The organism is Kitasatospora sp. NBC_00458 (assembly GCF_036013975.1).
In the GTDB taxonomy this organism is placed as follows: domain Bacteria; phylum Actinomycetota; class Actinomycetes; order Streptomycetales; family Streptomycetaceae; genus Kitasatospora.
In genome coordinates, this window is the sequence record NZ_CP107904.1 from 7,929,467 (window position 1) to 8,011,000 (window position 81,534).

The 81,534-nt window shown below is 73.8% G+C and carries 58 protein-coding genes and 4 pseudogenes; 33 read left to right on the forward strand and 29 right to left on the reverse strand.

Going from position 1 to position 81,534, the window contains the following annotated elements:
* Window position 1 precedes the first annotated feature (1 nt).
* Window positions 2-997: a 2-hydroxyacid dehydrogenase gene (locus OG550_RS32375; protein ID WP_327683584.1), complete on the reverse strand. Its 996-nt coding sequence runs from the start codon at window positions 995-997 to the stop codon at window positions 2-4.
* Window positions 998-1,316: 319 nt separating this feature from the next.
* On the opposite strand from OG550_RS32375, the gene melC1 reads away from it, so the two are divergent.
* Entirely contained in the window at window positions 1,317-1,727 is a 411-nt protein-coding gene (melC1, locus tag OG550_RS32380; RefSeq protein WP_327683586.1) for an apotyrosinase chaperone MelC1, read from the forward strand.
* Window positions 1,728-1,775: 48 nt separating this feature from the next.
* On the forward strand, window positions 1,776-2,603 hold the full coding sequence (melC2, locus tag OG550_RS32385) for a tyrosinase MelC2 (RefSeq protein WP_327683588.1): 828 nt from the start codon (window positions 1,776-1,778) through the stop codon (window positions 2,601-2,603).
* A gap of 92 nt (window positions 2,604-2,695) precedes the next feature.
* Here the strand turns inward: melC2 and OG550_RS32390 are convergent, their stop codons facing one another.
* From OG550_RS32390 to asnB, 7 genes are all read right to left on the reverse strand, one after another.
* A complete protein-coding gene (locus tag OG550_RS32390; protein ID WP_327683589.1) occupies window positions 2,696-3,721 on the reverse strand; it encodes a 6-phosphofructokinase in 1,026 nt (341 codons plus the stop codon).
* Between the two features lie 360 nt (window positions 3,722-4,081).
* A complete protein-coding gene (locus OG550_RS32395; RefSeq protein WP_327683590.1) occupies window positions 4,082-4,810 on the reverse strand; it encodes a type 1 glutamine amidotransferase in 729 nt (242 codons plus the stop codon).
* A gap of 58 nt (window positions 4,811-4,868) precedes the next feature.
* The gene (locus OG550_RS32400) at window positions 4,869-6,131 is read right to left on the reverse strand and encodes a MurT ligase domain-containing protein (RefSeq protein ID WP_327683592.1); all 1,263 of its coding nucleotides are present in this window, start codon (window positions 6,129-6,131) and stop codon (window positions 4,869-4,871) included.
* Window positions 6,132-6,603: 472 nt separating this feature from the next.
* Window positions 6,604-8,067 (reverse strand): GNAT family N-acetyltransferase, encoded by a 1,464-nt coding sequence (locus tag OG550_RS32405; protein WP_327683593.1) that lies wholly within the window; start codon window positions 8,065-8,067, stop codon window positions 6,604-6,606.
* A gap of 158 nt (window positions 8,068-8,225) precedes the next feature.
* The gene (locus OG550_RS32410; RefSeq protein WP_327683595.1) at window positions 8,226-9,653 is read right to left on the reverse strand and encodes a pyridoxal phosphate-dependent decarboxylase family protein; all 1,428 of its coding nucleotides are present in this window, start codon (window positions 9,651-9,653) and stop codon (window positions 8,226-8,228) included.
* Between the two features lie 171 nt (window positions 9,654-9,824).
* A complete protein-coding gene (locus OG550_RS32415; RefSeq protein WP_327683597.1) occupies window positions 9,825-10,970 on the reverse strand; it encodes a hypothetical protein in 1,146 nt (381 codons plus the stop codon).
* Between the two features lie 228 nt (window positions 10,971-11,198).
* Window positions 11,199-13,049, reverse strand: a complete 1,851-nt coding sequence (gene asnB, locus OG550_RS32420) for an asparagine synthase (glutamine-hydrolyzing) (protein WP_327683599.1) — start codon at window positions 13,047-13,049, stop codon at window positions 11,199-11,201.
* Between the two features lie 317 nt (window positions 13,050-13,366).
* On the opposite strand from asnB, the gene OG550_RS32425 reads away from it, so the two are divergent.
* The 4 genes from OG550_RS32425 to OG550_RS32440 all read left to right on the forward strand — a co-directional run bounded on the left by OG550_RS32425 (window position 13,367) and on the right by OG550_RS32440 (window position 17,636).
* Window positions 13,367-13,651 carry a hypothetical protein gene (locus OG550_RS32425; protein WP_327683601.1) on the forward strand — a complete coding sequence of 95 codons (285 nt, stop codon included), beginning with the start codon at window positions 13,367-13,369 and terminating at the stop codon, window positions 13,649-13,651.
* 77 nt (window positions 13,652-13,728) lie between these two features.
* Window positions 13,729-15,555 (forward strand): glutamine--fructose-6-phosphate transaminase (isomerizing), encoded by a 1,827-nt coding sequence (gene glmS, locus OG550_RS32430; RefSeq protein ID WP_327683603.1) that lies wholly within the window; start codon window positions 13,729-13,731, stop codon window positions 15,553-15,555.
* A 338-nt stretch (window positions 15,556-15,893) separates the two neighbouring features.
* Entirely contained in the window at window positions 15,894-16,097 is a 204-nt protein-coding gene (locus OG550_RS32435; protein WP_042388274.1) for a cold-shock protein, read from the forward strand.
* Between the two features lie 315 nt (window positions 16,098-16,412).
* Complete coding sequence (locus OG550_RS32440; RefSeq protein WP_327683607.1) at window positions 16,413-17,636, forward strand: DEAD/DEAH box helicase; 1,224 nt, start codon at window positions 16,413-16,415, stop codon at window positions 17,634-17,636.
* Window positions 17,637-17,760: 124 nt separating this feature from the next.
* Here the strand turns inward: OG550_RS32440 and OG550_RS32445 are convergent, their stop codons facing one another.
* Together OG550_RS32445 and OG550_RS32450 are read right to left on the reverse strand one after the other, a co-directional pair.
* The gene (locus tag OG550_RS32445) at window positions 17,761-19,404 is read right to left on the reverse strand and encodes an amidohydrolase (protein ID WP_327683608.1); all 1,644 of its coding nucleotides are present in this window, start codon (window positions 19,402-19,404) and stop codon (window positions 17,761-17,763) included.
* Window positions 19,401-20,834: an APC family permease gene (locus tag OG550_RS32450; RefSeq protein WP_442906198.1), complete on the reverse strand. Its 1,434-nt coding sequence runs from the start codon at window positions 20,832-20,834 to the stop codon at window positions 19,401-19,403. The genes OG550_RS32445 and OG550_RS32450 overlap by 4 nt, the downstream gene beginning before the upstream one ends.
* Between OG550_RS32450 and OG550_RS32455 the strand changes: the two are divergent.
* The 4 genes and pseudogenes from OG550_RS32455 to OG550_RS32470 form a co-directional block, all read left to right on the forward strand.
* A pseudogene (locus OG550_RS32455) lies at window positions 20,715-22,334 on the forward strand (phosphoenolpyruvate carboxylase); the annotation flags it as partial. The gene OG550_RS32450 and the pseudogene OG550_RS32455 overlap by 120 nt on opposite strands.
* 82 nt (window positions 22,335-22,416) lie before the next feature.
* Complete coding sequence (locus OG550_RS32460) at window positions 22,417-23,472, forward strand: MBL fold metallo-hydrolase (protein ID WP_327673758.1); 1,056 nt, start codon at window positions 22,417-22,419, stop codon at window positions 23,470-23,472.
* A 416-nt stretch (window positions 23,473-23,888) separates the two neighbouring features.
* A complete protein-coding gene (locus OG550_RS32465) occupies window positions 23,889-25,148 on the forward strand; it encodes a M23 family metallopeptidase (RefSeq protein ID WP_327673756.1) in 1,260 nt (419 codons plus the stop codon).
* A gap of 256 nt (window positions 25,149-25,404) precedes the next feature.
* A complete protein-coding gene (locus tag OG550_RS32470; protein WP_327673754.1) occupies window positions 25,405-27,288 on the forward strand; it encodes a DUF1906 domain-containing protein in 1,884 nt (627 codons plus the stop codon).
* A 69-nt stretch (window positions 27,289-27,357) separates the two neighbouring features.
* On the opposite strand, the gene OG550_RS32475 is transcribed toward OG550_RS32470, so the two are convergent.
* From OG550_RS32475 to aroA, 3 genes are all read right to left on the reverse strand, one after another.
* A complete protein-coding gene (locus tag OG550_RS32475) occupies window positions 27,358-28,284 on the reverse strand; it encodes a lysozyme (protein ID WP_327673752.1) in 927 nt (308 codons plus the stop codon).
* 325 nt (window positions 28,285-28,609) lie between these two features.
* On the reverse strand, window positions 28,610-29,197 hold the full coding sequence (locus tag OG550_RS32480; RefSeq protein ID WP_327673750.1) for a hypothetical protein: 588 nt from the start codon (window positions 29,195-29,197) through the stop codon (window positions 28,610-28,612).
* A 408-nt stretch (window positions 29,198-29,605) separates the two neighbouring features.
* On the reverse strand, window positions 29,606-30,850 hold the full coding sequence (aroA, locus tag OG550_RS32485) for a 3-phosphoshikimate 1-carboxyvinyltransferase (RefSeq protein WP_327673748.1): 1,245 nt from the start codon (window positions 30,848-30,850) through the stop codon (window positions 29,606-29,608).
* 433 nt (window positions 30,851-31,283) lie between these two features.
* On the opposite strand from aroA, the gene OG550_RS32490 reads away from it, so the two are divergent.
* The 5 genes from OG550_RS32490 to OG550_RS32510 all read left to right on the forward strand — a co-directional run bounded on the left by OG550_RS32490 (window position 31,284) and on the right by OG550_RS32510 (window position 38,759).
* A complete protein-coding gene (locus OG550_RS32490) occupies window positions 31,284-31,853 on the forward strand; it encodes a GNAT family N-acetyltransferase (protein ID WP_327673746.1) in 570 nt (189 codons plus the stop codon).
* A gap of 187 nt (window positions 31,854-32,040) precedes the next feature.
* On the forward strand, window positions 32,041-33,783 hold the full coding sequence (locus OG550_RS32495; protein WP_327673744.1) for a glycosyltransferase family 2 protein: 1,743 nt from the start codon (window positions 32,041-32,043) through the stop codon (window positions 33,781-33,783).
* Window positions 33,784-33,930: 147 nt separating this feature from the next.
* Window positions 33,931-36,261 carry an acyltransferase family protein gene (locus tag OG550_RS32500; protein ID WP_327673742.1) on the forward strand — a complete coding sequence of 777 codons (2,331 nt, stop codon included), beginning with the start codon at window positions 33,931-33,933 and terminating at the stop codon, window positions 36,259-36,261.
* A 1,457-nt stretch (window positions 36,262-37,718) separates the two neighbouring features.
* A complete protein-coding gene (locus tag OG550_RS32505) occupies window positions 37,719-37,958 on the forward strand; it encodes a hypothetical protein (protein WP_327673740.1) in 240 nt (79 codons plus the stop codon).
* Window positions 37,959-38,135: 177 nt separating this feature from the next.
* Window positions 38,136-38,759, forward strand: a complete 624-nt coding sequence (locus OG550_RS32510; protein WP_327673738.1) for a class I SAM-dependent methyltransferase — start codon at window positions 38,136-38,138, stop codon at window positions 38,757-38,759.
* A 101-nt stretch (window positions 38,760-38,860) separates the two neighbouring features.
* On the opposite strand, the gene OG550_RS32515 is transcribed toward OG550_RS32510, so the two are convergent.
* Together OG550_RS32515 and OG550_RS32520 are read right to left on the reverse strand one after the other, a co-directional pair.
* Complete coding sequence (locus OG550_RS32515) at window positions 38,861-39,661, reverse strand: SDR family oxidoreductase (protein ID WP_327673736.1); 801 nt, start codon at window positions 39,659-39,661, stop codon at window positions 38,861-38,863.
* 153 nt (window positions 39,662-39,814) lie between these two features.
* On the reverse strand, window positions 39,815-40,927 hold the full coding sequence (locus OG550_RS32520) for a saccharopine dehydrogenase family protein (RefSeq protein ID WP_327673734.1): 1,113 nt from the start codon (window positions 40,925-40,927) through the stop codon (window positions 39,815-39,817).
* A 262-nt stretch (window positions 40,928-41,189) separates the two neighbouring features.
* Between OG550_RS32520 and OG550_RS32525 the strand changes: the two genes are divergently transcribed.
* Complete coding sequence (locus tag OG550_RS32525; protein ID WP_327673732.1) at window positions 41,190-42,089, forward strand: AraC family transcriptional regulator; 900 nt, start codon at window positions 41,190-41,192, stop codon at window positions 42,087-42,089.
* Window positions 42,090-42,517: 428 nt separating this feature from the next.
* Here OG550_RS32525 and uppS read toward each other — a convergent pair whose 3' ends face one another.
* The gene (gene uppS, locus OG550_RS32530) at window positions 42,518-43,294 is read right to left on the reverse strand and encodes a polyprenyl diphosphate synthase (protein WP_327683640.1); all 777 of its coding nucleotides are present in this window, start codon (window positions 43,292-43,294) and stop codon (window positions 42,518-42,520) included.
* Between the two features lie 119 nt (window positions 43,295-43,413).
* Between uppS and OG550_RS32535 the strand changes: the two genes are divergently transcribed.
* Window positions 43,414-44,457, forward strand: a complete 1,044-nt coding sequence (locus OG550_RS32535; RefSeq protein WP_327673730.1) for a methyltransferase domain-containing protein — start codon at window positions 43,414-43,416, stop codon at window positions 44,455-44,457.
* Between the two features lie 551 nt (window positions 44,458-45,008).
* Here the strand turns inward: OG550_RS32535 and OG550_RS32540 are convergent.
* Window positions 45,009-45,908: an alpha/beta fold hydrolase gene (locus OG550_RS32540; RefSeq protein WP_327673728.1), complete on the reverse strand. Its 900-nt coding sequence runs from the start codon at window positions 45,906-45,908 to the stop codon at window positions 45,009-45,011.
* Between the two features lie 131 nt (window positions 45,909-46,039).
* Between OG550_RS32540 and OG550_RS32545 the strand changes: the two genes are divergently transcribed.
* Window positions 46,040-46,519, forward strand: coding sequence for a MarR family winged helix-turn-helix transcriptional regulator (locus tag OG550_RS32545; protein WP_327683638.1), 480 nt, complete (start codon window positions 46,040-46,042; stop codon window positions 46,517-46,519).
* Window positions 46,520-46,888: 369 nt separating this feature from the next.
* Here OG550_RS32545 and OG550_RS32550 read toward each other — a convergent pair whose 3' ends face one another.
* Window positions 46,889-48,649 carry an SDR family oxidoreductase gene (locus OG550_RS32550; RefSeq protein ID WP_327673726.1) on the reverse strand — a complete coding sequence of 587 codons (1,761 nt, stop codon included), beginning with the start codon at window positions 48,647-48,649 and terminating at the stop codon, window positions 46,889-46,891.
* Between the two features lie 398 nt (window positions 48,650-49,047).
* Here OG550_RS32550 and OG550_RS32555 point away from each other — a divergent pair.
* Window positions 49,048-49,865: pseudogene (locus OG550_RS32555) on the forward strand (APH(3'') family aminoglycoside O-phosphotransferase).
* A gap of 739 nt (window positions 49,866-50,604) precedes the next feature.
* Here OG550_RS32555 and OG550_RS32560 read toward each other — a convergent pair.
* Window positions 50,605-51,702: a MerR family transcriptional regulator gene (locus OG550_RS32560; protein WP_327683637.1), complete on the reverse strand. Its 1,098-nt coding sequence runs from the start codon at window positions 51,700-51,702 to the stop codon at window positions 50,605-50,607.
* Window positions 51,703-52,170: 468 nt separating this feature from the next.
* Entirely contained in the window at window positions 52,171-52,791 is a 621-nt protein-coding gene (locus tag OG550_RS32565) for a TetR/AcrR family transcriptional regulator (RefSeq protein ID WP_327673725.1), read from the reverse strand.
* A 280-nt stretch (window positions 52,792-53,071) separates the two neighbouring features.
* On the opposite strand from OG550_RS32565, the gene OG550_RS32570 reads away from it, so the two are divergent.
* Window positions 53,072-55,207: a glycerophosphodiester phosphodiesterase gene (locus OG550_RS32570; RefSeq protein WP_327673723.1), complete on the forward strand. Its 2,136-nt coding sequence runs from the start codon at window positions 53,072-53,074 to the stop codon at window positions 55,205-55,207.
* A gap of 412 nt (window positions 55,208-55,619) precedes the next feature.
* On the opposite strand, the gene OG550_RS32575 is transcribed toward OG550_RS32570, so the two are convergent.
* From OG550_RS32575 to OG550_RS32600, 6 genes and pseudogenes are all read right to left on the reverse strand, one after another.
* Window positions 55,620-56,933 carry a UDP-glucose dehydrogenase family protein gene (locus OG550_RS32575; RefSeq protein ID WP_327673721.1) on the reverse strand — a complete coding sequence of 438 codons (1,314 nt, stop codon included), beginning with the start codon at window positions 56,931-56,933 and terminating at the stop codon, window positions 55,620-55,622.
* 61 nt (window positions 56,934-56,994) lie between these two features.
* Window positions 56,995-57,432, reverse strand: coding sequence for an NUDIX domain-containing protein (locus tag OG550_RS32580; RefSeq protein ID WP_327673720.1), 438 nt, complete (start codon window positions 57,430-57,432; stop codon window positions 56,995-56,997).
* 28 nt (window positions 57,433-57,460) lie between these two features.
* Window positions 57,461-59,227 carry an asparagine synthetase B family protein gene (locus OG550_RS32585; RefSeq protein ID WP_327673718.1) on the reverse strand — a complete coding sequence of 589 codons (1,767 nt, stop codon included), beginning with the start codon at window positions 59,225-59,227 and terminating at the stop codon, window positions 57,461-57,463.
* Window positions 59,228-59,588: 361 nt separating this feature from the next.
* A pseudogene (locus OG550_RS32590) lies at window positions 59,589-59,711 on the reverse strand (IS5/IS1182 family transposase); the annotation flags it as partial.
* Window positions 59,712-59,819: 108 nt separating this feature from the next.
* On the reverse strand, window positions 59,820-61,601 hold the full coding sequence (locus OG550_RS32595; RefSeq protein WP_327673716.1) for a reverse transcriptase/maturase family protein: 1,782 nt from the start codon (window positions 61,599-61,601) through the stop codon (window positions 59,820-59,822).
* Between the two features lie 536 nt (window positions 61,602-62,137).
* Window positions 62,138-62,820 (reverse strand): annotated as a pseudogene (locus OG550_RS32600) (IS5 family transposase); the annotation flags it as partial.
* Between the two features lie 88 nt (window positions 62,821-62,908).
* Here OG550_RS32600 and OG550_RS32605 point away from each other — a divergent pair.
* The gene (locus OG550_RS32605) at window positions 62,909-64,201 is read left to right on the forward strand and encodes a sporulation protein (RefSeq protein ID WP_327673714.1); all 1,293 of its coding nucleotides are present in this window, start codon (window positions 62,909-62,911) and stop codon (window positions 64,199-64,201) included.
* Window positions 64,202-64,217: 16 nt separating this feature from the next.
* Here OG550_RS32605 and OG550_RS32610 read toward each other — a convergent pair whose 3' ends face one another.
* Complete coding sequence (locus OG550_RS32610) at window positions 64,218-64,568, reverse strand: hypothetical protein (RefSeq protein WP_327673712.1); 351 nt, start codon at window positions 64,566-64,568, stop codon at window positions 64,218-64,220.
* A 195-nt stretch (window positions 64,569-64,763) separates the two neighbouring features.
* On the opposite strand from OG550_RS32610, the gene OG550_RS32615 reads away from it, so the two are divergent.
* From OG550_RS32615 to OG550_RS32640, 6 genes are all read left to right on the forward strand, one after another.
* Window positions 64,764-65,267, forward strand: a complete 504-nt coding sequence (locus OG550_RS32615; protein WP_327673710.1) for an RNA polymerase sigma factor — start codon at window positions 64,764-64,766, stop codon at window positions 65,265-65,267.
* Window positions 65,264-66,094 (forward strand): zf-HC2 domain-containing protein, encoded by an 831-nt coding sequence (locus OG550_RS32620; RefSeq protein ID WP_327673708.1) that lies wholly within the window; start codon window positions 65,264-65,266, stop codon window positions 66,092-66,094. The genes OG550_RS32615 and OG550_RS32620 overlap by 4 nt, the downstream gene beginning before the upstream one ends.
* 141 nt (window positions 66,095-66,235) lie before the next feature.
* On the forward strand, window positions 66,236-67,042 hold the full coding sequence (locus OG550_RS32625; RefSeq protein WP_327673706.1) for an ABC transporter ATP-binding protein: 807 nt from the start codon (window positions 66,236-66,238) through the stop codon (window positions 67,040-67,042).
* Window positions 67,039-68,442: a hypothetical protein gene (locus tag OG550_RS32630; protein ID WP_327673704.1), complete on the forward strand. Its 1,404-nt coding sequence runs from the start codon at window positions 67,039-67,041 to the stop codon at window positions 68,440-68,442. Before OG550_RS32625 ends, OG550_RS32630 begins: the two co-directional genes overlap by 4 nt.
* Complete coding sequence (locus OG550_RS32635; RefSeq protein WP_327673702.1) at window positions 68,439-69,032, forward strand: hypothetical protein; 594 nt, start codon at window positions 68,439-68,441, stop codon at window positions 69,030-69,032. The genes OG550_RS32630 and OG550_RS32635 overlap by 4 nt, the downstream gene beginning before the upstream one ends.
* 177 nt (window positions 69,033-69,209) lie before the next feature.
* Window positions 69,210-70,169, forward strand: coding sequence for a D-2-hydroxyacid dehydrogenase family protein (locus tag OG550_RS32640; protein WP_327673700.1), 960 nt, complete (start codon window positions 69,210-69,212; stop codon window positions 70,167-70,169).
* A gap of 126 nt (window positions 70,170-70,295) precedes the next feature.
* Here the strand turns inward: OG550_RS32640 and OG550_RS32645 are convergent, their stop codons facing one another.
* Entirely contained in the window at window positions 70,296-71,891 is a 1,596-nt protein-coding gene (locus OG550_RS32645) for a M4 family metallopeptidase (protein WP_327673698.1), read from the reverse strand.
* 155 nt (window positions 71,892-72,046) lie between these two features.
* Here OG550_RS32645 and OG550_RS32650 point away from each other — a divergent pair, with 155 nt between their 5' ends.
* Both OG550_RS32650 and OG550_RS32655 read left to right on the forward strand, forming a co-directional pair.
* The gene (locus OG550_RS32650) at window positions 72,047-72,499 is read left to right on the forward strand and encodes a GNAT family N-acetyltransferase (protein ID WP_327673696.1); all 453 of its coding nucleotides are present in this window, start codon (window positions 72,047-72,049) and stop codon (window positions 72,497-72,499) included.
* A 155-nt stretch (window positions 72,500-72,654) separates the two neighbouring features.
* On the forward strand, window positions 72,655-73,989 hold the full coding sequence (locus tag OG550_RS32655) for a hypothetical protein (RefSeq protein ID WP_327673694.1): 1,335 nt from the start codon (window positions 72,655-72,657) through the stop codon (window positions 73,987-73,989).
* A gap of 111 nt (window positions 73,990-74,100) precedes the next feature.
* On the opposite strand, the gene OG550_RS32660 is transcribed toward OG550_RS32655, so the two are convergent.
* Window positions 74,101-76,374: an AMP-binding protein gene (locus OG550_RS32660; RefSeq protein ID WP_327673692.1), complete on the reverse strand. Its 2,274-nt coding sequence runs from the start codon at window positions 76,372-76,374 to the stop codon at window positions 74,101-74,103.
* 255 nt (window positions 76,375-76,629) lie between these two features.
* Here OG550_RS32660 and OG550_RS32665 point away from each other — a divergent pair, with 255 nt between their 5' ends.
* The 4 genes from OG550_RS32665 to efeU all read left to right on the forward strand — a co-directional run bounded on the left by OG550_RS32665 (window position 76,630) and on the right by efeU (window position 81,381).
* On the forward strand, window positions 76,630-77,454 hold the full coding sequence (locus tag OG550_RS32665; protein ID WP_327683635.1) for an ABC transporter ATP-binding protein: 825 nt from the start codon (window positions 76,630-76,632) through the stop codon (window positions 77,452-77,454).
* 393 nt (window positions 77,455-77,847) lie between these two features.
* Complete coding sequence (efeO, locus tag OG550_RS32670) at window positions 77,848-78,990, forward strand: iron uptake system protein EfeO (RefSeq protein WP_327673690.1); 1,143 nt, start codon at window positions 77,848-77,850, stop codon at window positions 78,988-78,990.
* Window positions 78,991-79,154: 164 nt separating this feature from the next.
* A complete protein-coding gene (efeB, locus tag OG550_RS32675; RefSeq protein WP_327673688.1) occupies window positions 79,155-80,501 on the forward strand; it encodes an iron uptake transporter deferrochelatase/peroxidase subunit in 1,347 nt (448 codons plus the stop codon).
* Window positions 80,502-80,541: 40 nt separating this feature from the next.
* Window positions 80,542-81,381 (forward strand): iron uptake transporter permease EfeU, encoded by an 840-nt coding sequence (gene efeU, locus OG550_RS32680; protein ID WP_327673686.1) that lies wholly within the window; start codon window positions 80,542-80,544, stop codon window positions 81,379-81,381.
* The last annotated feature ends 153 nt before the right edge of the window (window positions 81,382-81,534 follow it).

Genomic DNA, 81,534 nt, shown 5'->3' on the forward strand with positions numbered 1-81,534 from the left:
GTCAGCCGCGCGGGACGAGGGTGTTCCCGCTGCGGCGTCCGGCGGCGAAGTCGTCGACGTTGCGGACGGTGGCCTCGATGATCTGGCCGACCGCGGTGCGGGTGAAGTAGGCCTGGTGTGAGGTGACCAGCACCTGGGGGAAGGTGACCAGGCGGGCGAGGGTGTCGTCGGTGATGCCGTGGATCGAGCGGTCGGTGAAGAAGACGCCGGTCTCCTCCTCGTACACGTCCAGGCCGACGCCGGAGAGCCGGCCGGCCCGCAGCGTCTCGACCAGGGCCGCGCTGTCCACCAGTCCGCCGCGGCTGGAGTTGACCAGGATGGCGTCGTCCTTCATCCGGGCCAGCGCGGCGGCGTCGATCAGGTGGTGGGTGGCGGGCAGCAGCGGGACGTGCAGGCTGACCAGGTCGGCGCGGGCGAGGAGTTCGGGGAGTTCGGTGTAGGTCATGCCGAGGTCGCGGCAGGCGGGGTTCTCCGCGATGTCCCAGCCGAGCAGCTCGGTGCCGAAGCCGTGCGCGATCCGGGCGAAGCACTCGCCGATCTTGCCGGTGCCGATGACGCCGACGGTCATGCCGTGGATGTCGCGGCCGAGCAGGCCGTCGAGGCGGAAGTCGAACTCGCGCGAGCGGCTCGCGGCCCGGGTGAGCCGCCGGTTGACGGCGAGGGCCAGTGTCCAGGCGTGCTCGGCCACCGCGTAGGGGCTGTAGAAGGAGACCCGGGCGATGGTCAGGCCCAGCTCGGCGGCCGCCTCCAGGTCGATGTTGTTGAAGCCGGTGGAGCGCTGCGCGACCAGCCTGGTCCCGCCGGCGGCGAGCAGGGCGAGCGTCTCGGCGTCGAGTTCGGCGTTGACGCTGCTGCTCACGGCCGGGTGCCCGGCGGCCAGCGGGGCGGTGTCGCGGTTGAGGAACACGTCGAGGCAGCGCAGTTCGTGCCGGTCCGCGAACGCCTCCTCCAGCAGCGGTCGCTCGTCCGCCTGGACGCCGTACGCGAGGATCTTCATCGGCTGCTTCCTTCCCGGGTGGTCCTGATCCGGTGGCCCGGTCCACCGGCCACGCTAGCCGGACGTGACGGGCGTCGCAGCGCGCGGCCCGCCGGTGGAGGCCTGTTCCGGATCGGCGTCCGTTCGGCGGCCGCCGAAATATGACTGGATTCGTGCGCAACCATTCGTACCCCCGCCGAGTGGCTGTTCCCTAGGTCAAAAAGGCTTGCGAGCATCGAAACAGGGAGTGCGATCAAGAAATCGCCTCTGATTAACGATTAAACAATCGTTCGTGAACGGTGCCCTAACAACAGTGACGGGCACCTGAGGGGGTATCACCATGTCCGAAGAGACCCATGCGTCGGAGCTCACCCGCCGCCGGATGCTGCAGGGGGCCGCGGCCGCGCTGACGGTCGCCGCCGGCACCGTCGTGATCGGGGTGGCCGGCCCGGGCGGCTCGGCGACCGCCGCCGACCCCGGTGCGTCCGACACCTTCGACGAGGTCTTCCAGGGGCGCCGCATCCAGGGCCGTCCGGTCACCGGCGGCGGCCACCAGCACGGCGGCGCCGGCACCGGAACCGGCTACGAGGTGCGGATCGACGGCGACGAGCTGCACATGATGCGCAACGCCGACGGCACGTGGATCAGCGTCGTCAACCACTACCAGACCTTCGCGACGCCGCGTGCGCTCGCCCGGGCCGCCGTGAGCGACCTCCAGGGCGCCACGCTCGTCCCGATCGTGACCGCCTGAGTTCGTCCGCCACCCGAACCGCACACCACCACCACCGAGGGGGGACTCATGGCAGTCCGCAAGAACCAGGCGACCCTGACGGCCCAGGAGAAGCGGGCCTTCGTCAACGCCGTGATCGCGCTCAAGGCGTCCGGCGGCTACGACCCGTTCGTCACCACCCACAACCAGTTCATCGTCAGCGACGTGGACAACGGCGAGCGGACGGGCCACCGCTCGCCGTCCTTCCTGCCGTGGCACCGCCAGTACCTGCTCCAGTTCGAGCGGGCGCTGCAGGCCATCGACCCGAGCGTGACCCTCCCGTACTGGGACTGGACGGCCGACCGCTCGACCACCTCGTCCCTCTGGGACGCGGACTTCCTGGGCGGCAACGGTCGGAGCGGCGACAACCGGGTGACCACCGGCGCGTTCGCCTTCTCCACCGGCAACTGGCCGCTCAACGTCAACACCGACTCCCGGACCTACCTGCGGCGCCAGCTCGGCACCGGGGTGGCCCAGCTCCCGACCCGGGCCGACGCCGAGTCGGTCCTCGCCATCACCACCTACGACGCCGCGCCGTGGAACAGCTCCTCGTCCGGCTTCCGCAACAACCTGGAGGGCTGGCGCGGGGTCAACCTGCACAACCGGGTGCACGTCTGGGTGGGCGGCCAGATGGCCACCGGCGTGTCGCCCAACGACCCGGTCTTCTGGCTGCACCACTGCTTCGTGGACAAGCTCTGGTCGGAGTGGCAGAAGCGCCACCCCTCGGCGACCTACCTGCCGACGGCCGGTACGCCCGACGTGGTCGACCTGAACGAGACCATGAAGCCGTGGAACAACATCAGGCCGGCCGACCTGCTCGACCACAGCGGCCTGTACACCTACGACACCGGCTTCTGAGCCGCCCCCGGCAGGGCAGCTGCCGGGAACGGAACGGCCCCGGCCCCCGAGTGCGCACTCGGGGGCCGGGGCACCGGTCTCGCGCGGAGCGGTCAGATGACCGTCTCCGCCTCCAGGTAGCGGTCGGCCGGGACGGTCTTCAGCTCGGCGACGGCCTCGCCCAGCGGCACCAGGTTGATGTTGGTGCCCTGCAGCGCGGTGATGTGCCCGAACGCGCCCTTGTGCACGGCCTCGATCGCGTGCCAGCCGAAGCGGGTGGCGAGCACCCGGTCGTAGGCGGTCGGCGTGCCGCCGCGCTGGGTGTGGCCGAGGATGACCGGGCGGGCCTCCTTGCCGAGCCGGTGCTCCAGCTCGCGGGAGAGCTGCGTGGCGATCCCGGTGAACCGCTCGTGGCCGTAGATGTCCTTGCTGCCCTCCTCCCAGTGCATGGTGCCGGCCTCGGGCTTGGCGCCCTCGGCGCAGACCACGATGGCGAACTTCTTCTGCCGGTCGAAGCGCTCGCGGACGACGGCGGTGAGCTTGTCGATGTGGAACGGGCGCTCCGGGACGACGATCGCGTGGGCGCCGGCGGCCATGCCCGCGTTGAGCGCGATCCAGCCGGTGTGCCGGCCCATGACCTCGACCACCATGACGCGCTGGTGCGACTCCGCGGTGGTCTTCAGCCGGTCCAGCGCCTCGGTGGCGACCGAGACGGCGGTGTCGAAGCCGAAGGTGACGTCGGTGCAGGCGATGTCGTTGTCGATGGTCTTCGGCACGCCCACGATCGGCAGGCCGGCGTCGCTCATCAGCTTGGCGGCCTTCAGGGTGCCCTCGCCGCCGATCGGGATCACCGCGTCCAGGCCGAGGTCCGCGCAGTACTGCTTGGCGCGCTCGACGCCGTCGCGCAGGTGGCTGGGCTGGACCCGCGAGGAACCGAGGATCGTACCGCCCTGGGCGAGGATGCCGCTCACCGAGTCGAGGGTCAGGGGACGGTGGTGGCCCTCAAGGAAACCGCGCCAGCCGTCCTCGAACCCGATGATCTCGTCGCCGTGGTCGACCACCCCCCGGTGGACCACGGATCGGATCACGGCGTTCAGGCCGGGGCAGTCACCGCCGCTGGTCAGCACTCCAATACGCATTGCTTTGCAACTCCCGAGCAGAACCGAGGAACGGCCGGACTACAGGCTGGGACGACGAACCGCCACCGTAGCGACCGCCTCCCACGCCGGGTCGACGTGGAGGTGGCCGTCGGGTGAAGGACCGGCCGATCCGGACAGAACATCCGAAACCGGCCGCGAATGTCGAGCATACGGCTCCTGCGTCCGGCCGGGCAGGAGCCGACGCGGGAGCGGCGCCGTCGGCGCCCCCGCGCGGAAGTGCAGCCTGCTGCCGAGGAGGGTGTGCAGCCGGCGGCCCCATTGTCGTACGTCCGGGCCCGCCTGTGGACCGGGTGCCCGCATGGCGGGCACCCGGTCCGGGGCGAACGGACCGCGGGCGTACTACGCGGGGCGCGAAGTGGCCGCGATGCGCTCGGCGCGCAGCGCGTCGTACCAGGTGGTGTCGGCCGGCGGCAGGGCGTTGACGTCCAGTGCCAGCTTGATCAGCATGTCCGCGACGGCGGGGTTCCGCGCCATCACGGGGCCGTGCAGGTAGGTGCCGAAGACGGTGTCCCGCCAGGCGCCCTCGGTGCCGTCGCCGGTGCCGTTGCCCCGGCCGGCGGTGACCCGGGCCAGCGGCTGGACGCCCTGGCCGAGGTGGGTGACGCCCTGGTGGTTCTCGAACCCGGTCAGCTGCGGCAGGCCGAGCCGCGGGTCCACGTCGGCGAGCACGTCGCCGACGCACCGGGCGCCCTCGCCGCGGGCGGTCCAGACGTCCAGCAGGCCGAGGCCCGGCTCGCGCTGTCCGAGGTCGTTGACGAACTCGTGGCCCAGGATCTGGTAGCCGGCGCAGACGGCGAAGATGATCGCGCCGTTCTCGGAGGCCCGGACCAGCCCGCTGTCGTTGCGCAGCCGCTCGGCGGCCAGTCGCTGCGGGCGGTCCTCGCCGCCGCCGATCAGGTAGATGTCCCCGCTGGTGGGGACCGCCTGGTCGGAGCGGACGTCGATCCGGGTCACGTTGAGGTGGCGCTGGCGGGCCCGGCGCTCCACGACCAGGGCGTTGCCCCGGTCGCCGTAGGTGCTGAGCAGGTCCGGGTAGACCCAGACCACGCGCAGGCTGCTCTCACTCATCCTCGAAGGCCTTCCGTGCGTGACGTGCGTGCTGTGGGCTGCTGGAGCTGGACCGGCATCAGCCGGCCACGACCTTCCGCAGCTGCTGGAAGGCGGTGTAGTTGGCGATCGCCTCGATCCGGCCGGGCGGGGCCATCCGGACGGCCTGCTCCAGCGAGTCCACCACGTGGAACTGCAGCCCGGCGACCTCCAGGCGGACGGCCAGGTCCAGCTTGCGCTGGCCCATCACGAACACCGGGTGCCCGGCGAGGCGCTCGTAGTCGACGTCCCAGAGCCAGGAGGTGTCGGTGCCGTCCGCGTCCAGCGCGTTGACGGACAGGATGACCGGCGTCGGCGGGCCGTCGATCAGCGAGAAGGTCTCCAGCCAGCCGGCCGGGTTCTTGGCCAGCAGCAGCCTTATGTCGCGGCCCTGGTACTGGACCACGTCGTAGCGGCCGGCGACGGCGGTGACGGACTGCATCCGCTCCAGCGCGACCTGCGGCGAGACGCCGAAGACGGCGGCGACGGCGGCCGAGCTGGTGGCGTTGGCGAGGTTGGCCCGGCCGGGCAGCTGGAGCCGGATCGGCCAGGCGCCGCGCTGCGGGTCGATCACGTGGGTGCCCTGGAGCGCCCAGTGCGGGTTGGGCCGGCGGAAGCCGCACTCCTGGCAGAACCAGTCGTCGCCGGGGCGCTGCATCACACCGCCGCAGGCGGGGCAGGACCAGGCGTCCTCCTTCCACGCCTGTCCGGCGGCCACCCAGACCACCTTCTTGCAGGAGGACGCGGCCCAGGTCACCAGCGGGTCGTCCGCGTTGGCGATCACCACGGCCTCGGTGTCCTGCAGGCCCTCGCGCCACTTCTCGGCCATCATCCGGGTCTCGGCGGCGCGGTCGAGCTGGTCGCGGGAGAGGTTGAGCAGCGCGATGGCCTTGGGGTGGGTGTCCCGGGCGACTCCGGCCAGGTACTTCTCGTCCACCTCGATCACGCCGAAGCGGGCTTCCGAGCCCCCGGCCAGGGCGGAGGTGATGCCGGCCGGCATGTTGGCGCCCAGCGCGTTGGAGACGACCGGGCCAGCGGCGCGCAGGGCCTCGGCGATCAGCCGGGTGGTGGTGGTCTTGCCGTTGGTGGCGCTGACCAGGACCACGTCGAGGTGGTCGGCGAGGGTGGCGAGCAGATCGGGGTCGAGCCTCAGCGCGATCTTGCCGCCGATCACCGAGCCGCTGCCTCGGCCCGCCTTCTGGGAGAGGGCGGCGGCCACCTTGCCGGCCGTGACCGCGATCTTGGCGCGGGCGGGCAGCGAGGCGTCGCGTGCGCCTGTGGGCTCCGATTCGGTGCCTGCCATGCTCAGTGGTTCCTCCTTGCTGCGGCACCGCCCAGGACCGGACAACGGGCCGTGGGGCGGCGGGGACGGGATCAGCCTACCGACTCCGCCGCCCGGCTCGGTGCTCCGGACCCCACGCCGCCTGCTGCGACGGCTCCGGGGGACCGGTCCGGGAGGGCCTGACGCGGCGTCATGACCGGCGGTGTACGGAGGGGCCGTTCGCCGTCGGGGACGCGGATCCGGCGCCCGCCGGTTCCCGGGCGCGCGCCGTCCGGGCGCACCCGCCCCGGGCCGGACGGCGGGGGTGCCGTCCGGCCCGGGGCGGGTGTGGCCCTTGGTGAGGATGTGGTGAAGAAATGACCTTCCGATTACCCCGTGGACGCTGGGTGCACAGCCCGGAAGCCGGCTCCGGCGTCGGGCGCCCGGCAGGGTCCGGGAAGGTCCGGGAGGTCCGGGAGGTCCGGCAGGCCCCGGGCGGCCCGGGAGGGCGGACCTACCGGCCCGGCCGGGTCTGCCACGGCACCGGGAGCTCCTCGGCGGCCTCCGCGAGGTGCGCGGTGATCACCAGGGTGCCCTCGTCGACCTGGTAGTCCAGCGGCGCCGCCAGCTTGCGCATGGTGGCGATCAGGCCGGTGTTGGAGGACTGCGTGACGGCGTACACCGTCTCCACACCGGCCTCCAGCGCCAGCGCCGACATCCGCCGCATCAGGTCGAGGCCCAGCCCCCGCCGCTGCCAGGCGTCCTCGACCAGCACGGCCACCTCGGCGCTGTCGTCGTCCCACATCAGGTGCCCGAGGGCGACGATCCGCCCGTCGGAGGCCTCCACCGCCAGCGTCTGGCCGTGCCGCGGGTCCAGCAGGTGGTTCAGGTACCGGTCGGCGTCCCGGACCGGGCCGTGGTACCGCTTGCGCAGGGTGTCGGGGGAGCAGCGGCGGTGCATCGCCAGCGCCGCCTCCTTGTCCTCGGCGTCCGCGCGCCGCACGGTCACGTCGGCCCCGGTCGGCACCGTCAGCCGGGCCCGGACGTCCGGCACCCGGGGGCCGAGCAGGGTGTCCAGCTCCACCAGGGCCTGGGCCCGGGCGAACTCGGTCGGGGTGAACGGCAGGTGCGGCCGGGTGAGCTCGATCAGGTCCCCGGACGGCACGGGCAGCCGCATCACGTGCCCGTCCACCCCGGCGGCGGACCGCTCGGCCGCGCCCGGGAACTGCCGGATGCTGCACTGCCCGAACAGCTGCCGCAGCGCGATCGGCAGCTCGGCGGCGTCCAGCGCGGTCCGGGTGGCCAGCGCCAGCACGTGGGTGGGGACGTCCACCAGGTCGTGCGCGTCCGCCGGGTCGGTCCAGATGTCGTGCCCGCCGGCCGCCGCCACCAGGGCGGCCAGCTCGGTCCGGCCGAGCGAGCGCGGCGCCCGGACGAAGAACTCGTCGACGGCGCCCGCCGGCAGCGGGTGGGACTGCATCGAGACGATGTTCACCTGCCGTTCGGCGAACGCCGTGCAGACCCGGGCCAGACTGCCGGGAGAGTCCTGCACCGTGGTGCGGACCCGCCAGAGCGCGGTCTCCTCGAAGGCGTGCAGCGGGCCCTTCAGCGGCTCCTCCGCCGACGCCCCGCCCGTACCGCGGCCCGTACCGCCGCCTGCTCCGGCCGCGGTCCGCGGGGGCGGGGGCGCGTCCGGCGCGGGTGGGCCGTGCAGCTGGTGGCGGTGCGACCACCAGGTGTGGAACAGCGCCGTGGCCAGCAGGGCGACCGCGGAGGCCGCGAGCACCACCGGGCCCTCCGGCCCGTGCACCACGAGCTTGGCGACCAGGTCGGCGGCGGTCACCGAGAGGAAGACGGCGGCGAGTTCGACGGAGTCGCGGCGCCAGCGGTGGGTGCGGGCGCCGCGCCGCTGGGCACGGGAGGGGGTCGGGGTCCGGTTCTGGGCGGTCTCGGTCGTCAGCTGCTCCGTGTGCTCCATGCCATCAATCTGCCGCTTCGGTGTTTCACGATCACGAATCCCCCGTGACCTGACGGTTAATGGTGTCGGCCGACGGCCTCACGGGGCGCCCGGCGGGCGGGCGGACCGCCCGCGCCACGCGGTGGCCGCCTCCGAAGGGCCGGTTCAGGGCGTCCGGTTCAGGGGGCGGTCTGTTCGGCGGCGGCGGCCTTCACCTCGGCGAGCAGGAGTTCGAGGTCCGCCTCGGTGGTGGCCGCGTTGAGGAGGCAGGCGCGGAGCATCTCGCGCTCGCCGAGGCGGGCGCCGGTGACGAAGACCCGGCCGCGCCGCTGGACGGCGACCGGCAGCCGGCGGTTGAGCGCGTCGACCGCCTCCTCGTCCAGGCCCGGCGGCCGGAGGCGGAACGCCACGATCGATGTCCGGACCTCCGCCAGCAGCTCGAACTCCTCGTCCGCCGCGACCAGTTCGCCGAGCCGGCGGGCCAGTGCGGTGCACCGGGCGATGTCCTCGGCGAGGCCGTCGCGGCCCCGGTGGGCGATGGTCGCCCACACCTTGAGCGCGCGGAACGGGCGGGTCTGCTCGGTGCCGTACTCGGAGAACCAGCCCAGATCGCCGGCCGCCTCGTCCCGCAGGTAGGAGGGGACGAGGCTGAAGGCGGAGCGCAGCTCCTCGGTGTCGCGGACCAGCGCGCAGCCGCAGTCGACCGGGACGCCGAGCCACTTGTGCGGGTCCAGGGCGAGCGAGTCGGCCCGCTCCAGCCCCGCGTAGCGGTGCGCGATCACCGGGTCGAGGACGCCGAACGCCCCGTACGCGCCGTCCACGTGCAGCCAGAGCCGCTCCTCGGCGCAGAGGTCGGCGATCGGTTCGAAGGGGTCGACCGCTCCGGTGCCGACCGTTCCGGCGGACGCCACCACCAGGAAGGGCAGCAGCCCGGCGGCCCGGTCGCGGGCGACGGCGGCCCGCAGGTCGGCGGTGTCCAGCAGGCCGTCCGGACCGGTGGCCACCGTGCGCAGGTGCCGGCTGCCGAGGCCCAGCAGCTCGGCGGCCTTGCGGACGCAGGAGTGGGTCTCGCCGGTGACGTAGCCGACCAGCGGCGGCATGCCGGCCAGGCCGTCCTCGCGGACGTCCCAGCCGGCCTCGCGGGCGGCGCGGTTGCGGGCCGCGGCCAGGCAGACGATGGTCGCCATCGAGGTGCCGGAGGTGAGCAGCCCGCCGCCGGCCGGGTGCGGGAAGCCGACCAGCTCGGCGATCCAGCGGACCACGGCGCGTTCGAGGTGGACGTCGGCGTGGTCGCCGCCGGCCGAGCTCGGGTTCATCGCGGCGGCGGCGAAGGCGGCGAGCACGCCGGCCGGGGCGGGGGCGGAGTTGACCCAGCCGAAGAACCGCGGGTGGCCGTTGCCCATCGGGTACGGCAGCACGTCGCGGCCGACGGCCGCCAGCAGCTCGGCCATGGGGCGGCCGTCGGCCGGCAGCGGCGCGTCCAGCAGGGCGCGGCGGGCGCCGTCGTCCATCGGCTGCCAGACGGGGCGGCCGGTGAGTCCGGCCAGGTGGTCGGCGACCAGGTCGGCGGCGGTGTGGGCGGCGGCGCGGAAGTCCTCGGCGGTCACGGTGGTGCTCCAGCAGGGGGAGGAGGCCTGGTGGCGCGGCGTCCTCGGCGCACCTGGGATCAGGGGGCCGATCGTACGAGAAAGGCCCGCGCCGTGCGGCGCGGGCCCACTCCCCGGACGGGGCCGGACGGGGCCGGACGGGATGGAACGGGGCCGGTCCGGCCGGTCCGGTCAGTCCAGCGAGGAGGACAGCCCGCCCGCGGAGCGGCAGTAGCCCTGCATCTCCGGGTTGGTGATCTTGGCGCAGAGCCGGCCGGCGGCGCCCGCGTCCGTGTAGTTGACCGTGTAGTAACTGACCAGGCCCTCCGCGCAGGCCTTGCGCTGCGAGGCGTCGGCGGCGGTGGCGCACTGCTGGGCCGCCCAGTCCTCGCGGTCCAGGTTGTACTTCATGGTGCGCGAGCCGACGCCGCGGCTGCAGTCCACCGAACCGCCGCTGGCCTTGCCGTTGAGGCACCACTTCAGGGCCTCGGCGTACACCTCGGGGTGGTTCGGGTAGTCGTGCGAGGAGAGGTAGAAGGTCGGCGCGTAGAAGAAGCAGGCCGACTGGAACAGCGACGGCTGCTCCTTGCACGGGTAGAGCGGGTCCTGGGCGAGCTTGTCGGCCGGCAGGTTCGCCTTCGCCTTCTCGTCCTCCTCGTCCGGTCCGAAGAGCTGCATGAACAGGCCCTCCGAGCAGCGGATCCGGTTCTGGTCGGTGGTGAACTTGTTGCACAGGTCGCGCGCCTTGGCCACGTCCTGCTTGGCGACGAACATGGTGCCGTGGCCGACGCCGTGGATGCACGGGCCGCTGTTCTTGGGCGCGCACAGCTTGAGCAGGTCCGTCTCGGGCTGGGCGGAGGCGTTCAGCATCTCCTCGACCGCGCCGTGCAGGTAGCCGGCGGCGCAGGTCTCGTGCGGGAAGGAGATGACCTTCTGGAAGTCGGCGTTGAACCGCTTGACCGCCGCGTGCCCGAGCTCGTGCGCGATCGGGTGGCAGAACCGCACGGTGTACGGCAGCTGCTTGGTGATCCGGTCGAGGTCCGCCAGCGCGACGCCGGGGTCGGTGGACTCCATCTCGGCCATCAGCTTGTTGCGCAGCGTCGAACGGGTCCACACCGCCGGGTCCCCGGTCGGGGTGGCGCTCGCGGCGGGCTGCGCGGACCCGGCGGGCGCGGCGCCGGCCGTGCCGCCCGCGGTGTTCGCGCCGGTGCTCCCCGGTGCGGCCGGTCCGGCCACCGCGGCGGCCTGGTCGGGGGTCCAGTCGGTGACGGCCACCGACCCCAGGCCCAGGACCCCCAGCAGCAGGGCGGTGAGAATCGCGAAGGCTCGCGGTTGCATGGCGGAGATCCCCCGGCGGATCGAGACGGACGGGTCGCTCCCCATCCTGACGGCACGGGCGTGGGATTCCGCGTTTTCGACCGCCATTCGGGAGGTGTCGGCGACGCTACCGCACGTCCTGACCGGTCAACGAGGCGGGATGGCCCCGGTCACCGGCCGTTTCGGGGGCGGTCGGCGGCCGGACGGCGCAGCGGGCGCGGTGCGCCGTCCGGGGGAACCGACGGGGGGTCAGAGCTCCAGTGAGACCTGGTACTCCGTCAGCCAGGCGTTGAGGTCGAGCGCCAGGTCGACGGAGAGCCGGACCGACTGCGGGTCCGTGTCCGGCGCGAGCGCGTCGGCCAGTCCCCGCCGGTCCAGGAGGTCGAGCACCGGGGCGCCGGGGGAGGCGGTCAGCTCGGCGAGCTCGCTGCGGAGCATCTCCGGGTAGTGCGGGTCCTGGACGCTCGGGTAGGGGGCCTTCATCCGGTCGGCGATCTCGGCCGGCAGGACGTTCCGGACGGCGGCGCGCAGCAGGCTCTTCTCCCGGCCGTCGAAGTTCTTCATCGACCAGGGCGTGTTGAAGACGTACTGCACCAGCCGGTGGTCGCAGAACGGGACCCGCACCTCCAGCCCGGTGGCCATGCTCATCCGGTCCTTGCGGTCCAGCAGGATGCAGACGAACCGGGTCAGGTTGAGGTACGAGATCTCCCGCATCCGCCGCTCGAACGGGTCGGCGTCCGGCAGGTGCGGGACTTCGGCGAGCGCCTCCCGGTACCGGGCGTGCCGGTAGCCGGCCAGGTCGAGCTTGCCGAGCAGCCCCCGGTCCAGCAGCTGTTCGCGCGGGCCCGCGCCCGCCCCGCCGAGCCCGGTCAGCGAGGCCGCCCAGGGGAAGTCGTCGGCGTTCACGGCCTTCGGGTCGTGGAACCAGCTGTAGCCGCCGAACAGCTCGTCCGCCGACTCGCCGGACAGCGCCACCGTCGACTGCAGGCGCACCCCCTTGAAGAGGAGCAGCAGGGAGGTGTCCATGTCGCCGAAGCCGCCCGGCAGGTCCCGGGCGCGCAGCGCGGCGATCCGGTGCGCCCGGTCGGTGAGGGCGGTGCTGTCCAGCTCGATCACCCGGTGGTCGGCGCCCACGTACCGGGCGAGCAGTGCGGCGTACGGGCCGTCCGGCGTGGAGCGGACCGCGTCCGGGTGGAAGTGCTCGCTCTGCCCGGCGAAGTCGACCGCGAAGGAGCGGACCGGGCCGGCGCCCGCCGCGCGCAGGGCCTTGGCGGCCAGCGCGGTGACGGCGCTGGAGTCGAGGCCGCCGGAGAGCAGCGAGCAGAGCGGCACGTCGGCGTCCAGCTGGCGGTGGACGATGTCGTCGAGCAGGGCCCGGACGGTGGCGACGGTGGTGGCGAGGTCCTGGGTGTGCTCGCGCGCCTCCAGTGCCCAGTAGCGGCGGACGGTGACGCCGGTGCGGCGCACCCGGACCACGTGGCCGGGCCGGACCTCGGCGATGCCCCGGTACGGGGTGAGGCCCGGGGTCCTGGCCAGGGCCAGCAGCTCGCGCAGCCCGTCCAGGTCGACCACCGCGGGCACGTCCGGGTGGGCGAGCAGGGCCTTCGGCTCGGAGCCGAAGACCACGCCGTCCGGGGTGGGGTGGTAGTGCAGAGGCTTGACGCCCATCCGGTCGCGGACCAGCAGCAGTTCCTCGCTGCGGGCGTCCCACACCGCGAAGGCGAACATGCCGTTGAGCCGCTCGGCGAGGTGCTCGCCCCACTCCAGGTAGGCGTGCAGCACCACCTCGGTGTCGCTGCGGGTGCGGAAGCGGTGGCCGGCGGCCTCCAGCTCGGCGCGCAGTTCGCGGTGGTTGTACACCTCGCCGCTGTAGGTGAGGGCGGCGAGCGTCCGGCCGTCGTGCTCGACGGTCATCGGCTGGACGCCGCCCTCGACGTCGATCACGGCGAGGCGGCGGTGGCCGAGCGCGGCGTGCCGCTCCAGGTGGAGCCCGCCGGCGTCCGGGCCGCGGCAGACCTGGGTGGCGGTCATCGCGTCGAGCACTGGGCGTTCGAGGGTGAGGTCGCGGTCGTAGGCGACCCATCCGGTGATCCCGCACATCAGCAAGCCTCCGGTTCTTCCGACACGAATCTCCGAGACGAATCCGGTGTCGTGATCCGTCTCCCCCGATGCGTAGGCGGGGAATCACGCTACGTGGTGGTGCGTATCCCTACAAGGGCGTGTCGGCGGGGCCCGGCGCCTTCCGCGGCCCGTCCGCCCGGTCGTCCGGCGGTTTTCCCGGCCGCCGGTGGGAGCGGGTGTTCGACGGACGGATCCGTGCCCGAATCAGGCGGGACGTCCTTCGAATGCGCGAAGCCTGCCCGAATTCGGGCAGGATCTTTGATCTCGGCGCCGGACGCGGCCTAGGCTCCCCACTCGTGTCCAGCTCACCCGGTCCCTCGCACCCTCACGAAGACCTGCTCGCCCACCTCACCCGGACCAGCCCGCTCGGGCCCCGCGAGGCGGCGCGGGTGGTGGCGGAGGTGCTGGCCTACTTCTCCGAGACCACCGAGGAGTACGTCCGCCGCCGCCACGGCGAGCTGCAGGCACGCGGCCTGACCAACGAGAGGATCTTCGCCCGGCTCGCCGAGGAGCTCCCCGCCCGTCGCGTCGCGGCTCCCGGGCTCTCCGCCCGGCAGCTGCGCCGGATCGTCTACGGCTGACCGGCTCCACCCTCCGGGCCGCCCGCGGCCGCTTCCCCGTCCACCGCTCTGCCCACCGCGTTCAAGGAGTCCACCCCATGTGCGGAATCGTGGCCTACATCGGCCCCAAGGATGCGACCCCCTTCCTGCTGGAGGGCCTCGCCCGGCTGGAGTACCGCGGCTACGACTCGGCCGGCGTCGCCGTCTCCGGGCGCACCGGCGGGCTCAAGGTCCGCAAGGTCAAGGGCCGGGTCGCCGACCTCGCCGCCGCCGTCCCGGCCCGCTTCAAGGGCTCCACCGGCATCGGCCACACCCGCTGGGCCACCCACGGCGTGCCGAGCGACGCCAACGCCCACCCGCACCTGGACAACGCCGAGCGGATCGCCGTCGTCCACAACGGCATCATCGAGAACGCCGACGAGCTGCGGGCCAAGCTCGCCGCGGACGGCGCCGTCTTCCGCTCCGAGACCGACACCGAGGTGCTCGCCCACCTGATCGCCGCGCACGCCGCCCAGGGCGTGGAGCTGGAGGAGGCCGTCCGCGCCGCCCTCGGCATGGTCGTCGGCACCTACGGCATCGCCGTCCTCGACGCCGAGCAGCCCGACCGGATCGTGGTCGCCCGCAACGGCAGCCCGATCGTGCTCGGCATCGGCGAGAAGGAGATGTTCGCGGCCTCCGACGTCTCGGCCCTCGTCCGCTACACCCGCCAGGTCGTCCACCTGGAGGACGGCGAGCTGGCGACCGTCCGGGCCGACGGCTTCCGCACCTTCACCGAGGACGCCCGCACCACCCACCGCCAGCCGTCCACCGTCGACTGGGAGATCGACTCCTACGACACCGGCGGCTTCGCGCACTACCTGCTCAAGGAGATCCACGAGCAGCCCGGCACGGTCGAGCGCACCCTCAGCGGCCGGCTCGACGAGCGGTTCGCCACCGCCCACCTCGGCGGCCTCAACCTCGACGCCCGGGAGCTGCGCGAGATCCGCCGGGTCAAGATCCTCGGCTGCGGCTCCGCCTACTACGCCGGCGAGATGGGCGCCCAGCTGATCGAGGAGCTCGCCCGGATCCCCGCCCACAGCGAGCCCGCCTCCGAGTTCCGCTACCGCAACCCGGTCATCGAGGCCGACACCCTCTACATCGCGGTCAGCCAGTCCGGTGAGACCTACGACACGCTCGCCGCCGTCCAGGAGGTCAAGCGCAAGGGCGGCCGGGTGCTGGGCGTCGTCAACACCGTCGGCAGCGCCATCGCCCGCGCCTGCGACGGCGGCATCTACCTGCACGCCGGCCCGGAGATCTCGGTGGCCTCGACCAAGGCGTTCACCTCCACGGTGGTCGCCTTCGCCCTGATCGCCCTGCACTTCGGCCGGATCCACGACCTCTCGCCCGCCGACGGCCGCCGCATCGTCACCGCCCTCAAGGCGCTCCCCGACCAGATCCGCGAGGTCCTCGCCCAGAGCGACGCCATCGCCGAGCTCGCCGCCGAGTACGCCGAGTCCGAGGGCATGATGTTCATCGGCCGGGTGCGCGGCTTCCCGGTGGCGCGGGAGGGGGCGCAGAAGCTCAAGGAGATCTCCTACGTCCACGCCGAGGCGTACCCCGCGAGCGAGCTCAAGCACGGTCCGCTGGCCCTGATCAGCCCCGAGCTCCCCACCGTCGCCCTGGTGCCGGACGACGAGCTGCTCGACAAGAACCTCACCACCCTCGGTGAGATCAAGGCCCGCTCCGGCCGGGTGCTCGCCGTCGCGCACCGCCGCCCCGAGGCGAAGCTGGCCGACCACTGCATCCTGGTGCCCAAGAGCGAGCCGGAGCTCGACCCGCTGCTGCTCAACATCCCGCTGCAGCTGCTGGCGTACCACGCCGCGGTCGCGCTGGGCCGGGACGTCGACCGGCCCCGGAACCTGGCCAAGAGCGTGACGGTCGAGTAGCGGGCCCGCAACCGCGGGCCCGCGCGGGCCCGTACGGGTCCGTGCGGGCCCGCGCGGAGCCGGAGCTCCCCGGGGGTGTCGACACGTGTCGACACCCCCGGGAAGAAAAAACCGCCGCTTCCCGCCGGGACCTGCTACAGTCGATGTCAGTTGCAGTTTTGGTTCCCATGAACTTTGTGTGCGCCTGTCGGTTGTAACGGCTGGCGCATTTTTTCTTTCCCCTGATTTTCCCGGATTTCTTCGGATTTTCTCGGATCTTCTTCGGGTGGGCACTCTGGCGGCGACGCGGAACCTGCGAGGTGCGGGTTCCGAGAATTGCCCTTTCAAGGAGAATTTTTATGGCTAATGGCACTGTGAAGTGGTTCAACGCGGAGAAGGGCTTCGGCTTCATCGAGCAGGAGGGTGGCGGCCCGGACGTCTTCGCCCACTACTCGAACATCAACGCCCAGGGCTTCCGTGAGCTGCTTGAGGGCCAGAAGGTCGAGTTCGACGTCACGCAGGGCCAGAAGGGCCCGCAGGCCGAGAACATCCGCCCCCTGTAGTACCACCCGCTGAGCGGCTTTCCGCCGAACAGCACGGGCCTGCACTGCGCTACCGCTCGGTGCAGGCCCTTCGGCATTTCCGGACGGCGCTCGGTCGGCGCCGGTGAGCGTGAGCGCGACGAGGACGAGGAGGGCTCTGCGATGGCGGACTCCACGGGACCCTCCGGCGCGAGGCCGGTTCCGGCAGCCGGCCCCCGGCCGCGGTCGGCGCCGACGCCCCGGCCCCCGGCCGCGCCGCGTCCCCCGCTCTCCCCCGGACCCCCGCTCACGCCCCGGCCGCCGCGCGGACCGGCGCAGCCCGGCCCGTTCGCCCGGATGGGCGTGCCGCACGCGCTCGCCCGGGTCCTGACCCGGCAGGGCATCACCGAGCCCTCCGCCATCCAGGCGGCGACCCTCCCGGCCGCACTGGCCGGCCGGGACGTCCTCGGCCGCGGCCGCACCGGCTCCGGCAAGACCCTCGCCTACGGGCTCCCGCTGCTCGCCCGGACCGCCGGCCGCTGCGCCGAACCGGGCCGCCCGGTGGCGCTGGTCCTCGTCCCCACCCGCGAACTCGCCCAGCAGGTCGGCGACGACCTGCGGCCCTACGCCCTGGCCGCCCGGCTGCGGCTGACCGCGCTGGTGGGAGGCCTGCCGGTGCACCACCAGGCGCTGGCGCTCAAGCGGGGCGCCGAGGTCGCCGTGGCCACCCCCGGCCGGCTGGCCGACCTGGTCCGGCGCGGCGACTGCGCGCTCGACGGCGTCGCCGTCACCGTCGTCGACGAGGCCGACCGGATGGCCGAGCTGGGATTCCTCCACGAGGTCACCGAGCTGCTCGACCGGGTCGGCGCCGACGGCCAGACCATGCTCTACTCCGCGACCCTGGACGGGGGCGTCGACCGGCTGGCCGAGCGGTTCCTCCGGGACCCGGTCAGCTTCGCGGTGGATCCGCCGACCGACGCGGTGGACACCATGGAGCACCACGTCCTGTACGTCCGGCAGCCCGACAAGCGCTCCACCGTCACCCACATCGCCTCCCGGGCCGGGGCGTCGATCATGTTCGCCGAGACCCGGGACACCGCCGACCGCACGGTCGAGGACCTGCTGGCCGGCGGCGTCCGGGCGGCCGCGCTGCACAGCGGCAAGTCGCAGCCGCAGCGCACCCGGACCCTGGAGCAGTTCCGCGCGGGCGTGGTCACCGCGCTGGTCGCCACCAACGTCGCCGCCCGGGGCCTGCACGTCGACGGCCTCGACCTGGTCGTCAACATCGATCCGCCGAGCGACCCCAAGGACTACCTGCACCGCAGCGGCCGGACCGCCCGGGCCGGCGCCGCGGGCACCGTGGTCACCCTCGTGCTGCCCGGCGAGCGCCGGGACACCGCCCGGATGCTCACCGCCGCCGGGGTCACGCCCGCCTGCGCGCAGGTGCGGCCCGGCAGCGAGGAGCTCAGCCGGATCACCGGTGCCCGGCCGCCGAGCGCGGTACCGGTGACGGTCCCCGACCCGGTCCCCGACGAGCCGCCCCGCTGGGGTTCGGCCGTCCGGCGGCCCGGCGGTCGCTGACCGTCACTCCCACGGGGCGTTCCTACGGGGCGCTTCTACGGGGCGCTCCTACGGGGTGGTCGGGCCGGGTGGTCGGGCCGGGCTGCGGCGGGCGGGCCTCCGGGCACCCCCGGAGGCCCCGGCCTCAGCCCGCGCGGTGGACGACCTCGCCGCCCACCACCGTCAGGTCGACCCGGGCGTCCAGGAAGGCCTTCGGGTCCACGGCGAAGAGGTCCTCCGAGAACAGCACCAGGTCGCCCAGCTTGCCCGGGGTGATCGACCCCAGCCGGTCCTCCAGGAAGTTGGCGTGGGCGCTGCCGAGGGTGTAGCCGCGCAGCGCGTCGGCCAGCGGGACGGTCTCCTCGGGCACCCAGGCCTCGCCGCCGGCCAGCCCCTGCCGGGTGACCGCCGTGTAGAGGCCGACCAGCGGGTCCATCTCGGCCACGTTCCAGTCGCTGGAGAACGCCAGCACCGCGCCCGCGTCCCGCAGGCTGCGCATCGGCCAGGCCTTGGACCAGCGCTGCTCGCCCACCGCCTCGGCCCAGTCGCGTCCGGGACCGGCGATGTCGGGGGAGCAGTGCCGGGGCTGCATGCAGGCGACCACGCCGAGCCCGGCGAAGCGCGGCACGTCGGCCGGGTCGAGGCACTCGACGTGGACCACCTGGTGCCGGGCGTCGCGGGGGCCGTTGACCCGCCGGGCGTGCTCGACGGCGTCCAGCACGGTGCGGATGCCCCGGTCGCCCGTGGCGTGCACGAAGGCCTGGAAGCCGGCCGCGTCGAGCCGGGCCAGCACCCCGGCGAACTCCTCGGCCGGGTAGAAGGTCTCGCCGCGGTGGCTGTGGCCCGCGTACGGCTCCAGAAGGGCGGCGGTGTGCGGCTCGACCACGTCGTCGATGTACAGCTTCAGCGGGCCGACCCGGAACCGGTCGGTGTCGTGCCGGCGGGCCGCGGCCGCGAACTCGGCCAGGTCCGCGTCGGTGGTGCCGCGGGGGTGGAAGAGCGCGGCGACCAGGCGGGACCGCAGCCGGCCCTCCGCGGCGGCCCGCTCGAACAGGGCCAGGTCGTCCAGCGAGTTCTGCGGTTCGACGACGGTGGTCAGGCCGAACCCGGCCGCCAGGTCGAGGCTGGCGCAGAGCCGGCCGTACTGCCGCTCCGGGGCCGCCCACGGCACCCCGGCGGCGCGCAGCGCCCGGTGGCCGTCGCGGGAGAGGCCGCGGACCGCGAAGTCGGTGAGGAACCCGGTGGGCTCGCCGGTGGCCGGGTCCTTGCGGACGGTGCCGAAGGCCAGCTCCCCGGTCCGCGCGGTGATGCCGAGGCGGCGCAGGGCGGCGGTGTTCAGCCAGGCGGTGTGCACGTCGTAGCTGAGGACGAAGGCGGGCCGGTCGCCGGTGAACGGGTCGAGGTCGGCGGCGGTGGGCATCCGCCCGCCCCCGATGGCGGAGTAGTCGAAGGCCTCGGCCTCGATCCACTCGGCGTCGGGGTTGCGGCGCAGCCAGTCGGCGATCCGGCGGCCGATCTCCGGCAGGTCGGCGGCCCCGGCGAGCTGGACGCAGGCCGCGTCGGAGCCGAGCCGGACGTGGTTGTGGCTGTCGATGAAGCCGGGGGCGAGCAGCCGGCCGCGCGCGTCGACCACCTCGGTGCCGGGGCCCGCGAAATCGTGCCAGCCGTCGCCGTCGCCGACCCAGACGATCCGCCCGTCCCGGACGGCGACGGCCTCGGCGCGGGGACGCCGGTCGTCGACGGTGTGGACGTGGGCGTTGTGGACGATCAGTTCGGCGGGGTGGTTCACGGGTGCTCCGGGGTGCTGGTGCTGGTGCTGGTGCCGGTGGTGCCGCCCGCGGCGGTCGCGGCGGCGGGGGCGGGGGTGCGGGTGAGCGGGGGGCCGGCGGGCCGGGCCTGGGGCGACCGGTCCGCGGGCGACTGGTCCTCGGGGAGGCTGAGCACCCAGTGGGTGGCGCTGCGCGGGCGCAGGTAGGCGAACCAGTAGAGGACGCCGGCCGCCACCACGGCGAGGGTGATCAGCAGGTCGCGCACGGACTGCTGGGTGAGGGTGTAGCCCAGGACCACGGTGGTGAGGACGGGCGCGAGCGGCCAGAGCGGCATCCGCCAGGCGTCGGTGGAGCGGTGGCGGCCGCGCCGGGCGGCGAGCGCGGCGATGCCGAGCAGCAGGTAGATCACGGCGACCACCACGCCCGTGAAGCCGAGCAGCGCGTCGATCGGCACGGTCAGTGCCAGCACCGCGCCGGGCAGGCCGATGGCCAGGGTGGCGACCCAGGGCGAGCCCCAGCGCGGGTGCAGGGTGCCGAGCGCGCGGTTGACCGGGGCGGGCCAGGTGCGGTCGCGGGCCGAGGCGTAGAGCACCCGGCCGTTCTGGATCACCATCACGATGACGGCGTTGAGGATGGCGGCGGCGATGCAGAGGCTCACGAAGGTGCCGACGCCGCTGCCGGCCCAGTCGTCGACGACGGCGACGAGGTCGCCCGCCGCCAGCTGGTCGGGCGAGGCCACGCCCAGGCAGATCGCGACGACCGGCAGGGTGATCACCAGGACTCCGGCCAGCAGGGACCAGAGCACCGTCCGGGCGACCGAACGGCGCGGGTCGCGGAGGTCCTCGGAGAGGTACACGGCGGTGCCGAACCCGTTGTAGGTGAAGATCGCGACGGCCAGCCCCGAGATCAGCAGGCCCGCGGTGAACGGCGAGGTGCCGCCCTGCCCGTCCGGGACGACCGCGTGCACCAGGGTCGACACCGGCTGGCGGACGTGGGTCAGGCCCAGCACGGTGACGACCGCCGCGGCGAGCACCTCCAGCCCGAGGAAGACGCCGGTGATCAGGGCGTTCGACTTGATGTCCAGGACGCCGACGGCGACCGCCACGCACATCACCAGGGCGCCGGCGACGGCCGGGTCCATGGTGAGGACGGAGCCCAGGTAGCCGGCGGTGCCGAGCGCGATGATCGGCGGGATCACCAGCAGCGAGACGATCGAGATCACGAAGACCAGCCAGCCGGCCAGCCGTCCGAGCACCTGCCCGACGATCGAGTACTCGCCGCCCGCGCTGGGCACCAGGGTGCCGAGCTCCGCGTAGCAGAGGCCGACCCCGAGCGAGAGCACCGCGGCACCCTGCTCGCGGACGGCCGGCTCGCCCGCACCATCCGGACCCTCGCCGCCTTCGGCCTCCGACTCGCCACCATGGACGTCCGCGAGCACGCCGACGCCCACCACCACGCCGTCGGACTCCTGGTCGACCGCCTCGACGAGGAGTCCTGGCGCTACGCCGACATGCCGCGCGACTACCGGCAGCGCCTGCTCGCCAAGGAGTTGACCTCACGCCGACTGCTCGGACCCGCCCCCCTCGACACCGCCGCCACCCGCACCCTTGAGGTCTTCCACACCGTCCGCCGCGCCCTGGACACCTTCGGCCCCGAGGTCGTCGAGTCCTACATCGTCTCCATGTGCCAGGGCGCCGACGACGTCCTCGCCGCCACCGTGCTGGCCCGCGAGGCCGGACTGGTCGACCTGCACGCCGGGGTCGCCGGGATCGGCATCGTGCCGCTGCTGGAGACCACCGACGAACTGCGCGCCGCCGGCCACATCCTGGAGGAACTGCTCGCCGACCCCTCCTACCGCCGGCTGGTCGCCCTGCGCGGCGACGTCCAGGAGGTCATGCTCGGCTACTCCGACTCCTCCAAGTTCGGCGGCATCACCACCTCCCAGTGGGAGATCCACCGCGCCCAGCGCCGGCTGCGCGACGTCGCCCACCGGCACGGCGTCCGGCTGCGGCTCTTCCACGGCCGCGGCGGCACCGTCGGCCGCGGCGGCGGCCCGTCCCACGACGCGATCCTCGCCCAGCCCTGGGGCACCCTGGAGGGCGAGATCAAGGTCACCGAGCAGGGCGAGGTCATCTCCGACAAGTACCTGCTGCCCTCGCTCGCCAGGGAGAACCTCGAACTCGCCGTCGCCGCAAGCCTCCAGGCGACCGCACTGCACACCGCACCCCGCCAGTCCGCCGAGCAGCTGGCCCGCTGGGACGCCGCGATGGAGGTCGTCTCCGAGGCCGCCCACGCCGCCTACCGCCGACTCGTCGACCACCCCGACCTGCCCGCGTACTTCTTCGCGGCCACCCCGGTCGACCAGCTCGCCGAACTCCACCTGGGCTCGCGCCCGTCCCGCCGCCCCGACTCGGGCGCCGGGCTCGACGGCCTGCGCGCCATCCCGTGGGTGTTCGGCTGGACCCAGTCCCGCCAGATCGTCCCCGGCTGGTACGGGGTCGGCGCGGGCCTCGCCGCCGCCCGCGAGGCCGGACTCGGCGACGTCCTGGACGAGATGTACGGCCAGTGGCACTTCTTCCGCAACTTCCTGTCCAACGTCGCCATGACGCTGGCCAAGACCGACCTGCGGATCGCCCGCCACTACGTCGACACGCTGGTCCCACCGCACCTCACCCACGTGTTCGACACCATCCGCACCGAGCACGACCGCACCCTCACCGAGGTGCTCCGGGTCACCGGTGAATGCGAACTCCTCGACCATCAGCCCGGGTTGAAACAGACCCTGGCCCTGCGTGACGCCTACCTCGACCCGATCTCCTACCTCCAGGTCGCCCTGCTCGAACGACGCCGCGCCGCGGCCGCCGCCTCCGCCGAGCCCGACCCGCTGCTCGCCCGCGCCCTGCTCCTCACCGTCAACGGCATCGCCGCCGGCCTGCGCAACACCGGCTGATCCCCGCCCCGCCGATCCCACACAGGCCGATCCCCACATAGGCCGATCCCAGGCAGGCCGATCCCCACGGGAGTTCCCGACCATGACCGCCAACACCCCACGCGCCAAAGGCACTTCACGCCGCACCCTGCTGCGCACCGCCCTCGGCGCCACGGCCTCCGCCGCCGCCGCGGCCGGCGTTCTCACCGCGGGCGCGCCCCGCGCGGCCGCCGCCCGTCCGCGCCTGCCACGGCTCGGACGGCTCAACGAGCAGTCCGCGGTCCGTTCGCTCGACCTCGGCGACACCCGGGTCACCTACGTCGTCGACGGCGCCATGGAACTCGACCCGGCGGGCTTCCTCCCCGCCGTCCCGCCCGCGTACTGGCGCGACCACCCCGAGGCGCTCACCCCCGGCGGCCGGATCGCCGCGTCGGCCGGCGGCGTCCTCGTCGAACGCGGAGGCCGACGCCTGCTGATCGACGTCGGCCTCGGCGCCAACGTCCTCTCCCCGGCCCTCGGCCGCTCCCGCGGCGGCGCCCTGCTGGACACCCTCCGTGCCCTACGGGTGTCCCCAGGGTCCGTCGACACCGTCGCCTTCACCCACCTGCACACCGACCACACCGGGCTCGGCTTCCGCCCCGGCCGCGACCACGTCCTGCACAAGGCGTTCCCACGCGCGGCCTACCGGGTGGCCGGTGCCGAATGGGAACCGTTCTGGCGCGGCGAGATCGAGGTCGGAGCGCCGTCCTGGGACTCCTTCATGGTGCCGATGTCCCGGGTCCTCCAGCCCTTCGACGACGGCGCCGAGATCTGGCCCGGCGTCACCGCCCTGATCACCCCCGGACACAGCCCGGGGCACACCTCGTACGTCGTCACCGACCCGGGAGGCCACCGCCTGGTCGTCTTCGGCGACGCCTTCCACACCCCGGCCCAGATCGCCAACCCGGCCTGGCCCTCAGGCCCGGACACCGACGCGGCCGCCGTCCTGCGGGCCCGCCGCACCCTCCTGGCCGAGCTCCGTGCCCCGCGCACCCTCGGCTTCGCCTTCCACTTCGGCGACCAGCCCTTCGGCCGCGTCGTCGCCGACCGGGACGGCACCCTCCGGTGGCGCCCCGTCCCCACCGGCCCCCGCCTGCCCGCCCCGCTCAACCTGCCCTGACCGGCCCGTCCCACCCGCCCCGCCCCCGCCCGAACCCGACGCGGCCCCTACCCCTCCCGGGGGCGGGGCCGCGTTCCGTCTGTTCGGGGTCGAACCGGGTTCGTCGCATTCGACCGCCCCTGGGGCGCATGGACCGTATTCGGCGATCTTAGGGCTGATGGCACGTCAGGTCTGATTTTCCGTGATGATTTCCTTTGTCCGGCGGTCCGTTCGGGGACTTACTTTCCCGCTCGGGAGCTCTTGGAAAGCGAAGGAGCATCCTCTACTGTCGAGGAGCGGCAAAGGGGATCGCCGCAAAATCGAGGCCTCTCCGACGCTTTTGCGAGGCCTTGTTCCGCCGGCGGGGGCGGCGGAAGCGATGGCGGGGGCGGCGCGGCCGTCCTCCGCCGCGCCGTGCCGTCCCGTGTCCGGTGTCCGTGTCGCGCGGCGTCCGGAGCCGCGCGACAGTCGGCACCTTCCGAGGGGGGCTCCACATGCTCAAGGCACGATTGACCGGCTTGACCGTGATGGCCACGATCGCACTGTCCCTGCTCGCCGTTCCGCCGGCTCATGCGGCCGGCCGGCCCGACTTCCAACTCCCCGTCCCCTGCGGGGAGACGTGGACCGCCAGCACCTACGCCGGCCACAACCCGAACGGCTCGGTCGACCTCAACCACTACCCGGGCGACGACTACGGCCGCCCCGTCACCGCCAGCGCCGCGGGCACCGTGGAGGTCGCCGAAGCAGGCAGCTCATGGGCCGGAACACACGTCCGGATCAACCACGGTGGCGGCTGGACCACGCACTACGCACACCTCTCCGCCCTCGACGTCTCGGTGGGCGTGCACGTGAACGCGGGCCAGGTCGTCGGCCGTCTCGGCAACACCGGCAACTCGACCGGCCCGCACCTCCACTTCGAGGAGACACTGAACGGAGTCGGCCAGCAGGCCACCTTCGACGGAGTCGGCTTCAACGGCTCCACAAGGGATTTCACCAGCCGCAACTGCGCCGTGTCGGGGAAGCCGACGGGTGTGGGTGTGTACCGGCCGGGTGATTCGTTCTTCGCGGTGTCGGACCGGGTGGGGAACACGGTGGGTTCGTCGGTGTTCGGGGCGGCGGGTGATGTGCCGTTGGTGGGTGACTGGAACGGGGACGGTCAGGACACGTTCGGTGTCTATCGTCCGGGTTCGGCGTATTTCTACCTGTCGAACGACAATGGTTCGGTGGCGGTTGCGGGGGGTTTGGGGAATCCGGGTGATGTGCCGTTGGTGGGTGACTGGAACGGTGACGGTCGGGACACGATCGCGGTGTACCAGCCGGCGACGCAGGATTTCGCGTGGACCGATGACAATCTGAATGTGGTGGGGACTCAGCGGATGGGTGTGGCCGGTGATGTGCCGTTGGTGGGTGACTGGAACGGTGATGGTCGGGACACGATCGGGGTCTACCGTCCGAGTGAGGCGAGTTTCTATCTGACGGACGCGGTGTCGGGTGCGCACGTGGATCACTATGTGGCGTTCGGCAACCACGACGAGCAGCCGATCGTGGGGGACTGGGACGGTGACGGCTCCGACGAGGTGGGTGTCTACCGTTCGGCGACGGCTGAGTTCTTCGGTGCGGCGCACGATTCGAGTGCGGTGGCGTACGGGGTGAGGTTCGGCAACCCCGGCGACACCCCCATCACCGGCACCTGGTAGCCGGGAGCCGCACACGACCCACCGCTCCACCCGCGGTTGTAGGCGACTTCGCAGAGGCGCCTGCCCGCCGTTCGACCCCGCCGCCGGGTTCACCCCGGCTGCGGGCTCCACGCCCCGTACGCATCGGGGCACCCGCCCGGCCTGACGCCGAGGCATTCGGCGCCGCCGCCCGCCCGCACGCAACCGGAGGCGGGCGGCAGACGCTCCACTCGCGGTCCGTCCGGACCGAACACGACCCTCAAGGAGTTCCACAGCGATGTCATCGACCTTCCGATCGGCACGACGGAGCCTGCTCCCCGTCGTCGCCGCGGTCGGCGCACTGCTCGGCGGTGCCCTCGGCACCGCCGCCCACGCGGCGCCTTCCGCCTCGGGCCTCAAGCCCGTGACCTACCAGGGGCACCGGTTCGACGTGCCGGCCGACTGGCCCGTCATCGACCTGGCGGCCGACCCGACCGCCTGCGTCCACTTCGCCCGGCACGCGGTCTACCTCGGCACCCCCGGCGAGACCCAGGACTGCCCGACCGGCCTGGTGGGCCGGACCGAGGCGCTGCTCGTCCAGCCGGACGCCGCCGGCCCCGCGGACTGGGGGACCGAACTGCGCGACGTCAGCCACGAGATCGTCAGCCGCTTCTCCGGCCTCAAGGTCACGGCCACCTACGCCGAGGACCCCGCCCTGGTGCGGTCCGTCCTCGACCGTGCGGGCCTGCCGCGCGCGGTTCCGCAGAAGCCCGCAGCGAGTGCGGCCGAAGCCCCCGCCGCGCGGACCGCGGCCCTGACGGCGAGCGGCGCGGACCTCACCAACCACACCGGCAAGGGCTTCGACGCCTGCACGGCACCGGGCAACGCGCTGATGGACGCCTGGAAGGCCAACTCGCCCTACGGCGCGGTCGGCGTCTACATCGGCGGCAGCAACCGCTATTGCGCGCAGGCCAACCTCACCGCGTCCTGGGTGCAGCGGCAGGCGGCCAACGGCTGGCGCTTCCTGCCCATCTACGTGGGCCTCCAGGCCGGTCAGATCACCTCCGCCACCAGCCAGGGCCGTGCCGCCGCCGACGACGCGGTCAACCAGGCGGCCCAACTCGGCTTCGGCCAGGGCTCGCTGCTCTACTACGACATGGAGAACTACACCTCCGGCTCGGACCGGGTCCTCTCCTTCCTGTCCGCCTGGACGACCCGGCTGCACGAGCGGGGCTACGGCTCGGCGGTCTACAGCTCCTCGTCCTCCGGCATCGCCGACGTGGTGAACAGCCGGGGAAGCGGCTACGCGCTCCCCGACGTCCTGTTCACCGCGCGCTGGAACGGCGCGGCGAACACCGACGAGCCGGTCATACCGGCCGGCGCCTGGGCGAACCACCAGCGCGTCCACCAGTACCGAGGCAACATCACGGAGAGCTGGGGAGGCCACTCGCTCCAGATCGACCAGGACTACCTGGACGTCCAACTCGGCGGTGCCGTGTCGGGGAAGCCGACGGGTGTGGGTGTGTACCGGCCGGGTGATTCGTTCTTCGCGGTGTCGGACCGGGTGGGGAACACGGTGGGTTCGTCGGTGTTCGGGGCGGCGGGTGATGTGCCGTTGGTGGGTGACTGGAACGGGGACGGTCGGGACACGTTCGGTGTCTATCGTCCGGGTTCGGCGTATTTCTACCTGTCGAACGACAATGGTTCGGTGGCGGTTGCGGGGGGTTTGGGGAATCCGGGTGATGTGCCGTTGGTGGGTGACTGGAACGGGGACGGTCGGGACACGATCGCGGTGTACCAGCCGGCGACGCAGGATTTCGCGTGGACCGATGACAATCTGAATGTGGTGGGGACTCAGCGGATGGGTGTGGCCGGTGATGTGCCGTTGGTGGGTGACTGGAACGGTGATGGTCGGGACACGATCGGGGTCTACCGTCCGAGTGAGGCGAGTTTCTATCTGACGGACGCGGTGTCGGGTGCGCACGTGGATCACTATGTGGCGTTCGGCAACCATGACGAGCAGCCGATCGTGGGGGACTGGGACGGTGACGGCTCCGACGAGGTGGGTGTCTACCGTTCGGCGACGGCTGAGTTCTTCGGTGCGGCGCACGATTCGAGTGCGGTGGCGTACGGGGTGAGGTTCGGCAACCCCGGCGACACCCCCATCACCGGCACCTGGTGACCGAGCGCGCCTGACCTGGCGGGGCCGGGCTGAGGGGAAACGTTTCTTCTCAGCCCGGCCCCCGGCGCGTCAGCCGTTGGCGAGCGCCTTGAGGCGGTCGTAGGCGCCGTTGAAGAGGTTCTGGTCTCCGGGGAAGGTGCCCGAGTCGGCGTACTGCCAGAAGGTCTGGTACGTCCAGCCGTTCGGGAGGGTACCGACGGCGGAGGCGTAGCGGGCGATCCAGAGGGGGTTGGTGGCGCCGAAGGAGGAGTTGTTGCCGGTGCAGGTCGCCCACCAGCCGGTCGTCGTGTAGATGGTGGGGTAGCGGCCGGTGCGGGAGCGGACGGTGTTGCTGAAGGCGCGGATCCAGCTGACCATGGCGCTCTGCGAGAGGCCGAAGCAGGTGGCGCCGTAAGGGTTGTACTCGATGTCGAGCGCGGGCGGGAGGGTCCTGCCGTCGCGCGACCAGCCGCCGCCGTGGTCGACGAACCAGTTGGCCTGGGCGGTGCCGGACGACCGGTCGGGCAGGGCGAAGTGGTAGGCGCCGCGGATCAGGCCGGCGTTGTAGGAGCCGTTGTACTGCTGGGCGAAGTACGGGTTTCGGTACGTGGTGCCCTCGGTGGCCTTCACGTAGGCGAAGCGGGCGCCGTTGCCGGCCACCGAAGCCCAGTCGACGTTGCCCTGGTAGCTGGCGACGTCGAGCCCCGGGGTCTGGGTGGCGGTCAGGGAGGCGAGGGCGGGGGTGTCGGCTCTCCCCTCGTGCGCGGCGACGGTGGAGCCGGCGAAGTCGCGCTCCGGGTGGATCGGGGGCAGGCCGCCCTGCCGTTCCGCGCCGGCCGAGCCGTCGGGGGTGGTGGCAGGAGCGGCGGTGGGGGCCGGTTCGGCCGCGTGGGCCGGCGCGGAGACTCCGGCGGTCAGGGCGGCCGCAGTGGCCAGGGCGGCGAGGACGGCGAGCCTGCGGGGTTTCGGGCTTCGGTTGGTGCCGGTGGAGCGGGCGGAGCGGGAAGTGCTGGGCATGAACACTCCTCTGGTCCGTGCTGACGGCGTGTGAGTGCGGTACCGGCCGGTAGGGATCCCGGCCGGGAGCAGGGTAGCCAGGTCCCCGCCACTCCCGCCAGGCCTCGGGGCGCACTCCGCGGCCCGCCCCGCCCTGCGACCGTGAAGGTCGGTGGGCGCCGCCCCCGACGCCCGACGCCCGATGCCCGGCACCCTGGGTGGGGGCGCCGGGCATCGGGTATCGGGTATTGCTGGGCGGGCGTCGGTGGTGGGGCGTCGGTGGTCGGGTGCCGGACGTTCAGGCCGCGCGCGGCTGCCGCCGGCGCCCGTTCCGCGTGCGGGACCGTCAGCTGTGCGGGAGGACGAAGTTGTAGCCCTGGGCGCTGTGGGCGCCGCCGGACGGGCAGACGCCGTCGGTCGGGTAGCCCCAGAAGTACATGGAGAAGCATTTCTGGCAGAATCGCCAGTTCCGCTGGGCGGTGGGTGTCTCCGGAACGTCGTGCGGGAGGACGAAGTTGTAGCCCTGGGCGCTGTGGGCGCCGCCGGACGGGCAGACGCCGTCGGTCGGGTAGCCCCAGAAGTACATGGAGAAGCATTTCTGGCAGAATCGCCAGTTCCGCTGGGCGGTGGATGTCTCCGGAACGTCGTACGGCAGGATGAAGTTGTAGCCCTGGGCGCTGTGGGCGCCACCGGCGGGGCAGACGCCGTCGGTCGGGTAGCCCCAGAAGTACATCACGAAGCACTTCTGACAGAAACGCCAGTTGTTCTGCGTGCTCCGGATTTTCGCCGGTGCGGGGGCCGGTGCGGCGTTCGCCCGGGCGGTGCCCATGGCTCCGGCGAGGCCCACCGCGGTGGCGCCGAGGGCGCCGCGCAGGAAGGTCCGCCGCCCTCCCGGGTTGTTCGAGGGGATTCCGGATTCGTTCAGCTGGTCCACTGCTCGTCCTCCGTTCACGGTGCTGCGACGTGTGCGCCGCGCCGCCGGGGCGCAGCCCCGGAAATACTCCCGTCGGGAATGGTGGGCGTCAAGGGAAAATGGTGGACGGACGAGCGGTGCGGACAATTCCGGAAATGATTATCGGACGGTCCGATGGGGTGGAAGTGGCGGGCGGGCAGAAAAGGTTTCCGATGGGCGCCGGAAGGGAGCGTTTCCGCGGTTTCCCGGGATGAATCCCTCCTGACCGGCCCGGTCGCATTCCCCGGGGCTCCGCCGCGTGCCGGGAACCGCACGCCGGGCTCGCGCGCCGCGCTCCGGGCGCCGCGCTCAGCGCGGCACGCTCTGTGCGGCTCGTGCGGCTCGTGCGGAGCGCACGGCAGGCGGCATCGAGTGCGCGCCCGGTGCGGGTCAGACGGCGGTGGGCCACCCCTCGCGCAGCTGCGCGAACGCCTCGTGGAAGCCCGGGAAGGTCTTCCGCACGCAGCCCGGGTCGTCGAAGGTGATACCGGGAGTACGCAGGCCGGTGACGGAGAAGGACATCACCATCCGGTGGTCGCCGTGGCTGGCGAGCTCGGTGGCGCGCGGGGTCCCCGGCCGGATCTCGATCCAGTCGTGGCCGGTGGCGACGTCGATCCCGAGCCGGCGGAGGTTCCCGGCGCAGGCCTCCAGCCGGTCGCACTCCTTGATCCGGGTGTTGGCGACGTTCTCGATCCGCACCGGCGCCGAGGCGAACGGTGCGATGGCGGCCAGCGTCGGCATGGTGTCGGAGATGTCGCGCATGTCGACGGTGAGGCCGCCGAGCCGGCCGTCCGGCGCGCCCTCGACGGTGACCCGCTCGGCGCTGACGTCGACCCGCGCGCCCATCCGGGCCAGTACGTCGACGAACCGCAGGTCGCCCTGGAGCGCGTCACGGCCCAGTCCCGGCACGGTGATCCGGTGGCCGGTGAGAGCGGCCGCGGCGAAGAAGTAGCTGGCGGTGGAGGCGTCCGGCTCGACCGGGTAGGTGGTCGCCCGGTAGCCGCCCGGTGCGACCTCGAAGACCTTGCCGGTGCGGGTCACGGTGGCGCCGAAGGCCCGCATCATGGCGATGGTGATCTCGACGTACGGCGCCGAGACGAGGTCGGTGACGGTGATCCGCAGGCCCTTGTCGGTGAGCGGCCCGAGCAGCAGCAGCGCGGTCAGGTACTGGGAGGAGAGGCTCGCGTCCAGGGTGAGCTCGCCGCCCAGGACCCCGTCGGCGGTGATCCGCAGCGGGTGGTGGCCCTCGGCCTCCTCGTGCCGGAGCTCCACGCCGAGGGTGCGCAGCGCCTCGGTGAGCGGGCCGAGCGGGCGTCGGCGCATCTGGGCGGAGGCGTCGAACCGGAAGGTGCCGCGCCCCGCGGCGGCGAGGACGGGCAGGAAGCGGGCGGTGGTCGCGCCGTCGCGGCAGTAGACCTCGGCGTCGGCGGCGGGGCCCTGCGGGCGGCCCTCGACCAGCCAGCGGTCGGCCTCGCGGGTGAGCGCGTAGCCGAGGGTGCGCAGGCCCTCGGCGAAGCCGTCGGTGTCGTCGGAGACCAGCGGGCGGAGCAGGGTGGTGGTGCCGTCGGCGGCCGCCGCGAGGAAGAGCGCGCGGGCCGTCACGGACTTGGAGCCGGGGATCTCGACGACGGTCATGGGGCCTCCGGGGTGCGGGTGGTCCGACGGGTGTCACGGTCAGCTGTCAAGGTCATCCTGCCCGAGGCGCTCCGGAGGTCGGGTGGACGTCCGGGTGCTGGACGGCGTGGCGGACGGCGCGGTGGATGGTGCGGCGCACCAGGACGGCGGGCGGGCCGGGGCGTGGACCGGGGCGGGGACTTGGGCGTGGACCTGGGCGTGGACCGGGGTGGGGGTCGAGGAAGGGGCCACGGCGGATCGGGGCGGGGCGGTTCGCGGGAGGTGGCGGCGCTCCCGTGCGGCGGGTCCGGCCGAGGGTCCGGTGCCCGGGGGCTCCGCGCAGGTCGGCGCCGGGTGGGCGCGGGGCGGCGCTGTGGCACGATGCCAGGGATCGGCCCGAACGGCCGCCGCCCGTCCGGGCCACCGCCCGGACCATCGTGAGACGAGGAACCTCGTGCCCGAGACCACCCGAGAGGCCGCCGAGACCGCGGCCGACCGCCTCACCTTCCGCCCCGCGACCACGGCCGACGTCGCCGCCCTGGTCGAGCTGGTCGAGTCCGCCTACCGGGGCGAGGCCAGCCGGGCCGGTTGGACCACCGAAGCCGATCTGCTGGAGGGCCAGCGCACCGACGTCGAGGGCGTCACCGCGGCCGTCACCCACCCCGACGGTGTGGTGCTGCTCGCCGAGCGGGGCGGCGAGCTGCTCGCCTGCTGCCAGCTGGAGCGCCGGGGCGAGCACGCCTACTTCGGCATGTTCTCGGTGCGTCCCGGCCGCCAGGGCGGCGGTGTCGGGCGGTCGGTGCTGGAGGAGGCCGAGCGGTTCGCGGGCGAGGAGTGGGGCGCGGCCGAGCTGGAGATGACGGTGATCGAGCAGCGGTCGGACCTGATCGCCTGGTACGAGCGCCGGGGCTTCCATCGGACCGGTGTCTACTCCCCGTTCCCGTACGGCGACGAGCGGTTCGGGATCCCGCTCCGCCCCGACCTGCGGTTCGAGAAGCTGATCAAGGCGCTTACCGTCCGGTAGCGGTGACATATCGTCAGGACGTGCACGAATCTGACATGTCGTCAAAGTCCTGACCTGCGGCGATGCATGGACGTCATACCTCGTTCACGATTGGTCTAGGCCATTGTGAGAGGCTGGCGACGCACGGTCACGTTCCGTCCCAGCCCAGGGGGGCCATTTCCGCATGCCCGTACTCCATGGCAACGCCATGTCCGCATCCGACACCGGTCCGCGCCGTGCCCGCCGAATACCCGGCGACCGGCCCGGCGACGGACCGTCTCGGCTGCCCAGCCCGCCCGACGACCACGAGCTCTACTGGTACTTCGGACCGCAGCGCCGGTGGGTGCTGCTCTGCGCGACCCTCTCCTACGCCGGCGCCACCGCGACGCTCGGCCTCTTCGCACTCAGCCGGCCGCTGCTCTGGCCGTTCCTGGTGCTCACCGTGCTCAACGCCGCGACCTGGCTGCTCTCCATCGCCGACGGCCAGCGCTCGCGCCGCTTCACCCGTGACTCGCACGACCTGCTGGTCCGGGCCTGGCGACCCGCCCTCACCCCCGGCGTCGACCTGCTGCTGCCCACCGCGGGCGAACCGCTCGACGTCCTGGACAACGCCTACCGGCACACCGCGGCCGTCCGCTGGCCGGGCAGGCTCACCGTCCTGGTCCTCGACGACGCCGACCGGCCCGAGGTGCGCGAACTCGCCGAGTCCTACGGCTTCGAGTACCGGGCCCGCCCCGACCGGGGCCGCTTCAAGAAGGCCGGCAACCTCAACCACGGCCTGGCCGAGGGGACCGGCGACATCATCGCCGTCCTCGACGCCGACTTCTGCCCGCGACCGGACTTCCTGCACCACCTCGTGCCGTACCTCGACGACCCGAACGTCGGCATCGTGCAGAGCCCGCAGTGCTTCGACACCGACCCCGGGATGTCCTGGCTGGAGCGCGCGGCCGGAGCCACCCAGGAGATCTTCTACCGCTGGATCCAGCCCTCCCGGGACGCCCAGGACGGCACCGTCTGCTGCGGCACCAACGCGCTCTACCGGCGCGCCGCGCTCGAACGCGTCGGCGGCTTCGCCGAGATCGACCACAGCGAGGACCTCTACACCGGCCTCTCGCTCGCCCGCGCCGGGTGGACCACCCGGTACGTGCCGGCCCTGCTGGCCAAGGGCATGTCGCCCACCGGCCTGCCCGCGTTCATCAGCCAGCAGTACCGCTGGTGCCTCGGCTCGCTCGCGCTGGTCGGGGACCCCGACTTCCGGCGCGGCCCGCTGCCCCGCTCGGCCCGGCTCTGCTTCTGGAACGGCATCCTCGGCTACCTCACCAGCGCGGTGAACGTCTTCGCCGTCCCGCTGCCGGCGCTGATCATGCTGTTCTTCCGGCCCGACGAGATCGCCCCCTGGCAGGTCCTGCCCTTCCTGCCGCCGATCTGGGTCTCGCTCGTCCTGCTGCCCGCGATGTCCCGCACCCGCTGGCGCTTCGAGGTCACCCGGGTCCAACTCCTCGGCGGGCTCTGCCACGTGGTCGCCATCGCGCACGCGCTCCGCCGGCGCAGCGCCGAGTGGGTCCCCACCGGCGCGGTCTCCGGCGGCACCTCGCTGGCCCGGGCGGTCGCCCGGATCGGCGTCGGCTGGCTCGGCCTCGTCATCGTGGCCGGCGCGGTCGGACTCGTCCGTGCCGTCTCGCTGCACGGCTGGCAGCCGTACTGGGCGCTCGCCGCGCTCCTCGCGCTGACCACCTACACCATGGTTCCGCTGATCAGGGCCCTCTGGCCGCTGCTCCGGGGTGGCAACGGCGCCACCGTCGCGGACCTCGCCCGCCCCGCGGAGGACCGGACCGCCGGATCCGACGCCGCCGAACTGCGCTTCGGCCGGGCCGAGTCGGTCGCCGTCACCGCCGTGCTGCTGCTCTGCGGCCTGCTGGCGTCCGGCTGGGCCGACCCGCTCATCTTCTGACTGATCGTCAGAGAACCCTTTCCTCCCCCTCTTCTCCCCATCTCCTCATCCTTGCGCGTCGCCCCACCGGCGCGGACCCGCCGCCCGGCCGCCCCATCGGCCCGGCGGCCCCGACCACCGCTGCCAGCCCTTGCAAGGAGCACCGCCGTGTCAACGGCCGTACCACCGGGCGCCGAGCCGTCTCGCGCCGCCGCCCGCCAGGGTGACGCCACGTCACCGTCCGCCGCCAGCAACGAACTCCTCCCCGTCGACCTCACGCCCGGCCCTCCCGCCGACCCCGCGCTGCGCCGGGCCGTCGGCCTGACCGCCGCCGATGCCGGCGGCTCCACCGCTGCCGCTCTCACCGCCGTCGCCACGGCGACCGTCGCCTCGACGACCGTCGGCGCCGCGACCGTCGGCGCCGCGACCGCCGGGTCCGCCGTCGAACCGGCCCGCAGCGCGGAAGCTGCCACCACCCGGTCGGCCGACCGGCCCAGGGCCGCCTTCCGCCCCGACATCGAGGGCCTGCGCGGCGTCGCCGTGCTCTCCGTCCTCGCCTTCCACGCGGGCGTCCCCGCCTTCACCGGCGGCTACGTCGGCGTCGACATCTTCTTCGTCATCTCCGGGTTCCTGATCACCGGCCTGCTGCTGGCCCGCCCGATCGGCCTGTGGGACTTCGCGTCCCGCCGGGCCCGCCGGATCCTGCCCGCCGCGGCCGTCGTCCTGGTCGCCACCGCCCTCGCCGGCGGCGCGCTGCTCGACCCGCTGCGCGGCACCGACCTGGCCCGCGACCTGATCGCCTCCGCCGGACAGTTCGCCAACTGGCGGTTCGTCGGCCAGCAGACCGACTACCTCGCCGCCGAACGCGACCCGAGCCCGCTCCAGCACTTCTGGTCGCTCGGTGTGGAGAACCAGTTCTACCTGCTCTGGGGCGTGCTGCTGCTCGGTCTCGCCCGCTACCTGGTGGGCCGCCGCCGCACCACCGCGATCTCCGTCGCCACCCTCGCCATCGGCGGCGTCTCCCTGTTCCTCTGCATCCGCTGGACGGCCGGGTCCGCGCCGCTCGGCTACTTCTCCACTGCGAGCCGCCTCTGGGAGTTCGCCGCCGGCGCCTGCGCCGCCCTGGCCGCGCCGGCGCTCGGCGCCCGGCTCGGGCGCGGCGGCCCCGGCACGCGCCTCGGCGGCTGGGCACTGCGGGCCCTCGGCTGGGCGGGCGCCGCCGCCGTCGTGGTCGCGGTCTTCCGCTACGACCGCAACACGCCGTTCCCCGGCAGCGCCGCCCTGCTGCCCGTCCTCGGCACCGCCGTCGTCCTGCTGGTCGGCCCCGCCCACCGCGCGCTCGGTCCGGCGGACGCCGGCCGACTGCTGGCCACCGGCCCGCTGCGCGCCGCCGGCCGGCTCTCCTACGCCTGGTACCTCTGGCACTGGCCGGTCCTGACCATCGCCCAGGCCCGCTACGGCGCCCTCCCGTGGACCACCCTGGTCCTGCTCACGGCGGCCGCGGCGCTGCCGGCCTGGCTCACCATGCGCCTGGTCGAACAGCCGCTGCGGTACGGCAGCAGCCCGGCCCCGCGCCGCGGCCTCGCGGTCGGCGCGAGCGCCCTGGTCATCCCGCTGATCGCCGGACTCACCCTGGGCGGCGGCACCGTCCGGGCACTCGGCGACCCGAACGCGCCCACCGTCGCCCCGGCCGGCGCCGTCGACGGCCCGGGCCTGCTGGCCCCGGGCACCCGGGTCCTCGCGCTCACCCCCTCGCTCGCCCGTGCCCGGGAGGACTTCCCTCCCGGCAAGGGCTGCGAGATCCCGCTCGCCGCGGAGAACAGCCCGCGCTGCCTGTTCGGCACCGAGTCCAGCCCGGACCGGATCGTCCTGATCGGCGACTCGCACGCCGGCCAGTGGATCTCCGCCGCCCTCGCCATGGCCGAACAGCGGCACTGGGCACTGGAGGTGCTGGTCAAGCCCGGCTGCCCGCTGGCGACCCTGACGGTGCGGAACAACGTGCTCGGCCGCACCTTCGACGAGTGCGACCGCTGGCGCGAGAACACCCTCACCCGGCTGGCCGTCGGTCCCAAGCCGCGCCTGGTCCTGATGGCCGGCCTCAACCGGTACGGGGGCCAGGACGAGCGCACCGAGGGCTGGACCCGCACGCTCGACCGCCTGGCCGCGCTCGGCACACCGCTCGCCTACCTGGGTGACACGCCGATGCCCGGCAAGGACATCCCCACCTGCCTGGCCGCCTCCGACGGCCGCTCGGACGCCTGCTTCTTCCCCCGTGAGTCGGCCTTCGAACGGGACCCGCTGATCGACGGCGGCCTCGCCGAGCGCTACCGCGTCCGCGTCCTCGACCTCGGTTCGCTGCTCTGCCCCGGCACCGGTCCGGACTGCCCCTCCGTCCTGGAGGGAGTGATCCTCTACCGCGACACCGGGCACATCACCGACACCCTCGCCCGGGTCCTCGCCCCGCGTCTGGACCAGGCGCTGCTGACCGGGCAGGGCTGACGGGAAGCGCTGACGGGAAGCGCTGGGGGGAGGAAGACCGGTCGGGGCGCGGCCGGTGAAGGTCGGACCGGGGCCGTCGTGGCGGGCCGTCCGGGCGGGCATGACCGGACCGGTACGGGGCCCGGCTGGGCTGCCGACCACGCGGACCGCCCCTGCCACAGTGGTACGCGGTCGACGGGCGCCCACCCGGGCGGCCGGTGTCCGTCCGTCCGGGGCCGGTCCTGGACGGGCGGGGCCGTCGCCCGGGGCCGGGCCCCCTCAGCCCCTCCCGCCCGTGCACTCCGGCCGGCGAGGCCCGGGCGCCAGGAGTCGCACGACAGGAGTCGCAACGGCACGAGTCGTACGGCGGGGTCCGCCCGGCAGCAGGTCGCCGGGCGGACCCCGCCGTTCCTGCCGCATCCCGCCCGCTGCGCCCTGCTCCTTGCACCGCGCCCCGTCCTCGGGACCGCGCCGCCTCAGCCGTAGATGCCGTGGCAGAGCCGCGCCTGCTCGGAACCGGCCGGCCAGCGGCCGATGCGCTCCGCCTGCTCGCAGATCGACCCCGGCGCAGCGGTGGGCGCCGGGGGCAACGGAGGGGCGTTCGTTCCCGGCCCGGGCGTGGAGGCGGGGGCGGGCGCCGGTCTCCCCGCCGGCGCGGAGGCGCTGCCCGAGGCGCTCGCGGTGCGGGTGGGCGCCGGGCGCGGTGTCCGGCCCGGCTTCGGCCGGGGCGTCGCGGCGTGGTCGTCCTCCGCCGCCGGGGACGCGCTGCTCCCCGGCGGCCCGGACCGCGCGGACAGCCGGGAGCCCGCGGCGGCCGACGGCGGTCCGTCCCCGGCCGCGGTCGGCGACGGCAGCGGCGAGGGGGCCGGAACCGGCAGCAGGGCCGGCGCCGGGGGGACCGACGAGGAGGGACCGGGCACCGGCGACGTCGCCGGGAACGCCACCACCCCGGACGACTCGTCACCGCCCCCGGGCCCGCACATCGCCAGCACGGCCGCCAGCCCTGCGACGATCCCGGCGGCACCCGCAGCCCACACCCAGCGCGGCCGCTGCCCCGGTGGGACCGCGGCAGCGGGCGCCGCCGCCGGTACCGTCCAGGGCGCCGGGGGACCGGCGGGCGGAGGGGCCGGGACCGGCGGCGGCTGCCACGCCTGCTCCGGCCACTGCCACCGCTCTCCGCCCGCCTGCCGTCCGCCACCTGGGGGGTGCCCGCCGCCTGCCGGTTGCCCGCTCATGTCCTCGTCCTCCTGCCGTCGCAGCCTTCTCCGCCCGTCGACGAGCGGTGGCCCCGCCGGTGCCGGGTCGTACGGGAGCGAACCCCGTACGGCGCCGGCCACCCGCTCGCCGTACTCAACGAGTGCACCGACGACGGGACATGACCCGGACGAAGGGTTCTCACGGCTCGCGGGTGCCCCGGTCGTACGCTGCCTGCCGTACCCCGGGTGCGGTCACCGGAGGTCCGCCACATGCTGGGGGGCATGGAAACCAACAGCACGTCCGGCACCACGAAGGCCCTGGTCGAGATCGCCGAGTTCCGCACGGACAGCCGCTACCGGCTGGTCCGCTTCGAGGGCCACGGCTGGGAACCGCTCGGCCCGGAGGAGCTCGAACCGCGCATCCATCAGCTCTTCCCCGACCTCGACCCCCACGACGCCGTCCGCGTCCGGTGGACCGACCGCCCCTGGGAATGGCCCGCCTGGCACCCCGGCGAGGCCTGACCCCGGAGGCGTGACGGCCGACCGGTACAGTTGACGCCGCCCGTTGACGCCACCCGTCGACGTCGGTGCCCGACGTCCGCACGCCGACCTGCGGCCCGTTGACACACCGTCCGCCTCCGCCGCACGGCCGCGGCGGGCGATACGGGGCAGGACGGGCCGGTCACGGGGGAGACGCGAATGGGCGGACGGACGAGCACGGCCGGGTACGGCGAGGAGGCCGAACGGCTCGCGGAGCAGTACGAGGCCGTGACCTTCGCCGAGGTCCACCGCGAGACCCTGCACCTCTTCCCCGCCGAGCCCGCTGCCGTGCTCGACGTCGGCGCCGGCACCGGACGGGACGCCGCCGCGCTGGCCGCCCTCGGCCACCGGGTGGTCGCCGCCGAACCGACGCCCGAGCTGCGCCGGATCGGCGAGCGGCTGCACGCCGGCTGCGGCGTGCGCTGGGTGGACGACGCCCTGCCCGGACTGCCCCGGCTGCGCGCCGCGGGGGAGCGGTTCGACCTGGTCCTGCTGACGGCCGTGTGGATGCACCTGGCCGCCGACGAACGGCCGTCGGCACTGGACGCGCTGGCCGAGCTGCTCGCCCCGGCCGGGCACCTCCACCTCACCCTGCGGCACGGTCCCGTCCCGCCCGGGCGGCGGATGTTCGACGTGTCGGCCGACGAGACGGTCGAACTCGCCCGCGCCCGCGGCCTCTCCCCGCTCCTGCGCACCGAACGGGCCGACCTGCACGGCCGCACGGACGTGCGGTGGACGGAACTCGTCCTCCGGACCTCGGCCCCCGGGGGCGGGTCGGCCTGACGCGCGAAGGTCGTCGCTGCGCCCCGCACGTCGCGCCGCCCCGCGCCCCGCACGTCGCCCGGTACCCGCTGGACGCAGCACGCCGGGGACGCCGGGGCTGCTCAGCCGGAGGCCGGGGCGAAGCCGCCGTTGCTCATCAGCACCTGCCCGTTGACCCACTGCCCCTGCGGCGAGCAGAGGAAGTCCACGAGGTGCGCGGTGTCCTGCGGGGTGCCGAGCCGACCGAGCGGGGTCCGCCGCAGGACCGCGTCCCGCACCTCCTCCGTCATCCAACCCGTGTCCACCGGACCGGGGTTGACGACGTTGGCGGTGACACCGAGGCGGGCGAACTCGCCCGCCGCCGCCAGCACGATGCGGTCCAGCGCCCCCTTGCTCGCCCCGTACGGCAGGTTGCCCACCGTGTGGTCGCTGGTCAGCGCGACGATCCGACCGCTCCCCGCCGCCCCGGCGAACCGCCGCCCGAACTCGCGGACCAGCAGCCAACTCGCCCGCGCGTTGACCGCGAAGTGCCGGTCGAAGCTCTCCACCGTGGTGTCGAGCAGACCCGAATCGACCGACTCGCAGTGGCACAGCACCAACGCCGTCGTGCCGCCGAACCGCCGCTCGACCTCGTCGAACACCCGCCCCGGCGCCGCCGGATCGGCCAGGTCCGCCTCGATCGCGAGGGCCCCCGCACCCCGTTCGGCGAGGGCCCGCCCGACGGCCTCGGCGGCGCCCGCCTCGGCGCCCCAGGCCATCCTCCGGTCGTAGGCCGTCCAGTAGGTGAAGGCGATGTCCCAGCCCGAGGCGGCGAGTCGGCAGGCGATTCCGGCACCGATCCCGACCGTGCGCCCGACCCCCGTCACCAGCGCGACGGGCCGTGCGGCGGCGGGTGCGGGCGGTGTTCCACCGGTTGTCGTCATGACCGCCGATCGTTCGTGATCCCCGCCGTACCGTCAACCCTCCCGCACCCCGCCGCCCGCACCCCGCCGCCCGCGCCCGGCCGCACCCCGCTGCGGCCGGGAGGAGGCCGGGGCGAGGCCGGGGTGAGGCCGGGACGGCGCCGCCGCAGGGGATCAGCGCCCGCCGGCGCCCCCGTCCCCCTCGCCCCCCACCACCTCCTCCACGCGCCAGTCGACGCCGTACGGGGCCAGGAAGTCGAGGAAGGCCGCCGGGGGAAAGGCCTGGGCGGGGGTGAGCACACCGGGGCGGGCGGCGTCCTCCCCGGTGGCGAGACGACGCGCTCCCTCCACGGCGATCACCGCGGTGAGCCCGTACGCGTCCGTCCCCGTCACCCACCCCCGGGCCCGGCGGCCGTCGACGCCCGTGGCGTGGACGGCCATCAGCCAGACGCCGGACCGGCGCAGTTCCTCCGGGACGGACTCGGGCAGGCCGGCGACGACCTCCGGGGTCAGCGCCGAGAACAGCCCGGCCACCTCCGTGCGGACTGCGCTGCGCACCCGGCGCACGGCCAGGTGCCGGGGAACGGTGACCACACCGGGCAGGGCGAACGTCGTCACGGGGACGGCGTCCTCCTCGCCGGGCGGAACCAGCGAATCCTCCACGGGAGCGTCCAGCAGGTGCCAGCCGCCGTCGGAGTACTCCAGCGCGCCCGCGGAGAACGCCGCGGCCATCGACCGGCCCGTCCCCCGGGAGGCCCCGCCGTCCGGCCGCCGGAGGTCCGCGACCAGCAGGTCGTCGACCGGTCCGCCGAGCCGGTCCGCGGTCAGCCGGGCGATCAGGTCGCCCGGCCCGCCGTCGTCCGCCATCGCGGGGACGACGCTCACCCCGGCACGCCCGGCCTCCGGGCCGAAGGTGTCCAGCACCCGCCGGAGGTAGCGCTGCTCGCCGGTGGTGTCGACGTAGTGGGCACCGGCGGCGATCGCCGCGCGCACCACCGGTTCGCCCCAGAGGTCGAACGGGCCCGCGCAGTTCACCACCGCGTCGCAGTCGGCGAACGCGGCGGCCAGGTCCTCGTCCGCCACCCGGTCGGCGCCCCCGCTCCCGCCCGCCCCGGCTACCCGCACTTCGGCTACCCGCACCTCGGCGCCGGGGGCCCGCTCGGCGGCCACCGCCTTCAACCGTTCCGGACTGCGGCCCACCAGCACGGGCGTGATCCCGCGCCGGACCAGCTCCGCGACGGCGAGCCCGCCGGTGAATCCGGTCGCGCCATGGACGGCGATCCTCATCTTCCCATCTCCCCAAGCTTGTTCCACGGCGGCGACGTGCGCCGCTCGAACCTGATCACCACCGTAGGCAGGGCGGGGGCGACGGTGGATGCCCCACCGTCCGGGCCGGATGTCCGTTCGTCCGGCGTCGACGGAACGGCCACGACACCGGACGCGACGCCCGACACGACACGACGCCGGACGCGTCGCCGGACGCGCACGGAGACCCGGAGACGCCCACCGGCGTCCCCGGACGGCCGTGGACCGGAGGTACGTTGAGGTGGTGGACATCATCAGCGACGCCGTCTCCGCGATGCGCACCGGCACCCCGCACTCCTCGGTGACCGAGCTGCGCGCCCCCTGGGGCATCCGCTTCGACCCGCAGCAGGGGGCCGGATTCCACGTGATCACGGAGGGGACCTGCTGGCTGATTCCGGCCGGCGGCGAGCCCGTCCGGCTCGTCGAAGGCGATGTGGCCTTCCTGCCAAGGGAGTTGGGGCACGCGATCGCGGACACCCCGACCACGCCACTGAGCGGCCCCGGCCCGCGGGAGACGGTCGGCACGGGCCGGACCACGAGGATGCTGTGCGGTGCCTACCGCCTGGACCACGCGCGCGCCCACCCGCTGCTCGCCGAACTGCCCGACCTCGTCCACCTCCCGGGCGACGACCGGCAGTCCCCGGAACTGCGCGGCGCCGTCGACCTGCTCCGCCGCGAACTGGCCACCGGGCAACGGGCGGGCGCTCCCGGCGTCCTCACCGCGCTGCTGGACGTCCTGCTGCTCTACGTCCTGCGGGCCTGGCACGAACGCCAGGCCGAACAGCACACCACCGGCTGGGGCGCAGCCCTTCACGACCCGGCCCTGGCGGCGGCCCTGCGCGCCGTCCACCGGGAACCGGCGGCGCCGTGGACCGTGCAGTCCCTCGCCGACCGCGCCGGGCTCTCCCGCACGGCCTTCGCCCAGCGCTTCACCGCGACGATCGGCCGTCCACCGCTCGGCTACCTCACCTGGTGGCGGATGACCCTCGCCGCCCGTAGCCTCCGCGAGACCGACCTGCTCCTGCGCACCGTCGCCGAACAGGTCGGCTACACCACCGAGTACGCCTTCGCCAGGGCCTTCAAACGCGAGTTCCACACCGCCCCCGGCCGCTACCGCGCCACCCACCGCACCCCTGCGTCCTGATCCTCCGCGTCCTGATCCTCCGCGCCCGGGGCTCCTGACGGGTGGACCTCTGAGCCGAGGCCGCGGCCCGGCGCTGCGCCGCGATGGTGCGCGTCCGAAGGGCCGCGCTCGTCGAGCAGGGCATCGCACCTGCCGGGCGATGGTGCTCCGACGCTCCCCTGAGCAGGATCCGGCCGATCATCGCCCCGTCGAGATCGACGACTTCACTCCCCGGCCACGGCTCGGGCCCCTCGGTCATCTCGCGCGCTCAAGCCCGTCACGCGGTCGGGGCCGCCGAGGTGGGTGTGCACCTCCGGCGACACCGGCGGCTCGATGAACGCCGCACTGCCCCGGGCGGCTCGGGCTCACGGAGCACGAGCCGCCCGGTCCGTGCCGGGGCGGGTTGCCTGGCGACGCCTCCAAGACCGGTCATGGCGGGCCGCCGCTTCTCAGGCGCCGTAGCGGCGCTGCCGGGCGGCGTACGCGCGCACGGCACGCAGGAAGTCGACTTCACGGAACGCCGGCCAGTTCGCCTCGCTGAAGTACAGCTCGGAGTAGGCGCTCTGCCACAGCAGGAAGTTCGACATGCGCTGCTCTCCGCTGGTGCGGATGACGAGGTCCGGGTCCGGCTGGCCGGCGGTGTACAGGTGGCGGGCGATGTCGTCCGCGGTCAGGTGGGCGGCGAGGTCCCGCATCGACGTGTCGGTCTCTGCCCGCGCGTACAGCAGATCGCGCATGGCGTCGACGAGCTCCTGGCGGCCGCCGTACCCGACGGCGAGGGTCACGTGCGCTCCGGTGGGGCACTCCCGTGTGGCCTCGACCGCGTCCTTGAGGGCGCGGGCGGTGGTGTCGGGCAGTGTGTCGAGTGCTCCGGCGATGTGCACCCGCCAGCGCGGCATCGGCCTGGTGAGGTGCCGGGTCAGGACTTCCTCGATCACCTGCATCAGGAAGGCGACCTCGGCGTCGCCGCGCCGTTGGAGGTTCTCCGCGGAGCAGACGAACACGGTGACATGCCTGATCCGGAGGGCCTCGCACCAGGAGAGCACGTTCTCCACGTGCTCGGCACCGTACTTGTGGCCGAGGCTCGGGTTCCCGATGCCTTGCCGGCGCGCCCATCGGCGGTTGCCGTCCATGATCAGTCCGATGTGCCCGGGCAGCTCCCCGCCCTGGAGTCGCCGGCGAAGCCGGCGGGTGTACAGGGCGTAGAGCGGGTCGGTTACGCGCACCATCGAAGTCCTTCGGGTCGGGGCGGCAGCCGCTGGCCGGCCGCAGCGTGCATACTAAGGAGTATTAGCACGCGTCGCGTGTTATCGGGGAGCCCGCCGTCCACTGCCCGGGAGTGCCAGTGCGTACCAACGACGCCCAGATGCTCGTCCTGTCCGTGCTGGCGGACGGTCCGCTGCACGGCTACGCCGTCAACACCGCGATCGAACGGATGACCGGCGAGAGACTCGGCCGCGGCAGCCTGTCCAGCGCGCTGACTCGGCTGCGCGGCAAGGGATTGATCGAGTATCTGGACGGAGAGGGCAGGCGACGCCCGATGCGCCTGACCGTTGCCGGCCGTGAGACGCTCGAAGGCGAGATCGAGGCCCTCGCCCATGTCACGGGGCGCATCTTCGAGACCGTGGTCCCCGAGAAGACCGCCTACCAGGATCGGCTCGCCACGACCGATCTCGCGCGCTCCTACAAGCAGGCCGCACTCGACGCGCTGGCCGTCCAGCCAGGCCACCTCGTCCTGGACCTGGGCTGCGGCCCGGGCACCGACCTCGGTGCGCTGGCACGCGCGGCAGCACCCGCAGGGAGGGTTCTGGGAGTCGACTCCGACCCTCGGATGACCCGTCAGGCGCTGACCCGAATCATCGACCTGCCACACGCCGGTGTGCTGACGGCCGACGTGCACGCGCTGCCGTTCCCCCCGTGCTCGGCGGACCGGGTACGCACCGACCGCGTGCTCCAACACGTGGCCGACGTCCCCAGGGTTCTGGCGGAGGCACTGCGGGTCCTGCGCCCAGGCGGCCGACTCGTCATGGCCGAGCCCGACTGGGACTCGCTCGCGGTCGACCACCCGGACCTGGACGTCGCCCGGGCGTACACCCGCCATATCACCGACCGGATCGTGCGCAATGCCGTCGTCGGGCGGCAACTGCCCCGACTCGCCGAGCAAGCAGGATTCACCGTCACGTCAGTCGTCCCGGTCACCTCGGTCTTCCGCGAAGTCCGTGCCGCCGACCAGGTCCTCGGTCTCCAGCGCAACACCGAGCGCGCCGTGGCCGCCGGCTACCTCACCCGTCGGCAGGCCGACGGGTGGCTGGACCAGCTCGTACGGAGTCCGTTCTTCGCTGCGGTGACGCTCTATGTCGTCACGGCGGAGGCCCCCGCGCGGGCCTGACCCGCCTCGGCGCTTCCGGTCGCCTCCGCGCGCCCGTCACGCGACGCAGGCTGCCCCGGAACGGTCACCTTGGCCGGGCCGAGCCGGTTGCCCGTGTGCGGCTCGGACCCCGGCCCCGGGCGGCCCTTGCGGCACCGGGTGGCCACCGCCTCTGCCGACCGTCTCTGCCGACCGTTCCTCGGACGGCACCACCTCGCGCAGCTCCCCGGCCGGCCACTCCGCGAGCCGGGCTCGGTGCGTGTGCTCCACCATGCACTCGGAACCCGAACCTGCTGAGCCGCGTACGCCACCGCCGGTGTCGGGATCTCCGAGACGCTCTCCGGGTGCCGGGCCTCCACCTCGAAGAACTCCAGCAGCAGCGCGAATCCCGGCCGGTTCGCCCCGGACCTGCTCCGCGGGCGCTTCTCGTCGTCCGGCAGTGTCCAGAGCTCGATCGGGGCCTCCGGCTCGCAGTCCTGACGCACGCTCACTCCCTTCGAGATCACCATGAACGCCACCAAGGTGACGGGGCCAGATCGGAGAAGGCGCGAAGACGGCCGAAGTCAGGACGATCACACCCCGAATCGGCTGCCGAGAGAGCTACTTGTCACCTCGCGGCGGCTTCGGGAGCACAGAGCCTTGAGGGACAGGGCGGTTGCGCGGGGGAAGGCGGTGTTGCCGTTGTGCCCGCCGGGGAAGGCCACGGGGGCGGTGCCCAGCAACTCGGCCAGGGCGAGCGCACATCGGTAGGTGTGGACGGTCGGCCGGGTGGTCCGGCCGACGGCCGGGACGATCCGCGTCCCCGAGTGGGCTGCGGCGGGGGCGAGGTGGGCCGGGTCGAGGCGGTCCGAGGTGACGGCCGTGAACTCCGTCCCGATGAAGAACCCGAAGTTGGCCACCCGACGGGGCGTCATCGGCTGAGGGGTGAGCCCCTCCTCGGTGCGGTCGTGGGCCGGGTCGATCCCGAGGTGCCGGGCGATCGCCGGGAACGCCGCCGCGGTGCCCCCGGCCGCGAACGCGGCCTGGATGGCCGCCAGTTCCGCCTTGTGCTCCGCGCGGTCCGCCGGTGGCAGGAGGTTCGGCATCACGGGCTCGTGGGCGATCAGCGTGCTCAGTACACCCGGGTGGCGGGCCACGACCTGGAGGCCGATCGCGGCGCCCATGCTGAACCCGGCCATCGAGGCCGGACCGTGGGCGACTTCGGCGAGCAGCCGTGCGACGTCGTCGGCGTGGTCGGCCATGGTGACGGGGTCGGTGGGGTCGTCGAGGGTGCTGCGCGAGAGGCCTCGGCGGTCGTAGGTGACGACGGTGAAGGCGTCGGTCAGGTGCGGGACGAGATCGACGGTGCGGTCCGCGTCGCCCTCGCCGCTCTGGGCGAGGAGGAGGACGGGACCGCTGCCCTTGACCTGGTAGTGCAGAACGGCGCCGGGCACGGTGAGGGTCCGGGCGGTGGAGTTCGCGAGCGTGGCCATGGCGGTGTGCCCCCTGGATGTGTCGGCGGTCGGCTTCTCCGTCCGCCGCCATGACGATAGAGCATCTAAATAGATGGATCAAGATAGATGTATTGATTGAGATGCATCTATGCGGATGTATTCTTGCCGGCATGAACGGAGTCGAGCTGTTCCTCCTCGGTCGCACCCTCATGAAGATCGGCGAGCAGGCGATGCCGCGACCGGAGGCCGAGGCGGGGGCCGAGACGGCGGCACGGGGGTCGGTCCGCTCGGTGCTCGTCACGCTCGGCGACGTCGTGGCGCACCCGGGGGCGACGGTCGGCGAGATCGCGGCCCGCACCGGCCTGCCGCAGAGTCAGGTGTCCACCGCGGTGGCCCGTTTGGTGGAGGCCGGTTCCGTGGAGACCGAGCCCGACCCCGGGGACCGGCGACGCCGACTCGTCCGCCCCACCGAGGAGCCCTCCGCCCGGGTGGCCGAGGTCCGGGCCGCCGGTATCGACGCCGCGCTCGCCGCCGCACTCGGCGGCACCGACGGCGCCGGGCCGGACCCGACGGTGATGCGGGAGGTCGCGGACGCCCTGGAGGTCCTCTCCCGCCACCTCACCCCGGCCGCCGCCGCCCGGGCCCGCTGACCCCACGAGGACCCGTCCGTACGGCGGCGGGCGGCGGGCGGTGGGCGACGGCGACGTCCGCCGGGACTTGGCTCCTGTGCTCGCAACGGCGAAGGGCGGCAGGGCGATCGGTCGGAGCTCGGTGCCGGTGGGACGGGAATCACCCCGTGGGCTGCCGGTTCCGTGCCCGCGTTCGTGCCCGTGCCCGTGCCCTCGTTCGTGCCCGGTCCGGGGCTCCGGGCCCGGGGCCTTCGATGCCTGCGGATCAGCCGCAGCATCCGCGACGCCACCCACCGGCGCGTCCGCGTCGGCGCCTGTATCCGGGCTGCGTCCGGGCCACGTCCGGGCCGCGTCCGGGGCCGCGCCGACCCCGGCCCGGTTGGCCTCGCGTCAGACCGTCGACTCGCCTCCCACCAGGGCGGGGACTGTCCTGAGAAGGTCCCGGAGGCGCTCGGGCGGGATGACCCGGACGGGGACGGTTCCGGCGTCGATCAGGAGGCTCAACTCCCTTCGGCGGGAGGGGCGCCGGGCCTCCCGGAGGCGGCGGGTCGCGCGGCGGGTGGCGCCGGGGCGGTGGAACGCGGGGGCGGGAGCGGGGTCGGGGCTGCCAGTGCCGTCTGCGGTGTCTGTGGCGTCGGCGGCGTCGGTGCTCACGATGACCAGTTCGGTGACCCGGTCGGGGTGGGCGGCAGCATAGTCCAACGCCACTGCGGCGGTGGCCTGGTGGGTCACCAGGACGGGGCGCGACCGAACCGGCGCGAGCAGTTCCCGGAGCCAGTCGGCCTCGGGGGCCTTGGTGGGGGAGGAGCGTCCGAGCCCGGGGAGGTCGGCGGTGAGTGTCCGGGAGTCGTGGTGGGCGGTGGGGTCCGCCCAGGCGCCCGTGTCCGCGGCCGGGCCGGGGAGCAGGACGTAGTGGGGGGTCCGGCGGTCCCCATGGAGGTAGGTGCGACTGCCGGCGACGTCGGCGAACCCGCCCGCCGCCCCGGTGTGCGCGGAGGCGGGGCCGACGGCGGTGGGTGCGGCGGAGGCGGGTGCGGCGCCGAAGCCGTCGGCCACCAGACGGGTGGCCCAGCGGCGCAACAGGTCGGCGACGGGCGGGTGGTGGAGTCCGGCGGCCTCGGCGAGCCGGTCGGCCGAGGCGGTGTCGTAGGTGTCCTCGACGAGGAAGGTGAGGGTCTCCGGATCGGCGCCGGTGAGGGCCGTCGGCAGGCGCCTGACCAGGCCGACGGGGACGAGTCCGCGGGGCGCCGGAACGCCCAGGTGTTCGGCGATCAGGGCGATCAGCGCGGGCAGCGGCGGTGTGGCGGGGTCGAGGACGGTGTGGGCGTGGGCCGGTCCGTCGTCGAACTCCGGTACGGCGGCCAGGAAGCGGGCCAGGTGGTCGACCGCGACCACCGGCAGGAGGGTGCGCGCCGTCCCGGGCAGGAGCGGGAGGCGGCCGGACCACAGCTGGCGGACCAGCTCCGCCAGGCCCAGGTACTGCCCGGCCTCGCCGGTGGCCGAATGTCCGATCACACTGCTGGGGTTGACCGTGGTGAGCGGCACGCCCAGTTCGGCGGCCGTGACGCGGACGGCGGCGTCGCCGAGCTGCTTCGACGCCTCGTACGCGCCGAGCCGGGCGTAGAGCGCGTCGGCCTCGGCGGGCGGCAGCGGGTGGCGGGGTGCGCCGCCCCGGCCGACCCGGTACCCGGAGAGGTGGACGAGCCGCCGCAGGTGCGGTCGACCGGCGGCCCAGTGGAGTGCGGTGAGTGCGCCGTCCACGTTGGCGGCGTGGGCCTCGGCGCGGTCGAGGCCGAAGCGGTAGAGGGCGGCGAGGTTGTGGACGTCGCGGACGCCGGCGAGGCGGGCGTCGTCCTCGGGTGTCAGGCCCAGGCCGGGGAGGGTGAGGTCGGCGGCGACGGTGGTCAGGGTGCGGTCGTCGGCGCCGTGGACCCGGAGCCAGCCGCGGAGCTCGCGGTCGCGCGGGGACCCGGCACCCGTGCGGACCGCGGCGGCCACCGGCTCGCCCCGGTCGAGGAGTTCGAGGAGCAGCCAGCGGCCGAGGAAGCCGGTGGCCCCCAGGACGAGGGTGCGCGGCGGGTGGTCGGCCGGGGCGATGTTTGCTTGCTGGGGCTGGGGCGGGTTCGGGTTCGGGTTTGGGGCGCCGGCCAAGGTGGGCTCCTTTTCAGTGGACCGGTCTACATAAATCTGTAGACCGGTCTGCATATTTTTCGGGCATGGCGGAAGGTCGGGGCGGATGAAGGAGGAGTGGTCTGTGTGCTGGATTCAGTAGACCGGTCTGTATATTTTTTGGCAAGAGGTCTGCGGTGGCGACGGAGGATGGCGACGGAGGACGCGGCATCCGGCCGTGCCCCTTGCCGACGGACGCGCCGACTGGTCGTGGGCGTCCTGGTCACCCTGTCCTGCCAGGCCCGCCCCGTGGCTCGGATCCCCCGGCCCCGACGGCCGCCGCCTGAAACCGGCCGGGCAGCAGGGGGCACGCCGTGCGGCGGCCGCAGGCGGGGCGCCCGGCGAATGCGGGCACGGCCGGGCCGGGTACGGTGGCCGCTGTGGACGATCACTCGGGACCTCAGGCCGTGTCGCCGGAACTGTTCGGCCTCGGTGGCGACTGGCTGGCCGTCACCACCGGCGAGTCGGGGGCCTTCGTCTTCCGCAGTGCGGACGGCGCCCGGTACGCCAAGTGCGTACCCGCCGTGGACGCGGCCGACCTGACGGCCGAACGCGACCGGATCGCGTGGCTGGGCGACCGGGGCGTACCGGGCCCGCGCGCACTCGACTGGTACGACGGCGATGCGGGATCCTGCCTGGTGACCGGTGCCGTCCGCGGCGTGCCCGCTGACCGGGTGTCACCCGAGGACCTGTGGAACTCCTGGGAGGGCATCGCGGACGCGGTCCGCAGTCTGCACGAGCTGCCCGTGGCGGAGTGCCCGTTCCAGCGGGACCTGGACGCCATGGTCGCCCTGGCGCGCGACGTCGTCGCCCGTGAAGCCGTGAACCCGGAGTTCCTCCCGGACGAGCAGCAGCACACGCCCCCGACCGAGCTGCTGGCCCGCCTGACCTCGCAGGTCCCCCGCCGACGGGACCAGGAGGCCGAGGACGCCGTCGTCTGCCACGGGACCTGTGCCTGCCCAACATCGTGCTCGACCCGCAGAGCCTGGACGTGTCGGGCTTCATCGACCTGGGCCGCCTCGGGCGGGCGGACCGGCACGCCGACCTGGCGCTGCTCCTGGCCAACGCCCGGGAGACGTGGACCGACGAGGACCGGGCACTGGCCGCGGACGCGGCGCTCGCCGAGAGGTACGGCGTCGCCCTCGACCACGACCGCCTGCGGTTCTACCTCGACCTCGACCCGCTCACCTGGGGCTGACCCGGCCGAGGCCCCCTCGACCACGGACCGGCCCGACTCGTCACGGCTGCTGCCCTCGGGCGGCACTGCGCTGCGCGCCGGACCGGCGGGAGTCGTGGTCGGTCGGCATTCCGACGACGGCCTGCGGCGCCGGGGCCGGACGCCGGGGCCGGACGCCCGCCAGCCACCAGGCCGCGCCTGTCCGCTCATTCGTCCAGCCGTCAGCCCGTCAGCCCGTCAGCCCGTCGGACCGACGCCCGACGCCCGGCGCCGGGCGAACCCAGGCGGAGCCTCCCGAACGGGCGGGACGCGCCAGGTCAGGGCATCCGGCAGAGCGGGCGGGCCCGCAGCGGCGGCAGCCGGTCACCCCGGCGGCACCCGGAATCCGACCCCGACCCGCCGCCGGGCTCACCCGTCCCGGAGACCGTTGATCGAAGGTCCGCGCACAGGCCTCGCCGGAACGGCGGACAAGCTCGCCGCATCGACCTGTGCCCGTCGACCGTGTGCCGACCCGCGTGTGCCGATCTCCGCGTGCCCGGACGAGCGTGCCGGGACGCGCGTGCCCGGGTCACGCCACCGGGGTCACGCCACCGTCCCTGCCCCGCTCCACCGTCCCTGCCCCGCTCCGCCGTCCCTGCCCCGCTCCGCCGTCCCTGCCCCGCGCCGCCGTCCCTGCCCCGCGCCGCCGTGCCCGCTTGGCGCCCGTACGCGACCGGCCGGTCGTCCAGGAACCGCCACGGGACCGACGCCGAGCCCCAGTTCAGGCGATGAGCAGGCGAAGGCCCAGATCCGCCGCGTCGAGGTCGGCGATGTCGCCGTTGCGCTCGGCCCACCGACCGGAGTCGAGGTCGTCGGCGAGGCTTCGCACCGCCCGCTGCTCGGCCTCCGGCCCGACCCTCGTCCACACCGACATCGCCCGGCGCACATGATCCTCCAGGTACGCCCCCGGCCGGCGCCAGTACGCCTCGAACAGGCCGTCGGCGCAGTCCCACGGGACGGGCACCGGCTCGGCGCGGGCGCCGATCGCGTCGGCCATCCCGGCGAGCGAGGGGAATCCCGCGAGGACGCCGGAGAACTCGGGCAGGTAGTCGCGGGTGAGCCAGAACCGGTCCTGCCATCCGGGCTCGTCGGTGTCGAACGTGAGCACCACCACGCGGCGGGCCACGCGCCGCATCTCGCGCAGCCCCGCCAGCGGGTCGGCCCAGTGGTGCACGGTGGAGACGGCCATCGCGACGTCGAAGGAGTGGTCCTCGAACGGCAGGCTCTCCGCGGCGGCGGCCACGCACGGCGCCGAGCCGGGGGGCCGCTGCCCCCGCATGACCGCCGACGGTTCCACCGCGGTCACGTGTCGATCGGCGGGTTCGTAGGAGCCGGTTCCGGCCCCGACGTTCAGCACCGTCCGAGCGTCGCCGAGCGCGTCCCAGATCTGCGCGGCGATCCGCGGCTCGGTGTGGCGTGTCGCGGTGTAGGCGCCGCCGATCGCGTCGTACAGCCGTGCACCGAGCATCTCCAACTGCTCCTCCGGTGTCACCTTCAGTCCCTTCGCCCGTGCTTCCAGTTCCCTGTCGATGGCGGCCACCATGGCGTCGGCGCGGTCGCGCCGCTCCAGCACCAGGCCGCGCAGTCGGCGCAGGTGCGCGACCGCGTCGGCGGTCGGGTCGCCGACCAGCTCCGCGACCTCCCGCAGCCCGAAGCCCAACCGCCGGTAGGCCAGCACCTCCCTCAGCCGTTCGACGTCGCCCGCCGAGTACGCCCGGTATCCGGCCGCGGTCCGCGCGGACGGTCGGACGAGCCCGATCTCGTCATAGTGATGCAGCGTGCGGACACTCACGCCGGCCAGCTCGGCCACGTGTCCCACGGTCCAGTGATCATCCACGGCACCGACTATGCGGCCTGACGCCGCGTGAGGGTCAAGAGCCCCGCTCCCGGCCGACGCGAACGGCCGCCCTGCGCAGGGGGAACTTCCGACGGAGACCCCCGGTGACTCTCCCCGGCCGCAGCGGACGGAGGCGCCGTCACTGTGTGAGGGCTGACCCGGCCGGTCGTGACGGGTCCGGCGCCGGTGTGCCGCGGCGGCCCTCGCCGTGACAAGCCTCGGGGCATGTCCGAACCGAGGGGTTCCCGTCGTCCGGTCAGGCTGCCGGGCTTCCGGAGGACGTCCGGGGGCTCGGGCGTGCCGGTGCGTGCCGCACCGGCCGTGGTCCGCCACGGGTGTCCGGCCGGGGTCCGGCGCACGGTCCGGTGCCGCTCCGGGGGTGAGGTGGCCGGATACGGCGGCGGGCGGGCGCCGTGGTGGCGCCCGCCCGCGGCTCGGACGGCCCGTCGGTCAGCCGGCGCGCTGCGGGGTGAGGCCCGCGCGGGCGGCGTCGGCCGGCTTCGCGGTGAGGAGGTGGCGCACGGCGTGCGTGGCGTCGGTCAGCGGCGCGGGGGAGTGGCGGACGCGGGCCAGCAGGACCGCGCCCTCCAGCAGGGCGAGCGCCTGGCCGGCGGCGACGTCCGCCTCCGCGGGGTCGAAGCCCTCGGCGGTGAGGCGTTCGGCGAGGACGCGCTGCCAGCCCGCGTACACCTCGACGCAGACCTGACGGAGCGCCTCGTTGCTGCCGGCGACCTCCAGGCCGACGGTGGCGATCGGGCAGCCCTTGGTGTAGCCGGACTCGGCGAGGCGGTCGGCGAAGGCCCGGGCGAGTCCGGCGACGACGGTCGCCGCGTCGGAGCCCTGGCGGGCGAGCGAGGCGAGCAGTTCCTCGATCTCCTGGCCGGCCTGGGTCAGGGCGGCGGTCACCAACTGGTCCTTGCCCTCGGGGAAGTGGAAGTAGAGCGACCCGCGCGGTGCGCCGCTCTCCGCCACGACCTGGTTGAGGCCGGTACCGAAGTAGCCCTGTGCTTCGATCAGGCCGCGCATACCGGCGATCAGCCGGGCACGGGTCTCCTCGCCTTTGACTCCCATGCGGAAAACAGTAGACCGGTCTGCATATTTTGTCGAAGGGTCGACGACACGGTCCGGCCTCGGGCTGAGGCGTGCTCCGAGCCGTGGTCGGCGTTCCCGTCGGCACCCACCGTCGGCCTCGGGCGACCTGCGGCACCGCCACCCGGCGTCACCCACGGGACCGGGGGAGTGGCCGCCCCGCGCCCTCGGACCGCCACGGCCCGAGGGCGCACGCAATGGTCACGAACGGTTCCCGGGGAAGCGGTTTCCGGAACGGTGACCGTCCCCTAGCGTGCCGGACATGACACAGAGTCACCACACCGCCCCCGGCCGCCCGTCCACCGGTTCGCAGCCCGCTAACCCCGGGAGCGGGGCCCGGACCTCGTCCCACCACCGGCGCGAGCTCCGGGCGAGCGCCGGCCGGCACACCAGCCTGCTCGCCGCCGTCGTCGCGTCCGCGCTGGGCCTCGGCACCGTCGCACTGAACGCCCCGAGCGCCTCCTCGGCCGAGCCGCCCGCCGCCATCGCCTCCGCCACGTCCGACCCCGCCGCCATCGCCTCCGCCACGTCCGACCCGGCCGCCGCCGCCACGGCCGCCGCCGCCACGGCCGCCGCCGCCACGGCCGCCGCCCCCGCACCCGGTCAGACCGTGGTCGAGGAGAGCTTCTCCGGCACCGCCCTCCCCGCCGGCTGGGCCGCCGTCGAGGGCGACTGGAAGGTGGAGAACGGCCGGCTGGTCGGCGTGTCCGCCAACTCCGGCCAGCAGAGCCGGATCACCTTCGGCCGCCACCTCGCCGACTTCCGCATCGAGGCCACCGCCCGCTTCGAGTCCGTCGTGGACGGCGCCCGCTGGACGGCACTCGGCCTGGACGTCCCGGCGAGCGGCGTCACCCCCTGGTCGATCGCCACCATGCGCTCCGGCACCACCGCCGCCAACGGCCTGGAGTTCGCCCAGCGGACCACCGCCGGCAGCTGGCTCGTCACCGACACCGCCGCCGCCCCGACCGCCGCCGGCACCGGCCGCGACGTGCGGATCGCCGTCGAGGTGCACGGCGCCACCGCCCGCTGGACCTTCGACGGCAAGGAGGCCCTGCGCACCACCCGGGTCGCCCGCAGCGCCGACGGCGGCCAGGCGCTCCTGGTCAACGGCTCGAAGGTGTCCTTCGACGACCTCAAGGTGACCGCGCTCGCGCCGAACGGCTGGATCCGGCCCGCCGGCGCGCCGCTCACCGTCTTCGCCCACCGCGGTGCCTCCTCCACAGCGCCGGAGAACACCCTGCTCTCGGACGAGGTCGCCCGCCGCGGCGGCGCCGAGTGGATCGAGAACGACGTCCAGCCGAGCAAGGACGGCGTGCCGTACGTCCTCCACGACGACACCGTGGACCGCACGACCGACGGCAAGGGGCGGATCCGCGACCTGACCTCCGCCCAGCTGGACGCGCTGGACGCCGGGGCCTGGTTCGGCCCCGCGTACGCGGGCGCCCGGGTGCCGACCCTGGCCGCGCAGCTCGACGACCTGCGCACCCGGGGCGGCGGCCTGCTGCTGGAGATCAAGGGCCGGCACAGCCGTGACGAGGTCGCCCGGATCGTCAAGGAGGTGCGCGACCACGGGATGGCGGGCCGCGTCTTCGTCCAGAGCTTCGAGGTGGACGCCCTGCGGTACACCCGCGAGCTGGCGCCGGAGCTGCCGCTCGGTCTGCTGCGCAGCGCGCTCGACGCCGACCCGGTGGCGATCGCCGGGGAACTCGGCCTGACCGCCTACAACCCGTCGGACGCCGCCGTCGCCGACCGGCCCGGCATCGTGAAGGACCTGCACGCGGCCGGCGTCGCGGTCAACGTCTGGACGGTCGACTCGGCCGCCCGCTGGAAGGCCCTGGAGGCCGTCGGCGTCGACGGCGTCATCACCAACCGCCCGGCCGAGCTGGCCGGCTGGAACTCCGCCCTCCAGCAGGGCGGCACCGTCGCGCCGCCCGCCGCGCCCACCGTGGCGATCACCTCGCCCGTGGCCGGCGCCGTCCTGGACCGCGCCCAGCAGCCGGTCGCCGCGGTCCAGTCGCGCGGGGCCGACACCGTCCGGCTGACCCTGGACGGCGCCGCGCTCACGCCGGGCACGGCGCTCGACACGACGGCGCTCGCACTCGGCCGGCACACCCTGCGCGCCGAGGCGACCGGCCCCGGCGGCCGGGCCGAGACCACCACCGAGTTCACCGTCTCGGCCACGCCGACCGGCCTGGCCGCACTGGTCCTCACCTCGGGCGCCGACCGCAACGCCGTCGCCACCCTGACCGTCATGCTCGGCCAGGGCCAGTACCAGCCGCTCGCCCGGTGGGCCGAGGACCAGTCCGGCCGCACCGTCCCGGCCGACCGCGCCCGGCTGATCGCCGCCGACGCGCGCGCGATCGACGGCACGGCACCCGCCCGGGGCGGCCAGGGCTGACCCGCACCCGGGGCTGACCCCCGCCCGCCGTTCCTGCGCCCCGGCGGGCGGACCGGGGCGCCCCCGGCCTCACCTGCCCGCGGCCGCCCGGACCCGCGGTCACCGTGCCGACTACCGGGCCCGACCGGCGTCCGGCATCGCGCCGCGCGGCGGCCGGCGCCGCGCTCGCGGCGGAGGTGTGCGGGGCCGGGCGCGGGTGCACAGGCCCTGTCGCCGGCCCCGGGATCCGGCCCGTCTGCCGGAGCGGACCGGCCACCGCGGACTCCGCCGCGCTTTCACGACGACCGGCAGGACCGGTCGTCGCACGGCGACGGACGGAGCAGCCCCGGCCGGGCGGGAGGCGCTTCGGCCCCCGGCGGAGATGAGCCCTCGCGCTCGGCTCCGCCGGGGGCCTGTGGATGTGCCGAAGGGGTCAGGGACGGCCGAGGGCGCGGACGGTCCAGCCGGCCGCGCGCCAGCGTTCGGCGTTCAGGGTGCCGCGGGCGTCGATGACCTTGGGGACGGCGATGTGCCGGGCGAGGTCGGCCGGGTCGGCGTCGGAGTACGCGGGCCAGTCGGTCAGGTGCAGCAGCAGCCCGGCGCCGGTGGTGGCCGCGGTGGGGTCGTCGGCGTAGTCGAGCTGGGGGCAGGCCTTGCGGGCGTTCTCCATCGCGGCGGGGTCGTGGACGGTGACCTCGGCGCCGGCCCGCTGGAGGGCCTCGGCGACCGCGAGGGCCGGGGAGTCGCGGATGTCGTCGGTGTTCGGCTTGAAGGCGGCGCCCCAGACGGCGATCCGCTTGCCGGTCAAGGTGCCGCCGAGCGCCTCGCGGGCGAGTTCGACGGTGCGCTCGCGCCGGCGCCGGTTGATCTCCGCGACCTGGCGGAGCAGGCCGGTGTCGGCGCCGAGCTCCTCGGCGCGGTGGGTGAAGCCGGCCAGGTCCTTGGGCAGGCAGCCGCCTCCGAACCCGAGGCCGGGCCGCATGCCCTCGGCTCCGATCCGGTGGTCGTAGCCCAGGGCGAGGGCGATCTGCCGGACATCGGCACCGGTCTTCTCGCAGAGCTCTGCCATCGCGTTGATGAAGGAGATCTTGGTGGCGAGGAAGGCGTTCGCGGCGCCCTTGATCAGTTCGGAGGTCGCGATGTCGGTGACGATCAGCGGCGTGCCGGCGGCCAGGATGTCGGCATAGACGGTCCGGAAGGCGGCCTCGCTGCCGGTGTCGCCGTCCTCGACGCCGAGCACGATCCGGTCGGGCTCCAGGGTGTCCAGGACAGCGAAGGACTCGCGCAGGAACTCCGGCGACCAGGCCAGACGGGCGCTTGCCCCGTCGCGGACGTGCTCGTCCAGGGTCTGCCGCAGCCGGGCGACGGTGCCGACCGGGACGGTGGACTTGCCGATGATCAGCGCGCCATCGCCGAGCCGCGGGGCCAGCCGGCGGACGGCGCTGTGGAGGTGAGTGAGGTCGTAGGCGCCACTGCCGTCCTGCTGGGGGGTGCCGACGCCCAGGAAGTGGAGGTCGGCAAAGGCGGCGGCCTCGGCGTAGGAGGCGGTGAAGTGCAGGTCGCCTGCGGCGGTGTGCTTGGCGAGCAGGTGGTCCAGGCCGCGCTCGACGAACGGGGCCTGGCCCTTGTTCAGCGCGTCGACCTTGTCGGTGTCGGTGTCCATGCCGAGGACCTGGTGGCCGAGCTCGGCCATCGCGGCGGCGTGGGTCGCGCCGAGGTAGCCGCAGCCGATCACGGTGAGCTTCACGAACGTGTCCTTCCAAGGGGTGGGGCGCTGCCCGCCAGGCGCCCCCCTGGGGTCGGAGGTGTCAGGTGCCCGGCTCGGCGGCGAGGAAGCGGTGGATGCCGTCGCGGATGAACGGCGGGATGGTCAGGGCTGGCAGGTGCTCGGGGGCGAAGAACCGGAGCTTGACGCCTTCGGCCAGTGGGAGCGCGGTCTCGTCGCCGTCCCAGTAGGCGGAGAAGAAGGTGATGACCTGCCCGGATCCGTGCTCGTCGTGGATGTCGAAGAGCCGGCGGAGGTCGTCGACGCCGAGGCCGGCTTCCTCTTCGAGCTCACGGTCGATCGCCACATGGGGAGGCTCGCCGGGGTCGCATCCACCTCCGAGGAGGCTCCAGTGGCCGGGCCAGGCGATGCCCGGGACGTCGTCGCGCAGGTGCAGCAGGAGCTTGTCGCGGAAGTTCGTGATGATTGCGACGGCGCCCCGAGCCTGGGCGGTGGACGGATTCTCGGGAAGGGGGTCCATGTGCTCACCGTAGTGAGCCGGCGGTTCGTCATGCCGCCTCCGCCAGCCTGTGGTCGGCAAGCCAGGCGGCGGCCATGAGGGCCTGCATGCGGGTGCGGTCGAACCGGCCGCCGGGCCTGAGGCCACCGGCCAGCAGCGGGTGCAACCCGAGCGGCGCCCGTTTCAGCGCCGAACTGATCCGGTCGGTCGCCCAGGGCTCCAGTGGGCCGGACAGCCAGCTCGGGACCGGGGAGGCGAAGCCGAGCTTGTCCCTGCTGCCCCAGACCTCCGGGGGCAGGCCGAGGCCCTTCGCCGCGTCCCGCAGGATGCGCTTCCCGGCCGCCGGGTCGGAGATCTTGTGCTCGATGGGCAGTCGGTAGGAGAACTCGACCAGGTCCCGCGCCAGGAACGGTGAGCGCCGCTCCAGCGCGAAGGCGGAGGCCAGCTTGTCGGACGTCATCACCAGCGGTCGCCAGGCGGTCGCCAGGTCCGCCAGCGTCAGCCCGCGGGCCAGGTCCCCGTCTGCCCGGCGGAGGGCGTCGGCGACCAGCTCGCGGAGACGTCCGTCCGGATCCTGCCCGCGCAGGACCAGGCGGACGATCGCCTCGGCCGGCTCCAGCTGCCCGCCGTCCTCGTTCAGGACCTTGGAGGCCAGCGGACGGTAGGCCTCCAGCCCGGCGCCCAGCACCGCCTCCGGCCCGAAGAGGACGAGGGCGTGGCGGACGTAGCCCATCAAGAACTCGTCCGGCCCCAGCCCGCCGACCACGACGCGGATGCCGCGTTCGGCGATCGCCCGGTAGGCCATGTGCTCGGAGAAGGTGGACGCGTTGCCCATCGGGTAGTCCAGCGCGTGCATGATCTCGGGCAGCGTGCGGGTGAAGTCCTGGACTGTCGGCTCGATGACGATCAGCTCGGCGCCGATGTCGCGGGCGACGACAGCCGCGGTCGCGGACTCGTCCAGGCGGTCCTGGCCGGGATAGCGGACCGTGACGCAGAGCCGGGGCCGCATCAGGTAGGCCAGCACCGAGGAGTCCAGCCCGCCCGACAGCAGCAGCGCGAAGTCCGATCCGGGTGCCCGCATCGGGATCCGGTCGGCCAGCAGGGTCGAGAACCGGGCGAGCGCGGTGCTGTAGTCGCCCTGCCAGGGCTCCAAGCCCTCCAGTCGCCACCAGGTCTGCTGAGCGAGCGAGCCGGTGGCAACGTCGAAGGCCAGCAGCCCGGCCGGCGGGAGGAGCTGGATGCCCTGGAACGGGGTGTCGACGCCGGTCGGCGTCTCGATGCTGAGCATTTCCGGGCGGACGACCAGCGGCGCGGTGCCGTAGCCGGTCAGAGTGGTGACCTCGGAGGCGAACGCGAGGCGCCCGCCGTCCAGGCGCCAGTAGAGGGGCTTCTCGCCGAGCCGGTCCCGGGCCAGAAACAGCCGGCCCTCACGTGGATCGTAGGCGGCCAGGGCGAACATGCCGTCGAAGGCGCCCAGGCAACCGGGGCCGAGCTTGGCCCAGGCCCGCAGGACCAGGTGGGCATCGGTCTCGCCGGGCTCCAGGCCGATGCCCCAGGCGGCGGCAACCTGCCGGTAGTTGTAGATCTCGCCGTTGAAGGTGAGGACGATGCCGCTGACCGGGTCCGGGTAGGGGCCGGGATCGGCGGCGGTGTCGACGATCAGCAGGGTGTTCATGGACAGCACCGCCCGGCCGTCGGCCGAGGTGAGGTGCCGAGTGCCGTCCGGTCCGCGGTGGTGCTGAGCGAGCCCCATCGCGGCGACGGTGGTCTGGTGGCGGACGGCGTCGGCGCCGGCCAGTCCTGCGATTCCGCACATCTGGTTGTCACCCCCGAGCGTGAATCGGTGGTGGCCCCGCCGGGAGGTCGGTCCCAGGTCCCGGCGGAGGCCCGGAACACCAGGCAACCGTCTGGCGGCCGGTGCGGGCAGGGCTCGCAGGGGGGCTCACGACTTGCGAATGCGGTTCACTGCTGGCAGTGAAGGCAATACCCTCGGTGATCCGGCCTCGGTGCCGGGCGTACGACTTCTTGTGCCCAGCCGAGTACGACTCCCCGTGCCCAGGCGGGGAACGGATTGAAGGGGACGCTGTGGCGTCGACCACCCGCCGGACCAAGCCGCCGAACGACGCGCTGGCCCGGATGATCGAAAAGTGCGAGGGCGCCAGCCATAACTGATCGTTTCAGAATGATCTCTGGAGTCGTCGGAGGCAGATGATGCTGGCGGCGAGTTCGAGGAGTCCTTGGTGGAGGTCGGCTCGGCGTTCGTAGCGGGTGCGCAGTCGTTTGAACTGGTGGAGCCAGGCGGTTGGGTCGGCCGCGCGGCGAGGTGCCTGCCCGTGGCAGGTCCTTTTCCGCGCGGCCTCCCGCCGAACCGGACATGACGGTTTCCCTGTCATCCGGCTCTCCAGTGATCACGGCGTGAGTGATCGGGCCGTTCGCGCTTCGTGGATGCGGTCATGGCAGGCAGTGCAGGCCACGAGGGTCTTGCGCCGCCGGTCGAGCATGACGCGCGCCCAGTCGGACGGCGGCCATCCGGCACGGGCGAGATCGGCAAGGGCTCGGACGTGATGCACCTGGACATCACCGGTGGCCCCGCAGACCTCGCATGTGTCCGCCAGGAGCCTGGTGATCAGCTCCTTCTGCGGATAGTCCACCCCGACAGGCCGACGGTCGACGACCTTCGCCGATCGCTGCTGCTGGAGAGGGATTCCACCGAACCGTGCCACCAGCGGCTGCCTGTTCTTCCGCTCGATGTGGGCCTCGAAGCAGACTCGGGGCCCGTTGGGTGTGTCGATTCTGGCCTTGTGCTTGGCGGCCATCTTCGTCACGGTCGAACGGTGCTTGGCCGCAAGGGTCTTGAGCATGGATGTCTCCATGACCCATTGCAGGCGGTGCAGCCGGAAGACGTCTCCGGCGAGCAGGTAGTACTGGACGATGCCCCGGTAGACGGCCCCGAACGTGGCGACGATCGCGTGATCGCTGCCGTTGGTCAGTTCCGTTCGCTTCGCGGGCTTGCCGCAGGCGAGGTAGGGCTCGCACTTGGCCTTGATCACGTCCCTGGGGACGCGAAGGGCGATCTGACCGTTGACCCTGCGGTAGCGGCCGGTCTTCTTCGTGTCGTTGTGCTGGGTCGTGATCTCGTAGCCGAGAAACCGCGCCGCCCGGGTTCGGGCGTGAGTGACCAGCGTCTTCTCCCGGGAGAGTTCCAGCTTGAGTTCGTCACGCAGGAATTCCGCCAGGCGATGCTTGATCTGCTCGGCCTCGGCTTTCGGTCCGGTGAATCCGAGGAGGTGGTCGTCTGCGTAGCGGACATAGCGAAGCCTGCGATATGACGGGTCGTTGGGATCCGCACTCGGCAGGCTCACCATCCGCTGACGCAGTATCCGGGCCTGGACCCGGTCACCGCGCCGGCGGGCTTTCGCCAGCAGCTTCTGCAACTCCAAATACGCCGGGTTGCGAACCCGGCGCTCTCCACGGGTGTACTCCGGGATCAGAACCTTCTCAACGAACTCGTCCAACCGGTGCAGGTATATGTTGGAAAGGATCGGGGAAGCCACTCCGCCTTGCGGCGCTCCGGAGAGCGTGGCACCCCATTTCCAGTCCTCCAGGTATCCGGCTGTCAGCATGTTGCGCACCAGCCGCAGGAACCGCTGGTCACGGATCTTCTCGCCGAGGATCGACAGCAGGACCTGGTGATCCAGGCTGCCGAAGCAGTCGGCGATGTCCCCTTCGACGAACCAGGAAGTCCCGGTCCAGGTGTGGGCCACCTCCCGCAGTGCGGTGTGGCAGCCCCGTCGGGGACGGAATCCATGAGATCGGTCGGAGAACGTCGGCTCGTAGTACGCCTCCAAGAGCAGGCGGACCACCTCCCCGACGAGCTTGTCCGACCAGGTCGGCAGCCCCAGCGGACGCGTGGTCCCGTTCTTCTTCGGGATGTGCACGCGCCTGACCGGCCGGAAGCGGTAGCGCTCGTGGCGCATCGCCTCGATGATCCGGTCGATCTTCCGCTGGGACATGCCGTCCACGGTTTCCGGCGTGGCCCCGGGCGTCATTGCGCCGTGGTTGGCGTAGATGCGACCGTAGGCCAGCAGATACAACTGCGGGTTGAACAGCTGTCGATACAGTTCGTCGCACGGCAGATGGCGCCTGCCGCGCTCACGCAGGACACCCAGCACCGTTGCGGCGCTCTGCATTTCGCATACCTCCCCATATCCGGGTGTCCGAATCACCTGGCCCCCTTCGCCCTGCGGACGGCTTTCCCGCCCTCCCCGGCCGGGCGTGACTCCGGCGACTACTACGGGGCCTCCGTCGCCATAGGACTCGCGTCCCGTAGGCGATCCCACGTTCGTCCCTGTCTGTACGTTCTAGCGCGACTTAGGCGTCCCACTCATCTCCTTGAATGTCCTCGCTGGACATCGCTCCGAACCCCGGAAGTTGCACCAGGCCAACAATCGAAACCGGTGCAGGGTCGGCGTCGGTTTCAGCTGTCTTTCCGACGGATGGGAACTTGCATCTTCTGGAGATTGGGCTTCAAACAATCCAGTCTTCGCCATATCGCACGGGCCGCCCGCTGCACCGTCCCTGGCAACTGGGCCCGGTCACCGGTTTCCTGACATGCTCTTGTCCCCTTCACCTTTCGGATCCAGGTGAGTCATCCGGCCCAGGAACCTCCTTCCGAGTTCCTCCCGGCTGAGCCGGGGATACAAACAGAGCGCCTCGTGGCGCACAAGGTCCGCTCGACGACCCAGCGGGTGCGACCGAGCCCGGACCCGTGGGCGACGCCGCGGCGCGCGATCAGGGGCTTGATGCCTCGCTTCCACAGGAGGCGGCGGTACTTGTCGAAGTCGTAGCCGCGGTCGGCAAACAGCCGCCGGGGCCTGTTGCGAGGTCTTCCGCGCAGGCCCCGGATGCGGGGTATCGCGTCCAGGAGCGGGATCAACTGCGTGACGTCGTGTCGGTTTCCGCCGGTCACCGACACGGCCAGCGGGGTGCCGTGGCGGTCCACGATCACATGATGCTTTGAACCCGGCCGTCCTCGGTCGACGGGCGAGGGGCCAACGTGATCCCCCCTTTGAGCGCCCTGATGTGGGAGCCGTCGATCGCGCAATCGTCCATGTCCAGGCCGCCGTTGGCCCGAAGCTCAGCCAGCAGGGCCTCGTGCAGCTGTGGCCAGACGCCGGCCTCGGTCCAGTCCCGCAGGCGACGCCAGGCAGTCACTCCTGAGCAGCCCACGGCGTCCGCGGGAACGTCGCGCCAGGCGACACCGGTTCGCAGCACGTACATCACACCCGCAAGCGCCGCCCGGTCCGGAACGCGCAGTCGCCCGGGATAGCGCCGACGCCGCGCGGGAGCGGGTGGCAGCAGCGGAGCCACACGCTCCCACAGACCGTCCGGAACAAGATCAGCACGCACCCGCACACCCTGCCGACCAAGATCGCCTGAGCGCAAGACCTTGAGCCCAAGTCATTCTGAAACGATCAGTAAGTCGCTGGCCCATCGTGTGAACCAGCTGGCCCATGTGGCCGGGCTGACCACGACGTACACGCATACCTCGGTCGCGAACTGGTGCCGCCGGGGCATGGTCCCCGACTGGCCGGTGCCCAAGCTGTTGGCCCAGGCGATCGGCGAACGGCTCGGCAGGTCCGTGCAGTTGGCGGAGATCGGTATGGCGGATGCGCAGACACCGGACGCCGCGGCGGGGTTGGATTTCCCGCGAGACCCCGCCGACGCCGTGCGCGTCGCCACTTCGTTCTGGAGTTCCGTGAACCGCCGCGACTTCCTCGCCGGATCCGGGTTCGCCGTTGCCTCGTTCACGACGCCGGTGACCCGGTGGCTGGTGAGCCCGGCCGATGACTCCTCCGCCCATCGTGGCAGCGGCCGGGTCGGCGCCGTCGACCTTGCCGAACTGCGGGAGGCGGCCGACGACGCCCGGCGGTGGGACTCGAAGTACGGCGGCGGGAACTGGAAGGCGAACTCGGTGACGGCGTGCCGGCAGGAGCGGGCGGTGCCGCTGCTGAACGGGTCGTTCGGCGACGAGGTGGGCCGTGAGCTGTTCTCGGTCACCGCGGAGCTGTCCCGCCTGGCAGGCTGGACCGCCTTCGACGTCGGTCAGCACGAGGTCGCCCAGCGACACTTCATCCAGGCACTCCGCCTTGCCCGGGCCGGCGGTGACGTGCAGCTCGGCTGCTATGTGCTCACCACGATGGCGATGCAGACCCTGCTGCGGGGCTTCGCCAGTGAGGCCGTCGACATGACCCAGGGCGCCTTCGAGCGGGCCAAGGGCCAGGCCGCCCCCAGGGTCCTGGCGTTCACCAAGCTCATCGAGGCGCGGGCCCATGCCCGCGACAACGACGCCAGGGCGGCCTCGGCCGCGCTGACCGCCTCCGAGAGCCTGCTCGGCCGGGCCCGCGACGGCGGCGAGGAACCGGCGTGGATCGACTTCTATCACCACGCCCGGCTCTCCGCCGACGCTGCCGAGGTGTTCCGCGACCTGCGGAAGCCGAAGGAGGCGCTCGTCTGGAACGCGCAGGCCGCGGCCATGCGACCGGGCGTGTTCACCCGCTCGGTGGGCATGCGCCTGGCGATCGTGGGGACCGCTCACCTCCAGGGCGGCGATCTCGACCAGGGGCTGCGACTCGGTCACCAGGCCGTCGACATCCTCGCCCGCGTCCAGTCCAGCCGGGCCCTGGACTACGTCCGCGAGTTCAACGCCGCCCTCACCCCCTGGCGCCGCGAGACGGCCGTCCGCGACTTCGTCCACCGGACCCGGCACGAACTCGGCGTCGCCGCGTGACCCGCACCTGCCGTGCTCAGGACAGGTGCGGGGACCGGCGGGGCAGCGCCCTCACCTTCGCGGCGTCCGCGTCGCGGCCCGAGAGCGCGGCGTTCTCCAACGCGAGCGGATCGAGGGCGTTCGCGCAGGTCTGGAGCCGTGCCTCCGGCTGTTGACAGTGGGCCTGGAGGGCGGCGTGCCCCTCCTTGGGTTCCTCGAACGCGTCGGCGGAGCGGACGTGGGACGACCTCCTCGCCTCGGCCTTCGCGGTCTCGGCCTGGAAATGGTCCTTCTGGTCGGAGTGCTGGTGGGGCAGGTGCCAGCGCTTGACGTTCGCCTCGACGGCCAGCCGGCTGACGTCGTGGTCCGGAAGTCGGGCGGGTGCCACCCCCGCCCGTCGCCCCGTGCCGCGGTGCCCGGACGCGGGGTCCGATCGCGGAGCCGCCTCGCGGTGTCCGCCCGGGGCGTGACGCGGATCACGCCCCGGGGAAAACCTGCAGGCCCGGCCGGGCGTCTAGCAGGTGTGAAACGGGTTGGGGCGGCAGCGCCGCAGGAACTGGACGAGGAACACCTCCTGAGGCGGGTGGCCCGGGGAGACCGGGCCGCCTTCGAGGAGCTGTACCGGCGCACGTCGCCGTGGCTGGCGGTGCGCCTGAACCGGCGCTGCGCCGACCAGCAGATCGTCGCCGAGGTCATGCAGGAGACGTACCTCGCGGTGTGGCGGGCGGCGGGCTCGTTCGCCGGGGGCCGGACCGGCGGTACGGCGGTCGGGTGGCTGTGGACGATCGCCGCCCGCCGCCTCGTCGACGCGTTCCGGCGCAGGGCCCACCACGCGGAGCCGCCGGCCGCCGCCGCCCCGCACCCCGTGGCGCCCGCCGCCGAGGAGGAGGCACTGGTGGCGACCGTCGGCGGGGACGTCGGGGACGCACTGCGGCGCCTCGCGCCGGAGCTCAGGGACGTCCTGCAGGCGATGGTGCTCGACGGACTGTCCGTCCGGGAGACCGCCGTGCTGCTCGGACTGCCCGAAGGAACGGTCAAGACCCGTGCCCGCCGGGCCCGGATCGCGATGCGGGAGGCACTGGCATGAACGTGGAACACGCGTCGGCACGGCTCATCGACGGGTACGCCCGCGGTGGCACGGACCTCGCCGCGGACGAGGTGTGGGCCCTGGAGGCCCATCTGGAGGGCTGCCGGCCCTGCCGCGACCGGCTGTCGGCCGCCGTCGCGGCCGGGGCGCCCGCCCTGGCGGCGCTGACCGAGGCCGTCTGGTCCGACCTCGAACGGCAGCTGGCCGCGGCCGCCCCGGCACCGGCGCGCCGTCGCCGGAGGGTGTGGCGGTCGGCGCGCCCGGCGGTGTGGGCGCCGCCCGCCGCCCTGCCGTGGCCGGCCATGCTCCTGGCCGTGACGCTGCTCGCGCTGCTGCCGGACCTGGTGGGCGCCGGACCCGGCCGGGTGTCCGTGCTGCTGCTGCTCGCCCCGGTCCTGCCGGTGTGCGGGGTGGCGGCCTCCTGGTCGCGCGGCCTGGACCCGGCGTACGAGCTGACGGCCTCCACACCGAGGGCGGGACTCCAGCTGGTGCTGCGGCGCACCGCCTCCGTGCTCGCCGTGGTGGTCCCCGCCTTGCTGGTGGGGGGATGGGTGACGGGGGTGACGGCCGTGCAGTGGCTGCTGCCCTGCCTGGCCTTCACCTCGATGACGCTGGCGCTCGGCGGGGTGATCGGCGTGACCCGCGCCGCCGTCGTCCTGGTGGCGGCATGGGCCGGGGTGGTGGCGGCGCCGACGCTGGCCACCAGCCGTACGGCCTTCGCCCTGCAGACGGGTGGTCTGCCGGTGTGGGGGCTGCTCCTCGTGCTCGGGGTCGCCGTCGTGGTCGTCCGCCGGGGTGCCTACACCGTGCTGGGAGCCCACCGCTGAGCCCCTCCGCATCCCGCCGAACCCCCCGCGTCGAGCCGCCCACCCCCGACCGCCGTCCCCCGACCGCCGGACCCCGGCCGCCCCGTCGACCCGCGTCCCCCGTCCCCCGTCCCCCGTCCCCCGAAAGAACAGGAACGCACGATGCCCGCAGTGAGCAGGGCCGACATCGCCCCCACGGCCTACGCCTGGGAGATCCGGGCGACCGGACTGAAGGTCAGGGTCGGCAGGAAGAGGATGGCCGTCGACGGACTGGACCTGTCGCTGGGCACCGGCGTCCACGGTCTCCTGGGCCCCAACGGAGCGGGCAAGACCACCCTGATCCGGGCCCTGGCCACCGTCCTGCGCCCCGCCGGGGGTGAGCTGGAGCTGCTCGGGGAGTCCGTGGGCGGGCTGGGCGAGCACCGCGCGCTGCGCCGCCGGATCGGCTACCTCCCCCAGGAGTTCGGCTACTACAGGCGTTTCACCGTGCGCGAGTTCGTCGAGTACATGGCCTGGCTGAAGGAGGTGCCCACCGCGGACATCCCCGGGGCGGTGCAGCGCGCCGTCGAGCGGGTCGGCCTGGCGGACCGGGCCGACGAGCGGATGAAGGCGCTGTCGGGCGGGATGGTGCGGCGGGTCGGCATCGCGCAGGCCATCGTCAACGACCCGGCCCTGCTGCTGCTGGACGAGCCGACGGTCGGCCTGGACCCGGCGCAGCGGCTGCGCTTCCGGGGACTCCTCCAGGAGCTGGGGACGGACACCTGCGTGGTCGTCTCGACCCACCTGGTGGAGGACGTCGCCGCCGCCTGCACCGACGTGGTGCTCTTCGCCGAGGGGAGGCTGGTCTTCCAGGGCACCCCGGACGAGCTGGCCGCGGCGGGCGGTCCGGAACACGTGGGGGACAGCCCGCTGGAGCGCGGCTACTCGGCGCTGCTGGTCGACCCCGTCCGGACGAGGGGGGCCTGGTGAACCCGAACCCCGGCCGGACGAACCTCCGCGTCCTGCGCATCGAGCTGCGGCGGTCCGTCGCCCCGTGGGCCGGCGTCCTCGTCCTGGTGTCGGCGCTCGCGTTCCTGCACCTCGTCCCCGGCGCCTGGTGGAAGGGGCCGGCGCTGTGGACGGCGCAGTGGACCTCGATGGCCCTGTGGACCAGGTTCCTGCTGGTCTTCCTGTGGCCGCTCGCGGTGGGCCTCGGGGCGCTCCAGGGGCTGCGCGACTCCCGTTCGAGGATGTCCGAACTGCTGAGCAGCACGCCGCGTCCGGCCCGGCACCGCGCGGCGGCCCTCGCGGGTACGACGGCCTTCGCCCTGGTGTCGGCCTTCGCGCTGGTCGTCCTCGTGGGCGCGGTGCGGGTGCTCGCCGGCGGCGCCGCGTACGCCCACCTGGGCTGGCTCCCGATCTCGCTGGTGGGGGCGCTCGCGCTGGCCGCCGGGGCGGTCCTGGGCATGGGGGTGGCGCGGGCCCTGCCGTCCGTCCTCACCCCGCCCGCCCTGGCCGTGGGCGCCTTCCTGTTCGTCACCCTCCTGCGGCGGACCACGGACGCCGAGGTGCCGACCTCCGGCGCGCCGAACCGTCTCGCGCTGCTGTCGCCCCTGGTGGCGGAGGTGCGCCAGCCGCTCCTCACGCTCTCCGCCCCCGTGCACGCCGGGCAGACGTTCTGGCTGCTCGGGGCGGCCGCGACGGGTCTGGCGCTGCTGGCCGCCGCCACCCGGCGGGGGCGGGTGCTCGCCCTCACCCCGCTCCTGGCGGGCGGGGCCGCTGCCCTGCTCCTGCTCCCGGCCGGACCCCGCGACACGTACGTCGTCGACCGGGCCGCGGCGGCGCAGGTGTGCGACGGCCCGGTGTGCGTGACGACCGCCGAGCGGGCGCGGCTCGGCGATCTGGCGGGGCGCGGTGCCGAGGTGCTGCGCCTGCTGCGCGGCGCCCTGGGCGACCAGGCGCCCACGGGGATCCGCGAGACAACCCTCCTGCGGGGGCTCCTCGATCCGGCGGAGCGGTCGGACGACGCGCTGCTCCTCGACTTCGGCGACGCGGCGATCGGTGAGGCCGGGGGAGGGGAACTGACCCGGGCGCTGGTCGCCCAGGGCGTGGTCCCGTTGTGCAACGCCCGCAGCGGCGTCGAGAGCGGCTCGCTGGAGGAGGCCGTCGCACAGAGCATCGCGGCCGCCTGGGTCCTCGGGGACCTCCGGCAGCTCGAAGGGACCATGCACGGCGCCAAGGACTGGGCGGACGAGGCCCGCCCGGTGTGGGAGCAGCTCATCGCGTTGCCGCAGCCGGAGCAGCGGCGGCGGATCGGTGCCCTGCACGCCGCGGCCGTCTCCTGTTCGGGCGGCCTGCTCACCGAGCTGACGGGCGGTGCGTCCCGGTGAGGTGGCTGACGCTGTACGCGCGCTCGCGGCAGGTGCCCGCCTCGCTGGCCGCGGTGCTGGCCGGCGCGGCCGCGGTGGCGGCGCTCGCCGGGATCGGCGGCGGGGGGACGGCGGATCCGCGGCTGTCCACGCTCGTCCTCGCCGCGGGGGCGGCGGCGGTCTCGGTCGGACTCGGCGGGCAGGACCTCGCGCTGGACCGGACGGCCGCGATCCGCTGGGTACCGCGCAGGGCGGCGCACGTGCTGCTCTGCGGGGTGCTCGTCGCCGCCGTCCTCTGGGCGGTGCGGGCGGTGGGCGGCGAGCCGGCCTCCCCCGCCTTCGTCGTGCGCAACAGCGCGGGGCTGATGGGGCTGGTCGCCGTCGGGGCGGCCTGGTGCGGGCAGCGGTACGCGTGGACCCCGCTCTTCGCCTGGCTGCCGTTCGCCTTCGCCGCCCCGGCCGCGACGGGCACGACGGGTGGGACGGGTGTGGCGACGCAGGTGCTGACCTGGATGCTGCAGCCGCCCGGCACGCCGGCCGCCACCTGGACGGCCGGGCTCCTCGCCGTCGCGGGCACCGCCGTCTACGCCACCGGCGGCCCGAGGCGCTAGGTCGGCCCCCGTCCCTTGTCCGCCCCCTCCCACCGATCCCCTCCCACCGATCCCTCCGACCGACCCCCTGGCGCCGAACCTCTGACGCCCGAGCCGGGGCGAGCCGGGGCGGGGAGGGGAGGGGAGGGGAGGGGCGGGGGCGGACGACGGCGGGCGGCGTCTGGAAGAGTGCGGATCATGAAACTTCGCTGCGCCGTACTCGACGACTTCCAAGGGGTGGCCACCAGTCTCGCCGACTGGTCGCCGGTCGCGGACCGGGTGGAGGTGGTCGCGTTCCGGGAGCACTTCGGCTCCGAGGACGAACTCGTGCGCGCCGTGGCCGACTTCGACATCATCGTGACGCTGCGGGAGCGGGTGGCGTTCCCGGCGGAGCTGTTCGGCCGGCTTCCCCGGCTGCGGCTGCTGGTGGCCTCGGGCATGCGGAACTCGGTGATCGACCACGAGGCGGCCCGCGCGCACGGCGTGACCGTCTGCGGGACGGCGAGTTCCTCGACGCCGCCGGTCGAGCTGACCTGGGCGCTGCTCCTCGGGCTGGCGCGCGGGCTGGTGGAGGAGAGCACGGCGCTGCGCGGCGGCGGGCCGTGGCAGAGCACGGTGGGGGCCGATCTGGCGGGCCGCAGGCTGGGGCTGCTGGGGCTGGGGAGGATCGGTGCGCGGGTGGCCCGGGTGGGGCTCGCGTTCGAGATGGACGTGGTGGCGTGGAGCCGCAACCTGACGGAGGAGCGGGCGGCGGGGGTGGGCGTGCGGCGGGCCGGGTCGATGGAGGAACTGCTGAGCGGGAGCGACTTCGTCTCCGTCCACCTGGCGCTCGGGGACCGCACCCGGGGGCTGCTCGGCGCGCCCGAGCTGGCGCTGCTGAAGCCGACCGCGTACCTGGTCAACACCTCGCGGGCGGCCATCGTGGACCAGGGGGCGCTGCTCGCGGCGCTCGCCGGGGGGCGGTTCGCGGGTGCGGCGGTGGACGTCTTCGACCAGGAGCCGCTGCCCGCCGGCCACCCGGTGCGGACGGCTCCCCGGCTGCTGGCGACGCCGCACCTGGGGTACGTGTCGCAGGACAACTACCGCCGGTACTACGGCGATGCGGTGGAGGACATCGCGGCGTTCCTGGCCGGTGCGCCGGTCCGGGTGCTGGGCTGAGCCTCCGGCGGGCGCACGGCCGCGGCCACGGCCACGGCCACGGGTACGGGTACGGCCACGGCCACGGGTACGGCCCGCCACCCCCCGGGGGAAGGGTGACGGGCCGTACGTCCGGCGAGGCGGGGATCAGCCGACGGAGACGGCGCTCCAGGCGGCTGCGACCGCCTTGTACTCGGTGCCGGTGGCGCCGTAGAGGTCCCTGGCGGCGTTCAGGGAGGCGGTGCGGGCGCCCTTGTAGTCGGTGGTGGACGTCATGTAGACGGTCAGCGCGCGGTACCAGATCTTGGCGACCTTCTGGTTGCCGATGCCGGTCACGGTGGACCCGTTGCAGGTCGGGCTGTTGTAGGAGACGCCGTTGACGGTGCGGGCGCCGCTGCCCTCGCTGGCGAGGAAGAACCAGTGGTTGCCGACGCCCGAGGAGTTGTGGACGTCGAGCTGCCCGACCTTCCTCGTCCAGCAGTCGGCCGAGCCGCCGTCCAGTGACGGCTTGTCGAAGCGGCGCAGCCACGGCGGGGTGGACTGGTCGCTGAACAGGTAGTCCGGCTTGTCGACGGGGTTGTCGGCGTACCACTCGACCATGGTGCCGAAGATGTCGGAGGTCGACTCGTTGAGGCCGCCGGACTCGCCGCTGTAGCGGAGGTTGGCGGTGGCGCTGGTGACGCCGTGGGTCATCTCGTGGCCCATGGTGTCGAGGTCGACCTGCTCGGGGTCGACGTTGCCGTCGCCGTCGCCGGTCATCATGCAGAAGCAGGTGTCGGACCACTGGGCGTTGTCCCACCTGGTGCCGACGTGGACGAAGACGGTGGCGCCCTTGCCGTCGTTCTTGATGCCGCTGCGGTTGAAGACGTTCTTGTAGTAGTCGTACGTCCAGGCGGTGTTGGCGTGGGCGTCGACGGCGGCGGTGGCGCGGTCGGTGGAGAACTTCCTCCCGTCGCCCCAGACGTTGTCGGCGTCGGTGAAGAGGGTGCCCGAGGTCGGGGTGAGCGAGCCGGCGCCGGCGTTGTGCGCGTCCCTGGTGGTGTGGTGGCGCACCGGGTCGATCAGGGCGTAGCCGCCGGACTGCGGGGTGGTGTCGATGGTGACGTCGCCGGTGTACTCGGAGTGGCCGAGGCCGGCGGCCTGGTGCTCGGAGTCGTAGGACTCGATCTGCTCGCCGCTGCGGGCGTCGGTGACGACGACGCGGCCCGCGGGCTGGCCGTGGTCGCCGGTGCCCTGGACGGTGGTGCGCCAGGCGAGGCGCGGGGTGCCGTCGGCGGCCCAGACGACCAGCTCGGGGGAGCTGGTGGCGTCGCTGACGCCGGGAGCGGCTTCGAGTGCGCGGCCGGCGGTGAGCTGGGCGGGGACCTTGGGGACGATCGAGCTCACGGCGGCGTCGTGGGCGGCGGCGCGGGAGGAGTCCTTGAGGCGGCCGCGGGCGTCCTGGTGCACCACCAGGTCGCCGCCGACGACGGGCAGGCCGAGGTAGGTGCGGTCGAAGCGCACGTGCCGGCTGCCGTCGGCGTCCAGCACGACGTCCTTCACGACCAGGTCCTGGCCGTCGCCGTAGCCGAAGACCGCGGCGTTGCGGGTGACGTTGGAGCGGGCCTGGGCGATCGCCGCGTCGCGGTCGGAGGGGGACGCGGCGGAGGCGGTGCCGGCCGTGAAGGTGGCGGCGAGGAGGGCGGCGGTGGCCGCTATGGCTCCGGCCGCGAGGGGGCGGCGGGAAGAGGAGGTGGGGCTCACTCTGACTCCAGTCGGGGTAGCTGCAGGGAAGGAGCTGCCCCGAGATTGACGGTGGACCGTCAGGGTGAGCTAGAGAAGGCGTCATTTCTTGACCAAGTCGTGGCCTGTACTGATCAAAATCGATCGGTTGTGAACTCCTCCTCTACGATCCCGCCATGACAACCCCCCAGGATCACCGAACTGTGGAGTACGTCTGGCGTGGTCCCTTCACCGACCACGAGCTGGACGCCCTGCACGCCGCGGCCTTCACCGGCCCCGTCGGTCCCACCGGCCCCGGGAGCCCCGCGGCGGCCGCCACCCCCTGGCGCGCCCGGCTGGAGCGCCACAGCGCCGGGTGGGTCTGCGCCCGGCCCGCACCCGACGGCCCGCTGCTCGGCTTCGTCAACGTGCTCTGGGACGGCGGCGTCCACGCCTTCCTCCTCGACACCGCCGTCGACCCGGGGGCCCACCGCCTCGGGATCGGCACCCGGCTGGTCGCCGCGGCCGCCGAGGGCGCCCGCGCGGCCGGCTGCGACTGGCTCCACGTCGACTTCGAACCGCACCTGCGCCCCTACTACTTCGGCGCCTGCGGCTTCCGGCCCACCGACGCGGGGCTCCTCGCCCTCTGAGCACCGGGCGGGCCCGGCGCGGCCGGTGGGTGCACCCGGCGCGCCCGCCGGGCCGCCGCGCTCCCCGGGGCCGCCGCCCACCCGCCCGCACCACCCGCCGCACCACCCTCCCCGACCCGTCGCCACCGCCCCCGCGCAGGCCGTACCCTCGCGGAATGGACGGATGGGTGGGGGCCTGGACCGGCGGGCGGCGGGCCGTGCACGTGGGCAACGTCGCCGACTTCAACGCACAGTTCCTCGACGGTCGGATGGACCGGGAGCAGCGGGAGCGGCGGCTGCAACAGGCCCACCACTACGCGGGGATGGCGACCTGCTACAGCCCCGAACCGGCGGTGCTGGTGCTCCCCGCGGAGGTCGAGCGGGACTGGATCGACTGGCTGGCCCGCGAGTTGGAGTGGGGCCCGGTCGAACTGCACAGCGGAGTCGCGCAGCGGGAGACGATCGCCCGGGCGCTGGAACGGCGGCCCGCGCTGGCGGCGCGGATCGCGGACGGCGGCGGTCCGGCACTCTTCTGGGGCCGGACCCCGGCACAGGGCGAGGGGCCGGAGCTGGCCGCGGTGCGCCGCTACGAGTCGAAGGCGGCCGCACACGAACTGTTCACCGGACTCGCCCCCGACCACCCGGGCGTGCGGGTACCCCGCCAGGAGCACGCGGACGGTCCGCGCCGGGCCGCGCGCCGGCTGGCGTTCCGGGCGGCCCGGGGGCTGACCACGGTGGTGAAGAGCCCGCACGGGGTGGGCGGGTACGGGACGGTGGTGGTCACGCCGCAGGAGGTGTTCGCGGCCGGCGGGGCGCGGGCCCTGCTCCGCCGGCTGGAGCGGGACGAGGTGCTGCCGCCCGCCGGCGGCCTGCTGCTGGAGGAGTACGTGGACGGCGGACCGGCGGGCTCCGGCCGGCTGCGCGACCTCACCTTCGACGCGGTGATCGGCGAGGACGGCCGGGTGCACCCGGTGGGCGTCGGTGAGATGGCCGTGGACGGCACCCGGTACCAGGGGGTGACGGTCGGTCCGGGCGTGGTGCCGCCGGGAGCGGCGGCCACCGTGGAGCGGTTCGGGCTGGCCGTGGGCGAGCGGCTGGCCGCGGCGGGCCACCGGGGCTGGTTCGACGTGGACTTCGTGACCGACCGGGAGCGGCGGCCCGCCCCGACCGAGGTGAACCTGCGGCTCACCGGACCGGCCGTCGCGTTCGTGCTGCGGCAGCGGCTGGACCGGGTGCGCGGGCCGGGCCACCTCGTCCGCACCCTGGACGCGATGCCGCTGGGCGCCCGGCTCTCCCAGGAGGCGCTGTACCGGCACCTGGACCGGCTGCGCCCGCAGTGCGCCCGGCTCGGCGCGACCGTCCTGCCGCTGATCGTGACGGCCGGGTACGAGCCGGAGCCGACCGTCGGCCTGGCGCTCGCCGCGCACAGCACCGAGGCGCTGGACGCGGCGGAGGCACTGCTCGGCGCGGGCCACCACGCGCTGGGCCGGATGTTCGAGGCCCTGCGCTGAGCCACCCGCACGGCGGCCCGGGCCCCGCACCCGCCCGGCGCCGTACCCGCTCCGGGCCCCGAACCTACCGCCGGCCGGCCGTTCACCCGCCGCCGGCCGACGGGCGGACCGTCACCTCGGCTTCGTCGGGCTCGGACGCCGCCAGGCCAGGAACCGGACCACCACGGCGGCCGAGACCATCAGCGCGACGTTGAAGAGGTAGACCAGCAGCGACTGCCGGGGCCAGTCGGTCGGCGCGCTGGTCCGGTACGTGTTGTCCTGCGGCCACCAGGAGGCCAGCAGCCAGAACACCGCCAGGTACGCGGGCACCGACAGCCACGCCGGCCGCTCCAGCCGGGCGAGCACCACCGGACCCGCGAAGAGCCAGGCCATGCCGAGGCCGAACGATCCCCACTCGAAGACGTACAGCACCCGGAAGTACGTGGCGTACGGCCCCGGGACGGCGGAGACGTCCGTGGAGCCCGGCCAGATCAGGTCGGTCAGCACCCACGCCAGCACCGCGAACGGCAGCGCCGCGGCCAGCCAGCCGCAGCCGGTCGCGCCGTCGTGCCCGGCCGCGGCCCGCAGCCGGGCACCGCCCTTGCCGCCCGAGCCCTTCCGCGCGACGGTGCGCCGGGGCGCGGTGTGGTCGGCGGGGGCGGGCAGCGGCAGCGCGCCGTGGTCGAGCTTCCCGGCCCGCGTGCGCGGCAGCTCGGGCAGCGGCACCACGGCCGCCGGAGCGTCGCCCTCGGAGAACTCGGCGGCGAGCCGGGCGTTCAGGTAGGCGGAGAGCGACCACCCGTCGGTGTCGGGGGCCCCGGGCTCGGTCACCGCGTAGGCCACCCGCTCCCGCCGGGTGGGCGAGACCTGGACCGTGGTGACCACCGCCTCCCGCACCCCGGGATGCGCGCGCAGCAGGGCCTCGACGCGGTTCGCCGCCACCACCCCGCGCACGACGGTGTAGGCCAGGGCCTCCGCAGCCTCCATGGACGCGGCCGGCGCGGTGGGCCTGGCGAGGCCCGGCGTCCCGAGGGCGGTCGAGGCGCGGGCGACGAACTCCAGGACCCCGCCGGGCCCGAGGCGGCCGTAGTCACCGGTGCGCAGGACCCTGCCGTCCGGGTCGTAGACGGCCCGGACGAACCGTTGCGCGGTCTCGGCCGCCCGGTTGAGGTAGCCGCGGCCGAGCCCCGGGCCGGCGAGCGCGATCTCGCCGACCGTCCCGGGCGGGGCGGGGAAGCCGTCCGTGCCGAGGACGTGGACCCTGACGCCCGGGAAGGGCACGCCGACCAGCGAGAGCCGTTCGCCGTCCGGCACGTCGTTCGCGTCCGGCGGCTCGTACCAGGTGCTGTCGACGGCGGCCTCGGCCAGCCCGTACACGTTGATCACCCGGGTCTCCGGGCCCAGCAGCCGCTTCAGGGCGAGGTGTTCGTCCAGCCAGAACTTCTCGGCGCCGACGGTGAGCACCCGCACGCCGGGCAGCCGGGAGCCGCTCGCGGCACGCGCCCGGGCCCGGGCGGCGGCGACCGCGCCGACCGCACCGCCGTCCGGGTGGCCGCTCGCGCCGCCGGGCTCCCCGTCGGCCACGGCGAGGTGGGCCGCGAGGCGGCGCGCGTTGCGGACGTTCAGCTCCAGCACGGTGATCCGCTCGTCGGCGACGAGCGCCGGCAGGTCGGTGATCTCGGCGCTGCGGTCCAGGGTGTGGTTGCGCGGGGCGACGACGAGCGTGGCGCCGGAGCAGAGCGCGCGGATCCAGTCGGCGGTGAAGACGTCGAACTCCAGGCTCGCCGTCGTCAGGATCCGGTCGGCGGGGGAGAGTCCGTACACCTCGCACCACCCGTGGTGCAGGGCCAGCAGGTTGCGGTGCTCGACCAGCACGCAGCGCGGCTCGCCGGTGGTGCCCGAGGTGGTGAACACCACCGCCGGATCCTCCGGTCCGACGCCCTCCGTGCGCGGCAGGGCGGGCAGTCCGGCGATCCCGGCGGCCGCCGAGTCCACGCAGACCACGGTGCGCGCGCCCGCGTCGGAGAGCCGCAGGCGGTGGCTCTCCTCGGTGACGACGAGCACCGGGTCGGTCTCGGCCAGCACGTGCCGCAGCAGCGGGTCGGGCGCGCTCGGTTCGAGCGGCACGTACGCGGCGCCGGTCTTCAGCACGGCGAGCAGCGCGACGTACACCTCGGTGCCGCGGCCGAACGCGACGGCGGCGCGCCGGCCGGGGGTGAGGCCCAGGCCGGCCAGGTGGCGGGCCAGCCGGTCGGCCCGGGCGTCGAGCTCCGCGTAGCCGAGCTCCCGCCCGGCGCACCGGACGGCCACCGCGTCGGGCGTCCGCCGCGCGTGCTCCTCGAACCGTCCGTGCAGCGTCCCGGCCCGCCCCGAACCGGTCTCCACCGGTTCGTTCGTCCCTGCCATGACCACGCCCCCTCCACCGTGCGGATCCTGCCTCGCGGGACGGCTCGGCCGGCCCGCGCGGTTCCCCGATCCTCCTGCCAACTGCCGCTCTGCAACAGGGGCGTGCGGAAGGTGACCGGTGTCCACCGCTCGGACGCCCCGGCCGTCCCCGGGCCGACGGTTGTACTCTGCACGCGGACGGTCGGCGCCGCGCCCGCCCGGTTCGGCGCCGTGCCCGAGACCCTGCCCGGCACCCACCCCCGGAGGCCCGCCGCCATGAGCACGCCCGATCCTTCCTTCGCCGGCCCGCTGCTGCGCACCCGCGGCGTCGACGTCGTACGCGACGGGCGTCACCTGCTGCGCGGGATCGACCTGGAGATCCGCCCGGGCCAGCACTGGGCGCTGCTCGGCCCCAACGGCGCCGGCAAGTCGACACTGCTCGCCCTGCTCGGCGCGGTCTCCCACCCCACCCGGGGCGAGGTGGACGTGCTCGGCCGCCGGCTGGGCCGGGTCGACGTCCGCGAGCTGCGCGCCCACCTCGGCCACGTCAACCCGCGGCACCCGCTCCGCTCGCCGCTGACCGTGCGCGAGGTGGTGCTCACCGGCCTGACCAACACCATCGAGCCGGACCTGCACCGCAAGCCGGTCCCGGAGGAGCTCGACCGTGCCGAGCGCCTGATCGACACCCTGGGCATGGCGGCCGCGGCGGAGTCGCCGTGGACCACGCTCTCCCAGGGCGAGCGGGGGCGGGCGCTGATCGCCCGTGCCCTGATGCCCAGCCCGCGCCTGCTGCTGCTCGACGAGCCGGCCACCGGGCTGGACCTGACCGCCCGCGAGCTGCTGCTGGACAGCCTGGACCTGCTGCGCCACCAGCACCCGGACCTGGCGAGCGTGCTGGTGACGCACCACCTGGAGGAGCTGCCGGAGTCGACCACGCACGCGCTGCTGCTGCGCGAGGGGGAGACGGTCGCCGCGGGTCCGGTCGACGAGGCGATGACCACCGAGCTGGTGAGTGCGACCTTCGGCCACCCGATCCGGATCAGTCGGCACGAGGGCCGCTGGACCGCCCGCGCCGCCGCCCGCCGGGCTCCCGGGCGCTGAGCGGGGCCACCGTCCCGTCCGGTCCCGGCCGTCCGCCCGCTCCGCTCTCGTCCGTCCGGTGCCCCCACCCCCTCCGCCCGGGGTGGGGGCACCGTCGGCTGCGGGCGTGCCACCCGGGGCACGCGCCCCCTGCCCGCTTCGGCGCGCCGGTGAGCGAGCCGTCCGCGAGCCCCGATGGCCGAAAATGATCGTCCTACCGGCCGGTAGTCCGTGCCGCAACCACTCCCACCTGCATCGACGACCTTGCCTAAGCTTTACCGTCGCGGGAATGGACGGCGAAATCCGATATCCATAAGGTATGCCTAAGCTAAGTGGGCGGGGGGCCGACAGTGCCTTTCCCCGTCCACGCTCAGCCCTGCCCTCATTCGCCCCGCCCTGACCGCTGGAGCTTGCATGTCCGCCCGTCGTTCCACCGCAGCCATGCTGCTCACCCTCGCTGTGGCGAGCGCCGCGTTGGCCGGCTGCTCGCAGAAGAAGGACGACAAGGCCTCCTCCGACGCCGTCAAGGTCAATGCCACCGACACCGCCTGCGAGGTCTCGAAGACCACGTTCCCGGCCGGTCACGTCGTCCTGGACATCGCCAACAAGGGTTCGAAGACCACCGAGGTCTACGTCTACGCCGAGGGCGACAAGATCGTCACCGAGCGGGAGAACATCGGCCCGGGGACGAAGGCGAGCATCACCGCCGAGATCAAGGCCGGTTCGTACGAGATCGCCTGCAAGCCGGGGATGGTCGGTGACGGCATCCGCCAGAAGATCACCGTCACCGGCGGGGAGGGTTCCGCGGCGGCGGCCGACCCGCGTCTGACGGCCGCGGTCGGCGCCTACCGCACGTACGCGCAGGAGCAGGCGGACGCCACGATCCCGGCCGTCGAGGCGTTCGCCGCCGCGGTCAAGGGCGGGGACGTGGAGAAGGCCAAGTCGCTGTTCGCGCCCTCGCGGACCGGCTGGGAGCGCACCGAGCCGGTGGCGGAGAGCTTCGGCGACGTGGACCCGAAGACCGACACCCGCGAGGACGGCCTGGAGCCGGGCCAGGAGTGGACGGGCTGGCACCGCCTGGAGAAGTCGCTGTGGGCGGATGGGAAGATCGGCGACGAGGAGAAGAGGCTCGCCGACCAGCTGGTCGCGGACCTGAAGGACTGGCAGAAGAAGATCCCCGAGGCGGAGATCACCGCGACCGGCATGGCCAACGGCGCCAAGGAGCTCCTCGACGAGGTCGCCACCGGGAAGGTCACCGGTGAGGAGGACCGCTACAGCCACACCGACCTCGCGGACTTCGCCGCGAACGTCGAGGGCGCGAAGAAGGCGTACGAGCTGCTGAAGCCGGTCGCCGCGGAGAAGGACGCCGAGCTGGCGAAGACCCTGGACGCCGAGTTCACCGCGCTGGAGGGCCTGCTGGCCAAGTACAAGCAGGCCGACGCCTCGTACACCTCCTACGACAAGGTCACCGAAGCCGAGCGCAAGACCTTCTCCGACGCGGTCAACGCACTGGCCGAGCCGCTGTCCAAGCTCGCCGCCGCGGTCTCCCCGAAGTAGACCGACCCGAGGTAGGTCTTCTCGAAGTAGACCTCCCCGAAGTAGGTCGTCGCCCCGTCGGTGCGGTCGGCGGGCCCCACCGGGCCGCCGACCGCACCGGCGGGGCCCGCCCACCGCACCACCCCGTACCACCCGGTTCCAGTACAGAGAAGGGCCTGTCGCCGATGGACGCCGAGCAGGAACAGCAGGACGCCGCCTCGGACGTGGCCGCGGACGTGGCCTCGGATGTGGCCTCGGATGTGGCCTTGGATGTGGCCGGTGTTGGTGGGGGTGGGTTCAGTCGTCGTGTGGTGATCGGGTGGGCGGGTGCGGGTGTCGCGCTGGGTGCGGCGGGTGTCGGTTCGGTGGCGGCCGCGACCCGCCGGGACGACCCCGTCCCGGGTGCGCCCGCCGCGGTGGGTGGGGACGTCCCCTTCTACGGGGAGCACCAGTCGGGGATCGCGACCCCGGTCCAGGACCGTCTGCACTTCGCGGCGTTCGACGTCTCCGCGTCCGCGACGCGTGAGTCGCTGGCGCGGATGCTGAAGGAGTGGACGAGGGCCGCGGCCGCGATGACGGGCGGGCGCGAGGTGGGCAGCGGTGCGGCGAGCGGTCTGCCCGAGGCGCCGCCCGACGACACCGGTGAGGCGTTGGGCCTGCCCGCGTCCCGGCTGACGCTGACCATCGGTTTCGGCCCGACCCTGTTCGACAAGGACGGCACGGACCGTTTCGGCCTGAAGGCGAAGCGCCCCGAGGCGCTGATCGACCTGCCCCGTTTCAAGGGCGACAACCTCGACCCGCAGCGCAGCGGCGGGGACCTGTGTGTGCAGGCGTGCGCGGACGATCCGCAGGTCGCGGTCCACGCGATCCGCAACCTGGCCCGGATCGGGATGGGGACGGTCAACATCCGCTGGTCGCAGCTGGGGTTCGGCAAGACGTCCTCCACGACGCCCGACGCCCAGACGCCGCGCAACATGATGGGTTTCAAGGACGGTACCCGCAACATCGCGGGTAGCGACACCGCCCGGCTGGCGCGGGACGTGTGGGTGGCGCCGGGTGAGGGTCCGGAGTGGATGACCGGTGGCTCCTATCTCGTCGCGCGTCGGATCCGGATGCACGTCGAGACGTGGGACCGGACGTCGCTGAAGGAGCAGGAGGACGTGTTCGGCCGTACCAAGGGCGAGGGCGCGGCCTACGGCAGGACCCGGGAGCACGACGACCCGGACCTCGCCGCGATGCCCGCGGACGCGCATGTGCGCCTGGCCCACCCGGACTCCAACGGCGGGCGGATGATCCTGCGCCGCGGGTTCTCCTTCACCGACGGCACCGACGGCCTGGGCCGCCTGGACGCGGGCCTGTTCTTCCTGGCCTACCAGCGCGACAGCCGCACCGGTTTCGTCCCGCTCCAGCAGCGTCTGGCCGCGTCCGACGCGCTCAACGAGTACATCCAGCACGTCGGTTCGGCGCACTTCGCCTGCCCGGCGGGTATCCGCAAGCCCGGCGAGTGGTGGGGCCAGGCCCTGTTCGGCTGACCTCCCGACCCCCTGCCGCGAACCCCCCTGAGGAGGTGCCGTGTTCGGCAACTACCTGATCGGCCTGCGCGAGGGCCTGGAAGCCAGCCTCGTCGTCTGCATCCTGATCGCCTACCTGGTCAAGACCGGCCGCCGGGACCGGCTCCCGCCCGTGTGGGCCGGCGTCGGCGCCGCCGTCGCGCTGTCGATGGCGTTCGGCGCGGTGCTGCAGTACGGCTCCACCCAGCTCACCTTCGAGGCCCAGGAGGCACTCGGCGGGACGCTGTCGGTCATCGCGGTGGGCCTGGTCACCTGGATGGTGTTCTGGATGCGCCGCACCGCCCGGCACCTGAAGGCCGAACTCCACGGGAAGCTGGACGCCGCGGTCGCCATGGGCACGGTCGCGCTCGTGGTCACCTCCTTCCTCGCGGTCGGCCGCGAGGGCCTGGAGACCGCGCTGTTCATCTGGTCCGCGGTCCAGGCCACCGACGACGGCTACAACCCGATCATCGGCGCCGCCCTGGGCCTGGCCACCGCGATGGTGCTGGGCTGGCTGTTCTACCGCGGCGCCCTGAAGATCAACCTCGCCCGGTTCTTCACCTGGACCGGCGCCATGCTCGTCGTCGTCGCCGCGGGCGTCCTCGCCTACGGCGTCCACGACCTCCAGGAAGCCGGCTGGCTGCCCGGCCTGCACGACCGGGCCTTCGACATCAGCACCACCATCCCCAAGGACAGCTGGTACGGCACCCTCCTCAAGGGCGTCTTCAACTTCCAACCCGACCCCACCACACTCCAACTCACCGTCTGGGCCGCCTACCTCGCCCCGACCCTCGCCGCCTTCTACGGCCTCTTCGGCAACCGCCCCGCCAAACCCGCCAAACCCGCCACCCCGACCCCCTGAGACCGCCGACCCGACCCGTCTGAAGCGGTCGACCCGACCGCCAGAGCGAAGAGTTCAGGCCTCACCGCACCACCTGGAGCCCCGACCGGCAGCACGCCGGACGGGGCTCCGCGCATGACACGGGCGACCCGGACAGGCGGTGTGCTGACGCCC

Bases quoted from the DNA above. Each gene is read 5' to 3' on its own strand.
- OG550_RS32640 (WP_327673700.1), top strand. From the start codon at position 69,210: ATGAAACTTCGCTGCGCCGTACTCGACGACTTCCAAGGGGTGGCCACC.
- OG550_RS32415 (WP_327683597.1), bottom strand. From the start codon at position 10,970: ATGCAACCGCGAGCCTTCGCGATTCTCACCGCCCTGCTGCTGGGGGTC.
- OG550_RS32505 (WP_327673740.1), top strand. From the start codon at position 37,719: ATGGAAACCAACAGCACGTCCGGCACCACGAAGGCCCTGGTCGAGATC.
- OG550_RS32475 (WP_327673752.1), bottom strand. From the start codon at position 28,284: ATGCCCAGCACTTCCCGCTCCGCCCGCTCCACCGGCACCAACCGAAGC.
- OG550_RS32470 (WP_327673754.1), top strand. From the start codon at position 25,405: ATGTCATCGACCTTCCGATCGGCACGACGGAGCCTGCTCCCCGTCGTC.
- asnB (WP_327683599.1), bottom strand. From the start codon at position 13,049: ATGTGCGGGATCACCGGATGGGTCGCCTACGACCGCGACCTCACCCTC.
- OG550_RS32650 (WP_327673696.1), top strand. From the start codon at position 72,047: ATGACAACCCCCCAGGATCACCGAACTGTGGAGTACGTCTGGCGTGGT.
- melC1 (WP_327683586.1), top strand. From the start codon at position 1,317: ATGTCCGAAGAGACCCATGCGTCGGAGCTCACCCGCCGCCGGATGCTG.
- OG550_RS32460 (WP_327673758.1), top strand. From the start codon at position 22,417: ATGACCGCCAACACCCCACGCGCCAAAGGCACTTCACGCCGCACCCTG.
- OG550_RS32515 (WP_327673736.1), bottom strand. From the start codon at position 39,661: ATGACGACAACCGGTGGAACACCGCCCGCACCCGCCGCCGCACGGCCC.
- OG550_RS32625 (WP_327673706.1), top strand. From the start codon at position 66,236: ATGCCCGCAGTGAGCAGGGCCGACATCGCCCCCACGGCCTACGCCTGG.
- OG550_RS32545 (WP_327683638.1), top strand. From the start codon at position 46,040: ATGAACGGAGTCGAGCTGTTCCTCCTCGGTCGCACCCTCATGAAGATC.
- OG550_RS32510 (WP_327673738.1), top strand. From the start codon at position 38,136: ATGGGCGGACGGACGAGCACGGCCGGGTACGGCGAGGAGGCCGAACGG.
- melC2 (WP_327683588.1), top strand. From the start codon at position 1,776: ATGGCAGTCCGCAAGAACCAGGCGACCCTGACGGCCCAGGAGAAGCGG.
- efeB (WP_327673688.1), top strand. From the start codon at position 79,155: ATGGACGCCGAGCAGGAACAGCAGGACGCCGCCTCGGACGTGGCCGCG.
- OG550_RS32375 (WP_327683584.1), bottom strand. From the start codon at position 997: ATGAAGATCCTCGCGTACGGCGTCCAGGCGGACGAGCGACCGCTGCTG.
- glmS (WP_327683603.1), top strand. From the start codon at position 13,729: ATGTGCGGAATCGTGGCCTACATCGGCCCCAAGGATGCGACCCCCTTC.
- OG550_RS32395 (WP_327683590.1), bottom strand. From the start codon at position 4,810: ATGAGTGAGAGCAGCCTGCGCGTGGTCTGGGTCTACCCGGACCTGCTC.
- OG550_RS32390 (WP_327683589.1), bottom strand. From the start codon at position 3,721: ATGCGTATTGGAGTGCTGACCAGCGGCGGTGACTGCCCCGGCCTGAAC.
- OG550_RS32665 (WP_327683635.1), top strand. From the start codon at position 76,630: ATGAGCACGCCCGATCCTTCCTTCGCCGGCCCGCTGCTGCGCACCCGC.
- OG550_RS32400 (WP_327683592.1), bottom strand. From the start codon at position 6,131: ATGGCAGGCACCGAATCGGAGCCCACAGGCGCACGCGACGCCTCGCTG.
- efeO (WP_327673690.1), top strand. From the start codon at position 77,848: ATGTCCGCCCGTCGTTCCACCGCAGCCATGCTGCTCACCCTCGCTGTG.
- OG550_RS32595 (WP_327673716.1), bottom strand. From the start codon at position 61,601: ATGCAGAGCGCCGCAACGGTGCTGGGTGTCCTGCGTGAGCGCGGCAGG.
- OG550_RS32440 (WP_327683607.1), top strand. From the start codon at position 16,413: ATGGGCGTGCCGCACGCGCTCGCCCGGGTCCTGACCCGGCAGGGCATC.
- OG550_RS32540 (WP_327673728.1), bottom strand. From the start codon at position 45,908: ATGGCCACGCTCGCGAACTCCACCGCCCGGACCCTCACCGTGCCCGGC.
- OG550_RS32620 (WP_327673708.1), top strand. From the start codon at position 65,264: ATGAACGTGGAACACGCGTCGGCACGGCTCATCGACGGGTACGCCCGC.
- OG550_RS32435 (WP_042388274.1), top strand. From the start codon at position 15,894: ATGGCTAATGGCACTGTGAAGTGGTTCAACGCGGAGAAGGGCTTCGGC.
- OG550_RS32585 (WP_327673718.1), bottom strand. From the start codon at position 59,227: ATGTGCGGAATCGCAGGACTGGCCGGCGCCGACGCCGTCCGCCACCAG.
- OG550_RS32405 (WP_327683593.1), bottom strand. From the start codon at position 8,067: ATGGAGCACACGGAGCAGCTGACGACCGAGACCGCCCAGAACCGGACC.
- OG550_RS32520 (WP_327673734.1), bottom strand. From the start codon at position 40,927: ATGAGGATCGCCGTCCATGGCGCGACCGGATTCACCGGCGGGCTCGCC.
- OG550_RS32495 (WP_327673744.1), top strand. From the start codon at position 32,041: ATGTCCGCATCCGACACCGGTCCGCGCCGTGCCCGCCGAATACCCGGC.
- OG550_RS32580 (WP_327673720.1), bottom strand. From the start codon at position 57,432: ATGGACCCCCTTCCCGAGAATCCGTCCACCGCCCAGGCTCGGGGCGCC.
- OG550_RS32570 (WP_327673723.1), top strand. From the start codon at position 53,072: ATGACACAGAGTCACCACACCGCCCCCGGCCGCCCGTCCACCGGTTCG.
- aroA (WP_327673748.1), bottom strand. From the start codon at position 30,850: ATGACCGTCGTCGAGATCCCCGGCTCCAAGTCCGTGACGGCCCGCGCG.
- OG550_RS32660 (WP_327673692.1), bottom strand. From the start codon at position 76,374: ATGGCAGGGACGAACGAACCGGTGGAGACCGGTTCGGGGCGGGCCGGG.
- OG550_RS32565 (WP_327673725.1), bottom strand. From the start codon at position 52,791: ATGGGAGTCAAAGGCGAGGAGACCCGTGCCCGGCTGATCGCCGGTATG.
- OG550_RS32655 (WP_327673694.1), top strand. From the start codon at position 72,655: ATGGACGGATGGGTGGGGGCCTGGACCGGCGGGCGGCGGGCCGTGCAC.